Below are 115,343 nucleotides of genomic sequence, written 5' to 3'. Positions count from 1 at the left end.
AGATAAAGCTGATGAAAGAGTATAGCAGAAGCCGAAAGGATAAAATTAATAGGCTGCCCTTGCAATTGATCGAGATTATACCCCAATAATTTAAGTAAGGTTTGATTAACGGATAAAATATCATCTTCTTCTGATAAAGTAAAATATCCGCAGGGTGCCTCATTCAGTTGTTCATTCACAAAAATTCACACCCATCTCTATCTATAAATCGTTTGTCGGAAATTCATCCAAAAACTGTCTAATTAAGAATATCGTCTCTTCAGGATGACTCATATGTGGACAGTGTCCTGTTGCTTTCATCACTTTCAATGTACTATCAGGAAGATGCTTATGAATATATTCTCCTACTGCTGACGGAGCAATAACATCTTCTGAACATTGCAAAATGAGTGATGGTACTTTTACTTTTGGTAAGTCTTTACGGTTGTCTGCAAAAAAGGTAACCTCCGCAAATTGTCGAGCGATAATAGGATCAGTAGAGCAAAAACGATTCTCTAGATCCCGTTTAAGCTCTGGCCGATCTGGATTATTCATTACCGTTCCAGCAAAGGCGGTTGCCCAGCCTATATAATTTTTGTCCATCATATCAATCAATCCTAAAAGTTGTTCTTTTTCGAATCCCCCGTAATAATCATTAGGCAGATTCAGGTAGCAAGGAGAAGGACCAACCAGAACAAGTTTAGAAAAATATTCAGGATGTTTAATTGACGCCAGCATGCCAATCACACATCCAACAGAGTGTCCAACAAATATAGCATCTTTTAGGTCTAATGCGGAACAAACATCAAGTACGTCTTGTGCATACCCTTCAAGAGTACTGTATCTTTCCACGTTATATGCCTGTATATCTGAATTACCTGACCCAACATAGTCAAATAGGATAATTTGGTATTCATCTTCAAAGTCTTTTGCAACTGATTGCCAGACATTTTGATCACAACCAAAACCTGGAGCAAATATCATTGGTCGTGTACCACTTCCTTTAAACTTTACATTATTACGCAATAAAATATTGGGATTCATAATTAGCTCCTTCAATAGAAGATATACTTACTATATGTTAACACTAACCTTATTCGAATTAAAGAATTACACTTTAGTACTAAATCGGAGGAACTTATCTTTAACTTCACCAGGATTTACTTGAACTGGATTGTCTAAGCATCTATTTACCTTAAAAGTTCTGTCATCCTTGTACCATTGTAAGTAATGATCGGTTTTCATAGACTCACATTTGCTGGTCAGTGAGTATGAGGAACCCGATTATCTCCTCAAACCATCATATAAGATCTATTAATAAGCATGAAATAAACATTAATCTACTGATTTACAAAGGCAGTAAGATAAATTTACTTGCTTCAAATGACTTGGGATCGGGGGGAGATTGATGAACTTCGTGGAGTTCCAATACTTTAGGAAACTCTTAAAATTACGTATACACGAACTTCTTATACCCGGAAAAGGCCGACAACGTTCCTTTATAATTAGCCTTTGCAAAGCCTAATTATAAAAGGGTTATGTATAGGGGATCCACTAGGGATTTTTTTAATTAGATCGAAATATATGGCCATGATGTGATTCATTCCACTGTTCTAGAGTGTAACTTCTTTTTAGAAAACATTTTGTAGAGAGCAAAGATAAGTGGGGTTTAGAGAAGTATGTACTGATCATGTGAAGTTCTTTAATTCAATTTATCTATTTTATAATCGTGATAGAAACGCTACAAAAAATATATAACCCTAATTTATGTCTATATTTGAATAGATAAGATGGGGGTTTTTATAATGGTAATTTAAACTTCTCCCTTTTTCTGATTCAAATCCTTCAATATGGATTCACCCCATCTTTAAGAAATTTTCTGATGACTATTTGGAGATCATTAAAATGTGGCTAGCTTCAATTTTTTTTCGCAAAATAATTATTTAAATAATAAATCAATATCGGACGCCTTCTTTATTTTTCCTGTATAATAATACTATATTTTACATTTGGGAGGAATTATTTATGGATCAAGCCAGTAGTTTAATAGGGCTTTTTGCAATCATACCGATTTTGTTCTATTTGGGACTTATTGTATTAAGTGTTTATTTCATAATTAAGATAATTAAATTCATCAATGCAAAGACAAGATTAGACCAAGAAAGAAATGAAAAGCTGGATGAGTTGATAAGGGTAATTGCTAAAGATAAAGAAGATCAAAATATGCCTTTATAATAGATTAAAAGCACAGCCCCATTTAGGGCTGTGCTTTTTTTATTTAAGAACGATGAACCTATACTAGGTCCTCATAAAAGGGCGTTTTTTTGTAACGTCAAGGTAGGTGTACAAGCATTTCCTAATTGGCACCATAACATATTAGGAGGTGATAAAATTGACAGTTAAATTAGAAACTTTATTGGATCGTTCAGAAAAGAATATGGGCAGCGGAATTCATCCAGTCGTAAAAGAATCGGCATTGGAAATGGTTAAACGGGCATACCAAGAAGGAATTTTCGTGCAAATCAGCGCAGGTTATCGATCTATGGAAGAGCAAGCAAAGCTATATGGTCAAGGTCGCCTAGGATATATCTACGATGGTAAAAACTATAGTGATTTATCGAAACCGAGAGTGACCAACGCGAAGCCAGGTCAATCTTACCATAACTTTGGACTAGCCATTGATTATTTCATCGTCAGCGATGATGGAAAGAATGCAATATGGACGGTTGATACAAAATGGAAACGGGTAGCGGCAATTGGTAAATCCTTGGGCTTTTCATGGGGAGGGGATTGGTCAAGCTTTAAAGACTATCCGCACTTGGATATGACGGGCGGACTGACTTATTCTCAGTTAAAAGCGGGAGTGAAGCCTAGACTGGTATCAAAAGTGAATGGAACCACTCCACCAGCTACACAAGTCGAATCCGAAGTCATAGTAAAAGATACGCCAGCAAAGGACAGCGGCAATCATACTATCAAGTCCATTCAAAGGACATTAAATAGCAGGTATAATGCAAAAATAGATGTTGATGGTTATTATGGTCCCAATACTAAAAAAGCGCTGATCAAGGGTTTTCAAACCGAATTGAATAAACAATATGGTGCAAAGGTTAATGTTGATGGAATATGGGGACCCCAAACAAAAGCAGCTTCACCTAATGTTAGGGAAGGGGCGGAAGGGAATATCACTTATATCCTTCAAGCTGCACTTTATTTGGAAGGGCATAATCCACATGGAATAGATGGTATCTTTGGAAGCGGAACGGAAATAGCGGTGAAGGCATTTCAAAGGGCTAACGGATTATCTGCAGAAGGGATCGCCGGTGAAAATACCTTTGCAAAATTATTTGGATGAAATATATGAAATGTAATAGAATATAATGCTTAAATGCTATTATTCATAAAAAGTGAATACTCCAATAATTTAAATATCGAGCTGATGATAGATTTAAGGTGAGGAAACGAAAGCAGCTGTGAAAGCTTATCAGAAGCGAAAAAGGTTAGTTGTTGACGGACAACTCTAAAAAAACCTTTACGTATCCTTTAATATCTCAATTTAAATAGTCATGACGTTTCCCAACCATTTCTGCAACTTCACGACTATCTACCAGCAATTGTTCATGGTGATTTACAACCTTTAATTCAATTACCCTTTTTCGGAAATCCGAAGGCTTCAACTTCACAGCTCCTCAGATTTTCTTATGCGGTCTTTGTGGTGAGCTAAAAATGATGTATAATGAAAGCGTTTTTAACACTTTGAAAGTGGGTATGGACAGCATGGAAAGCATTTCTAACATCTTGCATAAACCGGAAACAAATAATGAAATACACTTTATAGGAAATACCGAAGATGAGATTTCGTTTGTGAATAGTAAAATCAAATTTTGGGGTAAAGGAAATCGGTTAATCATTGAACGCGGAGCTGAATTTAAAAATGCAACGCTAAATTTTAATGGCAACAACTCGCTCATAATCATTGGGAAATCAAATCGCAATGCAACAATGAGCGTCAGTGTTTGGAATGATAATACATTCTTCCTTGGTCGCAACTATTCATTTAATGGTTTAGCGAGATTTATTCTCTCTGAGCAAAAGAATCTATTCATCGGTGATGATAATATGTTTTCAAGTGGTGTAGTCGTTCGTTTGGCAGATCCACATTTGATCTACGATGTAACAACTCAAAAACGGATAAATCCAACAAAGAGTGTGTACTTAGGTGACCACATTTGGATTGGACAGGACGTCATGATTCTAAAAGGAGTAGAAGTAGGTACAGGTTCAATTTTAGGTGCAAAGTCACTAGTGGCAAAATCCATCCCATCAAATGTAGCAGCTGCAGGAAGTCCTGCACGTGTGGTGCGGAAAAGTGTTTTTTGGGCACGACCATCTGTACATGCATATACTGAAAAAGAAACAGTTGAATCACAAAATTTCCCAGATGGCCGTTTTGTTTATAAGCCAAAAGGCTCGACAGCGAAACATTTTGCGAAAATTGAAGAACAGCTTAATACCGCAATTTCTGTAGAGGAGAAGACTGACATCTTAACGCCTTATCTTAAAGTAACAAATAAGAATCGTTTCTATCTTCCTGTGCCTCCTGAGAAAAAGAAAACATTTTTCGATCGAATCTTTCGCAAATGAGGCAAGAAGTAAATGAATGAATTTATCTCAAAAAATAAATCAAAACTCTGAGTTGTTTTCGTTAACCACAGGAAAATTTTTTGGTCATTGATACACTTAACTTATTACAGACAACTCTACCTAAATGGAAAGCACGAAAGGCTCTTCGTACATCTATTACATTTTTCTTCAAAGGAAACATTGTTATTTAAGTTATCAAAGTGAAGATGTCCTAAAAGTTATCCTTTCACAAATATGAATTGTAATATTTATCGAGTATTTATGCTCATTTTTGTTCACTTAAAATTGACTGAAATATAATAGTCTTTTTAATTTTCCATCATATTCCTCCAATAAAGTTAAAGCAGGACATAACTTTATTGGAGGAAAAAATGAAAAAATTATGGAAAAAGCCCATTTTGCCTATCGCCACTATTAGTCTAGCATCTGTGATGATTGTAAATGCCATTCCAGAAACTCCAGTTCATGCAGAATTGAATGCTCAATTACATGTTAAGAATCATGTGCTTCCGTTAGGAACACCCAATTTGATTGAGCAAAGAACTTCCATGAATCCAGCACCAGGAGTGACGTATACCAATATCCATCGTGGTGAAGCATCTTCTAAAGACTATTTCACAGTGGATGTGGCATTTGTAAAAACAAAGAAGCAGGCAAAGATATTGTTGGGAAATTTAAAGAGAGATGGTTTCAAAAAAGCTCGTATCATAAGAGAAGCGGATCGGGCCATGGATGATGGGGAAAAAGGTCCACTTGGATACATTGTCCGCATCGGCCAATATCAGCTGGAAGCGGATGCAGCAGAAATGAGAAACAAGTTATCGGAAAAGGGATATTCGGGTCTACGGACTGTGTATACGGGAGAAGACGGAGAGAAAACAACAGGACCATGGGTAGTGAACGTCCTTGAAGTGGATCAGGATCGATTTCAAGGGCATGTGGAACCTGAATTGGCAAATGATACAGTGACAGGGAAAGAAACATTGACCAAAATCGCTGACAGAAATGATGCCATTGCAGGAGTTAATGCCGGATACTTTGTTGTAGGAGAGAAGGATGGAACACCAGGCGATCTTGCCGGTATATTCGCCAGCAAAGGTCAGCTTGTCAGTGAGGCGATAAATGGCCGTTCAGCTCTAATTTTATCTTCTGTTGAAGAGAAGGCAAACATTGCGTCCGTTTCAACGTCAATTCAGGCTACGTCATCTGATGGTGCGGTCAGGGAAGTGGATGGGGTAAATCGGAAGCCAGGATTAATCCGCAATTGTGGCGGTGTTGGAGGAGATACGACAACAGAACGGGCAAAACATGATTTTACTTGTAATGATGAAAGTGAGCTTATCCAATATACGCCCGTATTTGGAGGAAAGACAGAATCGGGCGACGGTGTGGAAGTAGTCGTAAATCATGCCGGAGAAGTGACGGTAATTCGTAACCATCGCGGAGGAGTCATTCCGGGCAGTGGTTCTGTTCTAGCGGGAACAGGGGAGGCAGCAGAGTGGCTTCGTGACCATGCCCGACAAGGGATGGAGATTCAGGTGAAGAGTGAAATCATCGGGGATGCAAAGCTATTAAAATTAGACCAAACCACCAGCATGATTAATGGAGGTCCTCGTTTAATGGAAAAAGGGGAAATTTCCATTAATGCCGTAGAGGAAGGCTTTCACTGGGAAGAAGACCCTGGGTTTTATTATCGTTTTGGGGAGCGCCGTAATCCTAGAACGCTTGCAGGAATCAAAGAAAATGGCAATCTATTATTTGTCACCATCGATGGACGCGCACCCGGATGGAGTGTGGGAGCTAATTTTGAAGAAAGTGCGAAAATCATGAAATCATTAGGGGCAATCGATGCCATCAATCTAGACGGCGGCGGATCGACGACCATGACAGTTGGGGATGAGCGAGTCACAAGACCCTCTGATGCAGCAGGTGAACGCCCGATTGCCGACGGTATAATGTTAGTAGAATAGATGGGCAGAGATTAACGACTTCAATTATAAAATAAACTTAAAATCTCTTCAGATAGGTTTCTGAAGAGATTTTTAACGGAATCATCCGATCAAGATCACAAAGAAGTCAGCTATTAATTGTTTGAACTTCAGGCATAATATAAGGTCTAAAGATACTCATGGGGATTTTTTTTGTTGAAGAACCTTTTTACTGTATTTTAAGCGCTCGATTGTGGAAGTTCCTCATTTAATCTTTATTCAAGATATGACCTATTAAAACGGTAGACTAGCTACAAAACTCCCTTACAATCTGGTTCTTTATTTCTTCTACCGGAAACCCTTGTTGATAGGTGGATATCATCAACATAATACCTTGTAGCACAGATGAAAAATATAACGATCGTTTTCTTGGTTCCTTTTCACCCATATTTTCAAATATTTTACATTGAAACTCAAATTGTCTAGCATTTTCTTCAATAATGAGATGACTGTATTTTATCAACTCTTCATCTGACTCTGGCTGAGTTTGAAGGTGTAGATAGAAGCGATGGATTTCCGGTTTTTGGTGGATATAATCAATGGCACCATTGATTATATATTCAAGCTGTTCACGAGGTGTATTTAAGGCGAACGCTACTTTCATGACTTCCACCACTTCCCTGATTCTGGCTTCAACCATTTCAGAAAGCAGTTCTTCTTTTCCTTTGTAATAGTTATAGAGTAACCCTTTCGAAATGCCCGCCTGATTGGCTATCTCGCTTATGGAAGTAGCGTAATATCCTTGTTTCATAAATAACTCCATGGCTGCAGTACGAATATTTTCTTTTGATGCTTGACGAATACGGTCATTTTCTTCAGGTGTACGTGGCATTTTATTTTCAATCCTCCATAAAAGCAGTGAATTCTCCATATAAAACTTCGGAATGGGTGAGGGGCAGCATATGATCGGCATCCTTTATTTCGATGAAACGGATATTTGGAACCTTTCGGAAACAATCAGCAACTAGAAAATTGTCTGCCAAGTCCTTTTTGCCGATAAAAAATAAGGTTTCGGCGTTCAATGCTTCTAATCGTCCTATTGCTGGCGGCTGTGGCCATTTCATGCAGAAATCAGCGGGCCACTTAAGCATGCGCTCAAAATGATGCCTGAGCATTTGAACAATGAGATCTTTGTGCGGACTATCGATTACCACCTGATATGTTGGTGATTGAAGGGCAAGCTCTAACATCTTATCTATATTGGGTGCACTTTCCAATATTCTGTCATGATATTGTTCAAACTCCTTTGAATAGGGAAAACCAGTTAAAGAAGGAGCAATTAACACAAGTTTCGATACTCTTTCAGGGAAATTAAGAGAGAAATCAGTTGCAATCTGCCCGCCTATGGAATGGCCAATAATCGTTGCCTGATGAAGTTCCAGGTAATTCATTAGTGCCAGTACTTCGTCTACATAGTTTACATGTTTTATAGGGGATGGTGATTTACCGGCACCACGGCCATCAAAAGCAATAACTTTGTAATCCTTAGATAAAAGAGATGCTAAAAATGTCCATTGCCTCAAATCATTCCCACCACCATGAATAAGAACAACAGGACGACCATTGCCATAAATCTCGAAATGTAAATCCAATGCAACCCCTCCATTTTTAACTGAATTTTCAGTTTTGTTTTATTATTGAATGAATGTTTAGTCAATAGAAAATGTAATTTAATTCCTTATGATCTTAGATACTATTTCCATTCCGAATAATGGCGTTAACCAATAGAAAAAGCACAAAATTATTGAACAAGCAGGGAAGTAGAGCTTCGGAATCTCTCCATTACCTTTGCAAAAGCCGATTCTAATCGGTTCCTAATTTGTTTATTTCCATTTTTCTATATCTTAATCTTACGTTACAGTGATTAAAACTGCCAAGCTTCATGCCAATTCTGCTTCAGGTGTATGCTCGACTAACTGGGCCGTGGCTTCGGTGACTGGTGGGTCTAAAAGCGTTCCTGGATTTCCATCTCCTCAGGTTTTCTTATACGATCTTTGTGTTGAGCAAAAAATATTGCATAATGAACACATTTTTAACAATTTGAAAAAGTGGTATGAGAGGCGACTATTGATTTATTAATTAGTTTTATTACTTGTTATAGAGTGCAATACCCATTAGTGCAGAGCCCGTTATTCTCTTTTTTTTTAATTTTTGCATCAGTCCTGAATTTGTCCATACGTATGATTCCCTTTTTGCATAAAATGGTAAATGTATAATTCGAAGGAGGACTATACTTGAGAAAGAAACTCTTAACGACGAGCTCGGAGGGTTTGATGGAAGATTCATATCCCTACCAGTTGTATCAAAAGGCAAAAAAGTTTGGAATTTGGAATCCCCAGGATATCAATTTCTCACAGGATCAAGAGGACTGGAAAACACTATCTGTTAAAGAAAAAGACTGGGTGCTGAAACTTCTCGCTCAATTTCAAGGAGGGGAAGAGGCGGTTACTCTTGACTTACTCCCATTGCTTAGGGTGATTGCGAGAGAAGGTAGATTGGAAGAAGAGATGTTCCTTACAACCTTTTTATGTGATGAAGCTAAACATACTGAATTCTTTCGACTGGTGTTAAATGCTATTGGTGAAAAAGGCGATCTTTCCCACTTGCATTCTGAAACCTATCGTAAGTTATTTTATGAAATTCTCCCCGAAACAATGGAACGGCTATGGCATGAACAAACCCCTGAGGTAATAGCTGACGCAGCTACAGTGTACAATATGTTTGCAGAAGGAGTGTTGGCGGAAACTGGATATAAATCATTTTACGATGGACTTAAAAAGTTGGGTAAAATGCCCGGACTTTTAGAGGGCATTGACCACTTAAAGAAAGATGAATCAAGGCATATTGCATATGGAACATATCTTCTTCAGCGCTTGATTTGTGAACATCCTCATCTTTTTGACAGGGTGGTTAAGAAGCTTGAGGAATTGGCACCAATTTCTATCTCCTTAAATGCAGAGGGCGTTATTGGAGAAGGGGAAAAAGTAAAGGAATACCATTCTGATATTAAGAAATACTCAGAAAAACAGTTAATGGCAAGAATTGAAATCCTTGCACGGGCGAAGGGACAGACAATCGAAGAAATTTATCGATCTGGAGGAAACTCAAAACTAAAAAAAGGTTCAGAATGACAGATTTAGAAATCACCAGTCAATATGATTGGTGATTTTTTTAATAAAATTATCATTTTTTTACTTTTAATGAAAAAATAAACAAAAATTATTTTTCGTGGTATAATTTGTGTTTTTCCCAATTGAAATTTGGAAGGGAGATGGACAAATATGTTAATCGTTTTTTAGTATAAGTATTAGTAGGAGTGTTCACGTTTAGTAATATTAATATTTCTTTTGCAGAAGAAACAGATTGGGATTGAGCGGAGTTTGAGAGATTGAAATAATTAGATACCATTGAATTTCAAGGAGAAGCCGCATTCTAAAAGAGTACAACAAGTGAAGTTATATATAATCCCAATGAAGATGGAACGACTTTGGCTGTAAAGTAGTGGACAACTAAAGACAAAGACTCTAATCAAGGTTCAATATGCTAAGAGTCATGATTCTAATAGTAGCACTAAGGATACGTCAACAAAATCCATAGGGTTGTAATTAACAAAACCAAATCAACTAGGAGTACTCAATATTCCTTATCCTTTAAAAACTAGGAGTGAAGAAAATGAAAATAAAAAAATGCCAAAAATTCGTACAGTTAGACATAAGGAATTGGGATAATACAGAGTTAGTAGAAAGATTATATGAGATTTGCGAGACTAGTAAAGAGTATGAAAATGATGAAGTAGAGGTTCATCAGGTTGTGGACTTAGGGAAACTTAAAAACGAGTGGAGATATTTAATCATTCTTAATATTTCACAAGACTTGGATAACCTAGGAGCACCAGTAGACCATTATTAAAATCTAAAATAGCAATTAACTCTGCATCAATAATATCCTTTAGTGGCAACATCCTATCCTAATAAACAGACACAGATTCAGCATCAAAATTCCTTAATAAGTTATGTTTTAAGGAATCGATTAACGGATCATCTAGTCATTTATTCAACCTCTTTTGATGATATGTTGCTCGCCTTCTAAGTGTTATTAATGCTTCTAGGTACGGCATGCTTTTATCTGTTATATAATGAGTTCCTATTTCCCTGAGTGATGGCATTGGAAAGGGTTCATCAGGTGTAACAAGTAACTTAAAACTGTTTTTCATTTATTTACCCTCACTTGAAAATGAGTATACATAAAAATTCATCCATGAAATGTTAAAGCAGGAACAAACTGTGCGGTAGGTTAGAACTTCTTTTATTTAAATTTATTTTTCCTGATTTGATATTAGGATATAATAGAAAAAAATGAATAAAAGGTGTGATTTTTCTGACGGAAGCACTAAAAAAGCAGCATAGAAAGTTATCTAGTTTGATAATTATCCAACGGACCATTCTTATTACAATTGGTGCTTTGCTAATGGCCACGGGATTGGAAATCTTTTTAATTCCCAACCATGTAATTGATGGTGGCATTACAGGTATTTCAATTATGCTTTCTCACATTACTGGGATAAAACTAGGAATCTTTCTTTTTCTATTGAATCTACCATTTGTATACCTGGGATATAAACAGTTCGGAAAAACTTTTGCTATATCTACTATATATGGAATTATAATGCTTTCCATTTTTGCAACATATTTTCATCCTATTCCACCCTTCACTGAAGATATCCTTCTTGCTACAATTTTTGGCGGCATTTTTTTAGGTGTAGGTGTAGGAATAGTAATTCGTAACGGTGGTGCACTTGATGGTACAGAAATACTTTCGATTGTAATAAGTAAAAAAGTGCCTTTTTCTGTTGGCGAAATTGTTATGTTCATCAATCTATTTATACTTGGTTCTGCCGGATTCGTTTACACATGGGATAGAGCTATGTATTCAATCTTAGCTTATGTAATAGCTGCTAAAGCCATTGACATTGTTATTACTGGAATGGAAGAAACAAAGTCAGTATGGATAATTAGCGATGAAGCAAGAGAGATAGGTGATGCAATCAATAGTCGCTTAGGACGGGGTGTGACATACTTAAATGGTGAAGGTGCCTTTTCTGGAGAGGACAAGAAGGTTATTTTCTGTATAATTACCAGACTTGAAGAATCTAAGTTAACTACTATTGTTGAAGAGATTGACCCTTCATCCTTCTTAGCAATAGCAAATATTGCAGAAGTACGTGGAGGACGGTTCAAAAAGAGAGATATTCATTAATTTAAAAAATAATACTTATTAACCGGGCCAACATTTTGATGCTGGCTTTTGTTTATGTTTTTTAATCTGTAGTAAGACTACTACACGGGAATCTTCTGTAGTTCCTAAACATATATTCACAGAACTTGGGTCAAATGCATAGTGTAAATTGAATATATTATAAAAGAGGGGAATGTTCCCAATGTATGATAATTACTACAATAATCAAACGCCTTTATATAGACAAAGATTAACCATGCAACAGGCACAAGAAATCGCACTTCAGAGAGTGCCTGGCCAAGTTCTACATGTTGATATGGATATGGAACATGGTGTTCTAGTATACGAATTCTTTATTTTGACAAATCAAAACAGAATTTATGAGGTTGAGATAAATGCAAAGACAGGAAAGATTCTGAAAGTAGAAGAAGAAGATTTGGATTAGGGAAGTTAATGCGTTGAAAAATGCTTGAAAACTTGCGATAAATCAACAAAATACAAGCCGTCTCTTAATGAGGGAACGGCTTTTTATTATGCAATGAAAGAAGGGATCCGCTTTAGGTGAGAAATTTACTTACAACGTTGAAACATCCGAGGGGGTAGTTCAGTGGTTTACAGAGTCAAAAGATTACGAAGCTGCTGAGGATTATATTTGTGAATACCGGGTGATTAACTAAATCTTAATTTACATTAGGGGATGATATACAGTTCCCCTAATAAAAACTAGGGGGAGTATTAATAGAAGAAAAATAAAAAATAGGCAGTCACGAAGACCGCCATAATCGGGATACAACACAGGTATAGTGTGACTCTAGAGTCACGTTCCGGGTCACAAATCATCAAATTTTCTTGTGACTCGGTTTTCATCAACTTTTATTTATGATTTTTTCAATTAGTACTTGTAAATCATCCGGCTTATGAAATTCAATCGGGGAAACGCCTTTATCGAACTCTATTGTATTCGATTCTATCATCAATACATATTTCCCATTAATCTTTCCTAAATGAATGCTTTCGCCAAAATCGGCTAACAGTCCTTTGACGGATGTACTGCCAAGCTTCATTCGCATTTCGGCTTCAGGTGTATGTTCGACAATCTGGGCTGTGGCTTCGACGACCTGATGGGTTTCAAGGCGTTCTTGAATTTCACGCTTTTCACTCGTTTCCCAGATTTCCAGGTCTTGTTCGAACTTGTGCAGTTCGTCACTGTTTTCTTCGAATTGAGCGGAGACATGCTCATGGACCATATGGATGACCTGGTTTTTCATGATTTCCGGCATCGATTCGCCATATTCGACGAATTTCAAAAAGTCCTCGAAGTAGCGGGCATGTGATGCTTGATGGATTTTCAGCTCGCCTTCTTCGACCATTCCTTCTTCGGGCATGTAGGGGTATTGAATGGATTTCATATTTTTAGTGGTGATTGCCATTTCAACGTGCCTAATCAAAGTCCGTTCATCCGATATGGAAGCAACTTTCGGCTCGAAATCACATTTTAATAAGAAAACGAATGGTTCATCAAGATATTTCGTTAATTTTGCCGATGCGATTATGAAGACTCCGCCACGGACGGCACTTGTATCGATATAAGACCGAGTGAATTGTTCATTTTCCTCCTGGAATTCCTGTTTTGTTTTAGCATATCGAACACGGTTAAATACATTGTAATTAGGGTTGGAATCAAGTGCATGTCCTTCTTCGACAATAAAAGAACCAATTTTCGTCGGTATTTGTTCAGTTTTTGGATGACGGTCGACTTTCCGTTTGGAAATCTTCATCAATTCCCCATCCAAAAAATCCTTTAGAGGACTTTCTTCGTATTCTTCAGTATCAAGAGTTTGGAAATGTTTAAAACGCTTATCAGCCTGATCGCCTTTTCCTTCGACTTGGATTAAATAAAAAGACAGATAGGTAATCTCAAAATCCATGAATGTCACCTTCTTCAAATATTAAGCATAATTCCGGTACTTTTTTTAAGACTTAATAAGTATAGTGATGTACTTTGATTCCGTCAAACTATTGGTGCATGAATGATCAGAATAATATTGAAGTGTTATTTAATAATAATAAATAGAGAAAAATAAATAATGATTCTTTATAGGGTTAAAAATATTAGAACTCTTGCAAAATTAATTAATGGAATACAGTACATACACCAAAAGCTCCTTTATTAATATTAAAATAATGAATTGTTAATCATTCTTTGTTAATTATGGATAAAGCTGTTGAATATTAAAGCTTGCCTTCCAAAGGAAATAAAAAAACAGAATTTTAAAATAATAAATCATTGACGTTAAAAAGGTTAATACGTATAATTTAAAAGTCAGATAATTCAGGAATTGCAGAAATTTGTCGAAATTTCTCTGATATAAATGGTAAGTGAAATTATTTGTCTATAGTTTTCAGAATAATTATAAAATTACGGAGGAGAGAACATGAGTATTTTTAGAAAGAAGTCCATTGAGGACTTGTTGAAAAACGCAGGTTCCGGCGGTAAGGGATTGAAACGAGAACTGGGAGCTTGGGATTTAACGATGCTAGGAATTGGAGCGATTATTGGGACTGGCATTTTCGTTCTAACAGGCACTGGTGCAGTGAATGCTGGTCCTGCACTTTCATTATCGTTCGTCATTGCTGGTCTTGCCTGTTTATTCGCTGCACTTTCTTATGCAGAATTTGCAGCTTCCGTGCCGGTATCCGGTTCGACTTATACGTATGCTTATGCAACTTTAGGTGAATTCGCCGCTTGGATAATCGGCTGGGATTTAATCCTTGAATACTTATTGGCTGTCAGTGCCGTATCGGCGGGGTGGTCGGGCTATTTCCAATCATTTTTAAGTGGATTCGGAATTAACTTTCCGGAGAAATTGACGGCAGCACCGGGATCGGTCGAAGGAGTCACGACTTATATGAACTTACCAGCCTTTTTGATAGTCATGGCGATTACCTTTTTGATTTCCATAGGTACGAAACAAACGACTAGAATCAATAATATAATGGTCGTTATTAAAGTGTTGGTAGTCTTGTTGTTCATCGTTTCTTCTATATATTATGTGAAACCGGAAAACTGGCAGCCTTTCATGCCATTTGGAATCGATGGGGTATTTTCAACTGCCGCATTAATGTTCTTTGCCTTCATCGGCTTTGATGCAGTTGCATCTGCGGCTGAAGAAACAAGAAATCCAGGTAGGAATTTACCACGGGGAATTCTTGGTTCATTAGTCATTTGTGTAGTGCTTTATATGGCTGTAAGTTTGATCATGACTGGTGTGGTACCGTATGCACAATTCAGCCAGGCTCTTGACCATCCGATTTCTTTGGTATTGCAAAGCGCAGGACAAAATTGGATTGCAGGTATCATCGATCTAGGTGCCTTCCTCGGAATGACAACGGTAATCTTGGTTATGTTGTATGGACAAACCCGAATCATGTTTGCGATGTCACGTGATGGTCTGATGCCTAAATCCTTATCAAAACTTCATAAAAAATATAAAACACCTTATGCGGCTTCATGGATATTCGGTTTATTAGCGGCCTTATTGGGGGCATTCATACCGCTTGGTGAATTGGCTGAGCTGGTCAACATTGGAACATTGACTGCGTTTACGATGATTTCCATTGCGGTCATCGTGTTACGGAAAACAAGGCCTGATATGAAACGTGCTTTTTATTGTCCGGCTGTACCGCTCGTTCCAGGCCTGGCCATCGTTTTTTGCGTATTCTTGATGGTTCAGCTAGGGAGTCATACATGGATGAGGTTCTTGATCTGGATGGCTATCGGAGTAGTCATTTACTTCACTTATTCCCGTAAACACTCGAATCTTAGCCAGCAGCAGGAAAATGAACATTGAAAAAGACACTCTCTGGAGTGTTTCAGTTTGTAGACAAAAGGAGCTCTATCTAAAATTTTAAACATAGTTGATTGGAGCGGGTGTGCGAGACTCCTGCGGGAATAGCGAGTCCAAGGGAGACCCCACACAGGCGCAAGTGCGCCGAGGAGGCTCCCGGACCGCCCGCGGAAAGCGAGTGCCCTACGTTCCAATCAACGTCCAAATTTGTAAAAGCAAAAAACTGTAGATACTCTTTGGGAGTGTCTTTTTTTATTTGGACATAAATAGTTCATAAGTCTTGTGTGTAAGAAGAAAATTTATCAAAGTGAATTAAGATTAACAGACTTTATGTCGAAATAGTATATATGGGTAGAAAAAATTGGAGGCAATTCAATCATGAAAAGTATATGGAGAAGTAAACAAAAGATAGATTCGATGGACTATATGCAATATAAGGAACACGTCGGTATCAATATCAGGGAATATCCGAGCGTATTGAATCAAGTGGAAATGATTCATTTGACGATGGGGGATTTGTGCATAATTCGTTCTTTACAGGAAGAAGTGAAGAAACATTTGACCCAAATAGTAGGAAATTTCTATAAAAATCTAGAAAATGAACCTTCATTAATGAAAATCATATCAGACAATAGTTCTGTTGATAGGTTGAAAAAGACACTTCATCGTCATATGTACGAAATGTTTAGCGGGAACATTGATGATGCGTATATTAAACAACGTTATATTATCGCACAAGTACATGTGCGAATTGGATTGCAGCCAAAATGGTATATGAGTGCTTTTCAGGATTTATTGCAGTCATTAATCATTCATGTGATTTCCAATATGAAAAATATTGAGCAATATCAAGAAAACATTCTGGCTGTCACTAAAATTTTTAATCTGGAGCAGCAAATAGTTTTAGAGGCATATGAACTTGAAAATGAGAAGATTCGCCAAAAAAACCAAGCAGAAAAAGAAACGATTAAACTGCAGGTCAATCATAATGCAGAGGAATTGGCAGCAATCAGTGAAGAGACTAGTTCATCAACTCAATTAATGGCAAATAAGGTAGTCGAAATTCATGATTTCACTAAAAAGGGCTCAGAGATTGCGATACATGCAGAGGGAAAATCAAAAGAGGGAGTCGAACTGTTACAGGGATTAGAGAAAAGATTGGTAAAAACGCAGGAGCAAATGACGATCATCTCAAAAGATATGGAACAGCTATCCAATACTTCAAAGGAAATTGAACGAATCGTCACGATCATCACTTCAATTGCAGAGCAAACGAATTTGTTGGCGTTGAACGCAGCGATTGAAGCGGCAAGAGCTGGTGAAAATGGTAAAGGATTTGCGGTTGTGGCTGGTGAGGTAAGGAAGCTGTCGGAAAATACCAAGGATTCAGTTTCGGAAGTAGTGAAACTGGTTAATGGAATTGCTCATTTTACCAATGTCATGAACACATCAATTTCCATGGTTAGCGGGGAAATTACTAAAGGAACGAAACAAGGAAAAGAAACTGGCATATTTTTTACTGATATAGCAAAGGACATGCTTTCTGTTAAAGAGCAGAATATTAAAATCACCAAGGAAATGACAGAGCTGAATGATATATTCGACGAAATTAATGAAGCATTCAATCAAGTGGCGGTTTCCTCGGATCAATTGACTCAAATGACGATGAACTTGTAATGAAGTTCAACATTTTTATAAGAACAGCTTAATGGTGCTCATTCGTATTTAATAAACAACTCGATAGAATATTTCTGATCAAACCCCAAGCGGTTTATAGAATAGTAATAAGGATGCCGTTACCAGGCTGTTCAATAAATCACTTGATATAAAATAAGATTAATGTTATATTAATAAAGCGATGAGCTAATTTGTGTAAGTCGAAGAACATGCTTTTAGCTAAACGTCGGGATGTGGCCTGACGGTTCTGCGCCACAAACGCATCAAAGACGCCTGCTGCGTGCAGGCGTCTTTTTCATTTTATCGATTCTTTTCTTGCAGCTTGTACGTCATCCTTGAATTCCTCTTGTATTTCTTCTGTTATTCCCTTGGTTGCATCCTTAAACTCCCTAAGCGAGGTGCCGACTGCCCGTCCGATTTGAGGTAGCTTGTTCGGTCCAAAAACAATTAAAGCTAAAAGAAGTATTAAAATTAAACCGGGAAAACCAATGTTTGAAAGCATAACTAGTCACTCCAATCAAATCTGTTAGTTAATATTATAGACTCCTTCCATGTATTTGCCAATGTTATTTAGGATATATTATAGAGTTCAGCAACCGATGATTCTCACAAGACAACACTTTCAATTCCGTCCAATTTTATCTTGCACATTCTATCTAAAAATTACTTACCCAAGTATGCTATTACATAATAATTTATCAATGAAAGTGGGGGACGGTAACATAAATCAGAGTGCAGCCGTTAGTTTTGCCGTTTGGGCATGAATAATCTGGCTCCACCTGTTTAATGTGTAATATGAAATTTTTTTGTTGTCTGGGAATGATTTAACTTGCAAGAATGAAGATATTTCGGTATTATAACTATACAAGCTGCGTTGTTCGTAATGATAATTAAGTTTTAACCTTTAAGCTGTAATAGGGAGTTTTATATTGAAACAGGAATGTTATGCCTCGTCACTGACTTGGACAACAGGATTGCTTCTGCAAACACCCACTTTGAGGAGTGGTGGTTTAAAACTTTCTTACTTGAATACGGCAATGGCGGCTTCCTACTTCACTAATTAGAAACCAGTTCCGATAAGGGACTGGTTTTTTGTTGTTTTTACGCATGTTCAAAACTTGTAATTAACGATAGCATCAGAAAACATATTAAGATTTTATGAAAAATATGCGAAAGTTTTTATTGAAATATCAGATAATTAGCATTTATAATAACAATTAGATAACTCGGTTCACTATTTATATAAAAATAAGTGAGTCGAATATTTTTTACATGATTACGTAAGCGCTATCATTTGGATGGAATTATTGCAGTCACCTAGAGAGGAGAAAATTTTATGGCTAAAATTAATACGACCGAGGTAATTAGCAACAGTAAATTTAACCGCTTTCATTTTGGATTGCTGGCATGGTGTTTTATCATTATCCTTTTTGACGGCTATGACCTTGTCGTTTACGGTACGGTCGTCCCGTTATTGACGGAGGAATGGAACCTTACTTCCGTGGAAGCGGGGGCTATGGGCAGCTACGGTCTATTTGGAATGTTGTTTGGGGCGATCTTCTTTGGTACATTAGCAGATCGGATTGGCAGAAAAAACGTAATCGCTATTACACTCATTTTATTTAGTTTATTTACGCTTTTATGTGGATTTGCGGATACGCCTACGATGTTTTCAACTTTCCGATTTCTAGCGGGATTAGGGCTTGGGGGCATCATGCCGAACGTCATTGCCTTATTGACGGATTATGCACCGAAAACGATGCGGAGCATGGTCGTTTCAATCGTATTATGCGGTTACTCATTCGGAGGGATGCTTGCTCCGATACTGGGTATCCTGGTTATGCCGACACTAGGTTGGGAATCAATATTCTGGTTTGCAGGAATACCATTGTTATTTTTACCCTTCATGATGAAGCGTTTACCCGAGGCTTCTACGCATCTGATCAGAATAAACAAAAAGGAAGAACTTATCAGAATATTAACCAAGGTAAGTCCTGAAAGTAAATTCGACATCAATGCCGAACTTGTGGAAGTGAAAAAAACAGAAGCCAATATGCCGATTGTTGGATTGTTTAAGGATTCCCGTGCCCTTAGCACATTGATGTTCTGGATCGCCTTTTTCATGTGCCTATTGATGGTATACGGATTGAATACATGGCTTCCAAAGCTAATGATCGAGGCAGGGTATGCGCTGAATTCAAGCTTAGGTTTCTTGATCGTCCTTCAAGGGGGCGCTATCGTAGGCACGCTTATCATCGCTAAACTTTGTGATCGTTATGGATCCAAGAAAATGCTTGTGCCGATGTATGCGCTTGGGGCTGTCAGTTTGACGCTATTGGGAATGGGCGGAAGCTCCTTCGTGATTTACACATTGGTAGCGGTTGCAGGAGCCTGTACCATTGGTGCCCAAAACCTTGTACAAGCCTATGTCTCCCAGTACTATCCACCAAATATAAGATCGACTGCACTAGGGGTGGCATCTGGTATCGGAAGGATTGGCGGTATGCTCGGGCCCATACTCGGCGGATTTTTATTATCCATCTCGCTACCCATCCAATTGAATTTCATTGCCTTCGCCATACCTGGTCTCATTGCTGCGGTTGCCTTATCATTCGTTCCAGTGAAAATGGCTTATTATAAACATGATCATTCGGAGCCAACTGAAGAAATGGTCGTAGAATCAAATAAAATGAACGTCTTGTGATTTAGATGCATGAAATGCAGTGCTGGGATACCCTCGCTGTCATTTCATGCTATTTTTATTAGTTTCCTTTTTTTCCTTGGCAAAGGGTCTATATAAAAACTGCAAATTTACAAGAATTAGTGTAAAGATTTTCCGGGAATTGTTTCGCTTGACCTATCCTTGAGAAAAGTTGCTTAAATGTTCATAATTTCGCAATATGAGTCACTCTTAATATAAAGAATAAATGTTAGAATGATGATATGGATAATTAATTCCTCCTTGAAGTGGAGCGAACTATAAATTAATCTCATCTTTTGTGAGGAGTCATTACTTTGAAAATTTTAAAACATGTAATTTTTTGGTTAAGCATTATAGGGACATTATTCTCTATGATTTATTTCTTTGTAGCGGACATTCCGTTATATGTTAAATTGTTAGGCGGAGCCATTATCCTTTATCTGGGTTATGATCTTATAACAGAATCAAGGAAAAGAAAACGTAAAGAAGCCTTGGACGCTTAATCTTATCTTCATTAAAAAGCCCTCTTTGATAAGAGGGCTTAGTTTGTGTCCAAAAGGGTTTGGAATGGGATAGACAAAGGTAAATTAAACAAGGTAAACTATGGAAGGGCAGAATGACACATCAAGAATAAGCTCTTTAATGGCCATATAGGGGATAACTCTTTCCTTTGCACTGATAGTCATAAGAGTTATATTCAGTTCGCCCATGATTTTCGTTAGATCATAAGCGTGTACAAAGAGGAAAACATGAAGAAGGAATATACTATATTCAACACATAAATTCTGTTCACCGCTAATTAACGAAATGAATGAATAGGTTTAATGGTATGGCGATAAATATATCAGTACTATATGTATGTTCTAATGGATGGAACTCCTTGAAAATCGCTGTAGCCAGGACCACACAGCCGCTTACGCTGAGGAGGCTTGACAGACAGCTGGCGGATAGGAAGCGGATTTCTGAAATCAACTGAAATGTTTAAAGAAATATTGCAGGTAAGCTGGAATTTCTTCCAAGTTTGTCTATAGCCTGAACCCTCTTCGATAAGAGGGTTTTTTTGTTGATTAATAGGCAAATTAACAATGATTATTGACAATATTCTGAAAACTAAGTTAATATATAGTGAACATAGTTCTATATACGTATAATTTTTTATGTAATTAAATGTTAGCTCGAACCAAAAAAAGAGAAATCCTTAAGACTACGTCAAAAGGAATAGCAGAAAGAGGGGAAGGAAATGCGCACGATCCAAGTGTCTGAAATGATGGATGAACAAAAATTTAACCGTTTTCATTTACAGATTTTATTATGCTGTATCTTTATCATCATCTGTGACGGGTATGATATGTTCATGCTTGGGACGATCCTGCCATCTTTGATGGCGGAGTGGAGGATAACTGCTGTAGAGGCAGGGTTATTCAGCAGCTATGCTTTGTTTGGAATGATGATAGGAGCGTTGGTCTTTGGACCGCTGGCCGATAAATCCGGCAGAAAGAAAGTCATATTGATTTGTACGATCATTTTTTCCGTATTTACATTTACTTCAGGTTTCGCCGATGATCCAATATCTTTTGGAATACAGCGTTTTATTGCAGGACTAGGCTTGGGAGGAGTCATGCCTAATATAATTGCAATCATTACTGAATATGCCCCTAAAAAACTTAGAAGTACGCTGGTAGCGATCATGTTCAGCGGACACGCTCTAGGGGGAGTTGTAGCATCACTGGGAGCGATGTACCTGATTCCGAACTTTGGTTGGCGGGCAGTGGTTTGGCTCGGTGCACTTCCATTAATATTCATGCCAATATTATATAAATTGTTGCCAGAGTCAATAAGTTTTTTCATGAAAAATAATAAAAAAAGCAAATTGATGGACGTTCTGAATCAAGTGAATGTAAACGGTCAATATACGATGAATGATCATTATGTTCTTCAGGAGCAACTCAAAAGTGAAATGAAAGGGTTTCCAGTAAAACAGTTATTCAAAAATGAGAGGACTTTAAGCACGCTCATGTTCTGGATAGCATTTTTCATGTGTTTGTTCGTAATGTATGGCTTGAGTACATGGCTTCCAAAGATCATGGGTGGGGCAGGATATGAATTAGGTTCAAGCCTGACATTCTTAGTCGTATTGAACCTTGGAGCGGTTTTTGGAGCGATCGTTGGAGGGAAGCTTGCAGACAGATATGGTTCCAAGAGGATACTGGTTACTTTCTTGGTCATTGGATTCATTACCCTTACGATGCTGAGCTTCAAGCCAAGCATGATCATGCTTTATATACTGATTGCAATTGCAGGAGGTACGACAACAGGTACACAAATTGTAACGAATGCATATGTATCTCAGTATTATCCGAATGAAATCCGTTCTACTGGAGTCGGATGGGCATTGGGTATCGGCAGAATTGGCGGAATACTCGCTCCTACTTTCTGCGGGGTCCTGCTTGATATGAAGTTATCCTTGCAAGTCAATTTTTTAGCTTTTGCCATACCATGCATCATTGCAGCAATGGCGATTTGGTTCATTCAGGATAACTTCAGTAATATGACCGCCAATAGGCAGGAAAAGAAATTGATATAATAAACACCCAGCTTAATCACTTTATGAAAATGTTCAAATGAAGATAGGCCCAATCAACAAGTGGAGATCTTGGTAAAAGAATTAAAGGGCCTTATGCCCTTTAATTCTTTTATTGTCTGGGGCCCCATATAATGACTGAAACTCCGACCAAGCAGATTAAAGCTCCAATCCAATCATATAAATCAGGGGTTTTCTTATCGATGCCCCATCCCCATAAAACCGATAAAACGATGAAAACCCCGCCATATGCAGCATAAACACGTCCAAAGGTAGGGAACGTTTGGAAAGTTGCAATGATGCCGTATAACACCAACCCAAAACCTCCGGCTAAACCTAGATAAATGGATTTACCTTCTCTTAACCAAAGCCAAATAAGGTAACCGCCGCCAATTTCAGCTAGACCAGCCATAAGGAATATTACGGTAGTAACTAACATATATGTATACCTCTCTTCCTGCTTGAAATTTTATCATATATGAAACTGCAAATGACATACTTTAAAGAGTTCTTAATAATTGAAAGTTAACTGGAGCATTTTCATTAAGGCATGAAAATGATCTTAATCTTTAAAAAGTTATTTTTTAAAAGGTTGGTTTTGTTGATAGTTGAACAGTTTAGCTTAAAAAAATGCCATATTTATTTTTTGACTCTAACTTGGATTGCAATACAGATGCAAAGGGTACTATACCTAAATAGGAATATAGTAATTTAGTTGAGGAGTTGCAGCCATGAAAACCCGAACATTTGCATACATGTTAGCGCTAATTCATTCAAGTATTGTCGGCCTATCTTTCTTATTTACGAAAATGGCGATTGCAGAATCGAATCCGCTGGATACTTTGGCGTTCCGGTTCTCCGTTTCTTTCGTCATCATTTTATTCCTGGTCGTCTTTAAAGTCATTAAGGTGAACTATTCCTGGGAGTCGGTTAAAAATCTTGTTCCGTTATCTTTGTTATTCCCAACTCTTTTCTTTGCCTTTCAAACTTTCGGACTTAAGTATTCGCAATCCACCGATGCTGGAATTCTGTCTGCAGTCACCCCGATTCTAACATTGATGATAGCTGGGTATTTCCTTAAGGAGAAAACATCTTTATATCAAAAACTTTCGATTGTCTTGTCGGTAGTTGGGGTATTATTCATTTTTGTGATGAAAGGGAGCACAATCAATTTTTCCGACATGCTAGGGATGGTGTTGATCCTGCTATCCTGTATTGCAACTGCATGTTATACAACGATGACCCGTTCCCTTGCCAAGGACTATACACCAGGTGAGATGTCCTTTTTCATGATGGGAACAGGCTTTGTCATTTTTAACGTAGCTGCGCTCTTCACCCACTTAAAACAAGGAACGATGCCGAATTTCTTTACACCATGGTCGAGCATGGAATTCATCAGTTCCATTTTGTATTTGGGAATATTGGCTTCATTGGTCACTTCGTTATTATCCAATACGATCTTATCAAAAATCAAAGCGTCCCAAATGAGTGTGTTTGCAAATCTTTCCACTGTTGTCACGATTGCAGCAGGGGCTCTCATTTTAAATGAAAAGATTACAATCTACGATATATTGGGTTCGATACTAATCATTTTAGGTGTAATAGGAACGAATTATTTTGGAGTGAAGAAAGAGCATTCAATAAAAGTGAATCTTGAATATAATGAAGGGAAACTGTGAATGAATGAAAAAGGTCCATCCCATTTGGGATGGATCTTTTTCATTTCCACCATCTTGTTTGAGGGAAATCCGTTGAACCAATGACCACTGGTTCGCCTATTTGAGGTGTGCAGACCTGGACTCCAAGATCATTGGCCGCTTTTGTTACCCGTTCTATCGGATCTGTCCAGTCATGAAAAGACAATGTGAAACCAGCCCAATGAATGGGGAGCATCCGTTTTCCTTGTACATCTATATGTGCTTGTACAGTTTCTTCTGGAATCATATGGATGGTTGACCAGCGTTCATCATATTGGCCGCATTCCATTAAAGTTATATCAAAAGGCCCGAATTTTTCGCCTATTTCTTTAAAATGGCTGCCATATCCACTATCTCCGCTAAAAAATACCTTTTCTTGTTTACCATTAATTACCCAAGAGCACCAAAGTGTCCTATTGCCATCGCGTAAACTTCTTCCAGAAAAATGTCTTGCAGGCGTGCAGACAAATCGCAAACCCTTGAATGAAACCTCATCCCACCAATTATGTTCCTGAATCAGTTCTTGTTTAACTCCCCATCTTTCAAGGTGTCCGCCGACACCTAGTGGAACAATGAACTGACTGACCTTATCCTTTAGTTTCTTTATTGAGTAATAATCCAAATGATCGTAGTGATCATGTGAGAGCAGGACGGCGTCGATAGGAGGCAGCATATCCAAATCAATAGGCAGCTCCCCGCTAAAACGCTTGTTCCCGAACCAAGGAAAGGGGGTTGGTGCTTTGCCAAACATGGGATCCACTAAAATGGTTTTCCCATCTAATTCCAACATGAATGCAGAATGACCAAACCAGGTAATTATATTGGAATTCATAGATACAGGTTCTTTTGTTCCAAGTACGATTGGCTGGTCGGGCCTCCTTTTTGGATTAGGTTTTATGAAATCACGTAAAATTGAACCAGTATGCTTAAGACTCATCGCTTGACTGGCTGGAATTTGATTTTGGAATTTTCCCTTGGAAAAATTCTCTTTTGTAGTGAAACTTCTCACTTTTTCTTTGTTTGTCCGTCTTCCAAGTGGAGGATAGAGGTTTAAAAAAAGTAATAATATTATAAAAGAAGAAATGAGGATCTTAATATTTTTCATCATGATAGTTTCCTCCCATATTAATCATGCCTTTTTATTAAAACATATCATATCACAGAATATATAGGGTTATTTACTATGATGTCATTCAGTTAGTGAAAACTTCTGGCAAGTGTTTAAGTTTCACCCGTCTTAGGCAGGGAATAGTGGTATATATAATGAATAATATAGAGAGCGGGATAATGAATGTAGGTGCTGAAGGGTAGGGTGATAAATCGATTGTTAATGTTTTTCAGAGTCTTTGTATGGGTAGTATTTATTGCTTTATTGGCATATGTCATACTTTCTTGGAAATATAAGGACAAGGTAAGTAAAAGGATTGAAGCGATTCGAAAAACCTGGTATATCATTTTTGTACTGGGAGCTTTGATTTATTGGAATTTCTATCCGATGAGCATTTTTAATGAATGGAAAAATTTCTTGATTATGGCTATCGTATTCATCCTTATTGATATGTTTGTATTCTTGAGCATGTATATATCGAAGATTGGCGATAACGAGCTGTCCTATGCAACAAAAGCGGTTGCGGAAAGTGACAAACTTTTAACGGATAATAGGGAAAAGGTCAAAAATATGTTTCATCTCCTAAAGAAAGAAGGAATACCTGAGTATTATCAATCGAATAAGGAATACTTGGCATATTTGAGCATTCTCCTTCAAGCATATGCAGCTAAGGAAGGGATGAACGTGAAAATTCTTCCTTTCAAAACGGAACAGGACAAGCAATTGGTGATTAATGGGCATCCGAACTTGAATGGCAGTAACATCCGTGCTACATTGGAAAGAGAAGATACGTATTATAATGATGAAGAAAAAATGGCTTTGCAGCCAGTAAGCATTTTGATGGAACCCTATATCCTTGACGTTAAATCGGAAAGCTTCGTTTCAGAAGTCGATTGTTTATTAATAGCATTACTAATCATGATGTTCGATATGGTCATAAAACAAAAACCAGGTGGTGAGGATAAATGAGCATTTATGATAAAGCCGGCAATGATGTGTCAGTTGCCGTAATCAAACCACAGGTGAAAATACCTGATGTAGGTTTAAGTCCCCACACTAAAAAAGTGATGAAACAGAACGAACGCATTATCCTGAATCAAAAAGAAAAAGCTGCACGCTTCAGCCGGTTAAAAAATGTTTTATAAGGGGAAGGGGTTTTTCCTTTCCTTATGATATTTAATGGAAAACCCGCATATACTATTCAAAATCAAAGAATAGGAAGGGTCTTTCAGAATATGAACAAAAAACCCGAGAGAGTTAACATTCCGATCCCCTCCGCTTCACCATCCGAAAAACGGATACATAAGGGAAATGCTGATCTGCTCAAGCTTTTGCAAAGGCTGAAAGCTAAACGTTGGATTTTTTTAAGGTAAAAGAAAGCCAGTCTCTAAGGAGAACTGGTTTTTTTATTTTTAAGATAATCACTGCGGGTGGTAGTATTGAATATTCTTACGGCCGGATTTCTTAGCCATATACATGGAACGGTCCGCTTTTTTCAAAAGTGAGTCCATTTCCGTACCTTGATGAGGGTAAAAGCTTATCCCTATGCTAGCTGATACAAATTGATCATTTCCATTAATGGTAATGGGCATGGTGGATAAACGGTTCAATATTAATTCAGCGTTTTGCTGAGTGCTTTTCATTAAATCCTCACAATGTGCTGGATGTAATAATACAATGAATTCATCACCACCAATTCGAGCCACATGACTGCCTTCGGGAACGGCTTGCAAAAAACATTCGGCTGCCTTTTTAATAACTTCATCACCAGTATCATGACCATAGGAATCATTGAAAAATTTAAAATGATCAAGATCGATGTAAAGAAGAGCCATTTCATCGTTTGTTTTATCTTTATGATAATCAAAATAATTATAAATGAAGTTCCGATTATATAGACCTGACAAAGGATCCCTGATAATCCCTTTTTCAAGATTGATGGTATGACTAATCAAAGCTGCCATAGACTTAATGAGGATCAGATCATATTCTTTAAAATCATGAGGTTTAATGTCGAATGCACATAATGTTCCAACGATTTCACCCTCAATAGTAAGGGGAGCTCCCATAATACACCCATTTCCTATAAGCTTCGTTACGGGGTGACAACTAGTCAATTCATGTTCCCCCAAATTCGGGATAACGAGTGGTTCCAAGCCATTCTCAGCAACTAATTTGCAATAAACCATATTATAAGGAAGGATGTCACCTTCACAAATCAACTTTGCATTTCTATTTAAGGATTTGATCATGAAACTATGTATCGGATTCAATATAGAAACGAAGAATGTATTGACCTCGATGGTTTGATCTAATAGTGCTAATACTTCTTTAGCGATGGAATCGAAATTCTTATAATAGTTGATATCTTGCTGAATCATTCTCAGGCTCCTCATTTATTTATAGTCTTTTTAGATTTCCGGATGTTAATTCTCATATTGAACGCCAAGGACACAAAATCGGAATCTCAATACCGTGACAGTTGTCCGAATTTCCACTAAACTCAATTAAGGGGATGGATTCGTTTTATGGATGAATAATGTTATCGAGAAAGTTTTAAAAATTGACCTTTACTTTATTTTCGGCTTTTTTTTAATATCATTAAATTTTAATTTACCTGATTACAAAATTACTAAACCTATGTATCCATTTCCGGGTTTCCGGGATGGGCATAAACCAAAAATTCCAAATCAATGATCAGTCTATTCTTCATGAATTATACTTTAAATGAATTGGTAAGAGTAACTCCGAGGTGCATATTTGGTAGCTTTTGCATATTTACCTTGGAGAGAATAGTATTTGGCATTTCTTAACCTTCTCATGATAACAGAGCACTTGAATTTAAATAGATAAAACGAATATACCCACGCTCATTTTAAACAATAATTTGGGGAGGATAAAAGGAAGTATTAAAGTACATATTGGATAATTCAAAAGGGGATCATTATGGGAAAATTAGAAAGTATATATCCTATTGCGATTGAGAATACAAAGGAAAAAATAATCCAGGATATGGATTTTTATTTAGAGAATCAAGAGACAATGCCTTCTTATTCAGCATATATATCAGACAGGACGACCTTTATAGAGCAAATTTGGATAAATGTTTGGATAAATAAAGCGTCAAATGATGTGCCCAGAAAGGAAAAAAAGGCATTTTTAAGTGAAAGAGGCTTTGTAACGGAAGGTTCAGATCATAAACTGATCAATAGCATGTTCCGGAACGAATTAAAGAAGTATCGCCCGTTTGATAGCTTAACATGGATTAAAAAAACCTTTGCTGACAATCAAGAAGATTGGGAAAAGAGATATAAAAATGCAAGGGAAAAATTCTTTAGGCGACAAGAAGAACAGCGGCTTGCCAAGCAGCGTTGGAAAATACGTGCGAGGCTTCAAGAAGAGGCAAATACATTTTTCGAAAATAACTCCCTTCTATTATATTTACATGCCAGGTATTATATTGCCGGTATATTGACAAAAGATCTTAAGAATAAGCCTAAATTCCAATATGTCGATCCATACTTGCTTGAAGAACAATTGGTGGAAGAGGGTGGCTTTCAAGCTGCCGAATACTTAATGGTCACTGATTTTTTTGAAGAGCTGACAGGCGATATTCACTCGTTAGTCGGTTGGGGAAGGAACCGTTATGAATATGAAAATTACTTCTTCAGGTATGAAAGATTAGTTTCGGATTTCATAATGAAATTAGCCCCTGACAAATACTTGAACAATCTATCTGCTGCACTGCATCATGATTTTTTAGAGTCATATGGGGAAAGGCTGACGGTTGAAGCCCTTCAAGGTATACTAAGCGATGAATTGGCCGATTTGTCTCAGTCCTGTTTTGATGAACTTCAGGAAGAATACCTTTCTGATTTACTGAAGCTGGAAGGAATTTCTTTTAATGAAACATTGCACGAAGAAATATACGAAAAAGACGTGGAGAACAGAGAGAGAAGAAAAGCTGAAGTATTGGCAGAGCAAGCCAGGAAGCTAGCAGAAGAGCAAAGGATGATCGATGACATCATCGGTAAGGCCTATACTCCATCATTAGGGAAAAAAGTTCGATATGTTTTGCATATAGGAGAGACAAATACCGGGAAGACGCATAAGGCCCTGGAAAAAATGAAAGAAGCGGAAAGCGGTTTGTACCTAGCTCCACTTAGACTGCTGGCCCTTGAAGTGTTTGATAAATTAAATGCTGACGGTGTACCTTGCTCATTAAAAACAGGTGAAGAAGAAAAGGCAGTGGCGGGTGCGAAACATGTATCCAGCACCGTTGAAATGTTTCATGAAAAGGATTACCACGAAGTAATCGTCATAGATGAAGCCCAAATGATTGCCGATAAAGATCGAGGCTTTTCATGGTTTAGGGCAATCACGCAAGCTAATGCGAAAGAAGTACACATTATCGGGAGCAATAATATCAAAAAGATGCTTTTGAACCTTCTGAATGAAGCTGATTTGGAACTCCACGAATACAGACGGGAAATACCGCTTGAGGTAGAACAAAGGGAGTTTGGCCTGAAGTATACGAAAAAAGGAGATGCGCTTATTTGTTTTTCGAGAAGGCAGGTACTCGAGACCGCGTCCCGGCTAAAAGAGAGTGGACATAATGTGAGCATGATATACGGAAGTATGCCTCCTGAAAATAGGAAACGGCAAATAGAGCTATTCAATCGCGGTGAAACATCAGTTGTGGTTGCCACCGATGCAATTGGAATGGGATTGAACTTGCCAATACGCCGTATCGTCTTTCTTGAAAATGAAAAATTCGACGGGACACGAAGAAGAAGGTTGACTTCTCAAGAAATCAAACAAATCGCAGGTCGAGCGGGCAGAAAGGGGATTTATGACACTGGAAAGGTAGCATTTACAGCAGATATCAAAATTATGAATAAGTTGCTGGAACAAGTTGATGAGCCAGTTCAAACCTTTACAATCGCCCCAACTTCTGCTGTATTTGAACGTTTTCAAAAATATTACCGGAACCTAGGGACATTTTTCGAAATGTGGGAGAGGTTTGAGCCCCCTAAAGGCACGAAAAAGGCATCACTATCGGAAGAAAGGGAGCTTTACGAACTAATACGGGATACTGAAATCGAAGCGCGTTTTTCATTAATGGATTTATATGGTTTCCTGCATATTCCATTTTCCGCAAAAGAACCAAGTCTTATCAGACAGTGGCTGGAGACAGTCGAAGCGATTGCCGAGAACAGTGACCTTCCTGAACCGGTCATCAAAACAAGGAATCTGGAGGAATTGGAGCTATCTTATAAAGCGATAGGTCTTCATCTATTATTTTTATATCGCATGGGTAAGCGGACCGAAGCTGTTTATTGGGAGCGTATCCGTGAAGAAATCAGTGATGGCGTTCATGATCAGTTAAAAGACGAAATGTTGAATTATCAAAAAAAATGCAAGCGCTGTGGAAAAAGGCTGCCGGATGACTCGCGTTTTCAAATATGTGACGCTTGTTATCATAGAGGGCTTAGGAAGACGCACAGATTCAATTAAACGAATCTTTCGATAGTAATAACCCGAATAAGATGCACCTTGTGCTTCATTCGGGTTATTAGTGGTTGTCTAAATCACTTAGTTGTTTGTTTCGATTTAGAAATAATTGCTGCTTGCTGCTTCATTCGTTTATCAGCTTTCTTATCATGCACCACTAAGATTGCATGAATTAAACCAGGTACATAAAAAAATAGTGTGAGGACCAAATTTAGCACTGCCTGAACGGGTTTACCAGCTAATAATACGGCTAATGGAGGGAAAATAATCGCAATTAAATAAAGAATGGTGAACACTCTCCAATATAAATATTTTTTATCTACTATTACAGTATAATTCTCTCTTTTTGATAATTTTTTTATTCCGTTTTTCTGATGATACCTCTTGCTATCGACTTGATAAATATATGCTCGAGAGTAGGATTCATACCAACTGAGCCTTCTGGCTCAAAGAAGCAGTCTTTTGCCCCCGATAATGGCAGGAGAGGGCTATGGCAAATGATCGTTTTTCCCGGAGCGGTCAATGTACCGCCGCTTTTTGTGTTAGAATAATCAGAATACTAACTGATGAAAGCGGGAGATTTATGAAAAAAAAGATAGGCTGTTTGCATGCACACTATACAAATATTAAATACATCGAAGCCGCATTCTCGAAATTTGATATTGAATGGCTTCATTTTGTTGAACCGGGATTGATGCATCGGGTGTCATCTGATGCAACTTTTAACAATTCGGATGCTCAAAAAAGGGTAAAAGAACAAGTCGAATGGATTGCCGAATGTAAAGTGGATGCCATTCTGATAACCTGTACAAACTACATCGCCTTTTTAAACGAAGAACAACTATCCTTACCCATGCCTATCATTAAAATCGATGAACCATATTTTGAGCAAATTTGCCAATTGCAGCAACCGCAAATGATTTTATTCACGAACCCAGCAACTGTTGAAGGAACAATCAAACGTTTAAATGCCCATGCTGAAGAATATGCCGCTGTGGATTTTGAAGTTATCATTATCGACAATGCCTTTGAATTGATTATGCAGGGATTGGGAGAGAAATATAACCAGGAAATCATGAACTTCCTTTACAAGTTTAATAACGAAGAAAGACCGATGTCGGTGGCTCAACTGTCAATGGTCGAAGCAGCTATGAGTTATGAGCTTGAGACAGGAAAGGCAGTTTTAAATCCATTACATGCATTAGTGGATTACATGATCGATCAACTGGAACTAAGGTCATTGAGTGTTGAATAAAGGATTTCTGGTGTCGCATGATCGTAAATACAAAAAAATATGTGTTTATATATAATAGGAAAGAAAAATTCCCTGCATGATTAGGTTAAATCCCGATCCAGGGAATTTTTTATTATTCCTTTGTGCGGATTTGTTCACGGATGTTTTCAAGTTCTTCAAGGGATAGGTTCGTTAGGGAATTTTTTATTTCTTCTTCGACCCGTTTTCGATCAAGCTCCCTATATTCGCTCCACCAATCACGCAGCCCTTCGGTGTTTTCGAGAAGATACTCTATATCAATTTCTTCTTGCTCATCATCTGATAAATATCGCATGACCGCACCTAGTAACCGATTGAGTTTGGCTGTTTCGCTTTCCTTATCAGGTGAAGCCGTGGTATCTTTCACTTCTGCATCATCTTTAGCAGGAACATTCCGAGGTGTCATAATATCCTCCTGTTTTTAATACTAGTGTGCCTAAAAAGGGCGGTTTTCAATATATGTTTTTCGTATTGTTAAAATTTCTTGGTATATAAATTTTAACATATACCTCGCTAGAATATATTAATAATATCATCATCCTTTAATAGGTCTAACAAAATAATAGGTAGGTAAGGGGGGAGGATAATAAAAGGAATAGCTTAATTGCTATTCCTTACATCAAGCGACTAATTTTCTGCATTCTTCTGCACATCTCAAGCAGGCCTCAGCACATTTTTGACAATGTTCATGATCGTGTTTTTTACATTCGTTTCCGCAGCTTTCACAAATCTTGGCACACACTTCAGCCAACTCTGAAATAAACGGTGTTCCTCTCCCGATCGCCTGTCCTAAATAAGAGCAAATATCCGCACATTCCCGATCCAAGCGAATGCATTCCACCATCATGTTTACATGATCTTCTTTTAAGCATGCGTCGTAGCAATGATTACACGCGGTCATACAAGCATTTAAAGTTTGGATAACAGATGAATGATACTCATGTGACATGAACAAATCTCCTCCTAAATATGGTCTCACCCTTACTATTAACCTTTAAACTACCCTTTAAACTTCTTTTAGGATAAAGGTAAAAGGTTCATTAAAACTGAACGGACAAGTGATGGACTTTAGGGAATGAATGGAAGGGACAGTGCATAAATTTAAATGAAGGGAGTGGATATATGAAAATGTTTATTAAATTAAGTGTTGCCAGTGTCTCCGGAGCCGTCGTGTATTTGATATATAATGTCAACCAGACACTGCGTAAAGGAATGGGAACGCTTGAAGAAACAAATAAGACACTGGAAGAGGTAAGGAATGCAGTACATGGATTGACGCAAGAGTCTAAACAATTGATCCACTCTGCCAATCAAATTACAGCGGATGTAAAAGGGAAGATGGAAAATGTCGATCCATTACTAGAATCCGCTCAAGATGTTGGGGAAATGATTCATAATGTAACCAATTCCATGAAAGAAGCCAGTTTGGAAGGCCGCCACAAGGAATTATCCGCTCCGACAGCTCCTTTGACTCGAACTGAAGCTGAGGGGGTTCAAATCAAAATCAAGTAGTACCATTTAACATAAAAAACAGGCACCCCGGGATACACTAACATATTTGAAGCAATCGTTTCTATCATTTATTTTAGAGGGGGAGCTTTATCATGATTATTGAATATAGTGTGGCTGCGATAGCCTTAGCCTTCATTTGGTTGGTCGTATTTTTAATCAGTACCCTTCAAAAGGGAATGGCCACGATAGGAGAAGCCAATCAAACCTTGGCTGAAGTGAGAAATGCCATTCATGATCTATCCGGCGAATCGAAACAACTATTGCAAACTGCAAATGAAATCACAGACGATGTAAAAACTAAAATGAAAACGGTTGAACCATTATTGGATTCTGCACACGATGTTGGTGAAGCGATACATTCAGTTACAGACTCTGTTAAAAAAGCCACTAATGGTTTCCGTACAGATTTTTCTCCGAAAAAAATCAATGCCATCAAACCCAAAAGCCAATTTAGATAAAAAGAAAATATTAAAAAAGTGAAAGACACTACCGGGAAATGGAGTGTCTTTTTTGATGATATGTATAATAGGCGTGATATGGATATCGCCCGTGGTTTGTTATATATAAGACCCATTTCTCTCATACAGATCACTTAACACCCTGTATGAGAATATGGAACAAACATAAAATTATGGGCTTTAGGACAAGCAATTATTTATCTGTCTTGTCACCTTCAGCATGACCGGATGCTTTTGAGTCATTGGAATGTTTGACGCCTTTACTTACATATGGTTTGGCGCTTTTTTTCTTATTGGCACTTGTTTTCCAACGATTCCAGCCCTTCTTGCCCGTTCCTGTGCCGGTACCTTTACCCGTTCCGCTCTTAGCCTTAGCTTTACTCATGAAATCACTCCATTACTATTGTATGGTTAGTTTAAACCATTTTACTTGATTATTACCCAAGTATGTTGAAATATACAGTAACGAAGGTGATATGTACAGGGAAAGGCTCAATTTTTTTAATCTAAATCTTTATATATCAATAACAGCAAGAGATTTTGCTTTGGTTTTTGCCTCACTTTATCGATATCGATCTTGATTTCGTCAGTAAGATGCTTATGCCGATTTTTTTGCAAATGGTCAAGTAGTGCATGAAAGTTAATAATACAGCACCAGTATTCATTCCTAAAATGATTCCTCCCATATTAAGAGAAGCCTGGGAGCCTAGGATATACATCATTAAAAAGGCAACAATATGGGACCATACGGTATGAATGAAAGCATCCTTCACTAAACCAAGGCCGATGAGATAGGCTTGCATGGGAATGACAAAAAAATGAAAAAGAAAATAAGGACATAATAATTTTAAATAGTATGCGGCAGATGTTGAAGAAAAAAAGAGGGAGGTCAAAGGTTCCGCAAAGAAATAAATGAAGATCACAGCCGGAACTCCATACAGTACGGTGAAAGACATCGATTTTTGCAATAAAACCCTCAATTTTTCCTTATCCTGCCTTTTGTAAGCATTCGAAACATTCGGAATGAGCATGATCATTAAGGAATGTGCGATAAAGGCTGGGAAGAAGCCGATCGTCATCGCTACTCCAGTAAGCATCCCAAAATGCTCTGTAGCCACTACCGCACCGAATCCTGCCGAGAGAAGGGCAGTGTGGATCAAAAAAGGTTGGATCGCATTTGTTATCGCATGAAAGATCCTTAACCCCATGGTGGGCAGCGAAACCGCCAATAACTTTTGCCGGGCATGTTTACCGGTTGTCCGTGAGTTTGTACCGCGCCTCATGATTCGCATTTGAAGAATCAAAAGGTTGATCAAGTATAGAAAAACGAGGAACTCACTGCCAATCAAAACAAAAAAGGCCATCAATAATGACTTTTCCTGGTTAAAATGAAATAAGTTAAAGATAAGGAAAAGCAAGCCGAATTGAATGATATCCTTCAAAAAGTTGGAAAAAGCAATCTTCCCCATTTGCTGGACACCCATGAAATAGCCTCTTGCAATCGACGAAAAGGCAACTATTGGGATCACTGTGATGAGCAGCCATTTAATATAGGGATGGTATTTGTCCATTATGGATGAGAAGGAAAGTATGAAAGGCATGACTACACACATTACCAATACGACGACTGCAGCCATTTTAAGTGCATGAACGATAAGATTATAATGCATTGCCTGTTTATTTTCCGCGACGAATTTTGAAATGGAAATATGTAATTCAAGGCTGGCGATCACATATATCAAAAAGAAAATTGGCAATATGGACATATAAAGCCCCATGCCCTCTTCGTGTAATTCCCTGGCTAGGAGCATGTTCACTAAAAATTCGATACATTCACCAAAAAACGCTGCAACAATCAAAATGAGCGTTCCTTTATAAAAAGACTTCATGTTGGACCACTCCTAACAAGGTGTTTGTATAAAGATATGAGACATGCCATGGAATATTCATGAGGAACTGCATATCCCGGCGATACAAAATGCGGTTATGCCTATGGCAATCCTTATTAATCGCTTAAAAATTAAATCAGGATAAAGGTGGAAAATTGTATGAAATCGATTGGTTACATTCATTTATAATGGGGAAATCCTTACCCATACATCTTCATCAAAAGGCTTCATATGGTGAAATTACAAACAAAGGCAAGTTTTTATGTCATTTTCCTTTTCAAAAGTGTCAGATGAATCATGAATATAAGAATGGGACATGAATTTCGCTTTGAAATTCATGCTTTATTTTGCTATCCTTTAGCAGAGGGGATGATCAATATGAAATTCACATCTATTAGTCAATCAAATATAGATGAATTGTGCATTGCGTTTGAAAGTTGTCTTACGAAACATGACATTACATTTAAGTATGTAGATATGACGGAAGAGAACGGAATCATATCGTTCATTTTTTGTGATGACCCGGAAAATGCGAGATCGGTCGACATGGAAAGTGAACGCTTCATTGGATTGGATACCGATTACATAGCCAAGGAAATTTTAGAGCCAATCCTGCCTAAATTAAAAGAATTTGCACAATATAAAATCATCGATTAAGATGATTTTTTTTGTTTTGATATTTGTTTTTATTGCCTAGATGGAGCTGGAAATTTAACTTCCTATTATATGCGCATTATTATAGTCAGGGTATAGTTTGTGGAACTAAAAAAGCTGGAAGGGAAAAGGAAGAGTTCTTACAGCGGTTTACAATTGACTAGCTATGCAGGAAATGGTGATTATATAAAAGAAATACCCTGGGTGTGATTACATCCAGGGTATTTCTTCTTTGAAAAGCCAAAGATCGCTTTTCACCACTAACTATACTCCACGGTATTCTGGATCAAATGACCATTTTTTTACCGGCATTTAATTCAACTTCCTGCTTGGGAGTTTCAATTTTCTTGATTTTCTTCACTCTAAAGTGATAAACCGCATAACATCCAATGAAGAATGCTCCCCCGCAATAAAGGGCCATTCGCTGCTCAGGAACAAATGCTAAACTGATCATTACGATGCAGTTTGTTATTAATGCAAGTATGGGGATGAATGGGTATAGCGGAACTTTAAATTTCAAATCTTCTATCTTTCCGCCTTGGCGGGTATAGGATCTTCTAAAAGCAAGAAGACTAGCCGAAATGGCAATCCAGCCAATTTGTGCACCTAACCCTGCAAGGGAGAGAAGAAAGACAAATATTGTGTCCGCAGCTACTACACTTGAAAGTAATGACAAACCGGCAATCGCCAGGGTGATGAGCAGGGCATTGAGCGGAATCCCTCTCTTATTCACCAAACCGAGCTTCGGACTTGCCATACCTTCCCTTGAAAGCGAGTAGAGCATACGTGTCGCAGCATAAAGACCGGAGTTCGCCACTGACAAAAGTGCTGTAAGAATGATGAAGTTCATGATGTCAGCTGCATACGGAACTCCGAGACTATCAAGTACAACAACGAATGGACTTTCTGAGATACCGGCTTTTTCCCTTGGGATCAGCGCAGAAAGTACAGTGACAGAAAGAACAAAGAAGAAAAGGGTTCTCCAAACGGTTTGTTTGATGGATTTTGGTATGACCTTTTCCGGGTTTTCACTTTCTCCTGCGGCTATTCCGATTAATTCAGTGCCCTGGAAGGAAAAGTTCACTGTAATCATTGTGATTAGCAGGGCCGATATCCCATTGGGGAAAAGACCCTCAGCGAAAAAGTTTGAGAAAAATGGAGCTTCTTGTCCACCTTTCATATCAATCATACCAAACATAGCAGCACCGCCAACGATGATGAAAAGAATGATGGCCAATACTTTTATGCTGGAAAAAACAAACTCCGATTCGCCAAATGCCTTTGCTGATAAGGCGTTTAGTGAAAAGATGAGAAAAGCAAAGATTGCACACCACATCCATACGGGTGATTCAGGAAACCATCTTTGCATTAGCTGTCCTGCTGCCAGAAACTCTAAGGCGACTGTAACGGCCCAACCTAACCAGTATAGCCATCCGATGGCAAACCCGGTTCCTGGACCGATGAACTTAGTCGCATATGTCTGAAACGAACCGGAAACAGGCATGGCAACGGATAGTTCACCTAGGCAAAGCATCGTTAAATACATGATGAAGCCGCCGACTATGTAAGAGAGGATGGCACCGAAGGCTCCAGCTTCATGAATGGTATAGCCTGAACCGATGAAAAAGCCCGTACCAATACATCCCCCTATTGAAATCATAAATAAATGTCTTGCTTTCATGCTCCGTTTTAATTCATTTGGTTGATTTTCTGCTGTTTTCATTGAAAAACTCCTTTACCTGATGGGTGCAAACGGTTTCATTTATGTTGGGACGTTATTAGGGAATTTGTGTTCTTACAAGTCTAATAGCTTTTGATTTTGATTCTTAGATGATGTCGAATTCCCTCCGAAAAGAGATTACTTCTGCATTAAAGAAGCATGATTCAATGAACATAGGTACCTATGCAGAATTAATTTCGAAAGCGCCGCTTAATAAAGAAAGAGAAGCCAAGCGTCAGGAAACTAGGGATGTAAATTGATTCATGTCGATCATCCGCCAATGGGAAGAAGCTCATAAAAGAAGTATGGGCTTTTCCCTATGGAGCATCACTTTAACGAACTCTCTATATTTCTATCAAAATCATAGAGTCCGATTATTTAACATGAGCCAATAAATCAGGAGTGATATGATCTTCCGCTCCATATAATAATTTTTCCCCAAGCAATGAGCCCATTAATGCGACAGCAACTTCAGCCGTTTTATTATGCTCGTCCAATATTGGGTTTATCTCAACAAACTCTGCTGATGTAATGATATTAGCTTCAGCTAGCATTTCCATGGCAAGATGGCTTTCGCGGTAACTAATACCTCCCATTACAGGCGTTCCTACCCCTGGTGCATCATCTGGATCAAGACCATCAAGATCAAGTGATAAATGGACAAGGTCCGTACGTTCTTTCAGGTAGGCAATCGATTCTTCCATCACTTTTGTCATACCCATTCTATCAATCTCATGCATAGTATAGACTTTAATTCCTTTTTCCCTGATTAACTCTTTTTCACCTTGGTCTAAAGAACGGGCACCAATGATGACAATGTTCTCTGGTTTGACTTTTGGAGAATATCCGCCAATTTTAGTCAGTGCAGGGTGGCCAAGGCCCAAACTTACTGCTAGGGACATACCATGTATGTTTCCTGATGGGGATGTTTCGGCAGTATTTAAATCTCCATGTGCATCATACCATATTACCCCTAAGTTTTCAGAATGCTTCGCTAAACCGGCTAATGTCCCGATAGCAATGCTGTGATCTCCACCTAAAACTAAAGGAAAACGATTTGCTTGGATGACTTCATCCACTTTTTGACTCAATTTTTCATTACCTTCTGCTACGTCCTGCAGATTCTTTAAATTTGTGTCACTATCACTTTGTGCTCTTTCCTGTATTTCTACTTTAATATCACCTTCATCACGGACAGTATAGCCAATGTTTTCAAGTCTTTCACTCAACCCTGCATATCTAATGGCACTAGGCCCCATATCTACTCCTCTTCTAGTTTGACCAAGATCCATCGGCACACCAATAATTGAAATTTCCTTCTTCATATGTAATTCCTCCTTCGATTTTTCTTCCCTAGTATAAGGGTAAAAGGAGTGATGACTCAACTCGACATTTTTTTGAATATTTATACGATTGAGAAAAGGGTAAAGGTCCTGGGTTAAAATTCCTATTATTGATTTTTTATGAACATAATATTATACCTTAAGGGGTATTAGTGACAATGGATGATTCCTTGTAAATTCTGCAATTGTTGAGATTTTTATTCCAGGAATGGAAGTGATAGCGCTGCCAATCAGAATCTTTCGCCAAGGGTGATTCAGGAGATATTGAATATAATTTACTAGATACATTTATTCAGGAAATGGGGCCGTTACACCTATAATGTATGGAAGGATTTTTCATTTTTATATGGAATATATAAAAAAAACTAAAAATATTTTAGTTGCAGTTAGAATATCACGACTTTTTTTCATCTAAACACACTGAGTACTTTGTATTTAGACGCAGTTTGAACTAGGAGGTATTCATGTTGAATAGCAATGATAGACAGAGTGGAAAAATGGAATCGAACCAAAAGAATGAGAGCCTTAAGTATTTATCGAAACGCTGGTCAAGCAAAATTAATAATTTTTTGGTTCTTTGCATATATGAGCAAAACAATCAATATCATGATTTCAATAATAAATTCAAAACACACAAATTAAAAAATTCGAAGGGGTTTCTAACCTTTAAAGATGGATTGAACAATAAAAGTTTTGTTATTTGGGAACAAGCATATAAAGAGAATGAAGAGCTATTTGCCAAACTGAGGTTAACGGCGAGAAACGAAACATTGTCACATATTGCCCAACATGTCGTATTCTATCTATTAAGTGAATATGAAAGGGTTTCTACAAAAAATCATGCTGTTTTAAAAGAAAAACATTTAATGGAAGATTCAATTTACCAAATGGAAAAAAAATTAAAAAATGAAACTTTTTTGGCAGAGAGATCGGTTTGGGAGGAATTTTACAGCTGGTTTAGACTGCTAGTAAAAGAATGGGTCCTTGAAGAAATAGCCTTATCAATAGGCTTTAATGAAATGGAAAGACTTGATGATCAAGCATTAAATAAGTTATTTTACGAGCATCTCACAAAACATTTTACTGAAAACACTGGATTTTTATCGAGAGTAACAGATATCGTTAATGAATATATTAAAGAGTGGATCGATAAAATCATGAGTGAATTTAATATCGAAAACAATACGATCGAAAAGATAGAAAACCTGCTATGTTTTAAGAGGGATTTTCAGACATCAGATTTATTAATATCCACAATGAGGGATTTTACTTTCAACTTTACCGTCCAAGATCATTTGCTTGTTATGAATAGTGCTCCATATCAGTCAGTTAGAGATGCAATTTATAAAAAAAATTTCGAAATCATTGGAAACATTCCTTGGCCTGCAACCCCAATATTAAAGGGTAATACAGAAGGCTTCATACAAATAATCCCTTTTGGTAACGATCATATAACCTATGGACAGACGAATGTGAAAGAAGCCTGGAACCGAGTCCACTCTTTATCTGATGTGGATGTAGATGTTTTTGATGCTCTTTGCAGCCTTTTCCTGTCAAAGGCTGCTCATAATGAGGAAACAGTGGAAATTTATTTAAATGACCTCCTTTCAATTCGAGGATTAAAGCCAAAACTTGGTGGGTTTGGGCGTCGAGGTGGTTACGAGGCCAAACAGCGTGCTCAAATTTTGAAATCGCTTACAAATATACAAAGCATATGGATTAACATTAACAAAGCTACCATCTATGAAAAAGGTAAGCCTGTTCAGACAAAACTACAAGGGAGGACGTTTATCTTTAAAGATCGTAATGGCGTTGAATATGATATATCAGAAGAAGCAGACAGGAAAAAGATAACGTTCACGATCGATAAGGTTTTCGCCAAATATCTCAATGGTTCTGCACGGCAAGTTGCCCTACTTTCAATAAAAGCACTTCAATATAATCCATATAGGCAACTTCGGGAAAAACGGCTTACAAGATATCTAAGCTGGCGTTGGAGGACCCAAGCAAGAAAAGGTGACTTTTTACAGCCGAATAAAACCAGTACCCTATTGGAATCGATCGGTGAAAAATTAAATGACCGAACACCATCCCGAACTAGGGAACGTTTCGAGAAAGCTTTGGATGTTCTACTGGATGATGGCGTAATTGCATCATGGCATTATGAAAAGTGGGATGAATCCATAGCCGATTATAAAGGATGGGCCAGTATTTGGCTGAATTCGATGATATTAATAGAACCGCCTGATATCATAAAAGAGCAATATCGCTCCATAGAAAAGAAACAAAAATCACACACTGGCAATCGTCTTGCAAAGCAAGACCAGGCTAACCTGAAGAGCAGCGATCATATTGGTGAGCAAATAAGAATTACAAGAAAAAAACTCAACCTCTCTTTATATCAATTAGCAGAAGAACTGGAGATATCAGCCCCATATGTCAGTAACATTGAGAGGGGGATGAAAATTCCATCCTCCAAAATTCAAACGAAAATGAAGAAATGGCTGGAAAAACAGGAACATATTAATTGATCATGAACAAATTAACCCTATTCCTTTATCAGGAGGAGGGTTGTTTGTGTTGCTATATACATAAAAAGCATTGGCGTTTATCTTGTTCCAATGTCGGGGCTATGAATGTAAGAAGTCGGGGTCATCCAGAACACATATTTTTCATTCTATTCTTTTAACCCTGCTGTATATGAGAATTTTCGTCTTTTAAAAATAATTAACTTCCTAATGTTTTAAATGAATTTAACAAACTATCAATTTCTAGAATATTAACCCCCTCCATGTAAGATTAGTTCAAAGATATCTTTTTTTAGTAGGGGGGAAGATTCATGATAGAAAATAAACATTCAAACAATTCTCATGAAACGCTTGAGCCGTTATTCAATCCAAGATCCATCGCAATCCTAGGTGCCTCCAAGAGTGAATACAAAATCGGGAATTTACAGGTCAAAGCCCTTTTGGATGGTCAATTTAATGGGGAGATTTACCCAATCAATCGTAAAGCAAAAGAGATTGAAGGGATTAAGTGCTATGAATCTTTGTCCGATGTTCCGAATGAAATTGATTTAGCCATTTTTTGCCTTGGGGCGAATCAGGTGCAGCAAGGATTAGAGGAATGTGCACGAAAGAAAGTGAAAGCAGCCATCATTTTTGCTGCTGGTTTTTCTGAAACAGGAAAAGAAGGCATCAAGCAACAGGAATTGTTAACAGATATTGCAAGAAAGAATGGAATACGGATAGTGGGTCCCAACTGTGTTGGATTAGTGAATTTGTCGAATGGCTTGATTGGCACTTTTTCCCCTGCCATTCAATCAGTGCCAATAAATGACCAAAGAGGGGTAGGATATGTCTCCCAAAGCGGTGCGTTTGGTGTTTTGACTTATATGGCAGCAGCTCAGAATGGATTGAGTTTCAATTATTTCGTGAGTGTAGGAAATGAAATGGAAACTGAATTCTCGGATGTCATTGAATATATGATCCATGATTCAAAAACAAGTGTGATAAGCGGCTACTTGGAAGGTGCAAAAAAACCGGAAAAATTACGAAGCCTGGCAAAAGAGGCATTGGATAGAAATAAACCCATAATTGTCATGAAAACCGGAAGGAGCAAGGCTGGAAGCAGAGCTGCTGCTTCACATACAGGTTCACTTGCGGGATCGGATCAAGTATATGATGCCTTTTTTAAGCAGGCTGGCATCGTAAGGGCCGATGATTATGAAGATATCATATCTTTTTCAAAGCTATTCCTATCAAAGAAGCTTCCAAATGGACGCAATACGGTTATTATCACCAGTTCAGGCGGGAGGGGAATAAATGAAGCGGATCGCTGTGAATCATACGGACTTACCATCAACCCACTGAGCTCAAAGACAATAACAGAAATCAAACGTAATATACCCGAATATGCAAGCGCTTCCAACCCTGTGGATTTAACAGCGGCCGCATCTGTTTCCAATCCTGAGTTATTTCTTGCACCATTGAGGGCACTTGTAGAAGATCCGGATGTCGATAACATCATTTTTACTGAGTTTCCCTTTAATTGGACTGCCGAGCACCCTTTACTTCAAGAGTTTATTGAAATTTGTACAAGCTCAGATAAATTTGTTTTCATTACCACTTTTCCATTAGACGGCATGACCCTTCCCCTTGGTACCGATGAGCTCGTGAAAAATGGCATACCGGTGATCCCTGGGAACCTTAATCCGATAAGAGGGCTGGCGAAACTAGTTGAATACAGTGAATTTTATCGAAAAAATCTTGAAAATCAAGTTTCCAATAGTACAAAGAAAATAGAGAAACAAAACTTACAGGACATGCTGAAGCCCGGTACTGCTTTAAGTGAATCCGAAGCTAGTATGGTTTTGGAAAGATACAGGATTGCTACCACGAAGCGTGTTATAGCTGCAAATGAAAACGATGCAGTACAAATCGCTAACAGTATCGGTTATCCGGTTGTGTTAAAGGTCGATTCACCGGATATACCACATAAGACGGAAGCTGATGCCATTCGATTGAATGTAAAGACCGATCTTGAGGTCAGGAAAGCTTTTACAGATATTAAGCGGAATGCACTAAATTATAAACCTGAAGCTACAATAAACGGCATTTCCGTTCAGGAAATGTTACCTGATGGAGTGGAAATCATTGTTGGTGCAAGTGATGATCCTGTATTTGGACCGGTTATCATGTTTGGTCTAGGGGGAATATTCGTTGAGATCTACAAAGATATTTCGTTTAGAATTGCTCCACTGTCAAGGCAAGATGCACTTGAAATGATTGAAGAAATCAAGGGCAAGGACATTTTAATGGGAGCACGCGGGAAAGCACCGGTTGATATTGAAGCCATCATTGATGTGTTATTAAAGGTTTCCTCTATAGTTACAGATTATAAACATTCCATTGACGAATTGGATATTAATCCATTGCTGGTCTATGAAAATGGAATCAAGGCCGCTGATGCCATGATTGTTGTAAAAAATAATGTGGATGATAATACCGTTATTAGGGGGTAGAGAGCAAATGGAACTTGATCATTTGACCGGATTAACAGGAGCTGAATTTATATTTGAAGTCGAAAAGAGGCATATCCGCCAATTTGCTGAGGCAATTGGTGATTTTAATCCCTTATATGTGGATGAAGAATATGCTGCGAAAACTTCATATGGTGGCATTATAGCACCGCCAACCTTCCCGATTGCCATTGGTCAGGATAGCGGCGAAAGCCTTGACTTGGGCCTCGAACAAAAGAGAATGCTGCATGGTGAACAGGAGTTTATTTATTCCCGCCCCATTAGGCCAGGTGATAGATTGCATTGTCAGATGAAAGTATCAAATGTATACGAACGGGAAGGAAGAAAAGGAAAGATGCAGTTCTTGGTACTTGATACAGAAATGAAAGATGAGTCAGGTGAAATGGTGGTCATAAGCCGAACAAATATCATCTATCGGCCCATTAGGAGTGATCACGCTCCTGTCTGAAAAAACATGATGATATTTAATGGCATTAAAGTATCAATATCAAATTCCAGCAAACTGAAAACAGGAGGAATCAGGGATGTTGAACTATGAAAGTTTACATGAAGGTCAAAGACTTGAATCTCTCTTCAAGCCACCTGTAACCAAGGTACAACTTGTTAAATATGCCGGAGCTTCAGGGGATTTTAATCCATTACATACCGATGATGCATTCGCACAAGAGATTGGCATGCAGGGTGTGATTGCTCATGGAATGCTTGTAATGGGCTTTCTCGGTGAATATGTAATGAAACTGGCTGGTGATCAAGCTGTACCGGCAAATTTTAAAATGAGATTTGGTGCTGTAACCGTACCAGGAGATCGGATCACGTGTTCTGCTTTCGTTAAAAATTTGTATGAAGAAAGAGGTCAACGCTTTGTAAGGCTCTACGTTATTGCAGAAAAGGAACCAGAACAAGTTGTCGGTACAGGTGAAGTGGTTTTACGGATTAAATAAAGGTTACAAGTTATCAAATAGTAGGAGGGTTTATTATGGAAAGCATTAAAAATCGCTATGCCATTGTCGGTGTAGGGGAAAGTGAGCGTTCTAAGAATTCCGGTACAACCCCGTTACATTTGGCGTTGGACGCTGCTCGAGCTGCATTGAATGATGCTGGGCTTCAAGCGAAAGATATTGATGGGTTCATGAGCTATTCGGAAAACGATTCTTGTACATCTCATCAATTAGCAACATATTTAGGGGTCCGTCCCAAATATGTTAAGGATATTTTGGGCGGGGGAAGCAGTACCGAAATGCTGATAGCTGACGCTGTTGGATTAATCGAATCAGGTCAATTGAATACGGTGTTGATTTATCGTTCCATGAATGGACGCTCAGGCGTAAGGATGGGCGGAGGCGGATGGGATGTAAATATGCTTCAAACAGCCATAGAAGGCGGAAGCTTCATCATTCCTTACGGTGCTGGCAGTCCGGCTCAGTGGTTCGGACTTTTTGCGACGCGACATATGCATGAAACCGGGCTGACAGAGGAACATCTTGGGCATGTCTGTTTAGCTTTTTACGAACATGCTCAAAGGAATCCTAAAGCATACTTTTATGGTAAACCATTAACGATGGAGGAATATCTTAAAACGCCCTATTTAAGCTATCCATTTAAAAAACATGATTTCTGCCTGGAATCCGATGAAGCAAATGCAATCATTGTCACTTCAGCAGAACGTGCTGAAGGATGCAAGTCCAGACCGGTATACATCATGGGTTTATCTGCTAGGCAGTGTGTGTCCCATGCACATTATTGGAATGATTTAACCGAAGTGGCTGCTGACTATGTCGCGCCTGAAGTATATAAAATGGCTGGAGTGAAACCTGAAGATATTGACGTTGCATCCATATATGACTGTTATAGCTGGGTTGTACTTCGGCAGTTGGAGGCTTATGGATTTGCACCGCGCGGAGAGGTCGGTGACTTTGTAGCCGAAGGAAACTTGCGGATCGGCGGGAAATTACCTTCGAATACAGCAGGAGGAATGCTATCGGAAGGATATACACATGGAATGAATAACGTATTGGAAATCGTACGTCAAATTCGTCACGAATACAAAGGAACCGATCGGCAAGTGGAAAATTGTGAAATCGGAATCTGTACTGGCTGGGCTGGACCGGATATGGCCGGTGCCATGATTTTAAGAAATTAGGAGGGAACAAAATGGAATACCAAAAACCTATTCCGCTAAAAACACAGGATAATAGTCCATATTGGGATGGCGCAGATCGTCATGAACTGATTCTTCAAAAATGCAATTGCTGTCATCAATATTCCCATCCTCCCGGTCCGAGCTGTGCAAAATGTGGCAGTTCGGAACTTAGCTGGGAAAGCCAAGGCAGCGATATTAACGGTAAAGTCTATTCATATATCGTTTCCTATCGGCCCTTCTTACCTGGATTCCAGGATGATTTACCGCTTGTAATTGCCATAGTCGAATTAGATACTCTGCCCCAGGTCAAGTTAATCGGAAATATTCTGCATTGTTCACCAGAAGATATTGAAATGGGTATGCCAGTTAAGATGGTTTGGAAGGAAATTACGGATGAACGGTCACTGCCGCAATGGATTCAGTCATAGAAGTGTAATTTGCAAGCATTAAAGGAGGAAGATATCTATGGATTTTTCGTTTACAACCAAGGAAGAAGAATTCCGTCTTGAATTGAGAGCGTGGCTTGAAGGAAATTTACCTGAAGGTTGGCATGAAGGAACCAGTAATGTTTCAAAAGATGAAAGAGAGTATGCCGTTTTCCTCAGGAATTGGCAAAGGAAATTATATGAAGGAGGCTGGGCAGCGATTGCCTGGCCAAAAAAATATGGCGGACGAGAAGCGACGTTGATGGAGGAAATAGTTTATCAACAGGAAATGGTTAGAGTAAAGGCTCCGGCGCTTGTGAATTATGTAGGCATCCATATGGTGGGACCCACTCTAATGCAGATTGGAACGGACGAACAAAAAGCAAAATATATCCAAAAAATTCTCACAGGGGAGGAAGTATGGTGTCAAGGATATTCCGAACCGAATGCTGGATCCGATTTATCCGCCATTCAAACAAGCGCCGTAAAGGACGGAGATCGGTGGATCATTAATGGTCAGAAGGTTTGGACAAGCTTTGGCCACTTAGCTGATCGATGCTTTTTACTGGCTCGGACGAATCGTTTTGATAAAAAGCATAAAGGAATAACGGTTTTCCTATTGGATATGAATCAGCCGGGGGTGGAAACAAGGCCCATCATTCAAATGGATGGTCAGCATGATTTTAATGAAGTCTATCTGAATGATGCGATTGCATACGATGCTGAAATAGTTGGGGAGGTAGATGAAGGCTGGAAAGTTACGATTGCATTGCTTATGCATGAAAGAACGGGAATCGGAGCACAAGTTTTTACATTGGAGCAACAATTTAATGAACTTGTAGGGTTAGCTAAAGAATTGAAGGAAGATGAAGAGCCATTGATGGACAATCCGCTTGTTCGTCATACAATGGTAGATTTATATACTCGCTCACGCGGTTCACTTTTGAACTATTATCGTAATTTAACTAAGACATTAAAAAATGGTCATCCTGGTGCAGAAGGTTCGATGGATAAATTGATGGTAAGTGAACTTACTAAAGAGCTGTTGTCCCAATCCATTTCATTACAAGGACATAAGGGTATTCTGTGGAAAGAAGATGCAATCACCTCCAACTCATATTGGCAGGATAATTATCTTTATTCTTTTGGACAAACAATTGGAGGTGGAACGAGCGAAATTCAAAAGAACACTATTGGGGAAAGAATTCTAGGTCTACCAAAAGATATGGGGCGTTAAGTTGAAAAGGGGGAATGAAGGTGGATTTTTCTTTAAATCAAGAACAAGAAATGTTCCGCGGATATGTCCGGAAATATTTAGATGGTGCCGGGCAAACAAAAACGGCCCGTGCATACATAGAGGGTGAAACTGGATCTCTAAGGGCCTTATTTTCGGGGCTTGCCGAATTAGGATGTACAAGCATTAATATATCGGAAGATTACGGGGGAATGGGCTTAGGTCACCTTGATTTAATACCTGTACTTGAAGAAACCGGCCGTTCTTTATTCCCGGGTTTATACTTAGAAACCAATGCACTAGCTGTGCCATTATTAGAGAAATTCGGTACTGAAGAACAAAAAGGTAGGTATTTAGCAGAAATTTCGGCTGGTACAAAAACATTCTCGCTAGCTTGGTTAGAACCAGGTGGGAGTTACGGTCCTTCTGGTATCAACCTGGAGGCAAAATCCCTAAACGGTCAGTTGATATTAAGCGGAGTGAAAACAATGGTTCCCGATGCTGAGTTGGCTGATCATTATATAGTGTTAGTCCGCACAGGCAAAGGTAACCGAAATGAAGGGATTACATTACTTATCGTCGATCGAAATGAAACGAATTTGACGCTTGAAAGCCAGAAAAACATTGACGAAACCCGACAATTGGCAGCATTGGCCTTCAATGATGTTGAAATTCCAATGGATCAGGTACTTGGATCGATGCATCAAGGGTGGGATGCCATCCAAGAAGGATTACTCTCTTTCAATGCGGCTCTCTCGGCAGTAATAGTCGGGTGTATGGAGAAAGTGGTGGAAATGGCAGCAGAGTATGCGAAGATTCGTGAACAGTTTGGTCAGCCGATAGGGAGATTCCAAGCGATTAAACATAGGATCGTCGATATGAAAATGGATCTCGAAACAGCCAGATCTTTAGCTTATTATGCTAACTGGGCATTGGAAAGCGGTGCAGAAGATCGAGTTCAAGCCATATCCTGTGCACGAATATTTGCCACGAAAGCATTCATACGTATTTCGTCAGACAATATTCAAATTCATGGTGGAATCGGGTTTACAGAGGAAATTGATTGTCACCTTTTTGTTAAGCGTGCAAGGTTCTATGAGAATTATTTAGGAAGCACTGAACAATATTACAAACAGGCCGCTACGGCATTAGGTTGGTAGAAAAGCAGAAGGGGTTACATTCATGTCTTACTAAGCCGAAGGGTGGAGATGAAGGTTGGAAATTTCATATAAAGTGAAAGAGTACAAGAATATGATTAATGGCGATCTGGTTCCCGCTTCTTCCGGGAAGCGGATTGAGAGCTACGATCCGTCAACAGGCAGGGTTTGGGCAACCATTCCTTGCAGTATGGCTCAAGATGCTGAAGCGGCGGTAGAAGCAGCCCGGAGCGCTTTTGCCGATTGGTCTTCGAGACCAGCTATGGACCGGGCTGCTTACCTGAGGAAAATAGGTGACTTGGTCGTAAAGCATGGTGAAGAGCTAGCTGAGTTGGAATCGAGAGACAATGGTTGGGTGATCTGGGAAACGAGCCACGGCCTCATTCCCAGTTTAGCAAGCCTTTGGTATGATGCAGCAGGTGCTACAGCTATTGGAAGTAAGGGAGATACCGTCCAATTGGGACCTTCAAGTGTAGGTTATTCATTGAGGGAACCTCTAGGGGTAGTAGTAGGAATCCTTCCATGGAACTCACCGCTTTTCACTTTTACCATTAAAGCGGCTTATGCGATTGCGGCAGGAAATGCTGTCATTATCAAACCATCTGAATTGGCTTCTGTCGCTTCATTACGATACGGAGACCTGATTAATGAAATCCTCCCGCCAGGAATCCTCAATGTCGTATCAGGAACTGGAGCGGAAGTGGGAGATACTCTAGTAAGCCATCCAGATGTGAACAAAATCAGTCTGACCGGTTCTGGAGGAACGGCAAGGGCGATAGCACAATCGACCGCACGAAATCCTAAGCCCATGATTTTGGAACTTGGCGGGAAATCGCCAAACATAGTCTTTGCGGATGCAAACCTTGAAAAAGCAGCACAAGGGGTGACAAACTTTGGGATATTTAGCGGCAACGCAGGCCAACTATGTGTAGGCGGATCGAGGATTCTAATTCAAAGGTCCATATTCGATGAAATGATCATTAGGATGAAAGAAGTGATGGAACAGCAAATTCAACTGGGTGATCCAATGAATCCAGCCATTTCAATGGGACCGATCGCTAACGCTGCTCAATATGAAAAAGTCCTCTCATATATAGAATTAGGCCAAAAGGAAGGAGGGGAAATCATCATCGGTGGCCGTCATGGAGGTGTAAGCCTATTACCTGATGAACCCAAATTAGCTGACGGCTATTGGGTTGAGCCAACATTGATCAAGGTCAATAGTAATTCTCTCCGTATCTGTCAAGAAGAAATCTTCGGTCCGGTAGCGACCGTTATCCCCTTTGATACGGAAGAGGAAGCCATTACCATAGCCAATGACAGTGATTTTGGTTTAGGAGCTGGAGTATGGACTTCGAATTTGGATCGGGCACACCGTATGGTCCGCAAACTGGAATCGGGTAATGTGTGGGTGAACTTGTTTCGCAGGGTGGGGCCTGAACTCCCATTTGGAGGCCAAAAAAGCAGTGGATTTGGAACGGATACCATTCTTGAATATACCCGTGAAAAGACCGTTTATATGGAAATAGGATGATTTCTTATGAGATTAGCAGGGAATTTGCTGTAAATAGTGGACTGGGGGTTCTGTAAATGGCACAAGATTCTAAAGGCATTTTTTATGGATGGTATGTAGTGTTGTGTGGCTTTTTCATCATGTTCGCCGGTTTCTCGATAATAAATTCCCTGCACAGTTTGTTCATGGTCCCGGTTACAGAGGATTTAGGAATAAGCAGAACCACTTTTTCCATTGCACTTTCCATTGCTGGCCTTGGAGTGGCCGTTGCTTCTCCGATCATGGGTAAATTACTCACTAAAGGGAATATGAAATTGATCATGTCAATTTGCGTAGTAATGGCCGGAGCAGGATTCATGTCATACTCGCTTGCAAACTCAGCTGTATATTTTAGTATCATTGGCTTTGTAATTGGCATCTGTGTTGCAGGCTTTTCCAATATTCCCATATCAATCATGTTAACCAATTGGTTTTATGAGAAAAAAGGGAAGGCCATGGGTTTGGCATTTGCGGGATCTGGAATTGGGGCAGCGGTACTCAGTCCGATCATTACAAAATTAATCTCAAATTATGGTTGGAGAACGGCCTACGTAATAGCAGGGATACTGATAATTGTCTTAACATTACCCTTGGTTCTTCTATTTGCAAAGAAAAGTCCCGCAGAAAAGGGCCTTGTTCCATTGGGCTCTGACAAAATGGAAATGGCCGAAACTAATGTGGAATCTGAACAGAATGGCTTAACGATGGGGGAAGCAAAGAAGACAGCAATGTTTTGGATTTTCGTACTTGGAATCGTTTGTTTTGCATTAGTCGCTGGCGGGGTGCAAATGCATATCCCGGCATACTTGATCGATATAGGGCATCCAGCCATATTTGCTGGCACCATTTTTGGAATACTATCTTTGGCAAATACGGTTGGGAAATTGATTTTAGGAGCTGTTTTGGATAAGTACGGTACGGCAGGCGGCGCCATTTATGTAGGCGCCTGCATGACGATTGCTATGGCAGCGCTATTGTTAGCGAAGACACAGGCATTCGCATTCTTATTCGCCATCGCCTTTGGCTTTAGCATTGTGATATCCACTCTTGGGCCTCCCTTCATGACAAATGATATCTTTGGAAAGAAGGACTTCGGCTCCATCTTTGGCATAGTGCAAGTTTTTTTTGTGGCGGCAGGCTCATTGGGTGTGATCGTTTCGGGTGTAATCTATGATTTGACAGAAAGTTACCGTGCAGCATGGATCTTCTTTCTTTGTTTATTCATCTTCAGTATGGTTTGTGTACTAGCGGCAAATAGCATGAAAAAAAAGACGATCAGAAGAATCAAAAATATTTCCGACCAAAAAATTGGATAATTTGACAGGGCTAAAAGTCATATGGAAGGGTTTGTTTTCCATTAAACAAAACAGGATAAAGAGCGGCAGGCTGGATTGCTGCTCTTTACCTTACTGTTAAACTATATGATTGTTTTAAAATTTTTCACTCCATTCCTCATCTTCAAGCGGCACACCATTAGTACTGATATATTCTACAATCATGTTTCCATGTTTAAGGACTCTATCGTTTTTTAAGGCATTGATGACTGCGGTAAAACGGTCTTCATCTGCGTCCTGTTTCTTACGTGAAAGGGTAATCCGTATGGTTGGGGAAACATCATAATCTTTATAGCTGGCCGGTATATTCGGATCAATCTTCAATTCTTTCCCGACACCCTCATCAAACACCAAGAGTAATTGATTATAATCGCCTATTTCTTCTTGAATCTCCTCCCAATCTTCATTCTCTGTAATATCTCCCAGTTCCTTGGATATCAACACGTCACCTAGTTCTTTTTCAACATAAGGCCGGATTTCTTTTTCTGCATCATCTTGCCATTTTTCAGATAGGAATGTATCCTCCATTTCCCCTGTTTCATCATTGAAGAAAACTAGAAATTGAGTCCCATATTTTTCAAGTTTCACTTTAGCTGCGTATTCAAAATGGCCCCAGTTTCCCATATTATCGTATAAGACATCATATATTTCGGTTCCTTCATCAAAAGTTTTCTCTAAATATCGTTCAGCTTGATCCCGGACTTTCTTTTCTTCATCAGGATCTGCTTTCATACTTTGTGTGAATGAAAACATAAGAAGCATCACACCGGACAAGATGATTAAAAAAACACCTAGTAAAGCCAGTAAAATCTTTTTTGTTTTACTCAAGGAACACCCTCCTGTTATCTCTGCTATTTCTCAATAATTCCCATATTATTCTAACATTTTTACCGCTTATTTTACTATGCGAAATCTAAATTACCTTACCTCCAAAATATCGGGATACTTTGTTACAATATTTAAATGGTTAATACCCAAAGGGGGAGATCAACTTGGAAACCTATCAAAGAAAAATGAATCATAATCGGGATGAATACAGAAAGTTGCGTTGGAAACAGCATCGTCTACAAGTTACAGGTTTATTCGATGCCGTATTTTCGAAAAAAGCGTTCGTTGATAAAGTGGCTATCGTTGGTGCAGGCAATTGCGATGATTTGGATTTAGAATATCTGGCAACTAAGTGCAACTCCATATATCTATTTGATATTGATATGGAAAGTATGGAAAAGGGTACGGCGAATTTGCCTGAACGTACCCGTGAGAAAATTCAACTTGTTGCAATCGATGTAACAGGCCTCGATAAAGTGGATTTTGATCGCCACCTATCTTCCATGCTGAATCGTGGTGAAACGGCAAAGGGAATTATTCAATATTTAAAGGATACCGAGAATCGGTTAGGTCAGCTTTCTGAAAGGGTTTTTGCTAATTATTATAATGATTTTGATATCGTGGCAACTTCCGCCATTTATACCCAACTATTTTATAATTGGGCCAAGGAACTGCTTTCTGATCATGCAAACCACTATCAGAATAAAGACGCAGAAGAGCTGAAAAATGGAATTTTAGATTTAAGGGATGAAATCGTTCGTACAATGAATCACTCTATATCTAAATGTGCCAAGCAAAAAGGATTCTGTATTACATGGTCTGATATCTTAAAAATCGAACCTGAGTATATGGATACCATTAATGAAGGGCTGAATGCCATCTTTGCATTGGCCTCGAACGTGGGATACGGGGCAGCATTGATAGGGGTAAAAACGTTTATTGAAAAAGTGGAAAAAAGTGAATTAAGCCTTCGATACTGGACATGGGATTTTAATGCTAACAAACAGTATTTGACCATTGGCATTATCGGGAGATTGAATGGGTTGTAAATTGAAAAATGGAGGGATAGATAGGCATATCAGCAGCTATCTATCCTTTTTTTTGTCCTTTAGGCGACTGGGCCAGCAAACCATTGGAAATAAGACATAATTATATAAAAGGTATAAAAAAACAATTGAATTTTTGACTATTTGTCTAATGATTTCACTAACTGGTGTGGATATAATGAATCTATTAAAAACAGAATATTCCGATATGTGAAAGTGGAAGGCAGTAAATGATGATGAAGTGGTAATGAGTATGACCAATAAGGAAGGGGTGTGTTGTTTGAAAGCAGATATTGTGTTCATAAATGGCGAGGTCATAACCGTAAATCAAAAAAATGAAGTAGCAGAAGCCCTTGCTATTAAAGGTGATCGTATCTTGGCAGTCGGAACGAATCAGGAAATCAAGGTATTTATCGGTGATGAAACAAATGTGATTGATTTGCAGGGAAAGTCATTACTACCTGGATTTATAGATTCTCATATTCATCTTATATTGTACGGTGTCAATCAATTGGCAGTAAGTTGTAAAGCTGAGCATATCAAATCGGTAGAAGATCTGTTAGTCGATCTGAAGAAGCAAGCTTCGACAATCCCTAAAGGTGAATGGATTCGTGCCTGGGGCTTCAATGAGACTGCTGTGAAAGAAAAACGTTATCCTACAATAGCGGAATTGGATGCTATTTCAACGGACCATCCCATTATTGTAACCCGTACATGCAGCCATATTAGTGTGGTGAATAGCAGGGCGTTAGAGATTGCCGGAATAGATGAGAACTCAGAGAATCCAACTGGAGGGATCATAGAAAAGGATAGGAAGGGAAGAATTACAGGCAAACTCATTGAAACAGCAAATATGATAATGGCCGACAGAGCAAGTTATTCTGAGAGTGAACTGTTGAAAGCAGTGAAAATAGCATCTGAGCATTTCATAGCAGCAGGCATAACAAGCATTCATGAAGCAGGTGCCCATGGTCCTGAAAGTTTCCGTTTAATGCAGCAGGCCATAAAAAATAAGGATATTCGTGTCCGAATCTATGCGATGGTCGGTTCATTGAATAATTCCCATGAATTTGTAAATAAAATGGTGGATTCGGGAGTCATAACCGGAACTGGGGACGAAAGATTCAAAATCGGACCAGCTAAATTGTTTACGGATGGCAGCAGTACCGGACCGACAATTGCTACCCGTAAGCCCTATTCGAGTGATCCAGGTTATTCCGGAATTCTTTATTATAAAGAAGAGGAAATCTATCAAGTATTAGGTCAAGCACATAAAAAAGGCTATCAGATCACAGTCCATGCCCAAGGAGACAAAGCGATAGAGATGTATTTAAATTGCGTGGAAAAGGCTTTGAATGAATCGCCAAGAAAAGATCATAGACATAGGATCGAGCATGCCGGAATATCTTCTCCAGATTTACAAATGAGGATGAAAGAACTTGAAATCATCCCAATCCCCAACCCCCCATTTCCTTATGAATTCGGTGATATATATATTGAACATTACGGTAATAGGGTCAACCACATGTACGCCGCCCGTGATTTTATTGATAATGGAATCTTGGCCGCAGGCGGTTCCGATGCTCCGGTTACTGATCACGACCCTTTATTAGGCATACACGTTGCAGTTAATAGAACAAGCAGGTCAGGTACGAAAATAGGTACGGTTCAATCGATTAGCGTATTGGAAGCCATTAAACTATACACTTGGAATGGCGCGTTTGCGAGTTTCGATGAAGATGTCAAAGGCAGCCTGGAGGCAGGTAAGCTGGCCGATCTAGTAGTATTGAATGATAGTATATTGAAAGTGGATTCCCAAAATATCAAGGATTTGAAAGTTGAATCAACGATTCTGAATGGGGAGATTCTTTATCATAGGGAAACATTGGTAGAAATATAATCTAGCGTAACTACTCTAAAACAACAAGACCTTCACTTTCATTTTTTTGGCTTAAGCGAACGTAAGTGGGATTTAGCAAGTTATTAAAAAAGGGGGATATACGCTATGAAAAAGCAAAAATTATTAATTAATGGTGAGAGGCTGAGTCGAACGCTTGAGAAATTTGCTGATTTTGGACGAACAGAAAACAACGGAGTCACAAGGCTATCCCTTTCCGAAGAAGATCGATTAGTCCGTGATTACTTTTGCGCTTGCTGTAAAGAATTGGGTATGACAATTAAGGTTGATGATATGGGGAATATTTACGCTACTTTGGCGGGACTTGAAAATAAACCTCCTATTGTAATGGGATCACATATGGATACAGTAAAAAAAGGCGGTCGGTTTGATGGTATCTTGGGTGTAGCTGCTGGCTTGGAAGTCGTTCGGACTCTGGTCGAAAATAATATCCAACCTAAAATTCCGGTAATGATCGTCAATTTTACGAACGAAGAGGGAGCCAGATTCGAGCCTTCCATGATGTCGTCGGGAGTTCTTTCAGGTAAATTCGAAAAATCCATCATGCTGCAAAAGACGGATAGTGAAGGAACCACTTTCAAGAGTGCTTTGAATGCCATTGGATATGCAGGGGATATAGAGTCTCGTTTAAAAGAAGCGACTGCATTTCTAGAGTTGCATATTGAACAAGGGCCCATTCTTGAACGTGAATCTCTCACGATCGGTGTCGTTGAATGTGTCCTTGGTATGGTGTGCTATGAGATAGAAGTTACAGGCGAATCCGATCATGCAGGAACCACCCCAATGAATATGAGAAAAGATGCTTTCTTCACTGCGAATAGCTTGATTATGGAGGCTCGTCAGAAGCTAGGCATGCTTGATGACGATTTGGTTTTCACGATGGGCAGGGTGAATGTGTTTCCCAATATCCATACGGTGATCCCTAATAAAGTGGTTTTTTCGCTAGAGGCAAGACATAAGGATTCCAAAGTCATCGAAAAGGTGGAGGAAGTCATTAAAAGCCTTATAACTACAGGTTCAGAAGACGGCTGCGACATCCAAGCGAAAAAATTGTGGGACAGGGATACCGTTTGGTTCGACAAATCCATTTGCAATTTGCTTGAGCAATCGACCAATTATCTAGACCTACCCTATAAAAGAATGGTAAGCGGTGCAGGACATGATGCACAGTTTATAGCTAGTTATATACCTACTGCCATGGTTTTCGTTCCAAGCATCAACGGTAAAAGTCATTGTGAAGAGGAACTTACTAGTTGGGAAGATTGTGAAAAAGGCGTCAATGTAATACTGGAAACGGTCCTGGCCATCCAGTCATCTTAAGACGAAAATATGGTCGATTGTAAGCAGGTAATGAAAGTAAACAAAGGGTGCTTCAAACCATCAGTTCAGTATGAAAGTCAGCTTGACTAATGGTGATGCATCCGTGTAAGGAACCTAAATGGGGGAGGGTATAATTTGGATGCTATTAAGCTATTGCTTTTTGTTCCGTTTATAGGGTTTTTAGGTTTATTGCCCTACGCAAATAAAATAGAACCGTACATATTGGGGATGCCTTTTTTGTTATTTTGGGTTGCATTTTGGATGGTGATGGCATCGATTATCTTAATGATTGTCTATAAGTTCGATCCTGATAATAAAGGGAGTGATTCTGAATGAATATCTCATTACTCATCATTTCCATCTTCTTGGTTCTAGCACTTTATTTAGGGATAAAAGCAAGAAAAGGAAAGGATATGGACATGGAGCAATTTGCCGTAGGAGGCAGGGGCTTCGGTACATTCTTCATTTTTCTGCTGATAGCAGGTGAAATTTATACAACTTTTACATTCCTGGGCGGAAGTGGGTGGGCTTACTCGAAAGGTGCCGCTGCTTATTATGTTCCCGCCTATATATTCTTAGCCTACGTCCTATCATATTGGCTCGTTCCTAAAATATGGAGATATTCAAAACGTCATTCCATTATCTCTCAGCCAGAGTATTTTGCGGCTAAATATAAAAGCAGGTCAATGGGAATGATCGTTGCTGTGTTGGGAAGCTTAGCCCTCGTGCCGTACATAGTCATACAGCTCAAAGGATTAGGTATCATTGTTTCCGAAGCGTCTTACGGAGCAATTTCACCAGTTGCTGCAAGTGTCATCGGTGCTGTAGTTGTAACTACCTATGTGATGATCTCAGGCATTCATGGTTCAGCATGGACAGCCATACTGAAAGATTTCATGATTTTGGTTGTCGTTATCTTTTTAGGGATTTACATTCCATTTCATTATTTCGGAGGCATACAGCCAATGTTCGAGACCGTGCAGGCTGCTAAACCGGAAATGTTGGTTTTGGCAGATCAGGGATTGAGTCAGTCCTGGTTTGTGTCCACCGTTTTGCTGAATGCACTAGGATTTTATTTGCTGCCACAAACATTCATGGTCGTTTTATCGTCTAATGGAGAAAGAACCCTTCGCAAAAATGCGATTGCTTTACCGTTATACACATTGTTATTGCTTTTCGTTTTTTTCATTGGGTTTACAGCCATCATGGAAATCCCGGGTTTGCAAGGAGCTGATGGGGATCTCTCACTTTTAAGGCTGGCGATCCAAACATTCGATCCATGGGTGATTGGGGTTATCGGAGCTGCAGGTTTATTGACGGCACTTGTACCGGCTTCAGTCATGCTAATGGCTGCATCGGTAGGTCTGACAAATAGCTTTTATAAAGTTCTGGTTCCCGCTGCAACTGAAACACATCAATTGATTGTCTCAAGAATCATTATTATTGGTATCTCAATCATTGCTTTAATTGTAACGGTAACGGGCGGCGAGGCTTTGGCCATCTTGAATATCATGTCATACAGTTTAATTACCCAACTGGCACCTTCCTTGTTTTGCAGCTTGCCAAAAACAAATATTATCAATAAGTATGGTGCAATGGCAGGAATATTGGCAGGCGTCCTGATTGTTTTATATGCGACAATTGCAGATGTGAAGGTTGCTACATTCCTGCCGGATACCCCACATGTAATTAATGATATCAGTACAGGCGTCATAGCTTTATTGATTAATATACTAGTAACATTCATTGTAAGTGCACTGACTAAACATATCTCTATGCAACAGACCGAAATGAATGATCTGGATAAGATATCCTGATTTCTTTTAAACAAGACTAATCGAAGTACGGATAAAAGCATGATTTGGGAGGGCTTTTGTGAAAATTAAAATAACGGCTTGTCAATTTCGTGTAGAAAAGGTGTCAACCTTCAATGAATTTCAGGAACAAGTAGAAGAGTTGATTACCCAAGTTCCCGAAAACTCGGATTATATCATTTTTCCTGAACTGTTAACCATAGGGTTATCAGCGGCCTTTGGAGAACAGGATGCTTCGTCCCTTACCAGGATTGATGAATATACCAATCAATACAAAGATCTTTTCAGGTCACTCTCAAGAAAAAGAAAACAGGTCATCATTGCCGGCACGCATCTGGAACGACGCGAAAAGGAATACTTCAATATTGCATACATTTTTGATAAAGACGGATCAGTCGGTGAGCATAAAAAAACTCATATCTTTCCCGCTGAAGCAAATTGGCATACTTCTGAAGGTGATGATTTGGAAGTTTATTCCGTGGGTCCGGTTAAGATAGGGATAGCGGTATGTTATGAAGCGGAGATACCTGAAATTTCAAGGATTTTATCAGTGAATGGGGCCGACATCATTTTTTGCCCATCATACACATTTACAGAGGCTGGTTTTTGGCGAGTTCGCCATTGCGCTCATGCGCGTGCAATCGAGAATCAGGTATATTTTGTTCATTGCCCCACTGTTGGAGAACCAGGGGCACCCCTGCCGAACGGGTATGGCAGCGCCAGTATTCTTAGCCCCTGTGATAGCGCTTGGCCAGCAAATGGAATAGTAGCCGAGGCGGTAATGAATGAACATACGATCATAACCGGTACAGTCGATATGGACGAGCTTTATGAGAATCGAAAAAGTGGTGCAGCAACCACTTTCGAGGATCGCAATCGCCGAAAAGAGTTGTATGCGAAATATAAGCCGTATGAAGGGCTGAAATGATCTGTTGGATCCCGAACCATAGCCCGAATAATGATTGTGAAGGCCGAATTAATCCATGAACGGCCGAATAAAGTGCGGGGGAAGTCGAATCATGACCCTATTGCGCAGGAATCGGTAATTGACTTAATATACAAAATATATTGTCAAATGCTGGCTATATATATTAGAATATATGTAACCATTTCATATTGTAATAATATAGATAGTCACCCTATTTATACCTGTTATGATGTCTGTAATGGCAGGAGGCACAATAAGTATGTTTCAGCAGAATACAGTATATATAGTCGGCGAATCGAAGGCGGCGTCCAATAATCCAATTACACAGCAATTCAACTGCTTTTTTATCGGGTTCGTCATTGATCGAGAAACGCATGAAATAGTGGATGCGGAATGCTCGACCACGATATCGATTACATCACGCTTCATTCATTCCATGTTAGTTGGTAAATCCATTCTTAGGCCCGATGAATTGGAGAAAGAAATTGAGCAACGGTACTTTGGTTCATCTCAGAAAGCACTGACCGTCGCCCTAAGAAATGCCAGCATTAAATATCAGCAACTTTATAAGTTATAGCTGCTTCTTTTGTCAATCGCAATTGAAATCCAGCTGTTAAAGAGTGTGTAGGCGCTCTTTGGCAGCTGGATTTTTTTATGTAGGGCCATGAAGACTTCATTGGCGGGTTTGAATAGATTTTATTATCATGAAATCCCCTAAATCCCTAAATATAAGGAGGTATGGAATATGATTCAAGATGGTGTGATGTTTGTCTGTTTTTTATTGGCATTTACTGCCGTGATTGCCGTAGCGGAAAAAAAGATTGGAGGAAAGTTCTTCAAGTATGTTCCTGGGATTGTCCTTATTTATATTGGAGCGGCTCTGATGAAAACATTTGGGGTCTTTTCAGATAGTGAGTCAGTCGAAAGTGCATATAGCACCATACGAGGACTCCTGCTGCCAGCCATGTTGATGCTGATGCTTTTGCAATGCGATATGCGGAAAATAATCAGACTTGGCCCAAAGATGCTGTTAACATTTTTTGCAGCTTCATTCAGCATTATTGGAGGGTTCACACTTACTTACGTTTTAATGAATGGCTTTTATGCGGAAGGAACTTGGAAGGCATTCTCGGCTTTGAGCGCAAGCTGGACAGGGGGATCTGCCAATATGGTGATCTTGCAAGGCATACTCGATGTGCCTGAAAATATTTTTGGCTATGCGTTGATCATGGATACAGTCAATTATTCCATTTGGGTCATGTTCTTGTTTTGGCTGGTGCCTCTTGCTGGAAAATTCAACATTTGGACTAAAGCGGATACATCTTTCATTGATCAAATGACTTCCGAGCTTGAAGCCGGTGAAACCGCCAACGCGGAATTTGGATTCGTGGAATTGATCGGTTTCTTGGCGCTGGCATTAATTGTTTCAGCAGGGGCAACAAAAATTGGGGAGAGACTGCCGGTACTCGGTGCCGCTGTGAATGGAACCACTTGGACGATCATCATCGCTTCTACCTTAGGTTTAATTCTGGCTGTCACAAAGGTTGGACGTATTGCCGGTTCTATGGAAATTTCCAAAGTCATGCTTTATATAGTCATTGGATTAATTGCTTCCCATGCCGATTTTTCACAGCTGTTTCAAGCACCTGTATATATTTTATCCGGATTTATGATTCTATTCTTTCATGGATTGATCATGGTCATTTTGGCCAAGATCTTTAAATTGGATCTATTTACAATGGGAGTTGCCTCATTGGCCAATATAGGGGGTGTGGCATCAGCTCCTATATTGGCAGGTTCTTTCAACCGGGCGCTAATACCGGTCGGGATATTGATGGCTGTACTGGGCAGTCTTCTGGGCACCTATTTTGGAATTCTTACATCATATATACTCTCAAGCTTTTAAGGAAGGGTTGTTAATATGAAGATAGAAAGATTACAAGTATCAGTGGAAACCTTGCCGCTTGTCAAGCCATTCAAGACTGCATTACGTACAGCAATGGAAATTGAAAATATCATGGTTTCCGTAAAGTTGGAGGATGGGACGGAAGGTTTGGGGGCTGCAGCCCCTACGGTTGCCATCACAGGTGACTCTACAAAAGGAATCATGACGGTCATTGAAGAAGTGATCACACCACATCTAATTGGGCACGACATCGAGAATATCAATGCATTGTCTCAGCTTATCCAACGATCCTGTGTAGGTAACACAAGTGCAAAAGCGGCTGTTGAAATCGCTATGTACGACGCAGTCAGCAAACGATGGCAACTCCCTTTATATCAATATCTTGGCGGTAAATCGAACGTCCTTAAAAATGATATGACAATCAGCGTTGGAGAACCCGAAGAAATGGCAAAGGCGGCATTGTCCCTCATTGATGGCGGGTTTTCTACGATGAAGATAAAACTGGGGAAAGATTGGGAGAGTGATGTGGAGCGGGTTGCCTGCATTCGTGCTGCTGTTGGCGACCAGGTTATGATCAGGATTGATGGAAATCAAGGGTGGACAACAAAACAAGCGATTTCCATTATTCATGAACTCGAAGAAAGAAAGCTGAATGTTGATTTAGTGGAACAACCCGTCAAAGCCCATGATATCGAAGGGTTGAAAGAAATAAAGAGGTCTGTCCAAGTGCCGATCATGGCCGATGAAAGTTTGTTTTCACCTCGTGACGCCATGAAACTCCTTAATGAACATGCTGTTGATCTCCTTAATATCAAATTAATGAAAACAGGCGGAATTAGACGTGCACTCCAAATTGCCGATATGGCAGAAGCAGCCGGGGTGGAATGCATGATCGGGAGTATGATGGAATCATCCGTGAGTGTAGCGGCCGCGGCTCATCTGGCAACCGCCCACCCAAATATAACGAAGATTGATTTAGATGCCCCATTATGGATTAAGAATGAGCCATATGTAGGCATTCAATTTATGAAAGATCAACTTCTAATTTCCGATAAACCTGGACTGGGAGTCAAGAGGAAATCCTCTTTTTCTCAATAAAAACAAATTCGAAAGGGTGATTATTTTGAAAAGGTTAACCGTTTTTGTGCTGTCTTTATTTGCTATTGGTATTTTAGTATTCAGTCCTAATGAAGCTAGTTCAAGAGAGAAGGAGAGAATTGCCTATGTTGATGTAAGCGTGGCCACTCTTTGGACTGAGCCGGGATTACTAAGGGAAATCGATGCTCCTTCTGCATCGAATCCCGTTGATATGAATGCATGGATCGGCTCGATGAAATATGAAGACAAGCTATGGCTTGTTGGTAACCTGGAAACACAAGCAGTATACGGTTCTAAAGTGACGATTTTAGAAGAACGGGGTGAATGGGTGAAAGTAGCCGTTGCCAATCAACCAACGCCTCGCAATGATATTGGTTATCCAGGATGGATGCCAAAGGCACAATTAAAAGACGGAAATTCTTTTGAGAAGCAATTTAAACGAGGATATGCCCTTGTAAATGCCCCAAAGACTTGGCTTTATTCGGATTCGAAACTTCGGTCCAAATTCATGGAGGTCAGCTTCGATACCCGCCTCCCGTTATTGCAGGTGAAAAAAGATAAAGTGAAGGTGATGACACCGAGTAATGGAGCAAAATGGATAGAAAAGCAGGACGTATCAGTCTATCAAAATGACAAACAAATAGCTGCTCCAACCGGAAATGACATCGTTGAATCAGGAAAAGGATTTTTAGGGCTTCCTTACCTATGGGCTGGAATGTCCGGTTTTGGATTTGACTGTTCGGGATTTACCTATACAATGTACCATGCTAATGGAATAACGATCCCAAGGGACTCTTCCGTTCAGGCGCAACATGGCAAAAAGGTAGAACAAGAAAATCTTCAACCAGGTGACTTACTATTTTTTGCCTATGAAAAAGGGAAAGGGAGGGTCCATCATGTCGGAATGTATATTGGTGACGGCAAAATGATCCATTCGCCTAACAGCTCAACACATGTAAGGATAGATGAAATAAAAACATCGGGATACGGGGAGGAATATGCCGGAGCAAGAAGATATATCGATTGATGCTTAAAAAGCTTAAGAGCCCAATACTCTTAAGCTTTTTTCGTATTTAAACTTGCTTTTAACATCATTATATCGGATGACAAAACGCTGAATAATCGTTTTTCCAAAATAGAGGCATAGTTACATAAGTTTTTTTACTAGAATAGCAAACTAGAATCCTCTGCTTCCATAGACAGTTTACTTATACCACCAAGGAAAAATATGGTATAATTAACTACAGATTTTTCTTTATATTATAAATGTGAGGGGCTGCCAAAATGATCACTTTTCCAAAATCTGATGTTGAACAATTTTTACGAACTTTTTCCATTGCTGATTTTGCCGTAAGTCCAGATGAAAAACATCTGGTTTTCAGTACCAATTTGAGCGGCAAGTATAATTTATGGGGAATGGATTTGCCAAACTCCTTTCCTTATCCGCTTACATCCATTGATCAAAGCTGCCAAGCACTGATATATGATAAGAAGAGCCGGTTCATAATTGCTGGTTTCGATCAAGACGGTAATGAAAATACCCAGTTTTACGGGGTTCCTTTGAATGGCGGGACAATGAAGGGAATCGTTCATCATGAAACACGTAATTTCATGCCGAAATTATCGAATGACAGTAAAAAGCTCTATTACACGACATCCAGAGGAAATGCTTCCTTTCTAAATGCCTATTGTTTAGATTTAGAATCAGGACAGGAAAAGCTGGTATTGGAGGGGAAGGATGCAGCGACCTATTTATTTGGCTTTAGCCCTGATGAAGAAACCTTACTTTACTATAAACACTTTTCCAATACAAATACCCTACTCTATGCAAAAAATGGGAACGAAGATATCCTGCTCACTCCGCCCACTGAGAAACAGCACACAGTGAGTGATGGTGTTTTTGTTTCAGATTCGATGATATATTTATTGACTGATTATGATTCGGACTTTACCTATATGGCTTCATACAACCTTGAAACAAATAAATTCTGTAAAATTAAAGAATTGGAGAATGAGAGTTTTACTGCCATTAATTATAGTAAAGAGAATCAACTTTTATATATAACCAGCCAAAAGGGTGTAGAGGATCAATTATATGAATTCAATCTGCAAAATGAAAATTGGAGAAACATCCCCGTACCATGCAGCGTCATTAATAAGCTTGAGGTTGCTGCATCAGGCACGCTTTACTTATTTGGCATGGGCGCAACAAAACCTCATAATATCTATAAAAATACAGGTGATAAGTGGGTATCATTAACTAAATATACTGTTCCTGGCGTCGATTCTGATGCATTGGTTGAACCCGACATCATTACATACACTTCCTTTGATGGCCTGGAGATCGAGTCGTTATTTTTTAGGGCAAAAAAGGAAAATGACAATGGTGAAATCATTTTTTGGCCTCATGGAGGACCTCAAGCGGCAGAACGGAAGTCCTTCAGAGCTTCATTTCAATTTTTCCTGAATCACGGTTACAGTATTTTTGCGCCAAACTTCCGCGGTTCCACTGGTTATGGTTTGGAATTCACGAAAATGGTAGAGGGAGATTGGGGAAATGGGCCACGACTTGATAATGTAGCCGGCCTTGATTGGCTAATAGACCAAGGACATGCACAAAAAGGTAACATCTTATTGATGGGGGGAAGCTTCGGAGGGTATATGGCACTTCTGCTCCACGGAAGACATGCAGATTATTTTAAGGCAGTTGTCGATATTTTCGGTCCATCCAACCTCTTCTCATTTATCAATTCCGTTCCAGAAGACTGGAAGGCAATCATGGATCAGTGGGTAGGAAATCCGGAAAAAGATAAAGAAAAACTAATCGAGTATTCGCCTATCACCTATTTAGAATCGATGATAAAGCCAATGCTCGTCATTCAAGGAGCAAACGATCCCCGTGTCGTCAAAGAGGAATCAGATCAAATCGTTCAAGCCTTGAAGGGTAAAGGAAGAGATGTCGATTATATGCTTCTGGAAGATGAGGGACATGGATTTTCCAAAAAAGAAAATGAAATTGCGGTCTACCAAAAAATACTTTCATTCTTAAAGCGATTCACAGCAGTAACAGAGAAGGTATAATCCGTACCTAAATACTTCATTTATTTGAATTATCAACCCTGCCACTCACGTTCAAGGTGATGAAGCAGGGTTTTTCATGTTGTAAAACTGGATGTTTATTTTATTCGGCGGTTTGGGGTGTAAGTAAATAAGGGATTTAAAATTCAGAATTCCCTGAATAAACTCTAGTCACCTAGTCATAAAGTGCTATATAATATACGGAAAACTATTTTTTTGTTAAACGGAGTTGATTCGCATTGCCACGGGAGTTATTGTTATACATACTCGTACTTATAATAGCAGGTGCTTCAAGCTTGTTTCTGTGTTTATTTGCACAGTTAAAGATCAAGGATGCACCTGGAGCAAAAGCCTATATTCTCGTGACATTATTGTCTTCCATCTTTACTTTTTCTTATGCTTTCGAACTTTCCAGTACATCGTTAGAACAAATCATATTCTGGTTAAGGGTCGAGTACTTGGCATTACCATTCATCCCAGTATTCCTTTTGTTGATGTGCATTGAATATGTAGGTCAGAGAATTAAGAAGGTCTGGCAATATGCACTCTTCATCATACCGTTCATCACCATTTTCATGCATTTTACAAATGACCTTCATCACTTATATTACAAATCAATGGAGTTGAGAAGCAATAGTCCTTTTCCAATTATTAAACTGGTGGGCGGCCCTTGGTTTTACGTACACTCCCTGTTTCTTTTTTTATGTGTGATGATAAGTATAATAATATTGCTAAAACAGGTGAAAAAATCTTCATTCAGATTCAGGATGCAAATATCAATGATGGTGGCAGGTCTTCTTATTCCTATAATAGCAAATTATTTTTATATAAATGGACTAAGCTCATATGGTATCGATCTTGGTCCTGTATCCATGAGTATCACGTTTATCTTTCATGGTGCGGCACTTTTGACTTTTCAAATGTTCAATGTAGCCCCGATCGCTCGGGAAACCGTCTTTGAAAGTATGAAAGAGGGAGTAATCGTTTTAAATCAACAGGGGTTGATTGTCGACTATAACCGTGGAATGCGCAAATTTTTGCCCATGTTGGATGAACATTCCATTGGTAAATCGATTACAAGTGTGCTAAATGGGAATCAACTTCTTAGGGGAATAATCGACCTTAAACAGGACAGTGACTTTAATTGCAGCATAAATGGTGATATGGTACATTACCATATTGGTTTTTCACCCGTGTTCAACAAAAACAACCTGTCTATCGGACAGATCATTACCTTCGCCGATGTAACTGAAAGAGTACTCATGCTGGAAAAGATGAAGCAACTTGCCAGCTTGGACGGATTAACCCAAATATTGAATAGAACATTTTTTATCAAAAAATCGGAAATTTTATTTGATGCTCTAAGCATGGAAGGCGGCAATGTTTCAGTCATCATGTTTGATATCGATCATTTCAAAAATGTAAATGATACTTTTGGACATGAAGCAGGGGATGCGGCTATAACGCTTGTAGCGAATATTGCAAAGGAAAACATTCGGGAAGGAGATTTGTTGGGGCGTTATGGCGGTGAAGAATTTATCATATGTTTGCCGAATACCGCTTTACCCGCTGCATATGAGTTGGCCGATATGATAAGGGAAAAGGTTTCTGAAAGTATTGCAGTGGTTAATGAAGAGATGATTTCCGTTACCTGCAGTTTCGGGGTGACTACTGCATTAATTGAAGCTGGTGACCGAAGCATTTCCATCAAAACATTGATGCCACGGGCCGACCAAGCCTTATATGCCGCAAAGAAGAATGGCCGAAATTGTGTACAGATCATCGTCTAAATAGGACCATCCCTTTAAACCTTGAACTTGTTCCAGGTTTTTATCATTGTGTTCAAGATTCCAGACACATATTAAGCTGCCTTATTCATGATGAATGCCCTATTTTTTACTTGCTCTGTATACTCTATAACCGAGGCTGTTTCCGTAAGATAAAATGAGGCGGTAATGTGCGTCCATGACTCGTTCCAAGGATCCATTCAAAGGCTGAATGGATCTATTTGATGCTGAAGAATTCATTAATTCCTCTAAGACGGTACTTGATTTCAAGATTTTTAAATCTGTAAATCCGTTTTGTTGGAAGGCCTTTAACCATTCGGATTGCGTCAATAATTCCCTTAAATTATAAAAGTTAATGATTTCTTTTTTTGAGACAGGATCAAGGCTGGTTTCCGCTGTCATATCAATGGTTAACAAAGTTCCTTCTAGTTTAAGGACCGAATGAAGAAATTATAAAAAACCTGAAAATTTTTCAGGTTTTTATTTTGTTCCCATCGGAATTCTACCAAGAAACTGGTAATAAATATGAATAGATGTACAACTAAGATAAAGCTTTGAGTTTTGAATGGATATGGCTTGTTTGCTAAGGTTAAAAAGACCGGGCAAGACGGAATCCTAGGTCGTCTATACAAAATGTCGGATGGCTGCGCCGGCGACATGAAGCTCCACAACCTCTAGCATCCTCAGCCCAGCTCCCCCCTCGAAAAATACGGTAGGTGCCGTACACTTGTTCATCATATAAGTCCCAGCACCATTCCCAAACATTCCCTAACATATCATGCAGCCCCCATGGATTCCGTTCCTTTGTTCCTACTTCATGGATCATGCCCCCTGAATTTTCGTTATACCAGGCAATCTCATTCAGCTCTCCGTATCTATAACCAGGAGTCCCGGCTTTACATGCATATTGCCACTCCGCTTCTGAAGGAAGTCGAAAACCGCTTGATTCCCAATCACAAACAATGTTTTCCCCATTTTTAGAATAACACTCTCCCAGTCCAGCTTTCTGTGAAAGCAGATTACAAAAAGAAATTGCATCATTCCAAGAGATATTCACAACAGGTTTTAGATCCCGATCAAAAGAATTAGGTGATTTATTTGTAATGGCATAGTAGAAATCCATAGTAACAGGATAACGTGCAAGAAGGAACGGTCTTATTTCAGCTTTCCATTTGCTTTTAATTCTATCGTCCCTTAATTCTATTTCGCCCCCTGGAATTTTCTCCATTGAATAGTCAATGTAACTCATTATTTCCTTTGACAATCTACCTTCCTCCTACCGACCTTAATTTAAAAGTTTCACCACTTCCAGAACTATTAAATCAATATAAATATAAGGTTGGTTTAAATTTGTATTAAAATGACCGTTTTTAAAGCGACTCAAAGACCCCATTAATTTGTTGGTGTGTGAGTAATCTGAAGGTATAGGATCAAGCTTAGGCTTCATTACGCCCCATTTAATTTATATTAATATGTTTGTAGGTTTAGGAATACAAATTATAAGTGAGTTTCTTATGCTTTAAATTATGGGGGAGAGAAAATGAACGAGTTTTTGGAGAAAACAGCAAGATTCGAGCATCGGTTTTGGCTGCAAATCTTAGGAGACCATGCCAGGTTCATCCATGAGTCTTTAGCGCCGGTTGAAGTGGAAAACATTGAAATTGCCTCTGAATTCATTCAAGTTTTTGATGCTCTCCTTGGTCAAGCCAATTCGGAAGAGATCTCGCAACTTACTGCCATCGCAGAAGAAGAGACATTAAGATTTCGGGAGTTTAAGCTAAGCCTAATTAAAGAACATCTGGTAGGTAAAATAAAAATACATCTTTCACCTTCATTCATTAATCATATGGTGAACGAATTAGAAGAATATTTAAGATTATTGAAATATTTCAATTCAGATCAAATGCCGCCGGTTTTTCATGAACTTCATCACCATTTAGTTTGGCTATTAGATGCAGCAGGACATGCAGGTGCAATATCATCCAATATGGATGACGTTGAAAAAAGGTTAAAAGAGAAAAGTGACCAATATAAAAAACATTTTAATGATTTTTATTTAAAAGCTGTTGAAATGGCTGGATTTTTACGAACCAATCTGTCAACATTCCCAGCATTGGAAAAAATGAATGCCGACGTCACATTGGAAATTAAATTCTTCCAGCACTTCCTGCTGGAATTGGAGGAGCTTGACCTTAGTGCGCAGGCTCTTGGAACGCTTTCGCCATTAATGGCAGATCATATGTGGCGAGAAGAATGTTATTATTTAACGAAACTCGCTGAATCGACAGACACGGAAAAGCCAAACTGCGATCCAGCGAAACCGAGGCTAGTTGATTAAAAAATACACATGGAGCCCTTTATATAAAAGGGGCTCTAGATCTGTTGCATTTTTACCGCCAAAATCAGTAGAATATGGAAAACACTTAGAAGAAGCGATCTGACATTAAGTCTTTTTGAGCTTTTTCCATATAGGAAAATACGTTTTTCTTGGCTGGTTAGCATTAAAGGAAGTTAATTCCTATCCTTATGTTATACTAAAAAAACCACAATTAATTATAGAAGTATAGGAGTGCTGAAAGATGTTTGGAAATACTTCCAATTTGACAGATGGCATTTATTTTGGAGAATCGTTACCACAACAAATCGCTAAACACATTTTAAAAAAAATAATTGAAGGTGAAATAGAAGCTGGTGAGAAAATCGTGGAAGAAGACATTTCCAAAGAATTGAATACTAGCCGTGCACCAGTACGCGAAGCCCTTTATTTACTGCAGGTTGACGGTATTGTTGAGAGAATACCTAGGCGGGGAACGATCGTCAAGCCATTTTCACAAAGGGAAATCATTGAATATAATGATGTTACGATCGGACTGATCCAGATGGGCATTGAATTTTCCCAAGGGAATTGGCACTCAGAAAATAAGCAATCATTACGAAAGCATTTGGAAAGTGCAACCGATGAGTGTGAAAAAGGTAATGTTATCGAGTATCAAAAAAGGGCAACACAGATATTTCGATATATTTTTTCAATCGCTAATAACAAAGCATTAGCAAGATTTTTTGAAGAAGCCAGTCATATCCTCATGGTTTTTGCCCAAAGTCAATGGAATACGGAAACGATGGAAAGTTTCCATTTCAGATTAAAGATGTCTATTGAGGCCATTCTAGAAGATGATTTAGTTAAAGCAAAAAATGAAATTCATGAAGCCTTGAATCGTGGAGTGATGTAGAGTCTTTGACTCTAAAACCAAATTGTCGACAATCGACAAAAAGAATGTTATTATGTAATCGTATTCAAGCAAGAATATTATCACCAAGATCAAGGGGAGAAAGGGAGAATATTATGCAAGCATTTGATTTTACAGAAAAAGTAGCAATTGTTACCGGTGGCGGCGGGGGTATCGGCCGGGCAGCTTCTATTACACTTTCAGAAAATGGTGCCAAAGTGGTTGTTGTAGACCTTTCCGAAGAGGCTGGCATGCTAACGGTAAATGAAATCAAAGAAAAAGGCGGCGAAGCCAAATTCGTTAAAGCCGATGTTACAAAGGAAGACGATATAAAAAATTATGTTCAAAAAACGATAGATTTCTATGGAAAAATCGATATTTTCTTGAATAATGCAGGTTGGGAAGGCAAAATAATGCCGCTTATCGACTATCCTGCTGAGGTTTTCGATCAATTAATGTCAATAAATGTACGAGGTGTTTTCTTGGGCATGAAACATGTATTGCCCCATATGATTGAACAAAAAAGCGGGGCGGTCGTGAATACAGCTTCTGGAGCTGGTTTACTGGCAACGCCAAACATGGTGGCGTATGGCGCTAGTAAACATGCGGTTCTAGGAATGACGAAAACAGCTGGTGTCGAAGTAGCTCCACATGGTGTCCGGGTGAATGCCGTCTGCCCAGGTGTCGTCAACACGGCTATGATGCGGTCGATTGAAAGCGGATTTGGTCAAGGAGATTCCGCGGCAGCTGAAGCGGCTAGAAAACAGTTGGAAGCAACGACTCCGGATGGCCGGTATGCTGAGCCGCAGGAAATTGCAAATCTAATGATGTACTTAGTATCCGATCTTTCCAGCCACATTACGGGTCAAGAACTTGTAATCGACGGAGGGGCCATTTTAATCTGATAAGCAACAAACTTTGTTAAAGGGGGACGAATACATGAGTTTACAAGGAAAGGTCATAATTATTACAGGAGCAGGCAGCGGAATTGGAAAGGAAACGGCATTTAAATTAGCTGATCAGGGAGCTATTGTCGTAGCGGCTGACTACAATGATGTTGCCGCTAAAGAAACGGCTGAAGCTATTCAACAAAAGGGAGGCACGGCATCTTTCGTGAAAGTGGATGTAGCTAGTGCGGAAGAAGTGGAAGCGATGGTCGAAGCTGCAATTGCCAATCATGGCACCATCAATGGCATTTTCAACAATGCTGGAATTGGACTAGTAAAACCATTTTTGGAGATGGATCCAGAATCATACCACAGAGTAGTTGATGTTGACCAACACGGCGTTTATTATGGCATGTATTATGCAGCAAGGAAGATGGTCGAGCTTGGTGTAACAGGCGCAACGATCGTTAATACAGCCTCAATATACGGGACGATGGTTTCTATTGGCAGCTTTAATTACCATGCTGCAAAAGCAGCAGTCATCGCGATGACTAAATCCGGTGCAATTGAACTTGCTCAATATGGGATTCGTGTTGTCGGAGTGGCACCAGGATTTATCGAAACGCCGATCATTGGTGAAGATCAAGAGTTCCTGGACAGTTTGGCTCAACTTCATATGAGGAAAAAATTGATTCAGCCAGAAAAAGTTGCTGAAGTTGTAACGTTCTTGTTCTCTGAAAAAGCGGATGCCATTAATGGACAAGTCATTCCAGTTGATGATGGATTCTTAAGCTTTAAGGGGTAATCAGTATAATTAAATAAATTTTCAAGATAACTTAAAAGGGGAGTTTTAACATATGAGCGAAAGATTCGATGGCAAAGTTGTAATCATTACAGGGGCAGGATCAGGTTTAGGTCAAGCAGCCGCATTGGAAATGGCTAAAGAAGGAGCTAAACTTTCATTAGTTGATTTAAACGACGCATCTTTGGAAGTGACAAAAAAATTAATCTTAGACTTGGCACCAAACTCGGAAGTGCTTCTGGTCACTGCAGATGTATCGGATGAAGAAGCAGTAAAGAACTATGTAGACCAAACAGTCAGCAAATATGGCAGAGTCGATGGATTCTATAATAATGCGGGTATTGAAGGTAAACAGGCCCCTATGGCTGAATACGATAGCAACGTTTTCAACAAAGTAACGGACATCAATATCAATGGTGTTTTCTATGGTATGAAATACATTCTGCCAATCATGAAAGAACAAGGATCAGGGGCAGTGGTGAACGTGGCTTCTGTAGGCGGAATTCGTGCTGTGCTTAACCAAGCTGCGTACGTTGCAAGTAAACATGCTGTAGCAGGCTTAACAAAAACAGCTGCCATAGAATATGGCCAATATGGTATCAGCATAAATGCCATTGCACCAGGAGTAATCTTAACAGCGATGGTAGAGGGATCATTCAGGCAAATAGGCGGAGAGAATTGGGAAGAAGCAATGGCGGAATTCGTCAGTGTGAATCCTAAGAAACGCTTCGGTAAACCTGAAGAGGTCGGCCGTTTAGTCGCTTTCCTATTATCAGGGGAATCAGAGTTCATCAACGGTGTAGTCATTCCGATTGATGGCGGACAATCTTCACAATACTAATTGAGAAAGGGAGTGACAGTAGGTCACTCCCTTTTTAATTGTATCCTTTTAGTTAATGAACAAACGGATTTAAATTTGGACAAAACGAAGACTTTTTCGGTTTTCGTTTTTTTGCATATTCAAAAATCAGTTCATATGAAACTATATACGATCCTTTAGAATTTGAACACATAGAAAAACGCCATAAAAGGCGATTTACAAATATTCAAGAAACCCCATCGTTACTTTTCTTTATCGTGTAGCTTATCTTCATATTCAGTTTCCAACATACCATATAGACCATTCATTTCTTGTTCATCTGGATCTGCCCCAAACTCGTTTCTATATTTCCCCTTTTTATCATCAAGGAGTTCTTCTTTTTCACTCTTCTTGTCCATACATATCACCTCCAACCAGTAGGGTGTCTCATTGACCTAAAAATATGCACTGTGTGACTCTGTTCCTTTTAAGATTTTGCGGCGGCTAAGTTAAGTGGTTGAGAAAATACACTAATTACAATTAATGCTAATCCTGTTTGCAGAACATTTAATTGGGTATTCTAAATAGTTATTACTCTTACAATTTGTTAAGATATAAATATATTAACTTAGAGATAACGGAGAGAGAATGTGAAGAAGAAACGTAAGAAATCAAAGAAAGTTTTTAACATTTTCATCCTGATTTTCGTATTTTTGCTCATTAAGGAGATCATGCAAACCCCATATTCCGAAAATGTTACCACATCAGTAAATACGCTTGATTCCTTTGCGAACGTGAAAAAGTATAGTTCACTTCTGCAAGACGAGTTGACTAAATACGGACTTGAGGAGCATACTTCGACATTGATTGCTTTGATGCAGCAGGAAAGCCGAGGGCGGGGCGGTGACCCAATGCAGGCATCTGAGTCAGCGGGCCTTGATCCAAATACAATCACTGATCCAACGGAAAGCATTAAGTATGGAGTGAAACATTTTAAGCGGATCAATGAATATGGCAATGAAAAGGGCGTTGATTTTGCCACGATCCTTCAAGCATATAACATGGGAATTGGTTATATTGATTTCGTTGCGAATGAAGGGGGCAAGCATAATGAAGAGCTTGCAAAGAAGTTCTCCATGCTTCAGGTCGAAAAAAACCCCACGCTCTATGATTGCGGCGGTGACAAAGATAATTTTCGATATCCATATTGCTACGGTGACTACACATACAGTGCGAAGGTATCTAAGAACATTGAGGAGCTTGGCGACAGTATATCGGCTCAAGCTGATAGTGAGTGAGGGAGAACAAAAAGCCTACTGAATGAAGTAGGCTTTTTGTATGTCATTTGTTGTTCAGCCATGGAAGGAGGTCTTTATGTTTATAGAGCTTCTCGGATTCTGAAATGGTTTGTGAAAGAAGAATATCAATGGAATCAAGTAAGGAGATTAGGGCTTGTTTAACAGAACCACTCTCAAATTGCTCTAATGGCACAGGTAACTCTTCCTCGTCTAAAATAAAATATTCCCCACCCGGAAGCACCAATATATCTATAATCAAATCCTCAAAGGATACCAACTTATCAGCCATATATGTATTTCTTACAATATTAAAATAGGATCCTAAATAATTTCCGTCGTTATCTCTCCAAATGTATAAATTATAAGGACGGTCTTTCCAATAATAAGCAATTGTATAACTGCTTACAGGAATGGTTAATTTTATAGAACCCGCTTTCATCGTGAACGAATCCATGATTTCATGAAAAAGCACGACATGTTGATTTTGTTCTTTTAACAGCAAACAGTTATGTTCTACAACTATGGAGTCGTAACGGATTTTTCTTTCTATGATTTCATCGCCATGTCGTAGTGCTGGTATAAATATATTTTCCATTGTATCTATTTCTCCCTTAAAACCATTTAAATCATTTATGATAATATACTTAAGAAAGTTTATTCTTACTAATAGGGGCTATCGCCAGGAAAATGCGGATTTAAACTTTTAGGAAATTCAAATATCAAAACCTAATTTCACACCTGCAATTCCGAGAAACTAGGTTTTAGTTACTTCAAAATCGTATGATTTTCAGGAATGAATACAACTTTACTAGATAGATGTTTCTTAGGAACCTAACCTATATACGCCTGCTTTAAAGTTTTAATGTCAATTTTCTTCATTTGGAGCAGCGCTTTCATAACTCTTTCCGATTTTTCAGTGGCGGAGTCGTTTACCATCTCGGTTAGATATTCAGGGACAATTTGCCATGACACACCAAATCGATCTTTCAGCCAACCGCACACTTGCGCCTTTTCATCTCCACCTTCAGAGAGTTTTTCCCAATAATAATCCACCTCTTCTTGATTCTCGCAATTGATGATAAATGATATTGCCTCGGTAAATTTGAATTGCGGACCGCCATTTAATGCTACGAATGCTTGTCCGTCCAGTTCAAAATCCACGGTCATCACTGATCCCTCTGGTTTCCCGTGGATTTGATTTCCTGCATTACCATAGCGAGTGATTCTTCCGATCTTAGAATTTTCGAATATGGAAGTGTATAACTTCGCCGCCTCTTCAGCTTGTGTATCAAACCACAGGTTGGTTGTGATCTTTTGAATCTTATTTTTCATAATTTTTTCTCCTTTATTGTTCTCAAGTTTAGCCAGGAAAACTAAACTCTGCTATTATCATGGAAATGCGAATTTATTCGATAAGATTAAATACCTTGAAGGTACCCTATTACTATATACCATTTATCATGACCTATTGTAAGGGTTAGGGTGCCATTTGTGTATTCCAACCGATCATTAAACTAATCGCGTTAATCCTTTGCTAGTTACAATATCCTTGCCTGAAACACAAAAGGATATAGAAACTTTTCACCAGTGAAAAGCACTATATCCAAATTCCATTTCTCAGCTCTCGAAGTTAAATTGCCATTTGATTCCGAATTTATCGGTTAACTGACCGTAAATTTTACTCCAGAATGTTTCTTGGAGCTCTACACCAACCGTACCGCCTTCACTTAGTTTGTTAAAAATCGATTTAATTTCATCCAAATCATTACTGACATAAGCCAGGCTGATATTGTTTCCTTCAACAAAAGGCATTCCAGGAAAAGTATCTGAAAACATGATATTGCTTCCATTTATATTTAGCCTTGTATGCATGACTAAATCTTTCGCTTCTTCTGGAAGAGTAAAATCCGGATTAGGCGGTGTTTCCCCAAAGGTCATGATATTTGGTTGTTCCGTTCCAAAAACCTCTGCGTAGAACTCTACTGCTTGTCGACAATTCCCATTAAAATTAAGATATGCATCAACTGACATTTCTTTCACTCCTACTTTTTTATTTGTTATTCAATGCTCCAAATTTATTACATAATGCATTATTACCTTACGAAAAATTCCGGCGGTTCAATTCCGAGTGTTCTAAGGTAGATATAACCCTGGCCCCTATGGTGGATTTCGTTTTCCAAGGCATATTGAAGTCTATCAAAGTGGCTTTGTGAGGGACCGAAAAAAGGATCCTTTTCGACCACTCCAAGCGTTTCCTCGGTCATTTCCTCCCACAGCTTCCTCGTATCATCCCTTACTGCTTCGCATGCTGATACAAGTTCTTCTTTGGTAGAAATTCCGGCAAACGAATCTGGAAACTCCCAAACACCCAGTGCAATTCCACGCATATATGCAGTTTCAATGTTCATGATTTCTTTAACCATCTCTGCGAAAGGGCGAAGCTCCCTGGCCGGTGCATAATTAAACAATTCCTCTTCAGGGAAAGCTTCAACCACCCTCAACGTCAAGCTCCTGTTGCCTTCCAATATATTTAACAAACCCTCTTTCGATAGAACCACCATTTCACTCTCCTTTGAGAAATACTCTGTATAGAAGTTCTGTGAAAAATCAAAAAGTCCTGCTAATTACTGTATTTAAAGATTGCATAGCTTTTTTTATCTACCGGTGTAGACTTATAAGTAACACTTAAATAATTAATAAAGGGGAAATGTCATATGTTCGGTTCCTTAAATAGAACAAAATTAATAAAAAATGATTTAAAAAGCATTGCGAAATTAATGTATCAGGATGTATCAAAAGATACTTGGGATCAAGAGAACCTAACAAAGAGAAATTTAGATTTCACTATTGAAAGCATTCGCTATATAGATGCTTATACGAAAAGATTATGTACTACTCAAATGGGTAGTGAACTTTTAAAGAATCATTTTGATAATTTTGTGATAAGAATAGGTGCCTATATTGGAGAAATTATAAAAAGGAATATAAATCAAGATTTTAAATGGTATGAATATGATTCTGTATATCATTTTTCTTCTGCACTTGATGGGGTGCATAGGGGCATTAAAACAGAAACGGTTCTTTACTCTAAAAAGAGAGATAGAGTTATAGTTCCTTTAACTGTGGTAGCGCAATATCTGGAAGGGAATTCGACATATACAGATTTCTTGAAATACGTAGAAGAAACAATTAAGCAAAATTCGTAAAAGATAACTGCTTTTCTTAAGCAATCGTGCAGGTTCAAAAACCTCCCAAAAATTCATTTTTGGTAAATATTGATTAAATCTAGCATATATAATACGATTTAATCAGTTATATATTTCCAACCAACATGATGCTTATACATAAATGATTCAATTAATAACGGAACCAGCAGAAAGGGAGAGAAGCAAATGATTAACAAAGTCGGGCAAATTATGTTATATGTAAATGATCAAGACGAGTCATTGAAATTTTGGACGGAAAATTTCGGTTTTAGCGTAATTTCTGAAGAAGATAATGGCCAAGGGCTAAGATGGATTGAAATAGCCCCAACAAAGGTAGCAGAAACGAGTATCATCCTGCATAATAAAGAATTCATTGCAAAAATGCAGCCTGAATTAAATCTTAATACACCTTCGTTAATGTTTTACTCGGATAATCTTGATGAATTATATAAAGACTTTTCAGAGAAGAATATCAAAGTGGGAGAGCTTGTAACTATGCCATCTGGAAGAGTCTTCAATTTTGCTGATAATGAAGATAATTATTTTGCGGTCATGGAAAAGAAGTAATTCATTTGGCTAAAGATTAAAAAAACATCAAAACAATTGTTTTGATGTTTTTTGATTAAACTGCGACACTTACGAAACTATTCAGTCGGCAGGCCTTGGCCCAGCAGGAATTCCAGAGTTTTCTACCGTCTTGATCGGCCGAACGGTAATGTCTCCATTCACGTAAATTTGACAAGATAAACGTAAATGATCTTCCATTCCTTTTTCCTCAAAGATCTTTTTTTCTTTATGTGTGACCTCCAAAAAATCACCCGCCAATATTTCAACTCTGCAAGTTGTACATTTAGCCTTCCCGCCGCATCGGTGGAGAATATTTATACCGTTATCTTCCAATGCTAATACTAATTTTTTTCCCATTTCAACTTCAAATGTTCCTTGGTCAAATACGGTTACATAAGGCATCCAATACCACCTCTTATATAGAATATCTTTCAACAGGTCATTAACATATCTATTCTTTTACCTTGTCCATATGACATAAAAAAATGTGAAGTCATTACTTAATTGATAGTAAAGATGAATAATTAATTATCGTGAAGACAAACTTTAAGTACATTCATAATTATTAATTTAACTAGGCATAACTAGAGCTACGAAAAATAAGATTGGTCTTTGCGAGGCCAATTAAGATTTATTGAAAGAAAGAGAGTGAAATAATAAAGGGGAGGTGCATGACTGTGAATCATGGCAATTGTGATTTTTCACCAATGAAACAAATGTTAAAAGAGGATTTACGACAAGTAATATCAGCATTACAGGATAACTTAGAAGCAATGGGTGATGAAAATTATTGTCTTCTTGGAAATTTCGAGAAAATAAAGGATAAATTTATATACATCGATATGAAAGCAGCTACATTTTATTTGAATTGTTATTTGTCACCGTTTACGGACAAATATCCAGAGTTATCAACTTGCGTACAAAATTTGTCGAATTTGAGACACGGCGGCTTGATCGTGATTCAACGGGGAGACCCTATTGATTCATTGATTCAACCAGGTATTTCAATAGGCGCGGAGTTAACCCATTCTTTACTCGAATCAATTTTTTTCCCTGGAAATCCACTGCATGATGGTGCCGTTTTGGTTAATAAAAATCAGATTGTTTCCGCAGCAAATGTCCTTCCGCTTTCAGACAGATCAACAGGGGGAAAAAAACTTGGAACACGTCACCGCTCTGCATTAGGTTTATCTGAACGAAGTGATGCCCTGGTATTGGTAGTATCAGAAGAAACAGGAAGAGTTTCATTTGCGTTAGATGGAAATCTGTACCCGGTTAATACACATGGGCCTATATAAAATTTTTGAGACAATTAAGTCCAATCGTGATTATAAATTCTAGGTAATTCTCACCTGGAATATTCATTTGTGTAAAAAACGTAAACGCTGGCTTCCATTTTTATTTTTTCTCGGAATTACTGGTACAAAAAAGGCCATGAATTAATTAACCCGGTGATTTTTACCGGGTTTTTGGTTGCTTTTTATATAAAAAAAGGCATATGATAAACAAGGAGTCTCAATCAGAAAAGTTATAAAACGAAAGAGGATTTTAAATGATAACCATTAAAAGTGAAAGAGAAATAAATTTGATGCATGAAGCGGGCAAACTTCTTGCTGCGACGCATAGAGAAATTGCAAAAATGATAAAACCGGGCATCACGACTTGGGAAATCGAAGAATTTGTCGATAAGTACTTGGCAGAGCATGGTGCTACACCAGAACAAAAGGGCTATAACGGATACAAATATGCAACGTGTGCTTCAGTGAATGATGTTATTTGTCACGGCTTTCCGCAAAAGAAAGCCCTAAAAGAGGGAGACATCGTTACGATTGATATGGTGGTGAACCTTAACGGTGGTTTGGCGGATTCCGCTTGGACATATGCGGTCGGTGAAGTTTCCGATGAAGCTCAGCGTTTAATGGATGTAACCAAAAATGCTTTATACAGGGGCATCGAAGTCGCACGTGCAGGAAATCGTCTCGGGGACATCGGGCATGCAATCCAGTCATATGCAGAAGGTGAAAAGTTTTCTGTTGTTCGCGATTTTACAGGCCACGGAATTGGTAAAACCATGCACGAGGACCCAACAGTCCTACATTATGGTAAGCCAGGTAAAGGTGCCCGTCTAAAAGAAGGTATGGTCATCACGATCGAGCCAATGCTGAATGCAGGAACATGGCATATGAAAATGGATCAAGACGGCTGGACGGCGAGAACGGCAGATGGAAAGCTTTCCGCGCAATATGAACATACCCTTGTCATTACAAAAGGTGAACCGATCATTTTAACGGAACAGTAAACCTAAAGAAGAAACGGCCTTAACATGGGCCGTTTCTTCTTTTTATTTTTTACACTATTTCATAATAAACCTCGACAGAATATTCAGAATCCACCCCATCCAACATTAGATAGAATCCGAAAAATTAGTACTAGGCAGTTAGGCATTAAAAACTTTACTATTATGTGGCAGCACAGGATAATAAGGGTAAGGAAGAAATATTTAGATGATATGTTATATAAACAGTAAATAAAGGGGGTTTTGACAGTGAAGAAAGGGGAAAAACTGTCTGCAACGGTTGAAACGGTTGGGTTGAGCCAGCGGGAATTTTTAACGATTTTCTTACTTCACTCTTTGAGGATAAAAGCGAATTATCCAAGGGCGATTCATCAGGACCTGAAAAATACGTTCACTGGCAAAGTACATAGCTATGACTATTTATGTAAAATATCCAATACGCTAGTCGATTCCAATCATTTATCCTTATATACGAATAAGGGAAGAAATTATTATCAAATAACGGAAAAAGGCAAAGAGCTTTACATATGGTACCAAGAAAATTTCCTGGAACGGTTCTCCGAAGTGAAAAAGGTCATCGATCGCTTCATGTTCGATTTAAGGGGATCTGGTGAAAACCCATCGGTTGTTAATGAGCTTCCTGAAGAATACAGGTCGTATTTCTCGAAAATAATATCGGTGAAGGATCTAGTCCGTTATGTAACCTTAAAAGCCGCTTTCACTAAGAAGCCCATTTACATGGGGGAAATTGGCGATCTGCTTAAGAATCAGTTCGGTTGGATCGCTTCTAACGGTTATTTATACGATTTATCTCATGAAATGGAAGAGAACGGGCTTCTTGTCGGCAGGTGGGAAAGTGAAAAACGAACTAAACGCTATTTACGAATCACCGATGAAGGACAGCATCATTACAAACAGATTGCGGATTCTGCAGCATTTCAAGTCCAGGAAATCCAAAAATACATGGCCAGTGTCATTATGTTCTTAAAAGAAAAGAGTTAAATGAATATATGGAGCCCCTTAATTTTGCAAGGAGAATGAAGTTACATGCTTAAATTGAATCGTTCAAGGGTAAATGGTACTTAAAACACTTCTTAACAAGGGGGAATGAGTGATGGTGGGAAAACATGATGAAATGGGAAGCATATTCAGTTTCATTAAAGGCCAGGTAGATAAGCTGCCCATTTCACAATCAAAAAAGAACAAAATGCTCGACCAGCTCTTAAAGCTTAAAACGATGACAGTTGATGCAAGGGAACCGCGAATTGCTCTTGTCGGCAGGCGCGGTTCCGGAAAATCATCACTGATCAATGCGATGTTTGGTCAGGAGCTCCAATATGTCAGTTCCGTTAAATCCGGAACGGGTAAGGGAAAATGGCTATGGTACCCGAGTGATGCCGAGCCCAAGATTCGTTTGCTGGACTCCCGCGGGCTGGGTGAGAGTGAAGCTCCTACGGAAGATTTCGAAGAAGAAACACCATTGGGTGAATTGATAAAAGCGGTAACAGAAGAACAGCCTGATGTGTTTCTTTTCTTGATTAAAGCAAAAGAAACGGATTCACGGATTGAAGAAGATTTACAAGAATTGAATAAGCTGCGCAAGATCGTTAAAGAGAATCACCATTATGATGTACCCGTCATTTGTGTGGTCACCCAAGTGGATGAATTAGATCCGCCTCATTATAAACAAGCACCTTTTGATGCCAATCCTAAGAAAAAACAGAATATTGATGAAGCCATCGCTTTGATGTCAAAAAGATTTAAAGAGAGTGAAATACCACTTTTGAACATCATTCCTACTTGTTCGTATATTGATTTTGATGAAAGTGGAAATATTGAATATGATATGCGTTGGAACATAGATTTGCTGTCTGATTACTTAATTGAGGCCTTACCCAGTGAAGCGAAGCTGAAGACAGCCAAAGCGATGCAGAGCCAATTCGTAAAGAAAAAATTCGCGCGGACGATAGTGGGAACGTTTACGGCAATCGCAGGTTTAATCGGTGCAGAGCCAATACCTTTTGCCGATTTTCCCATTTTGACAGGAATTCAAGGTTTGATGATTGTGGTGATTGGTTTTATCGCGGATAAAGAAATCAATACAAAAACGGCAAGTGAATTCATTGCTGCATTAGGGATCAATGTCGGAATCGGTCTCCTTGTCAGGGAAGGTGTCAGGGCTGCAGTCCGTTTCATCCCAGGAGCCGGCCTAGCCGTTTCGGGTGCGGTAGCGGGCGCAGTCACTTATGGAATCGGGCAAGCAGCGATAGCTTACTTTCTCGAAAACAAAAATATTGATCAGGCTAAGGAAGCATACAAGAACGCGAACAAAGAATATAAAAATGAAGACATCGACTCTTAATGGGCAGATTCGAACCATAAACTACACTAAGGTGATATGATAAAGTGGAGTTAGCAGTTCTGTTTCTGCTGCTGGATGGTCCAGGATTTTTGTTTACTACAGGAGGGGTGATCTTCATGTCGTTTTTTCAATCACAGAAGCAAAAAGAATATATACAAAAATTAGAGGAAGCGATTCAGTCGTTTTCCGGCCGATCTGAGGCACTTGATGATTCAAAGGGATTTCCTTTTGAAAACATTCAGGAGTTAAAGGAATTCGGATATCCCCGATTAACGTTAGCAAAAGAGGATGGAGGGTACGGCGGTTCCTTATATGATTTTCTCCTATGCCAAGAAAAAATAGCTCAATATTGCGGCCCAACAGCCTTAGGAATAGGCTGGCATGTCGGAACCGTCCTCTCCTTAACGGAGAAGAGACCGTGGGAAAAAGAAGTCATGAAAGAGTTGTTTGATGAAGTGTCGAAAGGTGCTCTAATCAATACGGCAGCATCTGAGACTGGAACGGGAAGCCCGACGCGCGGTGGCAGACCGGAAACGATCGCTATCAAAAAAGGTAAACAATGGAATTTGAATGGCAGAAAGACTTTTACTACACTCTCTCCCATCCTTGATATTTTTCTTGTAACTGCATGGGTACCCGAAGATGAGTGTTTAGGCACTTTTTTAGTTCATCGTGATGTAACGGGTGTAAGTATAGAAGAAACTTGGGATATGATCTCCATGCAAGGAACAGGAAGTCATGATTTGGTGTTAACTGATGTCAGCCTGCCTGAAAAGTATTATGTCATGAAAAGCAATACTGGTAAAAAAAGAAAACCTGAAGCGTGGCTATTACATATACCGGCTTGCTACTTGGGAATTGCAGTGGCTGCCAGAAATTACGCAGTCGAATTTGCGAAAACCTATTCTCCCAATAGCTTACCAGGACCAATCAGGGACCTTCCGAATGTTCAACGTACAATTGGGGAGATGGAACTGGAATTGGGCGAAGCACACCATTTCCTCTACTCTGTCGCAGAAAAATGGGTGCGGCAGCCTGAAGATCATCATGAACTATCGAAGCAATTGGGTGCTGTTAAGTTATCGGTCGTCAATAATTCGATTTCCATCGTCGATAAAGCGATGAGAGTCGTCGGAGCCAAAAGTTTACAACGAAACAATCCCCTGCAACGCTACTATAGGGATGTACGCGCAGGTCTCCATAATCCTCCGATGGATGATGCGACTATAACGATGCTCGCAAAATCCGCTCTTTATTAAGTTCATATTCGAATATGGCACTGAAATGACTTCGTCGTTTTCAGTGTTTTTTGCTATTCTTTTTCTAATATTATTTTGTGTTTTCGTTGCAAGTGCAGTTTTTAGGAGGGGGCTAGTACCTATTAGGTGAGTCTTTTTTTGTACACATGTACCACTTCTAGAGTGTGGGGAAAATTAGAACAAAACATTTATAAAGTTAAGGTTGGAAAAGCCAGGTATTCACAAACTTAAGAACAAACATCTGAACGAATTTAATGGATTCAAATGCAAAATAAAAAGAGTCAGGAAAAATACTATTCACACCGAATCAAAGGGAAGGTGCCCTGCCACCCAAATATTAGTTGAAAGCTAACTCATAGAACCATTTTGGGTTCAATTTTTTGATGGATTAAAGTATGGATAATTTTCATAAGATACCCACAATTTTAAGTTCTGTTAGTAATTTAAAATCTACCAAAGAACATATCAATTTCCGGAAGATATTTGGGGTATTATAGATATTTTGTCACTTCTGCTCAAATACTGCATAATTTTGTAATGATAATGTAAATTAAGGAAAATATGTGTGTCACTTAAGGATGATAAAATTATAAAAAAGAGATTTTATCGGGGGAAAATAGTAAATGAAAAAAATTATTGCTTCAGTAGTTGTGACGGGATTGTTACTTTCGAATCCTTTGGTAAGTAATGCTGCATTAGGAGATCGTACGTTAAAAAGTGGAATGACTCATACCGAAGTAAAACAATTACAAGGGGTTTTAAAGAATAAAGGGTACTTCACTAATAAAAACACTACTACATATTTTGGCACAGTCACTAAAAGTTCGGTAGTGAAATTTCAAAAAAAGAAGGGCTTGAAAGCTGACGGTATTGTAGGTCCGAATACATATAAGGCTTTGGGGATTACGAAAAAAACTGCTCAAAAGTCAAACGGTAATTCATCTACTAATCTGGTAAGTAACGCTAAAAAATATTTGGGTGTACCCTATGTATGGGGAGGGAGTACACCAAAAGGTTTTGATTGCAGCGGATTTTTAAAATATGTTTTCGAAAAAAGTACCGATGTGACTTTGCCTAGAACTGTTGCGGAAATGTATAAGAAGGGGAAAAAGGTTTCTTCACCAAAAGTTGGGGATCTTGTTTTTTTTGAAACCTATAAACCTGGCGCCTCTCATGCGGGCATTTATATTGGAGGGAACCAATTCATTCATAGTTCCTCTTCAAAAGGTGTAAGTATTACTTCGATGAATAATAGCTATTGGTCAGAAAGATATTTAGGTGCAAAAACATATAATTGATAGGGTTGACTTTTAACTTTTATAACAATAAGCCCAGTTCTTTTTCAAGGACTGGCTTTTTTTCATTAATCTACAAATAGGTTATTATATCGAGAAGTCCTATGAAGAAGATAACCACACTTCTTTTCTTTATTATTAAGGAACCTTCTGCCCCAATTCGGAAAGGTTTAACCATGAAACAGATGCTTTAATGTTTTATATGATCTTTAATGAGCATTTTTGGTTTTACATAAATTACTTGAAGTATGGCCCCTTACCAATACCGAGAAACAAAGCACTCGAAATCGGAGAGAATCCGCCAACCCGTGCAACTAAAATATCTCCTAGTAATAGAAAGTCTCTGAATCGGTGCTTGGCTTTTTTGTCTTGTGGGCATTGCATTAAAGCGATTGAAGGCAGTGTAGAGAAATTGCCTAGAGTTAACACTGTGAAAGAAAACTTGGATTCAGGAACTGTTGAAGTGGAATTTAATCCAGACATGTACAATAACATTTAATATTGAATCACGATTTCGTTTAGAATAACATATACTTTACCGGGGTATGGTTTATTATAACCCTGGTCGTTAATTGTTTCCTAACATCCTATTGAAATGAAATTTGATAAAACTGGCTGCTACAAAGTGTGGGGAGAATTTAAATTTGATGTAAAGTCAATAGCTATCCATTTGTTAAAGAGGTCAAATAAAAAGGAAAAAGGGGATTTCTTATGAACTTAGATGGGGTTAGCAAACATCTATTAATTTGCAACGGGAAAACATGCACGAAAAATGGAGCAGAAGAAGTAACAGAGAACCATTAGAGGGGAATTGAAAAACTTAGAACTACAAAAAAAGATTCACACAACAAAAACATTATGCAACGGCCAATGCAAGCATGGGCCGATCACTGTTCTATATCCACAAGGAACCTGGTATAAAGAAATGAATAAAACAAAAAGTAAAGAACTTATTCGTCAATTGAAAGAAAATGAAAATGTTCATCTAGGTTCAGAACTTTATTACCATGATGGGAAAACATATAAGAACCATGAGAGTGAATGAACTGTAACATCTTACTTCTATATCTAAAAGGGTTTCTGTACAGGGAGCTTTTCTGGAAAAAATTGCGATATTCAATGGACTGATCATTTATACCAATCAGCCCATATTTCCATCAATAGCGTTTCTTCTCCCCATTAATACTAATTGAAAATTGGTCTATTAGAAAAAATGGAAGTTTTGGGAAGAGCATTAGCGTCTATGCCAGAAGTATTGGAGTTTCATTGTTTAACAGGTGAGTAGTAGAAAATTCAATATTTTTACCAATCTGAGGGAAAATACCCGTTCGTAAAAGTACACTTTACGAACGGGTATTTTCCTGGATGGCGGAAGAGGAAACTTTTAATTCCTTCATGTTAATTTCACTAGCTTATTATTCTCTATCTTGTTAAGATTGATATACCTGTCTAAATCTTCGAAAAATATCGAAAGTTCGGTGTAAAAATGAATCTTATGACAAAAGATTTACTGATTAACTTTTTAATTATCCTTTTTCCGATCTTTTTATTGCAAATGAGCTATCTAGTGAAGTACGTATACCGTTTAGATGCATTAAAAGGATCCTTCCTATCGATTTTCCCTATTCTTTCACTTGTTCTATGCATGTTATTTCCCGTTGTTATAGAAAAGGATTTTGTTTGGGATCTTAGATGGATCCCTTTTCTATTAGGCGGTTTATATGGAGGCTACCGGTTAGGAATCATATTGATAGTCATCACTCTTGTTATCCGCTATTTATCAGGGGGTGATAATGGATTTTATATATCATGCATCACTTTTCCACTAATGGGAATTTCCCTGTTTTTTATATCTAAGTACTATCTAAAAATGTCTGTCAGTAAAAAAATCCTTATTGGCACATCATTAATATTCATTGTCCATATTCTTACGCAGTTTATTTCAACAGTCGTATTTGAACTTACTATCGGCATAAGCATATGGAAACAATACTTCACGATCCAAGTCATTGGAATCGTTGTTGTAATCTTACTATGGGAGGTCATCCTCACTAATTTTCAGGTTCTCGAAAAATTAGTGAAAGCGGAAAAATTGCAGATCGTTAGTCATCTGGCTGCAAGCATATCTCATGAAGTCAGAAATCCCCTTACGGTTACCAGGGGATATATTCAAATGTTAAGTGAAGACGTGTCTTCCCATACAAAGGTCAAATATGCAAATATTGCACTGAAGGAATTGGATCGGGCCACGGATGTCATTAATGATTATTTGACGTTTGCTGCCATAAGCCCTGAAAACACGGAGCGTTTAAGGGTATCAGAAGAAATTCAGCATGTCGTGAACAGCATAAAACCCTTGGCTAGCAATAATGGAACTGAATTGAAATTATCCTTATTCGAAGATGGAGCTTATTATATCATGGGGGAAAGGAAGAAATTCCAGCAGTGCTTGTTCAATATCTTAAAGAATGGGATAGAATCGATGGACCATGCTGGCGAAATATACATAGATTTAATTCATGCTGCCTCCACCATCCAAATTAAGATCCAAGATCAGGGAATTGGAATGACACAGGAACAGATATACCGTTTAGGTGAACCTTACTTCACGACAAAGAATAAAGGGACGGGATTAGGAATGATGGTTTCATATAGCGTTATCAAAAGCATGGAAGGAACGGTACATGTGTCGAGTGTACAAGGGAAAGGGACATGTTTCTCTATTAACCTGCCCATGCATAAATACGAGCCTATTTAGTTTAGTGTAAATTGACGGTTTTATACACATAGATTACAATTTAAGTAAACTACCAATATTATGAAATGATTCAATGACGCATTTGATACCTAAGGGAGATGATTGTATGAAATCGCTTACAGATGGACAAATCATTTGGGAACCGACAAAGGAACAAATCGAGCAAACGGTATTGACTCAATATGTGAAATGGTTAAAAGAAAAGAAAGGTTTAACGTTTCATGATTATCATGAATTATGGAAATGGTCGGTAGATGAACTGGAGGAATTTTGGGCTTCAATTTGGGATTATTGTGATGTAAAAGCAGCCAGGAAATATGACAGGGTTTTAGCGGAGCAATCAATGCCAGGTGCGAAATGGTTCGAGGGGGCAAGGCTTAATTATGCTGAAAATGCATTATGGAATGAGCAAGAAGAGAAAACGGCGATTTTTTTCCGTTCCGAACATATCAGGCAGCAGGAAGTCAGCTGGAAAGAGCTGAAGGAAAAAGTAGCTTCTGTCGCCCATTCATTAAGGCAACTTGGTGTGAAATCCGGTGACCGTGTTGTTGCCTATATGCCAAACATACCTGAAGCTGTCATAGCTTTCTTGGCAACAGCAAGCATAGGTGCCATTTGGTCGAGTTGTTCACCTGACTTTGGGGCAAGAAGCGTCATAGATCGTTTCAAACAGATTGAACCGGTTGTATTACTGGCTGTTGATGGATATCAGTACAATGGAAATGTATATGATAAAACATCAGTCGTCGCCCAGCTTAAACAGGAATTGATCACTGTAAAGCATACCGTGCTGGTACCTTACATAGAAAAAAAGATTTTGGAAGTGAATCTGGCAGATACGATTCCTTGGGATGACCTTTTAAAAGAAAAGACAGAATTATCTTTTGAAAATGTTCCGTTCGATCATCCGCTTTGGATTCTCTATTCATCAGGCACAACCGGAATGCCAAAACCAATTGTACAAGGGCATGGCGGTATATTATTGGAGCATTTAAAATCAACAAGAATCCATCAAGGCATGACTTCCGAGGATACTGTATTCTGGTTTACGACGACAGGCTGGATGATGTGGAATCTCCTTATGGGCGGTTTGCTTAATGAAGGGACCATCGTCCTTTATGACGGCAGTCCTTCTTTTCCGAATATGGATGCCCTTTGGGAATTGGCTGAAGATACAGGCATGACTTTCTTTGGAACAAGTGCACCATTCCTTACGAATTCCATGAAGTTAGGAAACAAGCCAATGGGAAAATATGATTTATCGAAATTGAAGGCTCTTTTTTCAACTGGGGCTCCATTGTCTGGCGACGGTTATAAATGGGTGTATGAGAATGTCAAGAAGGATATCTGGCTCAGTTCATCCAGTGGCGGAACCGATGTTTGTGCCGGATTTGTAGGTGGCGTTCCAACATTGCCCGTAAGAATCGGAGAGATACAAGGAAGAGCATTGGGTGTTTGTGCGGAAGCTTTTGATGAGCATGGTCAAACATTGATTAATGAAGTCGGTGAATTGGTAATTACCAAACCGATGCCATCCATGCCGCTATACTTCTGGAATGATCATGACGGGACAAGATACTACGAGAGTTATTTCGATACGTATCCTGGCATATGGAAACATGGTGATTGGATAAAGATTGACGACAAGGGCAGCTGTATCATTTATGGTCGTTCCGACTCGACCATCAACCGTTCTGGTGTTCGGATGGGAACTAGTGATATCTACCGGGTCGTCGAAGCGATCGACGAGGTGATGGAAAGCCTTGTCATTGATAGGGAAGTGCTTGGCCGCGGTTCCTCACTGCTGCTGTTCGTTGTCCTTAAACCCGGTAATGGCCTGGATACAGCATTGACGGCAAAAATCAAGGAACAAATTAGAGGGCATGTGTCCCCTCGCTTTATCCCTGACCAAATCCATGTCGTTGAACAAATTCCTAAAACGTTGAACGGAAAGAAAATGGAAGTCCCGATACGTAAAGTGTTATTAGGTTTCGAGTTTGATAAAGTAGTGAATGCAGACTCCATGGGAAATCCAGAATCGCTACAGTTCTTTAAAGAATTAGCGCTCGAGTTGAATGAGAAAAAAATATTCTAGCAATCAGGCGGAGCAAAATGCTCCGTCTATTATTAGTTTTCCTGAATGGGCTTGGTGTTAATTCCCCAATAAGTTTCTATCATTTGGATTGGCCTACCGTCTTAAAAAGAATATGTATTGCTGGAAATATTTCCTTGACAATTTTAAAACAGCTGAATAGAATAAAACATAAAGTCAGTAAGTACTGACAGTCTATTCAGGGGAAGTGAGAGCATGAGCAGCAGTAATAAGCTAAGTACCGATGATAAGCTGCTGTTGGCGGCAATCGATCTAATCGCAGAGAAGGGATACAATGCTGTTACTACTCAGGAAATTGCTGGTGCCGCAGGTTTGAGTGAAAAAACACTGTTTCGTCGGTTTGGAAGCAAGCTAAATCTTCTAGAAACAGCATTTGATCGATATCATTATGCCGAAGAGATGACAATACTTTTTAATGAAGAGCAAATCGTGTGGGACTTACATTCAGACTTACAACTGATCAGTCGAACATATCATGAAATCATGAATCGTAACCGTAAAATGATTATGATAAGTATCAAGGAGGAAGGCAATTTACCTGGGTTTCGAGAAAAAACACAAAAGCACCCTCGACAGTTACTGAAAATTTTAACAAACTATTTTAACACGATGTATGAGAAAGGAAAGCTTATTCACACTGAACCAGAGCTTCAGGCACTGTCGTTCATGATGATGAATTTTGGAGCCTTTATGAACAACCTGGATGCCGATGAAAACTATCCAACCGTATCCCTGGAGGCATTTATAACTGAGAGTGTGCAAATATTTACTAGGGCTTTAACTCCCTAGTTTTTTATTAAAAATAATGACAGTCAGCACTGACACCCTTTAATGATAAAAAGAGATGCCAATTATTAATGAATTGAAAAAAATATGTTAAATGACAGGAGATTATGAATATGAAATCAAGTAATACAATAGTATGGATTAATGTATTTACAGCTAAACCAGGCAAACTAGATGAATTGGTTGCTATCCAAGCTGAAGAACTACTCAATTTTAAGAAGGGATCACAAGGTGTTCCTGGTTGGATCAGCAGTCGTTGGCATCGTTCTGTAGAAAATAATAAGGCAATTATGGTAACTACCTTTGAGAGTATTGATTTTCATAAAAATTGGTTAGAAAAAAGTGAATTTAGAGAACATCTTAACAAAATAAACCATCTCATTGAAGAAACAGAAGGTGGGTACTACACGTTAGTGGAAGAGATAGAAAATATGTAATCAAACAAATTATGAGGTTTTTATTCTTAACCAATTTATTTGCCAGTCATTAACGAGGAGGAGAAAACATTGGGAAAATTAAATATCGGAATTATCTTAGGAAGCACACGTATAGGACGCGTAAGTCCACAAGTAGGAAGTTGGGTAAAAGAAATAGCTGATGAACGAAAAGACGCAAATTATGAAATCGTCGATATCGTAGATTTTAACTTGCCATTTGTTGGAGAAGGCACTGGTAAAGAACCAGGATTATTAGCTTGGTCAGAAAAACTTTCTGGCTTGGATGGTTTTGTGTTTATCGTACAAGAATACAATCACAGTATTACAGGGGCCCTAAAAAACGCACTTGATTCCGCACGTGATGAATGGAACAACAAAGCTGCGGGCATCGTGAGCTATGGTTCAACTGGCGGAGCCCGTGCAGCTGAACATTTGCGTGGCATCTTAGGGGAATTACTAGTTGCGGACGTTCGGGTAAATCCAACATTATCGCTATTTACAGACTTTGAAAACTTCAAGACGTTTAAACCAGCTGATTTACACCTTGGGAATGTAAATGCAATGTTAGATCAAACGATTGCATGGAGCGGTGCCTTAAAAAATTTAAGATAAGCTTGATAGTTTACTAGCTAGGTCCTTCCTCTCTAACTATTTAACAAAATTCATGTTAGTAAGTACTGAAACCTAAATAAAAGGTGCATAAAGAGCTTATTCCTTAAGATTAAGCAGGCTGCTTTCCACATTCAAACCATCTTTGAACTTCAGTTATAAGTGAATTCGGATCGTATATTTTAAACAAAACGAGACAAAACGAGACAACAATCTCATTTTGTCTCGTTTTGTTTCGACTGAAAATAGATAAAGTCCCAATTTTACCGCCCCACATTTTGGCACGGCAATTGCAATATATTAAATTGACTCATTATTAATGATTGGGGGCTGAAAAATGGAAACGGTTCAATCGAATGAAATAAAGTTATCTCAGGACAAGGCTTATTGGATGTACAAAAAAATGCTGGAAATCAGAAAATTTGAAGACCAGGTTCATGAATCTTTTGCAAAGGGGATATTGCCAGGGTTTGTCCATTTGTATGCTGGGGAAGAAGCGGTAGCTGTCGGAGTATGTGCTCACCTATCCGAAAAGGACAGCATTACAAGCACTCACAGGGGGCATGGTCATTGTATAGCAAAAGAATGTGACCTTAACGGGATGATGGCTGAAATCTATGGGAAAGTGACAGGGCTTTGCAAGGGAAAAGGCGGTTCCATGCATATTGCCGATTTGGATAAAGGGATGTTAGGCGCGAACGGGATAGTCGGTGGTGGCTTTCCGCTCGCATGCGGTGCAGCATTAACTGCCAAATATAAAAAGACCGATCATGTTAGTGTTTGTTTTTTTGGTGATGGTGCCAACAATCATGGAACATTCCATGAAGGGATAAATCTGGCGGCAATCTGGAAGCTGCCCGTTATATTCATCGCTGAAAATAATGGGTACGGGGAAGCCACGCCTTTCAACTATGCTTCAAGCTGCAAAACGATAGCCGATCGGGCGATAAGCTACAATATCCCGGGTGTCCGGGTGGATGGGAAAGATGTATTGGCTGTGTATAAGGCTGCTGAAGAAGCCGTTCAGAGAGCTCGCAGGGGAGAAGGCCCATCATTGATCGAATGTGTTACTTATCGTAATTATGGCCACTTCGAGGGAGATGCACAGAAGTATAAAAAAGAACAAGACAAAAAAGAGCATAAACAAGAGAAAGATGCGATTGCCCTATTTAGGAATTACTTGCTGAATCAGAATCTGCTGGCGGAAAAAGAACTGATTTCTCTTGAGAATGCCGTTGAGGAATCTATTAAACAAGCAGTCAAGTTCAGTGAAGATAGCCCGTATCCAGAGGCATCCGATTTATTAAAAGATGTTTATGTATCCTATTAAACTATAAAAGGAGGAATTGAGATGAGTAGAAAAATCAGTATGTCACAAGCAATAAATGAAGCAATGGCCATGGCAATGAGAAAAGATGAAAATGTCATCCTTATGGGAGAAGATGTAGCCGGCGGTGCAGAAGTTGATCATTTGCAGGATGACGAAGCATGGGGTGGTGTCTTAGGTGTCACAAAAGGATTGGTTCAAGAGTTTGGCCGGGATAGAATTCTTGATACACCTATTGCGGAAGCAGGATATATGGGAGCGGCAATGGCAGCAGCTTCGACAGGCTTGCGACCGATTGCCGAGTTAATGTTCAACGATTTCATTGGCAGCTGTTTGGATGAAGTATTGAATCAAGGTGCAAAGTTCCGCTATATGTTTGGCGGTAAAGCACAGGTTCCCGTGACGATCCGTACGATGCATGGTGCAGGGTTCAGGGCTGCAGCTCAGCATTCACAAAGTCTCTATGCCTTGTTCACTAGCATTCCAGGATTGAAGGTCGTCGTTCCCTCTTCCCCCTATGACGCAAAAGGGCTCTTACTTTCAGCCATTGAAGATAATGACCCTGTCATCTTTTTTGAAGATAAAACGCTATACAACATGGTAGGGGAGGTTCCGGAAGGCTACTATACAATCCCAATCGGCAAAGCTGAAATTAAAAGGAAAGGCTCGGATTTGACGGTCGTTGCCATCGGTAAACAAGTTCACACCGCGATGGAGGCTGCTGAAAAACTCACAGCGAAAGGCATTGAAGTTGAGATTGTTGACCCGCGGAGCTTGTCACCACTGGATGAAGAATCGATTCTCTCCTCTGTGGCAAAAACAAATCGTTTGATCGTGATCGATGAAGCGAACCCAAGATGCAGCGTCGCAACGGATATTGCCGCACTGGTGGCTGATAAGGGATTTGACACGCTCGATGCGCCAATTAAGAGGATTACGGCACCACATACACCTGTACCTTTTTCTCCACCGCTTGAAGATATTTACCTTCCTACATCAGAAAAAGTGATACAAGTCGTTTCAGAATTATTGGGGGAGCCTTCCATCCTAGGGGTGTAAATAAATCCATATGATGCATGCTCCAGCTTTTATAGAACTGAAAAAGTTGGAGCAACAAAACCAATGATGGACAAACAAACCATTCTGAAGGGAGAAATAAGATATGGCTGTCGAAGTGGTAATGCCGAAATTGGGCATGGCAATGAAAGAAGGTACTGTTTCGTTATGGAGTAAGGCTGTTGGGGATCCAGTCGAAAAAGGTGAAGCAATAGCCAGCATCAATTCAGAGAAAATAGAAATGGAAATTGAATCTCCAGCTGAAGGTACGATTCTGAATATAGCTGTTCAAGAAGGACAAGGAGTACCTCCAGGAACCGTTATCTGTCATATTGGAAATCCGAATGAAAAAATAAAGATCGATGAACCTGTTGCTGAAGAAACACAGTCGAAAATTGCTGTACAAGAAAAGCCGAAAACAATAGAGTCACCCATTTTGCCAATGGGAGATCGATTGATGATCACCCCGGTTGCACGAAAAATGGCACAGGCAGCGAATCTTGACATCGAGACGATACAAGGTACCGGGCCAGGCGGAAGAATCACAAAAGAAGATGTACAGAAAGTAATCGAGAAAAGGGATTTGATGCCGGTAAATACAGAAAAAAGCATAGTTCCCCCACCCCAACCTACTTTAGAGAGACCGCAGCAGATTCCTGTGACCGGAATGAGGAACATCATCGCTAAACGTATGAAGGAGAGTTTGCAAAGCAGTGCCCAATTAACTATAACGATGAAAGCTGATGTCACTGATCTAGTCATTTTGCAAAAACAGACTGCTGAAACACTGCAAAAATATGAATCAACTAAATTGACTATAACGGACTTTGTTGCGAAGGCTGTCGTGCTTTCACTTAAAGAGCATCCTAAAATGAATAGTGCTTATATTGAAGATAACATCATTTTGTATGAGCATATCCATCTTGGATTAGCGGTGGCCTTGGAGAATGGACTCGTTGTTCCCGTCATAAAAAATGCCGAAAATTATACCTTAAGACAGTTATCGAATAAGGGGAAGGAATTGGCGCGATGTGCACGTGACTCTCAATTGCCTATTGAAGACATGCAAGGGTCCACTTTTACTATCAGTAACCTCGGGGCATATGGAGTTGAGCACTTCACACCTATTCTCAATACACCGGAAACGGGGATACTCGGAATTGGCTCTGCTTACGATACCCCGCTTTATATTGGCGAAGATTTGGAGAAGAGAACGATCCTGCCACTCAGTTTAACTTTTGATCACCGTGTACTCGACGGGGCACCCGCGGCTGCCTTTTTACAAACACTAAAACGGTATTTAGAAGAGCCGATCACCGTGATTTTATAGAAAAGGAGTGAAACTCTTGAATCGTATAGCAATTATAGGCGGAGGTCCTGCAGGGTATGTAGCGGCAATCACTGCTGCCCAGCAGGATAACGAAGTCATATTGGTAGTGGATGGGCCATTGGGGGGCACCTGTTTAAATGAAGGCTGCATGCCAACGAAGTCATTATTGAAAAGTGCCGATACGTATGACTTGGTGAAAAATGCCGGGCAAATGGGAATTCGCCTTCCCTCCAATTCGATTGAAGTCGATTGGGATACCGTACAGGAACGAAAGAGAGAGGTCATATCTAAACTAGTGAACGGCATTCGATATTTAATGAGTAAGAATAAAATAAAAGTCATTCAGGGAAGGGCTTCCATCCTTCCAAGTAATCGACTGCTGATCGAGAACGGAAATAAAAATGAAGTAATCGAGGCAAGTAAGATCATCATTTCAACGGGGTCAGAACCGATTCCACTACCTTTTGCGCCGTTTGATGGTGAATGGATCATCCACAGCGGCCATGCCATGTCACTTCCTGCCATTCCCGATTCGCTGATAATTGTCGGAGGTGGTGTCATTGGATGTGAATTTGCCAGTATTTATAGCAGGATGGGCACCAAGGTCACCGTTATCGAAATGGGGGAAAAGCTGCTTCCAGGGGAAGATGATGATATCACAAGGATTCTGCATGACGAATTGAAAAACCAAGGCGTTACAGTCCATACCTCCACATCTGTCAAAAACATCAATGCAACCAGTAAGACGGTATATTTAGAGAATAGCGATGGCAAATTGGATGAAATGCATGCTGATTACGTACTCGTATCAATAGGGAGAAAACCAAGAGTGAACGGAATGGGCTTAGAGGGAAACGATATTGATTTTTCCCGACTTGGCATCTCGGTGGATGATCGAATGCAAACAAGCAATCCATCGATTTATGCCTGTGGTGATGTGATAGGGGGCATACAACTTGCCCATGTAGCTTTTCATGAAGGACGGGTGGCGGCTCTGAATGCCTGCGGTCAATTTGCACAAGTGAATTACCGGGCAATTCCTCGCTGCATTTATACCTCCCCGGAGATTGCCAGTGTAGGCTTGACCGAAAAAGAAGCGCGTAATAAATATGGAGAGATTAAGGTTGGTGAATTCGCTTTTTCTGCAAACGGGAAAGCCGTCCTTTCCAATAAACCGGTAGGAAAGGTCAAAGTTCTTGTGAACCCACAATATAATGAAATTTTAGGTTTTTCCATTGTTGGTCAGCATGCAACAGAATTGATTGGTCAAGGAACGGTCATGCTGCATGCAGAAATAACGGCAGATATGATAGAAGATTTAGTAGCAGGACATCCAACCTTGTCGGAATCCATACATGAAGCTCTTTTAAATGTTGTAGGTCAAGCTGTGCATTGCTAAAACTGAAGGGGGAATTTGTATGGCTAGCGGTCAACGGGTGGCGATAGTCACTGGTGCAGGTCGTGGTATCGGACGTGCCATTGCAATAAGATTAGCTCAAGATGGGTTGAATGTGGTCATTAATGACGTCAATCTGGATACGGCTGAATCGGTCGTGAATGAGATTAGGGCACTTGGACGTGAAAGCTTTGCCGTTAAAGCGGATGTAAGCAATAGACGGGAAGTATTTGAAATGGTGAAGCAAGTTGTGGAACGTTTTGGACAACTGGATGTTATGGTTTCAAATGCAGGAATTGCACAAATAAAGCCTCTATTGGAAGTAACTCAAGAGGATCTTGAACAGATTTTCAATATAAATGTAAATGGTGTCCTCTTTTGTCTGCAAGCCGCGGCTGAACAAATGAAAAAGCAAGAAGGCGGGAAAATCATAAATGCTGCCAGCATCGCCAGTTATAAAGGATTTAGCTTACTAGGTACATACTCGGCCACGAAATTTGCCGTAAGAGGAATTACACAAGCGGCAGCACAGGAATTAGCCCAGTTTGGCATTACGGTGAATGCATACTGTCCAGGAATTGTCGGGACGCAAATGTGGGATTTAATCGATGAAAAAATGGGTCAATATATGAATCTTGCTAAAGGGGAAACATTTAAAAAGTTTACAGATTCCATAACCTTAGGACGCTCCGAAACCCCAGAAGATGTGGCGAAATTCGTCTCTTATCTTGCATCACCGGATTCGGATTATATGACAGGGCAATCCATCATGATTGATGGAGGAGTTATTTTCTCATAAACTATATTGTTCAATGGAGAAGCATCATGTGAATGATCACATGATGCTTTTTTTGCAAACTCAATCTATATATTGTAAGCGAATACATAATCTACTATAATTAAAAAGACCTCGATTAACATCCTATTTTATACTCCATGGTATTTTTCCTCTAGATAGACTGGTCAAGTGAAGGTTTAAACCAAATGATTAGAGGAGGATTATATGCTATCCACTAGTTGTTATCTACGTACTTGGGAACGCTTTGTCAGTGAAGGCGTTCTCGATTCAAATCGTCTGAACAAGAGAATAATGGAATCCTGGCATCGCTGCAAAAAAGATCAAGTCAATCCATACCTTAATAAAGGCAAACATATTTTGACGAATGAATTATTGGACATTCAAAGAGAAAAAAACTCGTTTCTATTAGAAGTGGCATCCCCCCAATTATCCAGGATGAATCAATCGATAAAAGAATCGGGAATGATGGCTTTATTGGTCGATCCGGATGGATATGTCCTTTCACTTTCCGGAAACGAGAAAATACTCGATGAGGCAGGCAAAATAAATTTTGTGGAGGGCGTATGCTGGACGGAGGGTGAAGTCGGAACGAACGCAATTGGAACAGCGTTGAAAACGGGTGAAGCCGTAATGATTCAAGGGACCGAGCATTATTCAATTGCCTCACACAAATGGAGTTGCGCTGCGATGCCTATTTTAAATGAAGACGGTAAGATATTGGGAGTTTTGGATATATCATGTCCAGTAGAATATTTCCATCCATCCATGCTGGGTATGGTAGCCAATTTGGCTTATACGATCGAACAGGAAATGGGGGTCCGTTCCTATAAAAAGGAGCTGGCACTGACCCAGCACTCGATAGAACTTGCAGAAACCTATCCAGATCTGCCTTTTATCGTCTGTAATCACAAAGAAATGATTATCTCCGCCAGTAAACAGGTTCGCAAAAAAATCCCTCAATCCATTGGTATGGCATTGGTCGATCTGTTAAATCATGGATATCGAATCGTAAAGGAGAATCCGCTTCTATCCAAAGAGGATAATAGGATTTCCGGTAAGTGTTTATTCTTATCAGAGAATTATGGTCATGAAACCAATAGGCTTTTTCCTGCTTCAATGTCTTTAGAAAGGTTTGCCTTCAAAGGGGAAGGAGGGATTAGTGAGTCCTTTCATAACACATTAAATAAAGTGAAGCTTGTTGCACCGACAGAAGCAAATGTGTATATATCCGGTGAAACAGGGGTCGGGAAAGAGCTTATTGCCAAGGCTATCCATGAAAATGGCATGCGCAAAAAAGGACCATTCGTCACGATTAATTGCGGAGCCATACCTAAAGATTTAATGGAAAGTGAATTATTCGGGTATGTTGATGGCGCTTTTACTGGGGCTAAACGGCAAGGGCACAAAGGGAAGTTCGAGCAGGCAAATGGAGGGACCATTTTTCTCGATGAAATCGGTGAAATCCCTTCAGCGATGCAGGTTGCCTTACTGCGTGTTCTTCAGGAAAGAAAAATCGTTCCGATCGGCGGCACAAAAAGCATTTCATTGGATATTCGCATTATCACTGCAACACACCGTAATCTTGAAGAGCTTGTCAATGAAGGGTCCTTTCGTAAGGATTTATACTATCGGCTGAACGTTTACCCCATTCATGTACCTCCCTTAAGGGAAAGGGTTGAAGACATTCCTTATTTAGTCAACTACTTGTGTTCGAAGAATAATTGGAATATTCCATTAACTGAAGAATTATTGAACCGTTTAAAGGAGTACAATTGGCCAGGCAATATTAGAGAGTTGCAGAATGTACTTCAGCGATTGACCATCTTACTTGCAGAAGGACCTCTTGATTATGTTAAAGTTTTGAATTCCATGCATTCCCAGACCGTTACACGGCATGATGATTTTCCTGCATGGGAAGAACCGGGTAAAAATGGGATCAAGGGAAATGAACTGACGATCCGTGAAAAAATTCAACGTGATCTAATGATAGAGGCATTACAAAAATCAAGAGGGAATGTCACTGCTGCAGCAAAGCTTATGGATATACCAAGAAGTACATTTTACAAGCGGCTCCATAAGTATGGTATTTAGACATGCGTGTGTACATTATGTAAGAAAAGCAGACTTATAGAAATCCTTGAAAAATGAAAGGGGTATGGCAAATGAAAACGAGAATTACTGAATTATTGGGGATTGATTATCCGATTATATGCGGCGGGATGTTTCAAGTTGGCCGAGCCCCGCTCGCAGCCGCTGTTTCAGAAGCGGGGGGACTCGGCATCATCACTTCAAAAACACAGGTGACACCAGAAGGTCTCCGTGATGAAATAAGGAAAGTGGAAACTTTGACCAAGAAACCCTTTGCTGTCAACCTGAACCTGTTCCCAAGTCAAACGGCAACCCCTAATGATGAGTTCATCGATATTTTAATTGACGAAGATGTAAAAATTGTTGAAACGAGTGGCCGAAGCCCAGAAAGTTTAATGCCCAGACTTAAAGAGCACGGCTTTACCGTGATACATAAGGTAGCGAACGTCAAAAACGCAATGTCGGCAGAGAAATTAGGGGTCGATGCCATTATTATTGTAGGGAATGAAACAGGCGGACATCCCGGCATGGGTGATGTAGGAACACTTGTCATGCTCCCTCGAGCGGTTGACTCCGTTACTATACCAGTAATAGCAGGCGGGGGATTTTCGGATGGCAGAGGCCTTATCAGTGCCTTATCACTCGGTGCTGAAGGTATCGTCATGGGTACTCGCTTTATGGCAACGCAAGAAGCGCCGATTCATGATAATGTGAAGCATTGGATGGTATCGGCCAATGAAACGGATACTGTCGTCATCCAACGGAATATAGGCAGTCCGTCGCGTGTAGCATTAAATGCCGTCAGTACAGAAGTGGATAAACTTGAAAATGAAGGTGCCACTATAGAGGAATTGATTCCGCTAATTACGGGACAAAGGAGCAAGAAAGTATACTTTGAAGGAAATTTAGACGGAGGCATCTGGTCATGCGGTCAATCCGTAGGACTGATAAAAGAAATATTGACCGTCAATGAATTAATAAACCAAATCGTCCAAGAAGCAAAAACCTCGTTCGAATTCATCCAAAGCCGTATCGAATCCATTCGAACATAAATAGCCTATCTTACAAAAAGGAACAAGAGATCAAGTGCGATTTCTTGTTCCTTTTTATCTATTGGGCATAGGTTCCATAGGTGCCCAAGGATACGCTTTTTTTAAAAGTGCATTACCCTTATTTATAACAGAAGGTTGAAGGAAAGACTGGTTTTTTCGCAACTCTAATCTGAAAAGCCATCTCAAGACAGAAAAAAAGGTATACTCATCAATGACTTGCTAACCAACTTTCAGCAACTTCTTAATAAAGACATTCACATGTAAAGAAACCAAAGAAATAGGTAATCAACATTTCGTGATTAGTGTTCCGCTTAATCAGACTACCTTAGATCTTTAAACCCTTTAAATGTGATTTGGCATTTCTCAATGATTTTAGAAATTTATTAAATACTTTTTTATAATATGTAAAAATCGAGTTTTACGATTTACATATAAATGAATTGCACTCATGATACCCAAGAACTGATTGCTGAAGGCAGGCAGTGTTTCTAATCAATTCGTTTTAAAGGTTTACCTTATAACTCTCAGCACCTACTGATTCTCAGCATGTTGTTGCACTTATGAAAGCGGTCAAAGCATAATGATGCTATAAGTTAAGTGAATATGTCTTATAGGTGAGATACGTGGTTAAACAGAGGATCTATCATCAATCTCAGGAAGAAAGCGGAACCTTCATGATAAAACCCTTTGAATTGCCATCGAGATAAATTATATTTATATAATTTTATGGAAGTGTTACCCCGTGATTTTTCTCATTTTGCCATTTATTTTATATATCAGAATAACAAAATTGGTAGATCAAGTCAGTTAAGCAGGATTAATTTAGATTACTACAGAATTATTAGATAACGCTTTTATAACTATGTCTTTAGGAAAGGATAAGCAAATGAAGAAAAGGATTAGTGGGGCACTCACCATAGCTGCTTTATCAATAATAGGCGGGGCAATCATTTATTACTTCATTTCTTCTTCATACACAACTACAGAAGATTTATATGAATTCCCTGTACCTAGAAAAGCTGAATTGGTTCAGATAAATGAGCAAGGGAATCGATATGAATGGTCAAGGGCTTCTGAAGAAAATGGCATACCATATGGATATGACTTAGCCCTTAAAGCGAATGGATGGAAAAAGGGGAAAAGTGAAGGGGCTTCCGTTTTTTACACGAAGGGAAATAATACAATAGATTTGCTTACTACAACAAACCAATTAGAGATTCTTAGAGTAAATGACTAAGAATGATAAATAATAAGTCAACTAAAGTGTATTAATTGAATAATCGAACCAATAACTATTTTGTGTGCTTTTTAAAATTTATAGTGCGTATATAGAAATAAGGTACATTTACAATTCAACACTCAGAAGGAAGTGGAAGTATGCAGAAGAGTATTCTGCTAATTGAGGATGATGTAGAAATTAGTCAATTAATAGTAAGTGCCCTATTGCAGGAGAATTATACAGTACATGCCGCGTTTGACGGGGAAGAGGCTCTAGCGCTCTTTCATGATAAAGAACCCGATTTGCTTCTCCTTGACTTAATGATTCCTAAATTTACTGGTATGGATTTATTGAAAAAAGTAAGAGAAACGAGCATGGTTCCTATATTAATTATTTCTGCAAAAGGAAGTGATCTCGACAAAGCGCTTGGTCTTGGATTTGGCGCCGATGATTATCTAAGCAAGCCATTTTCGATGATTGAATTAACAGCTAGAATTCATGCTGCCATTCGCAGGGCAACGCAATATCATCCATCCGAAAGCAACTCCACCCAAAATCTTCTTCATTATGAAGGGCTCACCCTTGACTTAAATTCATTTACTGTAAATGTTAGAGGGAGAACTGTCCAACTGACATCAAAGGAGTTTCACATATTAAAGTTGTTTATGACCAATCAAAGCAGAGTATTTACAAAGGAACAAATATACCACTTTATTTGGGAAGATGATTATTACGGGAATGAAAATGTCATTAACGTACATATAAGGAGACTTCGTGAAAAAATTGAAAAGGACCCATCCAACCCACAATATATTAGAACGATATGGGGGATTGGTTATAAATTAGGTGTGTAGCTCATGATAACCATTCTTTTTGCAATGATTATTTTTTTAGTAATCATAAATGTCTTTCAGTATTTGTCCCGAAGAAAACTTAAGCAAAACCTTTATGAAATAAGTGGAAAATTAAGCGATATCATCCAATATGAAACATCTGAAAAAGTATTGATGCCGACCGATCAGCAAGCCATTCAGCAATTACTCATTCAAATAAACAGGCTATTGGATTTCAATCAAAAAGTTATTGCGGATTATGTAAAAACAAAAGATAGCTTAAGAAAATTAATATCCAATATGTCTCATGATTTAAAAACACCACTTACGGTTATTTTAGGTTATGTAGAAAAATTGAAACTGAATGAAATGATTACTGAAGAGGAAAAGAAGGTATTAATGATAAGGCTGCATGAAAAAGTATTGAACTTAACTGGTTTACTTAATCAGTTTTTTGATCTGGTAAAAATAGAATCAGACGATTATGTGATTCCTTTAAGTAAACTTTCACTCAATGAGGTTTGCAGAAAAAATGTATTGGAGTTTTATGATTTACTGCTCGCAAAAGGACTTCAGGTAGAAGTTGATATCCCAGATCAGCATCTTTACATCTTAGGTAATGAGGAAGCCTTAAATCGTATATTTAATAACCTTATTTCAAATTCAATTCGATATGGCAGTGATGGAGGGGTCTTCGGATTAACACTTCGAGAGGGTGATGGGGCTGTTTCTGTAGAGATTTGGGATAGAGGTAAGGGTATTGCCGAAATCCATCAAGATCGGGTGTTTGACCGGTTATATACATTAGATGATGCCAGAAATCCAAAATTTCAAGGGAGCGGATTGGGTCTAAGCATATCAAAACGCTTAACAGAAGAGATGAAGGGTACCATCCATTTATACAGTAAGCCTTATGAAAAAACGAGCTTTACCTGTATTTTCAAACAAATAACCTATTAAAACTTCTTTAAGAGATGTTCTAACGGAACAGCTCTTTTTTAGCTTCGGGATTGATATGAGCTCTTACGTCATTTTTCTAAACTTAAGGAACATGTAAGGATTGAGAAAGAAAAAAGATACTTTCTCTGACTAAGATAGAAGTAGATAGCAATAAGGGAGGCAAAGATGATGGATTATGTTGTTAAAACAAATAGCTTAACAAAAAAGGTAAAAGGGAAATTGCTCGTATCTAATGTGAATCTTCATATAAAAAAGGGTGAAATTTATGGTTTCCTTGGTCAAAATGGTGCAGGGAAAACGACAATCATGAAAATGCTAACAGGAATAATAAGTCCAACCACAGGAGAGATTGAATTGTTTGGCCAGAAGTTAACGAAAACTGTGAAGTCTGGCTTGAAACGGGTCGGAAGTATTATTGAGTACCCAATCTTTTTTGAACATTTAACTGCGATGGAAAATCTTCAGCTTCATTGTGAATACTTAGGTTTTTATGATAAAAAGGCAATTACACAAGCGTTGGAGATGGTTCATCTAACTGGGATTGAAGATAAAATGGTGAGCGATTTTTCGCTTGGGATGAAGCAGCGACTGGGAATTGTAAGAGCAATTATTACGAAGCCCGAACTGATTATATTAGATGAACCTACAAACGGCCTTGATCCAATTGGTATAAAAGATATAAGAGATCTAATTCGAATGTTAAATAAGGAATATGGAATTACTTTCCTTCTATCCAGTCACATCTTAGGGGAAATTGAACAAGTAGCTGACAGAATTGGTGTCATTAAGGATGGAAAGATCGTGAACGAAGTGACTTTAGCGGATATTAGTAAGCAACGGACAGACTATATTGAAATTGTCACAAAAGATGTGGAGAAATCAATCTATTTACTTGAGTATGAACTCCAAATTTCCAATATGAAAATTGTGCAGGATAATAGGATTCGAATATATGATCTCACTTTGCCGCAAAGCGAAATATCAAAAAAACTAATTATGCATGATGTAGATATCGAGGAAATACAAAAGCATACAAGTACTTTAGAAGATTATTTTTATCAACAAATTCATGGAGGTGGAAAAGTTGGTTAAATTAATGGAGTTGGAGTGGAGAAAGTTAAAGCGAAAAATGATCCTTAGTGAGCTGATTATATATTGGGGTATATTGATGTTTTTGCCCATGTTTTTTATTAAAATGGTCAGTGCGGAATTCGGTCAAAGTTATTCAACCATCATCCAGCTTATGATGTCAATGCAGCTGGGATTTGTCCTTTTCGGAGCTTCTCTTATTAATCAGGTTGTAATCGATGAATATAAAAATAAAACAATATCTCTTTCATTCGGATATCCGATAAGTCGAAAAAAATTAGTTATGGCAAAGGCTCTTTTTATCTCACTTTTTGTTTTCCTTTGTACGATAGTATCCTTTTTGTTATCTGGAGTGACAACTTATTTACTTGATCAGGCATTTCATATCATTAACGGGCAACCGACTGCTGAAGATATTACCTCATATTTTAGTAAGATGATTGTTCATTCTTTAATTGTTACGCTTATTAGTTTAATACCGCTCTTTTTCTTTGGTATTTGGAAAAGAGAAACGATACCGACAATTCTTTGTGCGATATTTCTAATGCAATTTCAAAATTTCTCTTTTTTACTGAATGTCAATCTTAATACCAATATTGTGAACACAGTGCTATGTTCATTAGGAGTAGTTAGTGTTTATCTCTCGATTAAAATGGTGGACAGAGTGGGGGACATTTAGTTTTGCCAACTCTTCACAAATTGATTAGAGCCTGGTATTATTCGGATTCATAGATAGTTGGATCATACATTAATTAGGTGATTAAGAAGGAGAATAAGGAATGACTGTTTTTTTGTTGAAAGTGGATTTTAAAGTTACATTGAAAACACGTAAAGGATAATACATATTAATAATCATCAATATGTATTATCCAATATTATTTTTAATCAGTAAGTATGAAAAAAAGTGCAAAACAAATTAATTTAAATCCAAGAAAAACTGTATGCCGATAAATGTATCTGTAATTAGATAAAAAGATTATAGATAAATAATAACCATGATTAAATATAAAAATTTGCATTTTGTCTCACTAAGTTAAGTATTCTTAAGATATGAGACGAAATTAACATTAAAAATATAACTTCCTATAATATATATTATGTAAACTAGAAACAAACATAATAGTACCAAGTGGTCTCAGCTTCAAGTTCCTATAAGGTTCATTATTGTCCCCTAACTTGGTTCAAGTTTACTATAATATTCAATGCTGCTTCCGATAACTAGGGTTCTTCCTATAAGTCGGTTAGTTCTCATAATAAATGGTTTCGAACATAATTCCTTGGGTTGGACCGAATAATTCCCAGGAGGTCTGATAATTATGAATTACGTTCAAGCTTCGGATGATTATCTCATGTACTTAGAAGTTGAGAAAAATTACTCCTTGAACACTTTAACTAGTTACGCATTCGATTTAAAACTCTACGGTGAGTTTTTAACTGCTAACAACCGATCATTGGACTTAGATGAACTCACATCGTCCAGTGTCCGTCGTTTTGTGCAAGATCAGGTCCTCAATCATAGTATTAAGCCAAGAACATTACAACGCCGCATTTCGTGCTTAAAATCATTTAGTAAATATTGTTTAAAAGAAAACTACATGAAGTCTGACTTCACAGCAGGTATTCAAGCACCTAAATCCGATAAGAATTTACCTAAATATATGACCTTGCAGGAGCTTCACAAATTATTTGCCTATTTAGAACAAGATCCACGACCGCAAAGAATTAGAAATGAATTAATGTTTAAACTACTCGCAACAACAGGAATGAGACGTCAAGAATTAGTGGATTTAACATGGGAGCAAATTAATTTAGAAAATCAAACAATTTTAGTTCGAGGAAAAGGGAGAAAAGAACGCCTTCTCCCCCTTCATCCCATTGTCTTACCGTTATTTCAAGATTATCAAGAAACCCTTTTGGAGCAGCAAAAACATTACAGTGAACCGATCTTTTATAATCAAAAACATAAGCCTTTAAATCCTCGTGGATTGCACAAAATTTTCAAGGAGATTCTAGAACGGGCTGGCTTACCCGCTCACCGATTTTCTCTTCATCATTTAAGGCATACGTTTGCTACCTTACTATTGCAAGAAAACAAAGATAAAGTGGATTTAAGAACGTTACAGGAATTATTAGGCCATGAAAGTCTTGCTACTACGAGTGTGTACACACATATCGATTTTGAACAAAAGAAAAAAGCGATAAATAGTTTTCTAATTGGTTAATGCTTAAAATTTTCCATAGTTAGAAAAACGGCAGATTAATTCTGCCGTTTTCAATATTTTTATTCATTGAATAAATTCAAAGTTCGGCCCAGCTCAAGTTTTTACCAAGGCTGAATGTATTTACAGCACTTGATACAAATCCATTTTCCTTTATCTTAATCAAATATTGGTTCTTACCCTTTAATTAACAATGAAGGACATCCAGAAGTAATCGAGTAAACTATATTTACTATCTTATAGATTATTCATCTTTGATTTGAACTATCAATAGATACCATCTGGTAGCATGTTTTGGTCACAGTTCAGCCGATAATAGTTCAATTTACATCAGGCGGATTGAACGGTAATCCCTATCGTAGAAAAGCGTATCAATTGTATAGCGGAAACCGTGTGTTGTCAGCCGCTCATCTATTAGAAAAGTTCAGTATTATTGATAATGTTCCATCATCAGTTTTTCTAACAACTGGGGATTTGACTTTGATAATTGCAAAATAAACTCCTCCGAGAAAGGCAAAACACCGTCCGATTTGTTTAATTGTTTTTTGAACATTACTTCACGGTCGAGCGAATTATCCTCATATTTATCCTCAACAAGGCTTTGTTCTAATTCGGACTCAATATTAGTCAATTCTGATTTGATTTGCTGAATTTTTAGTTTATGTCGTCTAAGATAAAGATCAACATTTGTTCCTGAACTGTGGCCAAGCAAATACTTAATGGTTTCTACCGACAACCCTCTTTCGTCTAAGAGTGTAGCAATAGTATAACGGAAACCATGAGGAGTAACCCTCTCTTCCCCTCTCCAATTAAGGTAATCGTTCACTTTGTTGACTAAAGCATTCAACTGCTTGTTCTTGAGCGGAAACCCTTTAATCCCATAGCAAAGTGGATCTTCATTTGTTAGTTCCCTCTCTATTACGTGTTTCTTAAGTTCTTCCATAAACAGAGGAGGCAACGGCAACACCTGCATCTTATTTTTCGTATTCCTGATTTTTTGATTGTAAACAATCAACCCCTCTTCCCAATTAATGTTTTCTACTTTTAGTTTGATAATGGCATGGTTGCGAAAGCCTGTGAACAGCAGCAGTTTAATGGGAACTCCGATAAAAATAGCTTCCTTTTCGAAGTCGTCTATCGCCCTGTACACCTTTTTTAAGTCATCCATTTCTAATGTGCGGCTGTGTGGCTCAACATGCTCTCCTGGTACACTAGATGCTTTAAAAGCATTCGTTTGAACAATCCCTAAGTCTTTATAGAACGAATATAAAGACGATAAAGCTGCAACTCTTCTCATCGTAGTTTTATACGCGACATCATTTTCTTTTTGTTGAACAATCCATTTGTTCACAAGACTTAAGTGTTGGCCATTTTCTAATGTAGGTTCTAATCCTTGACCTACAAGATATTTTTCAAAAAGCTTCACATCAAATTGATAACTATCGAATGTCGTTTCAGACCAATAACGATGTTCTTTCATAAACAACAATGCTTGCGAAAGAGTCGTTTTCGAATTCGCTATGTCTTCAAGTGGTTGAAATTCTTCATTCATAAAATGTTATCTCCTCCTTCTCTTCTCGGTTGTTGTATTGAATGTAATAGACATTTGATACCAGTATTCGCTATGAAAATGAATTCTATTCATCTATATAATTTCTGCACTTTTTTGTTTTTAATCTATTTGATAGAAATATATTTTTTTATATTTTTTAGCACACAATAAATATAAAAAAACATAAAAACTGAAGATCAAGTTCTTTTGTAATCAACAGAAAAAAAGCTTTATGATAATTTTCAGAGTGTAGACAACCCCCTTTTTCTCAATGAAGTTATGAAAAAGATGATCATCTTTAAAGCATATTTAGTTGTCTATTCGAATGAAAGGCTCAATATATTGTTAGTAAACTTTATACAAAAAATAGCTGTCGACTTTGCCGACAGCCTGAAAAGAGCCATAGGCACTTTTCCCAAATCATCCTTCAGCAACAAATGCCTTACCTTTACTATCTAACAACAGAGTTCCTTTCTTGTTTCCGCTAAGATCAATAATTTCATGCTTTTTGTTTTGGTTCTAAATCTTGGTCATAACGGCCATTAGCGACCATTTTGATTGTCCATATCATGTAACATGTAGGACTCAAAGGTCCCATTATGGCCGTTATGACCATTCACGGTTTTTTGATAAGTCTCGGCCATAACGGCCATTAAAGGCCTTCTTGATTGTCCATATCGTGCAACATGTAGGAATTAAAGGTACCATTATGGCCGTTATGACCATTCATGGTTTTTTAGTCCACAATTCCCGAGCATACGATTGTCCAAAATTGCTTATACCCCTTATGACCTCCGCTTTAGCTAGTCTAGGTCAATTTTTCATCAAAAAAAAAGGGTTTAAGAACCCTTCCTTCCATCTTCAAAACGGTACATTATTTGGGAATTGAATTCCTTGAATAATGTCCGTTTAATTTCAATTCCATAACATTTGTATGGTCCTTTTTTAAATGGCAGCAAATACCCCGTACTTAACCATCTTCTTACCGTCCTTTCTGCTTTATCAATCAAATACTCAATTTCTTCAATCCCATACTCAGCTTCATCATCTATTTCTTTAAACTTGTCTTTAGGAACTAAATAATCGATAGGATTTAGTCCCATTCTTTTACATTTTTCTATAAACTCTTCATAATCCATCTTTAAAATGATTTCCTCTCATATAATTTTTCTCTTCCAAAAGCTCGTCCATTTGTTTTTTTATTTCCGCAATCTTATTAATTCTCGATTCTCCCTTATAACCAGCTTCCAAAGCAGTATCGTGTTTCCTTAAAATATCTAACTTATCGGACAGTATACTCAACATCTTATCGATTTCAACAGTTTGATTATTATTTGTGTTTTGTAATTCATGAAATTGGTTCAAATGGGGATCATTATTTTTCTTTTCCCACTCGAACAAGTCTTGTTGATCAAACGGGAAATGGAGTGTAGGTTTTAATACTTGATAATAATTCCATAAAGGAATTGGCTCCTGATAAAAATCAGAATTTGTTTTTCCTTTCGGAGCAATAAATACTTTTTCATTTTCTCTCATCTCTTGTTTCATCTCGTGTCTACAATGAACCTCAGCAGCTCGCAACTTGTATTCATTTATTCTCTGGTCTGAAATAAAAGTTTGTACAATTAAATTGTTTCCAGTACGACGGGAAACGTAGTAGGTAAAGTCCTTTATCTCATCCTCGGAAAGTACACCTTTAAACATTTTATATTTATATCTGTGAATCCAGTCTAACATTGTTCTTGCAGATGCATACGGATCATATGGATGCATCTCGCTTGGCCGAAATAATAATCCTTTTCCTTTTGAAGAAATGTTTTGCTTGTACAACCATTTTAAATAGTCGTTTAAGCATTCCGCAGCGCGTGGCACCATTAAAGTACCATATTCTGGGCTAGGAGAATATTCACCCTTAGCTATATCTTTGGTTATCCATATTCGAGACCATCCTTCAGGGTTATCTATTTCTGTTCTTATAAACTCTGCTTTACCCTGGTGATTCATTTTAATCAGATATTTCTTCAACAAGCCATAGTCCTGATGTTCATTATTTTGTTCAATATCAAGGTGATTTTCTATTTTTAGTTTAGCCATTTCCGCAGGCCTGATGGCTGTAAAAAAACCCAGAATTAATTGAGTGTACGGTTTTATTGGCGAAAGCATATGCCAATTCATCTTAACGGCGTTTAAGCATTGTACCACCTGTTGTCGCGAAGCATAAAATTTACTTCGTTTATAAGAAGGTTCAGGCCTTTTATTTGGGACCTGGTGCTTTAAAGCTTTGAGAATCCTATTATGAGCAACCTTAAGTTTTGCCCATTCTTTTTGTAAGTCGAAATCTTCATCATCCGACTCCAAACTTTGTTCCAGTTTTTGGTGGTAAACTTCTTCTCTCATCATTAGCACATACATTAAAAACGGTTTTATTTCCTGGACTTGTTTAAATTTGAAGTAGTCGCTGGTACTACCTTTACTAATGGCTTCGGTATCATTTTTGTTAAACATGTACATATCATAAGAAATTTGTTTTATCTTTTCTTGCTCCTCTAAAGACAACTTTCTAAACGCTAAACCCTCTCCCCTTTCCCAATAATCAGGTATTTCAGCCTGATTACATTTAATTTTGTAAAGACAATTAATTAAGAATTTACGATGAGCTTTTACAGCGGTTGATTTAAGTTTTTCATTTGCATAATTAGTTTCAAGTACTACTATTTCATGGTTCTCCAATCGGTAAGTGATATAACTATCAACTAGTTCGGTTAAATCATCGCCAATAAGATTGGTATAATCACTTTCTTTTGGTCTGTAAACCTTTTCAGTCCGTTCTAAAATCATTTCTTTGTTATCATTAATCCAACTACGATTCCAACGATTACGTGTTAGGCAAGCTTCTTTAAACTCTTTATCAGATAAATACTTTCTAAGCAAATATGATACCGATCCCAATTTCATCCCTAATTCTAATGAAATGTCTGTTAATGTGGAATCGTATTTCGATTTTAGGATATCAATTTTATCCTCTCGGAAGGCATAAATCTGGTATGATGGTGCTGTTAATTCCTCTCCGACTAGAAAAAAATCTCCTTGACCAATATGACCTGAATTAATGATTTTCTGTATAGATTTCGAGTGAATCCCAAGTTCCTTTTCAACTTGTTTGCTGGTTAATAATTTACAACCGATTTCCTTTTCTTTTTGTTGCCACAATGGAGGGATATAACCTAATCCATATAATTCTGGCAGCAAACTTGAACTTATAGTCCTGTGGCCAATCTTACATTTTTCACGCAATGCAGTTATCCCTTTTGCGATAAAAAAATCAGATAACTCTTCAACATTTTCAAAGTTATCCTTTAATCTTTCGAGTGTTTTTTTATTTAGATTCAATTCATCAATTCTCATTTAGAGTCATCCTCCTTAATTTATTTATCATCGAGATTTATATTTAACCAATGAAGCAACGATTATACAAAATTAATAGTCATACCAAACTTGTGGTCAATCTGACTAATTTTCTATAAAAAAACATAATCAGTGAAATATTGATTATGTGATAAAAACATATTTTTATATTTTTTTCATTTTAGAAATTTTATTAAATAATTAACTTCATTCTGAAGTAATTTAATTTTATTATTTATTTTTTCATCATTTTTTTTTCTAATCAAACTGGAAAAGAGTTTATTTATTTCTTTTATTTTTTGCCCAGGATTATATATTTTATAATTTTTTACGGTATCTAAAGGGTTTTATTCAATAAATTCAATTAAATGTCTTAATGAACCTTGTTCACAGCACTTTTCACACTTCCATCTGGTGTCCAGGCAATTCATAATTGATTTTTGCTGGCATTTAAAACAAGGAAAATAAATATATAATCCGTCTAAATAATAATTTATTTTATTTCCCTTAAAAAAGGAAAGCGCAACAAATTTTTTATTCATATAACACCTCTCTAGCTGAAGCTGATCTAACTTGTGAATTGGACATAAACTCCTTAAAGTCGTTTCCATATACAATATATTTCCGCCCAAAGCAATAAGATTTGATTATACCTTGCTCACAATATCTTCTTACTTGCCTTACCGACATACCAATATAACCCGCTATTTCTTCTGGACTTAAAATATTATCATTAGGAATGGTTTTTATAAGGTGATTAAGTTGCGGTGTTAGTCCAATTCTTTTTTCTTTTTCATAATTAAGTTCCATAATTAACATCCCTTCTTATTTGTATAAATTTGATTTTTTAACCTGAATATATGCAATGAGTAATAGTTCTCATATAGGTTAGTATTTTTGTACTTCTCGATTACTTTTACCTAGGTTCATAAACCCTCTAATTGAATTCAGCTTTTGTATTCCTTCAATGGTTTTGCCTTCTCCCATAGCACATTTATATACAATGATTTTAAAAAGGTTGTAATCATCCTTTTTAATATTAATTAGTGGATACTGATCAAAAAATGGAATCACTCTTTCGACAATATCAGAAATATTTGTAACCCTATACATAGCTGTGTTTTTATACTTGTATATTGTTCCACAACATAGAATATCTCTTATTTGTTCAAGTATAGCGTAGTCATCAAGCTTTAAATTGATTCCAAATGTGGGTTGTATAAAATAACCCGTATTATGGGTTTTGCTTTTTTTTATAGACAAATAAAAAGATCCTTCCCCCATTGTAAATCCAGTGATTATACCTGCCATATAACTGTTAATGTTTATTTGCTTCTCAATGAACGGTGCTCCTTTTTCCCACTTGTTCCTGTATCTTTTTTTATTTTGATTTGACATACGGTTCTTAAAAGAAAGATCATTTTTTTTAGTCATTATCCTTTAGTTTCCGCTCCTTTCTTTCCTTTACGTATGTGACTGTTGCTATACAAAGTGATACCATATAAATCTCCTTCCAACAAAAGGACGTCTAATGTCATATTGTTCAAAAAATGTTAGGTCATTTTCAATAATCCCGTAATACTTTTCAAAAAACGACTTCATGTAAAAGTAATGATCACTATTATTTTTATAAAACTGAAACTCTTTAATTGGGATAGGAAATGCATTAATAAAAGTGTTAGGTCCAGGTTTTTGAAAAAAGTATATTTGGAATAATTGTGTTCTCTGTAAGTTGGTTACATCTTCTTTAAAAAAGAGAGTACCTTCTTTTTTATGATTAATTAATAAACATTTAAGAGCCAAAAGCTTCATATTCAATTGTACTTGCATGTGAGATAATTTTACTTCCAAGAAACTCCCCCCTTTCTATTTAATTATTTGGAAGTTGCA

The 115,343-nt window shown here is 38.5% G+C and carries 108 protein-coding genes, 1 other RNA gene and 4 pseudogenes (1 of these 113 running past the window's edge); 81 read left to right on the top strand and 32 right to left on the bottom strand.

Going from position 1 to position 115,343, the window contains the following annotated elements; translation table 11 throughout:
- On the bottom strand, positions 1-179 hold the beginning of the coding sequence (locus LQ188_RS06480) for a SpoIIE family protein phosphatase (RefSeq protein ID WP_230176345.1). It extends 1,033 nt beyond the left edge of the window; the window shows 179 of its 1,212 coding nt (coding positions 1-179); the start codon lies at positions 177-179; its stop codon lies beyond the left edge, outside the window.
- 22 nt (positions 180-201) lie between these two features.
- Positions 202-1,023: an alpha/beta hydrolase gene (locus tag LQ188_RS06475; protein WP_101221993.1), complete on the bottom strand. Its 822-nt coding sequence runs from the start codon at positions 1,021-1,023 to the stop codon at positions 202-204.
- Positions 1,024-2,004: 981 nt separating this feature from the next.
- Here LQ188_RS06475 and LQ188_RS06470 point away from each other — a divergent pair.
- The 3 genes and pseudogenes from LQ188_RS06470 to LQ188_RS26950 all read left to right on the top strand — a co-directional run.
- Positions 2,005-2,214: a hypothetical protein gene (locus LQ188_RS06470; protein ID WP_230176344.1), complete on the top strand. Its 210-nt coding sequence runs from the start codon at positions 2,005-2,007 to the stop codon at positions 2,212-2,214.
- A gap of 157 nt (positions 2,215-2,371) precedes the next feature.
- Positions 2,372-3,334 (top strand): peptidoglycan-binding protein, encoded by a 963-nt coding sequence (locus LQ188_RS06465; RefSeq protein WP_230176343.1) that lies wholly within the window; start codon positions 2,372-2,374, stop codon positions 3,332-3,334.
- Between the two features lie 103 nt (positions 3,335-3,437).
- A pseudogene (locus LQ188_RS26950) lies at positions 3,438-3,503 on the top strand (peptidoglycan-binding protein); the annotation flags it as partial.
- 42 nt (positions 3,504-3,545) lie between these two features.
- Here LQ188_RS26950 and LQ188_RS06460 read toward each other — a convergent pair.
- Positions 3,546-3,626, bottom strand: a pseudogene (locus LQ188_RS06460) (Rha family transcriptional regulator); the annotation flags it as partial.
- 79 nt (positions 3,627-3,705) lie between these two features.
- Here LQ188_RS06460 and LQ188_RS06455 point away from each other — a divergent pair.
- Together LQ188_RS06455 and LQ188_RS06450 are read left to right on the top strand one after the other, a co-directional pair.
- Positions 3,706-4,623, top strand: a complete 918-nt coding sequence (locus LQ188_RS06455) for an acyltransferase (RefSeq protein WP_230176342.1) — start codon at positions 3,706-3,708, stop codon at positions 4,621-4,623.
- A 371-nt stretch (positions 4,624-4,994) separates the two neighbouring features.
- Complete coding sequence (locus LQ188_RS06450) at positions 4,995-6,593, top strand: phosphodiester glycosidase family protein (protein WP_230176341.1); 1,599 nt, start codon at positions 4,995-4,997, stop codon at positions 6,591-6,593.
- A gap of 265 nt (positions 6,594-6,858) precedes the next feature.
- Here the strand turns inward: LQ188_RS06450 and LQ188_RS06445 are convergent, their stop codons facing one another.
- Entirely contained in the window at positions 6,859-7,443 is a 585-nt protein-coding gene (locus tag LQ188_RS06445) for a TetR/AcrR family transcriptional regulator (protein WP_230176340.1), read from the bottom strand.
- A 7-nt stretch (positions 7,444-7,450) separates the two neighbouring features.
- A complete protein-coding gene (locus tag LQ188_RS06440) occupies positions 7,451-8,203 on the bottom strand; it encodes an alpha/beta hydrolase (RefSeq protein WP_230176339.1) in 753 nt (250 codons plus the stop codon).
- A 642-nt stretch (positions 8,204-8,845) separates the two neighbouring features.
- Between LQ188_RS06440 and LQ188_RS06435 the strand changes: the two genes are divergently transcribed.
- The 4 genes from LQ188_RS06435 to LQ188_RS06420 all read left to right on the top strand — a co-directional run bounded on the left by LQ188_RS06435 (position 8,846) and on the right by LQ188_RS06420 (position 12,291).
- Positions 8,846-9,742 carry a R2-like ligand-binding oxidase gene (locus LQ188_RS06435; RefSeq protein WP_230176338.1) on the top strand — a complete coding sequence of 299 codons (897 nt, stop codon included), beginning with the start codon at positions 8,846-8,848 and terminating at the stop codon, positions 9,740-9,742.
- 541 nt (positions 9,743-10,283) lie between these two features.
- Positions 10,284-10,520: a hypothetical protein gene (locus LQ188_RS06430; protein ID WP_101221999.1), complete on the top strand. Its 237-nt coding sequence runs from the start codon at positions 10,284-10,286 to the stop codon at positions 10,518-10,520.
- Between the two features lie 468 nt (positions 10,521-10,988).
- Positions 10,989-11,867, top strand: coding sequence for a YitT family protein (locus LQ188_RS06425; RefSeq protein ID WP_230176572.1), 879 nt, complete (start codon positions 10,989-10,991; stop codon positions 11,865-11,867).
- Positions 11,868-12,048: 181 nt separating this feature from the next.
- On the top strand, positions 12,049-12,291 hold the full coding sequence (locus LQ188_RS06420) for a PepSY domain-containing protein (protein WP_230176337.1): 243 nt from the start codon (positions 12,049-12,051) through the stop codon (positions 12,289-12,291).
- Between the two features lie 421 nt (positions 12,292-12,712).
- Here the strand turns inward: LQ188_RS06420 and LQ188_RS06415 are convergent, their stop codons facing one another.
- Complete coding sequence (locus LQ188_RS06415; RefSeq protein ID WP_230176336.1) at positions 12,713-13,774, bottom strand: DUF3900 domain-containing protein; 1,062 nt, start codon at positions 13,772-13,774, stop codon at positions 12,713-12,715.
- 507 nt (positions 13,775-14,281) lie between these two features.
- Between LQ188_RS06415 and LQ188_RS06410 the strand changes: the two genes are divergently transcribed.
- Both LQ188_RS06410 and LQ188_RS06405 read left to right on the top strand, forming a co-directional pair.
- A complete protein-coding gene (locus LQ188_RS06410) occupies positions 14,282-15,697 on the top strand; it encodes an amino acid permease (protein WP_101222062.1) in 1,416 nt (471 codons plus the stop codon).
- A 375-nt stretch (positions 15,698-16,072) separates the two neighbouring features.
- Complete coding sequence (locus tag LQ188_RS06405; protein WP_230176335.1) at positions 16,073-17,371, top strand: globin-coupled sensor protein; 1,299 nt, start codon at positions 16,073-16,075, stop codon at positions 17,369-17,371.
- A gap of 295 nt (positions 17,372-17,666) precedes the next feature.
- On the opposite strand, the gene tatA is transcribed toward LQ188_RS06405, so the two are convergent.
- Entirely contained in the window at positions 17,667-17,873 is a 207-nt protein-coding gene (gene tatA / locus LQ188_RS06400; RefSeq protein ID WP_101222064.1) for a twin-arginine translocase TatA/TatE family subunit, read from the bottom strand.
- A gap of 361 nt (positions 17,874-18,234) precedes the next feature.
- On the opposite strand from tatA, the gene ssrS reads away from it, so the two are divergent.
- The 5 genes and pseudogenes from ssrS to LQ188_RS06375 all read left to right on the top strand — a co-directional run bounded on the left by ssrS (position 18,235) and on the right by LQ188_RS06375 (position 22,656).
- Positions 18,235-18,422, top strand: a non-coding RNA gene (gene ssrS / locus LQ188_RS06395) — 6S RNA.
- 285 nt (positions 18,423-18,707) lie between these two features.
- Positions 18,708-20,075, top strand: coding sequence for an aromatic acid/H+ symport family MFS transporter (locus LQ188_RS06390; protein WP_230176334.1), 1,368 nt, complete (start codon positions 18,708-18,710; stop codon positions 20,073-20,075).
- 311 nt (positions 20,076-20,386) lie between these two features.
- A complete protein-coding gene (locus LQ188_RS06385; RefSeq protein ID WP_063233876.1) occupies positions 20,387-20,575 on the top strand; it encodes a hypothetical protein in 189 nt (62 codons plus the stop codon).
- Between the two features lie 104 nt (positions 20,576-20,679).
- Positions 20,680-20,868: pseudogene (locus LQ188_RS06380) on the top strand (IS1595 family transposase); the annotation flags it as partial.
- Between the two features lie 444 nt (positions 20,869-21,312).
- On the top strand, positions 21,313-22,656 hold the full coding sequence (locus tag LQ188_RS06375; protein WP_230176333.1) for an aromatic acid/H+ symport family MFS transporter: 1,344 nt from the start codon (positions 21,313-21,315) through the stop codon (positions 22,654-22,656).
- A gap of 109 nt (positions 22,657-22,765) precedes the next feature.
- On the opposite strand, the gene LQ188_RS06370 is transcribed toward LQ188_RS06375, so the two are convergent.
- A complete protein-coding gene (locus tag LQ188_RS06370; protein ID WP_101222067.1) occupies positions 22,766-23,092 on the bottom strand; it encodes a YnfA family protein in 327 nt (108 codons plus the stop codon).
- A 292-nt stretch (positions 23,093-23,384) separates the two neighbouring features.
- Between LQ188_RS06370 and LQ188_RS06365 the strand changes: the two genes are divergently transcribed.
- On the top strand, positions 23,385-24,332 hold the full coding sequence (locus tag LQ188_RS06365) for a DMT family transporter (RefSeq protein ID WP_230176332.1): 948 nt from the start codon (positions 23,385-23,387) through the stop codon (positions 24,330-24,332).
- A 40-nt stretch (positions 24,333-24,372) separates the two neighbouring features.
- On the opposite strand, the gene LQ188_RS06360 is transcribed toward LQ188_RS06365, so the two are convergent.
- Complete coding sequence (locus tag LQ188_RS06360) at positions 24,373-25,458, bottom strand: MBL fold metallo-hydrolase (RefSeq protein ID WP_230176331.1); 1,086 nt, start codon at positions 25,456-25,458, stop codon at positions 24,373-24,375.
- 222 nt (positions 25,459-25,680) lie between these two features.
- Between LQ188_RS06360 and LQ188_RS06355 the strand changes: the two genes are divergently transcribed.
- Both LQ188_RS06355 and LQ188_RS06350 read left to right on the top strand, forming a co-directional pair.
- Positions 25,681-26,427 (top strand): type II toxin-antitoxin system SpoIISA family toxin, encoded by a 747-nt coding sequence (locus LQ188_RS06355; protein ID WP_230176571.1) that lies wholly within the window; start codon positions 25,681-25,683, stop codon positions 26,425-26,427.
- Positions 26,424-26,603: a hypothetical protein gene (locus LQ188_RS06350; RefSeq protein WP_230176330.1), complete on the top strand. Its 180-nt coding sequence runs from the start codon at positions 26,424-26,426 to the stop codon at positions 26,601-26,603. The genes LQ188_RS06355 and LQ188_RS06350 overlap by 4 nt, the downstream gene beginning before the upstream one ends.
- A gap of 276 nt (positions 26,604-26,879) precedes the next feature.
- Here the strand turns inward: LQ188_RS06350 and LQ188_RS06345 are convergent, their stop codons facing one another.
- The gene (locus tag LQ188_RS06345; RefSeq protein WP_157830981.1) at positions 26,880-27,839 is read right to left on the bottom strand and encodes a sensor domain-containing diguanylate cyclase; all 960 of its coding nucleotides are present in this window, start codon (positions 27,837-27,839) and stop codon (positions 26,880-26,882) included.
- Between the two features lie 565 nt (positions 27,840-28,404).
- On the opposite strand from LQ188_RS06345, the gene LQ188_RS06340 reads away from it, so the two are divergent.
- Positions 28,405-30,975, top strand: coding sequence for a helicase-related protein (locus LQ188_RS06340; RefSeq protein ID WP_230176329.1), 2,571 nt, complete (start codon positions 28,405-28,407; stop codon positions 30,973-30,975).
- A 74-nt stretch (positions 30,976-31,049) separates the two neighbouring features.
- On the opposite strand, the gene LQ188_RS06335 is transcribed toward LQ188_RS06340, so the two are convergent.
- The gene (locus tag LQ188_RS06335) at positions 31,050-31,259 is read right to left on the bottom strand and encodes a YqaE/Pmp3 family membrane protein (protein WP_101222258.1); all 210 of its coding nucleotides are present in this window, start codon (positions 31,257-31,259) and stop codon (positions 31,050-31,052) included.
- 296 nt (positions 31,260-31,555) lie between these two features.
- Here LQ188_RS06335 and LQ188_RS06330 point away from each other — a divergent pair, with 296 nt between their 5' ends.
- Positions 31,556-32,227 carry a hypothetical protein gene (locus LQ188_RS06330; RefSeq protein WP_101222259.1) on the top strand — a complete coding sequence of 224 codons (672 nt, stop codon included), beginning with the start codon at positions 31,556-31,558 and terminating at the stop codon, positions 32,225-32,227.
- A gap of 112 nt (positions 32,228-32,339) precedes the next feature.
- Here LQ188_RS06330 and LQ188_RS06325 read toward each other — a convergent pair whose 3' ends face one another.
- Positions 32,340-32,651, bottom strand: coding sequence for a hypothetical protein (locus tag LQ188_RS06325; RefSeq protein WP_101222074.1), 312 nt, complete (start codon positions 32,649-32,651; stop codon positions 32,340-32,342).
- A gap of 213 nt (positions 32,652-32,864) precedes the next feature.
- Positions 32,865-33,194 (bottom strand): four-helix bundle copper-binding protein, encoded by a 330-nt coding sequence (locus tag LQ188_RS06320; protein WP_230176328.1) that lies wholly within the window; start codon positions 33,192-33,194, stop codon positions 32,865-32,867.
- Between the two features lie 173 nt (positions 33,195-33,367).
- Between LQ188_RS06320 and LQ188_RS06315 the strand changes: the two genes are divergently transcribed.
- Both LQ188_RS06315 and LQ188_RS06310 read left to right on the top strand, forming a co-directional pair.
- Positions 33,368-33,757 carry a DUF948 domain-containing protein gene (locus tag LQ188_RS06315; protein WP_101222076.1) on the top strand — a complete coding sequence of 130 codons (390 nt, stop codon included), beginning with the start codon at positions 33,368-33,370 and terminating at the stop codon, positions 33,755-33,757.
- 92 nt (positions 33,758-33,849) lie between these two features.
- Positions 33,850-34,215 (top strand): DUF948 domain-containing protein, encoded by a 366-nt coding sequence (locus LQ188_RS06310; RefSeq protein ID WP_230176327.1) that lies wholly within the window; start codon positions 33,850-33,852, stop codon positions 34,213-34,215.
- A gap of 193 nt (positions 34,216-34,408) precedes the next feature.
- Here the strand turns inward: LQ188_RS06310 and LQ188_RS06305 are convergent, their stop codons facing one another.
- Together LQ188_RS06305 and LQ188_RS06300 are read right to left on the bottom strand one after the other, a co-directional pair.
- Positions 34,409-34,600: a DUF3934 family protein gene (locus tag LQ188_RS06305; RefSeq protein WP_101222078.1), complete on the bottom strand. Its 192-nt coding sequence runs from the start codon at positions 34,598-34,600 to the stop codon at positions 34,409-34,411.
- Positions 34,601-34,772: 172 nt separating this feature from the next.
- Complete coding sequence (locus LQ188_RS06300) at positions 34,773-36,104, bottom strand: oligosaccharide flippase family protein (RefSeq protein WP_101222079.1); 1,332 nt, start codon at positions 36,102-36,104, stop codon at positions 34,773-34,775.
- Between the two features lie 378 nt (positions 36,105-36,482).
- On the opposite strand from LQ188_RS06300, the gene LQ188_RS06295 reads away from it, so the two are divergent.
- Positions 36,483-36,761, top strand: coding sequence for a hypothetical protein (locus tag LQ188_RS06295; RefSeq protein WP_157830982.1), 279 nt, complete (start codon positions 36,483-36,485; stop codon positions 36,759-36,761).
- Between the two features lie 283 nt (positions 36,762-37,044).
- Here LQ188_RS06295 and LQ188_RS06290 read toward each other — a convergent pair whose 3' ends face one another.
- A complete protein-coding gene (locus LQ188_RS06290) occupies positions 37,045-38,481 on the bottom strand; it encodes an amino acid permease (protein ID WP_096339573.1) in 1,437 nt (478 codons plus the stop codon).
- Positions 38,482-38,852: 371 nt separating this feature from the next.
- Positions 38,853-39,803 (bottom strand): arginase, encoded by a 951-nt coding sequence (gene rocF / locus LQ188_RS06285; RefSeq protein WP_101222081.1) that lies wholly within the window; start codon positions 39,801-39,803, stop codon positions 38,853-38,855.
- A gap of 482 nt (positions 39,804-40,285) precedes the next feature.
- Here rocF and LQ188_RS06280 point away from each other — a divergent pair, with 482 nt between their 5' ends.
- The 10 genes from LQ188_RS06280 (at position 40,286) to LQ188_RS06235 (ending at position 52,686) form a co-directional block, all read left to right on the top strand.
- Positions 40,286-42,352, top strand: a complete 2,067-nt coding sequence (locus LQ188_RS06280; RefSeq protein WP_230176326.1) for a helix-turn-helix domain-containing protein — start codon at positions 40,286-40,288, stop codon at positions 42,350-42,352.
- Between the two features lie 308 nt (positions 42,353-42,660).
- Entirely contained in the window at positions 42,661-44,844 is a 2,184-nt protein-coding gene (locus LQ188_RS06275) for an acetate--CoA ligase family protein (protein ID WP_230176325.1), read from the top strand.
- Between the two features lie 7 nt (positions 44,845-44,851).
- A complete protein-coding gene (locus tag LQ188_RS06270) occupies positions 44,852-45,310 on the top strand; it encodes a MaoC family dehydratase N-terminal domain-containing protein (protein ID WP_063593500.1) in 459 nt (152 codons plus the stop codon).
- A 76-nt stretch (positions 45,311-45,386) separates the two neighbouring features.
- The gene (locus LQ188_RS06265; protein ID WP_230176324.1) at positions 45,387-45,803 is read left to right on the top strand and encodes a MaoC/PaaZ C-terminal domain-containing protein; all 417 of its coding nucleotides are present in this window, start codon (positions 45,387-45,389) and stop codon (positions 45,801-45,803) included.
- Between the two features lie 35 nt (positions 45,804-45,838).
- Positions 45,839-47,002, top strand: a complete 1,164-nt coding sequence (locus LQ188_RS06260) for a thiolase (RefSeq protein ID WP_230176323.1) — start codon at positions 45,839-45,841, stop codon at positions 47,000-47,002.
- A gap of 11 nt (positions 47,003-47,013) precedes the next feature.
- Positions 47,014-47,430: an OB-fold domain-containing protein gene (locus LQ188_RS06255; RefSeq protein WP_063593503.1), complete on the top strand. Its 417-nt coding sequence runs from the start codon at positions 47,014-47,016 to the stop codon at positions 47,428-47,430.
- 37 nt (positions 47,431-47,467) lie between these two features.
- The gene (locus LQ188_RS06250) at positions 47,468-48,664 is read left to right on the top strand and encodes an acyl-CoA dehydrogenase family protein (protein ID WP_230176322.1); all 1,197 of its coding nucleotides are present in this window, start codon (positions 47,468-47,470) and stop codon (positions 48,662-48,664) included.
- A gap of 20 nt (positions 48,665-48,684) precedes the next feature.
- Positions 48,685-49,821, top strand: coding sequence for an acyl-CoA dehydrogenase family protein (locus tag LQ188_RS06245; RefSeq protein ID WP_063593505.1), 1,137 nt, complete (start codon positions 48,685-48,687; stop codon positions 49,819-49,821).
- A gap of 55 nt (positions 49,822-49,876) precedes the next feature.
- Complete coding sequence (locus tag LQ188_RS06240) at positions 49,877-51,352, top strand: aldehyde dehydrogenase family protein (protein ID WP_230176321.1); 1,476 nt, start codon at positions 49,877-49,879, stop codon at positions 51,350-51,352.
- A 56-nt stretch (positions 51,353-51,408) separates the two neighbouring features.
- Entirely contained in the window at positions 51,409-52,686 is a 1,278-nt protein-coding gene (locus tag LQ188_RS06235; protein WP_101222088.1) for an MFS transporter, read from the top strand.
- A 114-nt stretch (positions 52,687-52,800) separates the two neighbouring features.
- Here LQ188_RS06235 and LQ188_RS06230 read toward each other — a convergent pair whose 3' ends face one another.
- Positions 52,801-53,532 carry an alkaline shock response membrane anchor protein AmaP gene (locus LQ188_RS06230; RefSeq protein WP_230176320.1) on the bottom strand — a complete coding sequence of 244 codons (732 nt, stop codon included), beginning with the start codon at positions 53,530-53,532 and terminating at the stop codon, positions 52,801-52,803.
- A gap of 164 nt (positions 53,533-53,696) precedes the next feature.
- Here LQ188_RS06230 and LQ188_RS06225 point away from each other — a divergent pair, with 164 nt between their 5' ends.
- The 12 genes from LQ188_RS06225 (at position 53,697) to LQ188_RS06170 (ending at position 68,430) form a co-directional block, all read left to right on the top strand.
- The gene (locus LQ188_RS06225; protein ID WP_101222090.1) at positions 53,697-54,581 is read left to right on the top strand and encodes a hypothetical protein; all 885 of its coding nucleotides are present in this window, start codon (positions 53,697-53,699) and stop codon (positions 54,579-54,581) included.
- Between the two features lie 277 nt (positions 54,582-54,858).
- Positions 54,859-56,478 carry an amidohydrolase gene (locus LQ188_RS06220; RefSeq protein WP_101222091.1) on the top strand — a complete coding sequence of 540 codons (1,620 nt, stop codon included), beginning with the start codon at positions 54,859-54,861 and terminating at the stop codon, positions 56,476-56,478.
- A 105-nt stretch (positions 56,479-56,583) separates the two neighbouring features.
- Positions 56,584-57,816 carry a Zn-dependent hydrolase gene (locus tag LQ188_RS06215; protein ID WP_230176319.1) on the top strand — a complete coding sequence of 411 codons (1,233 nt, stop codon included), beginning with the start codon at positions 56,584-56,586 and terminating at the stop codon, positions 57,814-57,816.
- A gap of 135 nt (positions 57,817-57,951) precedes the next feature.
- Positions 57,952-58,152: a DUF3311 domain-containing protein gene (locus tag LQ188_RS06210; protein WP_095393819.1), complete on the top strand. Its 201-nt coding sequence runs from the start codon at positions 57,952-57,954 to the stop codon at positions 58,150-58,152.
- Positions 58,149-59,633: a sodium:solute symporter family protein gene (locus LQ188_RS06205; protein ID WP_101222093.1), complete on the top strand. Its 1,485-nt coding sequence runs from the start codon at positions 58,149-58,151 to the stop codon at positions 59,631-59,633. Before LQ188_RS06210 ends, LQ188_RS06205 begins: the two co-directional genes overlap by 4 nt.
- A 58-nt stretch (positions 59,634-59,691) precedes the next feature.
- Positions 59,692-60,558: a carbon-nitrogen hydrolase family protein gene (locus LQ188_RS06200; protein WP_230176318.1), complete on the top strand. Its 867-nt coding sequence runs from the start codon at positions 59,692-59,694 to the stop codon at positions 60,556-60,558.
- Between the two features lie 259 nt (positions 60,559-60,817).
- Positions 60,818-61,135 (top strand): DUF3870 domain-containing protein, encoded by a 318-nt coding sequence (locus LQ188_RS06195; RefSeq protein WP_101222095.1) that lies wholly within the window; start codon positions 60,818-60,820, stop codon positions 61,133-61,135.
- A gap of 168 nt (positions 61,136-61,303) precedes the next feature.
- Complete coding sequence (locus LQ188_RS06190; protein ID WP_230176317.1) at positions 61,304-62,464, top strand: DUF819 family protein; 1,161 nt, start codon at positions 61,304-61,306, stop codon at positions 62,462-62,464.
- Positions 62,465-62,479: 15 nt separating this feature from the next.
- Positions 62,480-63,562: a dipeptide epimerase gene (locus tag LQ188_RS06185; RefSeq protein WP_230176316.1), complete on the top strand. Its 1,083-nt coding sequence runs from the start codon at positions 62,480-62,482 to the stop codon at positions 63,560-63,562.
- Positions 63,563-63,587: 25 nt separating this feature from the next.
- Positions 63,588-64,589 carry a C40 family peptidase gene (locus tag LQ188_RS06180; protein ID WP_230176315.1) on the top strand — a complete coding sequence of 334 codons (1,002 nt, stop codon included), beginning with the start codon at positions 63,588-63,590 and terminating at the stop codon, positions 64,587-64,589.
- Between the two features lie 257 nt (positions 64,590-64,846).
- Positions 64,847-66,643: a S9 family peptidase gene (locus LQ188_RS06175; protein ID WP_230176314.1), complete on the top strand. Its 1,797-nt coding sequence runs from the start codon at positions 64,847-64,849 to the stop codon at positions 66,641-66,643.
- 236 nt (positions 66,644-66,879) lie between these two features.
- Entirely contained in the window at positions 66,880-68,430 is a 1,551-nt protein-coding gene (locus LQ188_RS06170) for a histidine kinase N-terminal 7TM domain-containing protein (protein ID WP_230176313.1), read from the top strand.
- A gap of 99 nt (positions 68,431-68,529) precedes the next feature.
- On the opposite strand, the gene LQ188_RS06165 is transcribed toward LQ188_RS06170, so the two are convergent.
- Complete coding sequence (locus LQ188_RS06165) at positions 68,530-68,844, bottom strand: hypothetical protein (protein WP_230176312.1); 315 nt, start codon at positions 68,842-68,844, stop codon at positions 68,530-68,532.
- A gap of 172 nt (positions 68,845-69,016) precedes the next feature.
- Positions 69,017-69,655, bottom strand: a complete 639-nt coding sequence (locus LQ188_RS06160) for an SUMF1/EgtB/PvdO family nonheme iron enzyme (RefSeq protein WP_230176570.1) — start codon at positions 69,653-69,655, stop codon at positions 69,017-69,019.
- A gap of 312 nt (positions 69,656-69,967) precedes the next feature.
- On the opposite strand from LQ188_RS06160, the gene LQ188_RS06155 reads away from it, so the two are divergent.
- From LQ188_RS06155 to LQ188_RS06135, 5 genes are all read left to right on the top strand, one after another.
- The gene (locus tag LQ188_RS06155) at positions 69,968-70,765 is read left to right on the top strand and encodes a DUF2935 domain-containing protein (protein ID WP_230176311.1); all 798 of its coding nucleotides are present in this window, start codon (positions 69,968-69,970) and stop codon (positions 70,763-70,765) included.
- A 241-nt stretch (positions 70,766-71,006) separates the two neighbouring features.
- Positions 71,007-71,657: a GntR family transcriptional regulator gene (locus LQ188_RS06150; protein WP_230176310.1), complete on the top strand. Its 651-nt coding sequence runs from the start codon at positions 71,007-71,009 to the stop codon at positions 71,655-71,657.
- 113 nt (positions 71,658-71,770) lie between these two features.
- On the top strand, positions 71,771-72,559 hold the full coding sequence (locus LQ188_RS06145; RefSeq protein WP_101222105.1) for a glucose 1-dehydrogenase: 789 nt from the start codon (positions 71,771-71,773) through the stop codon (positions 72,557-72,559).
- Between the two features lie 34 nt (positions 72,560-72,593).
- The gene (locus tag LQ188_RS06140; protein ID WP_101222106.1) at positions 72,594-73,346 is read left to right on the top strand and encodes an SDR family NAD(P)-dependent oxidoreductase; all 753 of its coding nucleotides are present in this window, start codon (positions 72,594-72,596) and stop codon (positions 73,344-73,346) included.
- A gap of 52 nt (positions 73,347-73,398) precedes the next feature.
- Positions 73,399-74,184 (top strand): glucose 1-dehydrogenase, encoded by a 786-nt coding sequence (locus tag LQ188_RS06135; RefSeq protein ID WP_230176309.1) that lies wholly within the window; start codon positions 73,399-73,401, stop codon positions 74,182-74,184.
- Between the two features lie 221 nt (positions 74,185-74,405).
- Here LQ188_RS06135 and LQ188_RS06130 read toward each other — a convergent pair whose 3' ends face one another.
- Positions 74,406-74,561 (bottom strand): DUF4021 domain-containing protein, encoded by a 156-nt coding sequence (locus tag LQ188_RS06130; RefSeq protein WP_230176308.1) that lies wholly within the window; start codon positions 74,559-74,561, stop codon positions 74,406-74,408.
- Positions 74,562-74,792: 231 nt separating this feature from the next.
- Here LQ188_RS06130 and LQ188_RS06125 point away from each other — a divergent pair, with 231 nt between their 5' ends.
- The gene (locus LQ188_RS06125) at positions 74,793-75,440 is read left to right on the top strand and encodes a lysozyme family protein (RefSeq protein WP_230176307.1); all 648 of its coding nucleotides are present in this window, start codon (positions 74,793-74,795) and stop codon (positions 75,438-75,440) included.
- Between the two features lie 43 nt (positions 75,441-75,483).
- On the opposite strand, the gene LQ188_RS06120 is transcribed toward LQ188_RS06125, so the two are convergent.
- From LQ188_RS06120 to LQ188_RS06105, 4 genes are all read right to left on the bottom strand, one after another.
- The gene (locus LQ188_RS06120; RefSeq protein WP_230176306.1) at positions 75,484-76,035 is read right to left on the bottom strand and encodes a DUF402 domain-containing protein; all 552 of its coding nucleotides are present in this window, start codon (positions 76,033-76,035) and stop codon (positions 75,484-75,486) included.
- 236 nt (positions 76,036-76,271) lie between these two features.
- The gene (locus LQ188_RS06115) at positions 76,272-76,772 is read right to left on the bottom strand and encodes a VOC family protein (RefSeq protein ID WP_230176305.1); all 501 of its coding nucleotides are present in this window, start codon (positions 76,770-76,772) and stop codon (positions 76,272-76,274) included.
- 285 nt (positions 76,773-77,057) lie between these two features.
- A complete protein-coding gene (locus tag LQ188_RS06110) occupies positions 77,058-77,471 on the bottom strand; it encodes a VOC family protein (protein ID WP_230176304.1) in 414 nt (137 codons plus the stop codon).
- Positions 77,472-77,533: 62 nt separating this feature from the next.
- Positions 77,534-78,001 (bottom strand): DinB family protein, encoded by a 468-nt coding sequence (locus LQ188_RS06105; protein ID WP_230176303.1) that lies wholly within the window; start codon positions 77,999-78,001, stop codon positions 77,534-77,536.
- Between the two features lie 153 nt (positions 78,002-78,154).
- Between LQ188_RS06105 and LQ188_RS06100 the strand changes: the two genes are divergently transcribed.
- On the top strand, positions 78,155-78,646 hold the full coding sequence (locus tag LQ188_RS06100) for a hypothetical protein (protein ID WP_230176302.1): 492 nt from the start codon (positions 78,155-78,157) through the stop codon (positions 78,644-78,646).
- Between the two features lie 186 nt (positions 78,647-78,832).
- Positions 78,833-79,213 carry a VOC family protein gene (locus LQ188_RS06095; RefSeq protein ID WP_101222114.1) on the top strand — a complete coding sequence of 127 codons (381 nt, stop codon included), beginning with the start codon at positions 78,833-78,835 and terminating at the stop codon, positions 79,211-79,213.
- Positions 79,214-79,294: 81 nt separating this feature from the next.
- On the opposite strand, the gene LQ188_RS06090 is transcribed toward LQ188_RS06095, so the two are convergent.
- Positions 79,295-79,615 carry a 2Fe-2S iron-sulfur cluster-binding protein gene (locus tag LQ188_RS06090; RefSeq protein ID WP_101222115.1) on the bottom strand — a complete coding sequence of 107 codons (321 nt, stop codon included), beginning with the start codon at positions 79,613-79,615 and terminating at the stop codon, positions 79,295-79,297.
- Positions 79,616-79,890: 275 nt separating this feature from the next.
- On the opposite strand from LQ188_RS06090, the gene cdaS reads away from it, so the two are divergent.
- From cdaS to LQ188_RS05960, 27 genes and pseudogenes are all read left to right on the top strand, one after another.
- Positions 79,891-80,511 carry a sporulation-specific diadenylate cyclase CdaS gene (cdaS, locus tag LQ188_RS06085; protein WP_230176301.1) on the top strand — a complete coding sequence of 207 codons (621 nt, stop codon included), beginning with the start codon at positions 79,891-79,893 and terminating at the stop codon, positions 80,509-80,511.
- A 254-nt stretch (positions 80,512-80,765) separates the two neighbouring features.
- Positions 80,766-81,512, top strand: coding sequence for a type I methionyl aminopeptidase (gene map, locus LQ188_RS06080; protein ID WP_101222117.1), 747 nt, complete (start codon positions 80,766-80,768; stop codon positions 81,510-81,512).
- A gap of 246 nt (positions 81,513-81,758) precedes the next feature.
- Positions 81,759-82,511, top strand: a complete 753-nt coding sequence (locus tag LQ188_RS06075; RefSeq protein ID WP_230176300.1) for a helix-turn-helix transcriptional regulator — start codon at positions 81,759-81,761, stop codon at positions 82,509-82,511.
- 112 nt (positions 82,512-82,623) lie between these two features.
- Positions 82,624-83,871 carry a GTPase gene (locus tag LQ188_RS06070; RefSeq protein WP_230176299.1) on the top strand — a complete coding sequence of 416 codons (1,248 nt, stop codon included), beginning with the start codon at positions 82,624-82,626 and terminating at the stop codon, positions 83,869-83,871.
- A 116-nt stretch (positions 83,872-83,987) separates the two neighbouring features.
- Positions 83,988-85,130 (top strand): acyl-CoA dehydrogenase family protein, encoded by a 1,143-nt coding sequence (locus tag LQ188_RS06065; RefSeq protein WP_230176569.1) that lies wholly within the window; start codon positions 83,988-83,990, stop codon positions 85,128-85,130.
- 623 nt (positions 85,131-85,753) lie between these two features.
- Positions 85,754-86,428, top strand: coding sequence for an NlpC/P60 family protein (locus LQ188_RS06060; RefSeq protein ID WP_101222120.1), 675 nt, complete (start codon positions 85,754-85,756; stop codon positions 86,426-86,428).
- A 190-nt stretch (positions 86,429-86,618) separates the two neighbouring features.
- Positions 86,619-86,924 carry a cation transporter gene (locus LQ188_RS26945; protein WP_363320566.1) on the top strand — a complete coding sequence of 102 codons (306 nt, stop codon included), beginning with the start codon at positions 86,619-86,621 and terminating at the stop codon, positions 86,922-86,924.
- 312 nt (positions 86,925-87,236) lie between these two features.
- Positions 87,237-87,470: a hypothetical protein gene (locus tag LQ188_RS06050; RefSeq protein WP_157830984.1), complete on the top strand. Its 234-nt coding sequence runs from the start codon at positions 87,237-87,239 to the stop codon at positions 87,468-87,470.
- Positions 87,471-87,632: 162 nt separating this feature from the next.
- Positions 87,633-87,707: pseudogene (locus LQ188_RS26940) on the top strand (Lrp/AsnC family transcriptional regulator); the annotation flags it as partial.
- A 204-nt stretch (positions 87,708-87,911) separates the two neighbouring features.
- The gene (locus tag LQ188_RS06045; protein WP_230176298.1) at positions 87,912-89,183 is read left to right on the top strand and encodes a HAMP domain-containing sensor histidine kinase; all 1,272 of its coding nucleotides are present in this window, start codon (positions 87,912-87,914) and stop codon (positions 89,181-89,183) included.
- A 106-nt stretch (positions 89,184-89,289) separates the two neighbouring features.
- Positions 89,290-91,278: an acetoacetate--CoA ligase gene (locus tag LQ188_RS06040; RefSeq protein WP_230176297.1), complete on the top strand. Its 1,989-nt coding sequence runs from the start codon at positions 89,290-89,292 to the stop codon at positions 91,276-91,278.
- Positions 91,279-91,491: 213 nt separating this feature from the next.
- Positions 91,492-92,085, top strand: a complete 594-nt coding sequence (locus LQ188_RS06035; protein WP_101222124.1) for a TetR/AcrR family transcriptional regulator — start codon at positions 91,492-91,494, stop codon at positions 92,083-92,085.
- A gap of 110 nt (positions 92,086-92,195) precedes the next feature.
- A complete protein-coding gene (locus tag LQ188_RS06030; RefSeq protein ID WP_230176296.1) occupies positions 92,196-92,519 on the top strand; it encodes an antibiotic biosynthesis monooxygenase family protein in 324 nt (107 codons plus the stop codon).
- Between the two features lie 69 nt (positions 92,520-92,588).
- Positions 92,589-93,131, top strand: a complete 543-nt coding sequence (locus LQ188_RS06025) for an NAD(P)H-dependent oxidoreductase (protein WP_230176295.1) — start codon at positions 92,589-92,591, stop codon at positions 93,129-93,131.
- 334 nt (positions 93,132-93,465) lie between these two features.
- Positions 93,466-94,458, top strand: coding sequence for a thiamine pyrophosphate-dependent dehydrogenase E1 component subunit alpha (locus LQ188_RS06020; RefSeq protein WP_230176294.1), 993 nt, complete (start codon positions 93,466-93,468; stop codon positions 94,456-94,458).
- Between the two features lie 21 nt (positions 94,459-94,479).
- Positions 94,480-95,514 carry an alpha-ketoacid dehydrogenase subunit beta gene (locus LQ188_RS06015; RefSeq protein WP_101222150.1) on the top strand — a complete coding sequence of 345 codons (1,035 nt, stop codon included), beginning with the start codon at positions 94,480-94,482 and terminating at the stop codon, positions 95,512-95,514.
- A gap of 103 nt (positions 95,515-95,617) precedes the next feature.
- The gene (locus tag LQ188_RS06010) at positions 95,618-96,841 is read left to right on the top strand and encodes a dihydrolipoamide acetyltransferase family protein (protein ID WP_230176293.1); all 1,224 of its coding nucleotides are present in this window, start codon (positions 95,618-95,620) and stop codon (positions 96,839-96,841) included.
- Between the two features lie 16 nt (positions 96,842-96,857).
- The gene (gene lpdA / locus LQ188_RS06005) at positions 96,858-98,240 is read left to right on the top strand and encodes a dihydrolipoyl dehydrogenase (protein ID WP_230176292.1); all 1,383 of its coding nucleotides are present in this window, start codon (positions 96,858-96,860) and stop codon (positions 98,238-98,240) included.
- A 19-nt stretch (positions 98,241-98,259) separates the two neighbouring features.
- On the top strand, positions 98,260-99,036 hold the full coding sequence (locus tag LQ188_RS06000) for an acetoin reductase (RefSeq protein ID WP_230176291.1): 777 nt from the start codon (positions 98,260-98,262) through the stop codon (positions 99,034-99,036).
- A 204-nt stretch (positions 99,037-99,240) separates the two neighbouring features.
- On the top strand, positions 99,241-101,127 hold the full coding sequence (locus LQ188_RS05995; protein ID WP_230176290.1) for a sigma-54-dependent Fis family transcriptional regulator: 1,887 nt from the start codon (positions 99,241-99,243) through the stop codon (positions 101,125-101,127).
- A gap of 71 nt (positions 101,128-101,198) precedes the next feature.
- Positions 101,199-102,176, top strand: a complete 978-nt coding sequence (locus tag LQ188_RS05990; protein WP_230176289.1) for a nitronate monooxygenase — start codon at positions 101,199-101,201, stop codon at positions 102,174-102,176.
- 886 nt (positions 102,177-103,062) lie between these two features.
- Positions 103,063-103,413 carry a hypothetical protein gene (locus tag LQ188_RS05985; RefSeq protein ID WP_101222156.1) on the top strand — a complete coding sequence of 117 codons (351 nt, stop codon included), beginning with the start codon at positions 103,063-103,065 and terminating at the stop codon, positions 103,411-103,413.
- 140 nt (positions 103,414-103,553) lie between these two features.
- Positions 103,554-104,249, top strand: coding sequence for a response regulator transcription factor (locus LQ188_RS05980; protein WP_290370099.1), 696 nt, complete (start codon positions 103,554-103,556; stop codon positions 104,247-104,249).
- A 3-nt stretch (positions 104,250-104,252) separates the two neighbouring features.
- Positions 104,253-105,188 carry a sensor histidine kinase gene (locus LQ188_RS05975; RefSeq protein ID WP_230176288.1) on the top strand — a complete coding sequence of 312 codons (936 nt, stop codon included), beginning with the start codon at positions 104,253-104,255 and terminating at the stop codon, positions 105,186-105,188.
- A gap of 168 nt (positions 105,189-105,356) precedes the next feature.
- A complete protein-coding gene (locus tag LQ188_RS05970; protein ID WP_230176566.1) occupies positions 105,357-106,280 on the top strand; it encodes an ABC transporter ATP-binding protein in 924 nt (307 codons plus the stop codon).
- Positions 106,273-106,956, top strand: coding sequence for an ABC transporter permease (locus LQ188_RS05965; protein ID WP_230176287.1), 684 nt, complete (start codon positions 106,273-106,275; stop codon positions 106,954-106,956). Before LQ188_RS05970 ends, LQ188_RS05965 begins: the two co-directional genes overlap by 8 nt.
- A gap of 637 nt (positions 106,957-107,593) precedes the next feature.
- Positions 107,594-108,499 carry a tyrosine-type recombinase/integrase gene (locus LQ188_RS05960; protein WP_230176286.1) on the top strand — a complete coding sequence of 302 codons (906 nt, stop codon included), beginning with the start codon at positions 107,594-107,596 and terminating at the stop codon, positions 108,497-108,499.
- A 427-nt stretch (positions 108,500-108,926) separates the two neighbouring features.
- Here the strand turns inward: LQ188_RS05960 and LQ188_RS05955 are convergent, their stop codons facing one another.
- The 6 genes from LQ188_RS05955 to LQ188_RS05930 all read right to left on the bottom strand — a co-directional run bounded on the left by LQ188_RS05955 (position 108,927) and on the right by LQ188_RS05930 (position 115,304).
- Positions 108,927-110,048 (bottom strand): site-specific integrase, encoded by a 1,122-nt coding sequence (locus LQ188_RS05955; protein WP_230176285.1) that lies wholly within the window; start codon positions 110,046-110,048, stop codon positions 108,927-108,929.
- Between the two features lie 839 nt (positions 110,049-110,887).
- Entirely contained in the window at positions 110,888-111,187 is a 300-nt protein-coding gene (locus LQ188_RS05950; protein ID WP_230176284.1) for a hypothetical protein, read from the bottom strand.
- Positions 111,177-113,453 (bottom strand): hypothetical protein, encoded by a 2,277-nt coding sequence (locus tag LQ188_RS05945; protein WP_230176283.1) that lies wholly within the window; start codon positions 113,451-113,453, stop codon positions 111,177-111,179. Before LQ188_RS05945 ends, LQ188_RS05950 begins: the two co-directional genes overlap by 11 nt.
- A gap of 534 nt (positions 113,454-113,987) precedes the next feature.
- Positions 113,988-114,263, bottom strand: coding sequence for a helix-turn-helix domain-containing protein (locus tag LQ188_RS05940; RefSeq protein ID WP_230176282.1), 276 nt, complete (start codon positions 114,261-114,263; stop codon positions 113,988-113,990).
- Positions 114,264-114,341: 78 nt separating this feature from the next.
- Positions 114,342-114,887 carry an LAGLIDADG family homing endonuclease gene (locus tag LQ188_RS05935; protein WP_230176281.1) on the bottom strand — a complete coding sequence of 182 codons (546 nt, stop codon included), beginning with the start codon at positions 114,885-114,887 and terminating at the stop codon, positions 114,342-114,344.
- A 48-nt stretch (positions 114,888-114,935) separates the two neighbouring features.
- The gene (locus LQ188_RS05930) at positions 114,936-115,304 is read right to left on the bottom strand and encodes a hypothetical protein (RefSeq protein WP_230176280.1); all 369 of its coding nucleotides are present in this window, start codon (positions 115,302-115,304) and stop codon (positions 114,936-114,938) included.
- Between the last annotated feature and the right edge of the window lie 39 nt (positions 115,305-115,343).

This window comes from Peribacillus sp. Bi134, assembly GCF_918698065.1.
In the GTDB taxonomy this organism is placed as follows: domain Bacteria; phylum Bacillota; class Bacilli; order Bacillales; family DSM-1321; genus Peribacillus.
This window is presented reverse-complemented; position numbering and strand designations above follow the sequence as displayed.

What these genes read in the sequence shown, in the direction of transcription:
- LQ188_RS26945 (WP_363320566.1), top strand. Translation starts at nt 86,619, where the DNA reads ATGTTTTATATGATCTTTAATGAGCATTTTTGGTTTTACATAAATTAC.
- LQ188_RS05970 (WP_230176566.1), top strand. Translation starts at nt 105,357, where the DNA reads ATGGATTATGTTGTTAAAACAAATAGCTTAACAAAAAAGGTAAAAGGG.
- LQ188_RS06330 (WP_101222259.1), top strand. Translation starts at nt 31,556, where the DNA reads ATGAAAAAAAAGATAGGCTGTTTGCATGCACACTATACAAATATTAAA.
- LQ188_RS05940 (WP_230176282.1), bottom strand. Translation starts at nt 114,263, where the DNA reads ATGGAACTTAATTATGAAAAAGAAAAAAGAATTGGACTAACACCGCAA.
- LQ188_RS06470 (WP_230176344.1), top strand. Translation starts at nt 2,005, where the DNA reads ATGGATCAAGCCAGTAGTTTAATAGGGCTTTTTGCAATCATACCGATT.
- LQ188_RS06015 (WP_101222150.1), top strand. Translation starts at nt 94,480, where the DNA reads ATGAGTAGAAAAATCAGTATGTCACAAGCAATAAATGAAGCAATGGCC.
- LQ188_RS06235 (WP_101222088.1), top strand. Translation starts at nt 51,409, where the DNA reads ATGGCACAAGATTCTAAAGGCATTTTTTATGGATGGTATGTAGTGTTG.
- LQ188_RS06215 (WP_230176319.1), top strand. Translation starts at nt 56,584, where the DNA reads ATGAAAAAGCAAAAATTATTAATTAATGGTGAGAGGCTGAGTCGAACG.
- LQ188_RS06275 (WP_230176325.1), top strand. Translation starts at nt 42,661, where the DNA reads ATGATAGAAAATAAACATTCAAACAATTCTCATGAAACGCTTGAGCCG.
- LQ188_RS06110 (WP_230176304.1), bottom strand. Translation starts at nt 77,471, where the DNA reads ATGTCAGTTGATGCATATCTTAATTTTAATGGGAATTGTCGACAAGCA.
- LQ188_RS06150 (WP_230176310.1), top strand. Translation starts at nt 71,007, where the DNA reads ATGTTTGGAAATACTTCCAATTTGACAGATGGCATTTATTTTGGAGAA.
- LQ188_RS06120 (WP_230176306.1), bottom strand. Translation starts at nt 76,035, where the DNA reads ATGGAAAATATATTTATACCAGCACTACGACATGGCGATGAAATCATA.
- LQ188_RS05935 (WP_230176281.1), bottom strand. Translation starts at nt 114,887, where the DNA reads ATGACTAAAAAAAATGATCTTTCTTTTAAGAACCGTATGTCAAATCAA.
- LQ188_RS06365 (WP_230176332.1), top strand. Translation starts at nt 23,385, where the DNA reads ATGAAAACCCGAACATTTGCATACATGTTAGCGCTAATTCATTCAAGT.
- LQ188_RS06415 (WP_230176336.1), bottom strand. Translation starts at nt 13,774, where the DNA reads ATGGATTTTGAGATTACCTATCTGTCTTTTTATTTAATCCAAGTCGAA.
- LQ188_RS06190 (WP_230176317.1), top strand. Translation starts at nt 61,304, where the DNA reads ATGATTCAAGATGGTGTGATGTTTGTCTGTTTTTTATTGGCATTTACT.
- LQ188_RS06290 (WP_096339573.1), bottom strand. Translation starts at nt 38,481, where the DNA reads ATGAAAACAGCAGAAAATCAACCAAATGAATTAAAACGGAGCATGAAA.
- LQ188_RS05980 (WP_290370099.1), top strand. Translation starts at nt 103,554, where the DNA reads ATGCAGAAGAGTATTCTGCTAATTGAGGATGATGTAGAAATTAGTCAA.
- LQ188_RS06195 (WP_101222095.1), top strand. Translation starts at nt 60,818, where the DNA reads ATGTTTCAGCAGAATACAGTATATATAGTCGGCGAATCGAAGGCGGCG.
- LQ188_RS06250 (WP_230176322.1), top strand. Translation starts at nt 47,468, where the DNA reads ATGGATTTTTCGTTTACAACCAAGGAAGAAGAATTCCGTCTTGAATTG.
- LQ188_RS06010 (WP_230176293.1), top strand. Translation starts at nt 95,618, where the DNA reads ATGGCTGTCGAAGTGGTAATGCCGAAATTGGGCATGGCAATGAAAGAA.
- LQ188_RS06000 (WP_230176291.1), top strand. Translation starts at nt 98,260, where the DNA reads ATGGCTAGCGGTCAACGGGTGGCGATAGTCACTGGTGCAGGTCGTGGT.
- LQ188_RS06255 (WP_063593503.1), top strand. Translation starts at nt 47,014, where the DNA reads ATGGAATACCAAAAACCTATTCCGCTAAAAACACAGGATAATAGTCCA.
- LQ188_RS06475 (WP_101221993.1), bottom strand. Translation starts at nt 1,023, where the DNA reads ATGAATCCCAATATTTTATTGCGTAATAATGTAAAGTTTAAAGGAAGT.
- LQ188_RS06350 (WP_230176330.1), top strand. Translation starts at nt 26,424, where the DNA reads ATGAGCATTTATGATAAAGCCGGCAATGATGTGTCAGTTGCCGTAATC.
- rocF (WP_101222081.1), bottom strand. Translation starts at nt 39,803, where the DNA reads ATGAAGAAGGAAATTTCAATTATTGGTGTGCCGATGGATCTTGGTCAA.
- LQ188_RS06320 (WP_230176328.1), bottom strand. Translation starts at nt 33,194, where the DNA reads ATGTCACATGAGTATCATTCATCTGTTATCCAAACTTTAAATGCTTGT.
- LQ188_RS06445 (WP_230176340.1), bottom strand. Translation starts at nt 7,443, where the DNA reads ATGCCACGTACACCTGAAGAAAATGACCGTATTCGTCAAGCATCAAAA.
- LQ188_RS06270 (WP_063593500.1), top strand. Translation starts at nt 44,852, where the DNA reads ATGGAACTTGATCATTTGACCGGATTAACAGGAGCTGAATTTATATTT.
- LQ188_RS06300 (WP_101222079.1), bottom strand. Translation starts at nt 36,104, where the DNA reads ATGAAGTCTTTTTATAAAGGAACGCTCATTTTGATTGTTGCAGCGTTT.
- LQ188_RS06390 (WP_230176334.1), top strand. Translation starts at nt 18,708, where the DNA reads ATGGCTAAAATTAATACGACCGAGGTAATTAGCAACAGTAAATTTAAC.
- LQ188_RS06105 (WP_230176303.1), bottom strand. Translation starts at nt 78,001, where the DNA reads ATGGTGGTTCTATCGAAAGAGGGTTTGTTAAATATATTGGAAGGCAAC.
- LQ188_RS06265 (WP_230176324.1), top strand. Translation starts at nt 45,387, where the DNA reads ATGTTGAACTATGAAAGTTTACATGAAGGTCAAAGACTTGAATCTCTC.
- LQ188_RS05950 (WP_230176284.1), bottom strand. Translation starts at nt 111,187, where the DNA reads ATGGATTATGAAGAGTTTATAGAAAAATGTAAAAGAATGGGACTAAAT.
- LQ188_RS06060 (WP_101222120.1), top strand. Translation starts at nt 85,754, where the DNA reads ATGAAAAAAATTATTGCTTCAGTAGTTGTGACGGGATTGTTACTTTCG.
- LQ188_RS06155 (WP_230176311.1), top strand. Translation starts at nt 69,968, where the DNA reads ATGAACGAGTTTTTGGAGAAAACAGCAAGATTCGAGCATCGGTTTTGG.
- LQ188_RS05985 (WP_101222156.1), top strand. Translation starts at nt 103,063, where the DNA reads ATGAAGAAAAGGATTAGTGGGGCACTCACCATAGCTGCTTTATCAATA.
- LQ188_RS06185 (WP_230176316.1), top strand. Translation starts at nt 62,480, where the DNA reads ATGAAGATAGAAAGATTACAAGTATCAGTGGAAACCTTGCCGCTTGTC.
- tatA (WP_101222064.1), bottom strand. Translation starts at nt 17,873, where the DNA reads ATGCTTTCAAACATTGGTTTTCCCGGTTTAATTTTAATACTTCTTTTA.
- LQ188_RS06405 (WP_230176335.1), top strand. Translation starts at nt 16,073, where the DNA reads ATGAAAAGTATATGGAGAAGTAAACAAAAGATAGATTCGATGGACTAT.
- LQ188_RS06295 (WP_157830982.1), top strand. Translation starts at nt 36,483, where the DNA reads ATGAAATTCACATCTATTAGTCAATCAAATATAGATGAATTGTGCATT.
- map (WP_101222117.1), top strand. Translation starts at nt 80,766, where the DNA reads ATGATAACCATTAAAAGTGAAAGAGAAATAAATTTGATGCATGAAGCG.
- LQ188_RS06340 (WP_230176329.1), top strand. Translation starts at nt 28,405, where the DNA reads ATGGGAAAATTAGAAAGTATATATCCTATTGCGATTGAGAATACAAAG.
- LQ188_RS06070 (WP_230176299.1), top strand. Translation starts at nt 82,624, where the DNA reads ATGGTGGGAAAACATGATGAAATGGGAAGCATATTCAGTTTCATTAAA.
- LQ188_RS05960 (WP_230176286.1), top strand. Translation starts at nt 107,594, where the DNA reads ATGAATTACGTTCAAGCTTCGGATGATTATCTCATGTACTTAGAAGTT.
- LQ188_RS06130 (WP_230176308.1), bottom strand. Translation starts at nt 74,561, where the DNA reads ATGGACAAGAAGAGTGAAAAAGAAGAACTCCTTGATGATAAAAAGGGG.
- LQ188_RS06420 (WP_230176337.1), top strand. Translation starts at nt 12,049, where the DNA reads ATGTATGATAATTACTACAATAATCAAACGCCTTTATATAGACAAAGA.
- LQ188_RS05990 (WP_230176289.1), top strand. Translation starts at nt 101,199, where the DNA reads ATGAAAACGAGAATTACTGAATTATTGGGGATTGATTATCCGATTATA.
- LQ188_RS06095 (WP_101222114.1), top strand. Translation starts at nt 78,833, where the DNA reads ATGATTAACAAAGTCGGGCAAATTATGTTATATGTAAATGATCAAGAC.
- LQ188_RS06410 (WP_101222062.1), top strand. Translation starts at nt 14,282, where the DNA reads ATGAGTATTTTTAGAAAGAAGTCCATTGAGGACTTGTTGAAAAACGCA.
- LQ188_RS06450 (WP_230176341.1), top strand. Translation starts at nt 4,995, where the DNA reads ATGAAAAAATTATGGAAAAAGCCCATTTTGCCTATCGCCACTATTAGT.
- LQ188_RS06020 (WP_230176294.1), top strand. Translation starts at nt 93,466, where the DNA reads ATGGAAACGGTTCAATCGAATGAAATAAAGTTATCTCAGGACAAGGCT.
- LQ188_RS06145 (WP_101222105.1), top strand. Translation starts at nt 71,771, where the DNA reads ATGCAAGCATTTGATTTTACAGAAAAAGTAGCAATTGTTACCGGTGGC.
- LQ188_RS06355 (WP_230176571.1), top strand. Translation starts at nt 25,681, where the DNA reads ATGTTTTTCAGAGTCTTTGTATGGGTAGTATTTATTGCTTTATTGGCA.
- LQ188_RS06375 (WP_230176333.1), top strand. Translation starts at nt 21,313, where the DNA reads ATGCGCACGATCCAAGTGTCTGAAATGATGGATGAACAAAAATTTAAC.
- LQ188_RS06100 (WP_230176302.1), top strand. Translation starts at nt 78,155, where the DNA reads ATGTTCGGTTCCTTAAATAGAACAAAATTAATAAAAAATGATTTAAAA.
- LQ188_RS06205 (WP_101222093.1), top strand. Translation starts at nt 58,149, where the DNA reads ATGAATATCTCATTACTCATCATTTCCATCTTCTTGGTTCTAGCACTT.
- LQ188_RS06135 (WP_230176309.1), top strand. Translation starts at nt 73,399, where the DNA reads ATGAGCGAAAGATTCGATGGCAAAGTTGTAATCATTACAGGGGCAGGA.
- LQ188_RS06430 (WP_101221999.1), top strand. Translation starts at nt 10,284, where the DNA reads ATGAAAATAAAAAAATGCCAAAAATTCGTACAGTTAGACATAAGGAAT.
- LQ188_RS06325 (WP_101222074.1), bottom strand. Translation starts at nt 32,651, where the DNA reads ATGACACCTCGGAATGTTCCTGCTAAAGATGATGCAGAAGTGAAAGAT.
- LQ188_RS06065 (WP_230176569.1), top strand. Translation starts at nt 83,988, where the DNA reads ATGTCGTTTTTTCAATCACAGAAGCAAAAAGAATATATACAAAAATTA.
- LQ188_RS06035 (WP_101222124.1), top strand. Translation starts at nt 91,492, where the DNA reads ATGAGCAGCAGTAATAAGCTAAGTACCGATGATAAGCTGCTGTTGGCG.
- LQ188_RS06160 (WP_230176570.1), bottom strand. Translation starts at nt 69,655, where the DNA reads ATGGAGAAAATTCCAGGGGGCGAAATAGAATTAAGGGACGATAGAATT.
- LQ188_RS06280 (WP_230176326.1), top strand. Translation starts at nt 40,286, where the DNA reads ATGTTGAATAGCAATGATAGACAGAGTGGAAAAATGGAATCGAACCAA.
- LQ188_RS06090 (WP_101222115.1), bottom strand. Translation starts at nt 79,615, where the DNA reads ATGCCTTATGTAACCGTATTTGACCAAGGAACATTTGAAGTTGAAATG.
- LQ188_RS06315 (WP_101222076.1), top strand. Translation starts at nt 33,368, where the DNA reads ATGAAAATGTTTATTAAATTAAGTGTTGCCAGTGTCTCCGGAGCCGTC.
- LQ188_RS06140 (WP_101222106.1), top strand. Translation starts at nt 72,594, where the DNA reads ATGAGTTTACAAGGAAAGGTCATAATTATTACAGGAGCAGGCAGCGGA.
- LQ188_RS05995 (WP_230176290.1), top strand. Translation starts at nt 99,241, where the DNA reads ATGCTATCCACTAGTTGTTATCTACGTACTTGGGAACGCTTTGTCAGT.
- LQ188_RS06360 (WP_230176331.1), bottom strand. Translation starts at nt 25,458, where the DNA reads ATGATGAAAAATATTAAGATCCTCATTTCTTCTTTTATAATATTATTA.
- LQ188_RS06045 (WP_230176298.1), top strand. Translation starts at nt 87,912, where the DNA reads ATGAATCTTATGACAAAAGATTTACTGATTAACTTTTTAATTATCCTT.
- LQ188_RS06040 (WP_230176297.1), top strand. Translation starts at nt 89,290, where the DNA reads ATGAAATCGCTTACAGATGGACAAATCATTTGGGAACCGACAAAGGAA.
- LQ188_RS06370 (WP_101222067.1), bottom strand. Translation starts at nt 23,092, where the DNA reads ATGTTAGTTACTACCGTAATATTCCTTATGGCTGGTCTAGCTGAAATT.
- LQ188_RS06175 (WP_230176314.1), top strand. Translation starts at nt 64,847, where the DNA reads ATGATCACTTTTCCAAAATCTGATGTTGAACAATTTTTACGAACTTTT.
- LQ188_RS06455 (WP_230176342.1), top strand. Translation starts at nt 3,706, where the DNA reads ATGATGTATAATGAAAGCGTTTTTAACACTTTGAAAGTGGGTATGGAC.
- LQ188_RS06260 (WP_230176323.1), top strand. Translation starts at nt 45,839, where the DNA reads ATGGAAAGCATTAAAAATCGCTATGCCATTGTCGGTGTAGGGGAAAGT.
- LQ188_RS05975 (WP_230176288.1), top strand. Translation starts at nt 104,253, where the DNA reads ATGATAACCATTCTTTTTGCAATGATTATTTTTTTAGTAATCATAAAT.
- LQ188_RS05955 (WP_230176285.1), bottom strand. Translation starts at nt 110,048, where the DNA reads ATGAATGAAGAATTTCAACCACTTGAAGACATAGCGAATTCGAAAACG.
- LQ188_RS05945 (WP_230176283.1), bottom strand. Translation starts at nt 113,453, where the DNA reads ATGAGAATTGATGAATTGAATCTAAATAAAAAAACACTCGAAAGATTA.
- LQ188_RS06115 (WP_230176305.1), bottom strand. Translation starts at nt 76,772, where the DNA reads ATGAAAAATAAGATTCAAAAGATCACAACCAACCTGTGGTTTGATACA.
- LQ188_RS06310 (WP_230176327.1), top strand. Translation starts at nt 33,850, where the DNA reads ATGATTATTGAATATAGTGTGGCTGCGATAGCCTTAGCCTTCATTTGG.
- LQ188_RS06345 (WP_157830981.1), bottom strand. Translation starts at nt 27,839, where the DNA reads ATGATTCAGCAAGATATCAACTATTATAAGAATTTCGATTCCATCGCT.
- LQ188_RS06030 (WP_230176296.1), top strand. Translation starts at nt 92,196, where the DNA reads ATGAAATCAAGTAATACAATAGTATGGATTAATGTATTTACAGCTAAA.
- LQ188_RS06305 (WP_101222078.1), bottom strand. Translation starts at nt 34,600, where the DNA reads ATGAGTAAAGCTAAGGCTAAGAGCGGAACGGGTAAAGGTACCGGCACA.